Source organism: Maribacter aquimarinus, assembly GCF_047345505.1.
Taxonomy (GTDB): Bacteria; Bacteroidota; Bacteroidia; order Flavobacteriales; family Flavobacteriaceae; genus Maribacter.
In genome coordinates this window covers 57,672-173,014 of the sequence record NZ_JBLFEO010000008.1, presented here as the reverse complement: position 1 = coordinate 173,014, position 115,343 = coordinate 57,672, and the positions used below count along the sequence as shown (strand labels likewise).

96 protein-coding genes (2 of these 96 cut by a window edge) are annotated in these 115,343 nt (G+C 50.6%); 25 read left to right on the top strand and 71 right to left on the bottom strand.

Annotated elements, in window-relative coordinates; translation table 11 throughout:
* On the top strand, nucleotides 1-6,057 hold the 3' portion of the coding sequence (locus tag ACKWCC_RS08155) for an alpha-2-macroglobulin family protein (protein WP_413995427.1). The gene continues 24 nt to the left of window position 1, outside the view; the window shows 6,057 of its 6,081 coding nt (coding positions 25-6,081); its start codon lies off the left edge, out of view; its stop codon occupies nucleotides 6,055-6,057.
* A 256-nt stretch (nucleotides 6,058-6,313) separates the two neighbouring features.
* On the opposite strand, the gene ACKWCC_RS08150 is transcribed toward ACKWCC_RS08155, so the two are convergent.
* The 4 genes from ACKWCC_RS08150 to ACKWCC_RS08135 all read right to left on the bottom strand — a co-directional run bounded on the left by ACKWCC_RS08150 (nucleotide 6,314) and on the right by ACKWCC_RS08135 (nucleotide 9,373).
* A complete protein-coding gene (locus ACKWCC_RS08150) occupies nucleotides 6,314-6,874 on the bottom strand; it encodes a DUF4136 domain-containing protein (protein WP_413995426.1) in 561 nt (186 codons plus the stop codon).
* Between the two features lie 60 nt (nucleotides 6,875-6,934).
* Nucleotides 6,935-7,939: a GTPase ObgE gene (gene obgE / locus ACKWCC_RS08145; protein ID WP_413995425.1), complete on the bottom strand. Its 1,005-nt coding sequence runs from the start codon at nucleotides 7,937-7,939 to the stop codon at nucleotides 6,935-6,937.
* Nucleotides 7,940-8,026: 87 nt separating this feature from the next.
* Nucleotides 8,027-8,167 carry a hypothetical protein gene (locus tag ACKWCC_RS08140; RefSeq protein ID WP_413995424.1) on the bottom strand — a complete coding sequence of 47 codons (141 nt, stop codon included), beginning with the start codon at nucleotides 8,165-8,167 and terminating at the stop codon, nucleotides 8,027-8,029.
* 99 nt (nucleotides 8,168-8,266) lie between these two features.
* Entirely contained in the window at nucleotides 8,267-9,373 is a 1,107-nt protein-coding gene (locus tag ACKWCC_RS08135; protein WP_413995423.1) for an adenylate kinase, read from the bottom strand.
* A gap of 123 nt (nucleotides 9,374-9,496) precedes the next feature.
* On the opposite strand from ACKWCC_RS08135, the gene ACKWCC_RS08130 reads away from it, so the two are divergent.
* On the top strand, nucleotides 9,497-10,657 hold the full coding sequence (locus ACKWCC_RS08130) for a 5-(carboxyamino)imidazole ribonucleotide synthase (RefSeq protein ID WP_413995422.1): 1,161 nt from the start codon (nucleotides 9,497-9,499) through the stop codon (nucleotides 10,655-10,657).
* Between the two features lie 144 nt (nucleotides 10,658-10,801).
* Here ACKWCC_RS08130 and ACKWCC_RS08125 read toward each other — a convergent pair whose 3' ends face one another.
* Nucleotides 10,802-12,796 (bottom strand): S9 family peptidase, encoded by a 1,995-nt coding sequence (locus tag ACKWCC_RS08125; RefSeq protein ID WP_413995421.1) that lies wholly within the window; start codon nucleotides 12,794-12,796, stop codon nucleotides 10,802-10,804.
* A gap of 260 nt (nucleotides 12,797-13,056) precedes the next feature.
* Between ACKWCC_RS08125 and ACKWCC_RS08120 the strand changes: the two genes are divergently transcribed.
* The 3 genes from ACKWCC_RS08120 to ACKWCC_RS08110 all read left to right on the top strand — a co-directional run bounded on the left by ACKWCC_RS08120 (nucleotide 13,057) and on the right by ACKWCC_RS08110 (nucleotide 17,094).
* Nucleotides 13,057-13,548 carry a tetratricopeptide repeat protein gene (locus tag ACKWCC_RS08120; protein WP_413995420.1) on the top strand — a complete coding sequence of 164 codons (492 nt, stop codon included), beginning with the start codon at nucleotides 13,057-13,059 and terminating at the stop codon, nucleotides 13,546-13,548.
* 129 nt (nucleotides 13,549-13,677) lie between these two features.
* Nucleotides 13,678-14,169 carry a 5-(carboxyamino)imidazole ribonucleotide mutase gene (gene purE, locus ACKWCC_RS08115; RefSeq protein ID WP_413995419.1) on the top strand — a complete coding sequence of 164 codons (492 nt, stop codon included), beginning with the start codon at nucleotides 13,678-13,680 and terminating at the stop codon, nucleotides 14,167-14,169.
* 897 nt (nucleotides 14,170-15,066) lie between these two features.
* Nucleotides 15,067-17,094 (top strand): M3 family metallopeptidase, encoded by a 2,028-nt coding sequence (locus tag ACKWCC_RS08110; protein ID WP_413995418.1) that lies wholly within the window; start codon nucleotides 15,067-15,069, stop codon nucleotides 17,092-17,094.
* Between the two features lie 25 nt (nucleotides 17,095-17,119).
* Here the strand turns inward: ACKWCC_RS08110 and ACKWCC_RS08105 are convergent, their stop codons facing one another.
* The 6 genes from ACKWCC_RS08105 to ACKWCC_RS08080 form a co-directional block, all read right to left on the bottom strand.
* Nucleotides 17,120-17,551 (bottom strand): hypothetical protein, encoded by a 432-nt coding sequence (locus ACKWCC_RS08105; RefSeq protein WP_413995417.1) that lies wholly within the window; start codon nucleotides 17,549-17,551, stop codon nucleotides 17,120-17,122.
* A 67-nt stretch (nucleotides 17,552-17,618) separates the two neighbouring features.
* A complete protein-coding gene (locus ACKWCC_RS08100) occupies nucleotides 17,619-18,023 on the bottom strand; it encodes an SDR family NAD(P)-dependent oxidoreductase (RefSeq protein WP_413995416.1) in 405 nt (134 codons plus the stop codon).
* Between the two features lie 288 nt (nucleotides 18,024-18,311).
* On the bottom strand, nucleotides 18,312-18,725 hold the full coding sequence (locus ACKWCC_RS08095) for an ester cyclase (protein ID WP_413995415.1): 414 nt from the start codon (nucleotides 18,723-18,725) through the stop codon (nucleotides 18,312-18,314).
* Nucleotides 18,726-18,742: 17 nt separating this feature from the next.
* Complete coding sequence (locus tag ACKWCC_RS08090; RefSeq protein ID WP_413995414.1) at nucleotides 18,743-19,129, bottom strand: ester cyclase; 387 nt, start codon at nucleotides 19,127-19,129, stop codon at nucleotides 18,743-18,745.
* 88 nt (nucleotides 19,130-19,217) lie between these two features.
* Nucleotides 19,218-19,964 carry a helix-turn-helix domain-containing protein gene (locus ACKWCC_RS08085; protein ID WP_413995413.1) on the bottom strand — a complete coding sequence of 249 codons (747 nt, stop codon included), beginning with the start codon at nucleotides 19,962-19,964 and terminating at the stop codon, nucleotides 19,218-19,220.
* A 274-nt stretch (nucleotides 19,965-20,238) separates the two neighbouring features.
* Nucleotides 20,239-20,604 carry an SdpI family protein gene (locus ACKWCC_RS08080; protein ID WP_413995412.1) on the bottom strand — a complete coding sequence of 122 codons (366 nt, stop codon included), beginning with the start codon at nucleotides 20,602-20,604 and terminating at the stop codon, nucleotides 20,239-20,241.
* A gap of 241 nt (nucleotides 20,605-20,845) precedes the next feature.
* Between ACKWCC_RS08080 and ACKWCC_RS08075 the strand changes: the two genes are divergently transcribed.
* Entirely contained in the window at nucleotides 20,846-21,847 is a 1,002-nt protein-coding gene (locus tag ACKWCC_RS08075) for a hypothetical protein (protein WP_413995411.1), read from the top strand.
* A gap of 408 nt (nucleotides 21,848-22,255) precedes the next feature.
* On the opposite strand, the gene ACKWCC_RS08070 is transcribed toward ACKWCC_RS08075, so the two are convergent.
* From ACKWCC_RS08070 to ACKWCC_RS08055, 4 genes are all read right to left on the bottom strand, one after another.
* On the bottom strand, nucleotides 22,256-23,023 hold the full coding sequence (locus ACKWCC_RS08070; protein WP_413995410.1) for an SDR family NAD(P)-dependent oxidoreductase: 768 nt from the start codon (nucleotides 23,021-23,023) through the stop codon (nucleotides 22,256-22,258).
* Nucleotides 23,024-23,387: 364 nt separating this feature from the next.
* A complete protein-coding gene (locus ACKWCC_RS08065) occupies nucleotides 23,388-25,958 on the bottom strand; it encodes a toxin-antitoxin system YwqK family antitoxin (RefSeq protein ID WP_413995409.1) in 2,571 nt (856 codons plus the stop codon).
* Nucleotides 25,959-26,097: 139 nt separating this feature from the next.
* On the bottom strand, nucleotides 26,098-27,129 hold the full coding sequence (locus ACKWCC_RS08060; protein WP_413995408.1) for a hypothetical protein: 1,032 nt from the start codon (nucleotides 27,127-27,129) through the stop codon (nucleotides 26,098-26,100).
* A complete protein-coding gene (locus tag ACKWCC_RS08055) occupies nucleotides 27,126-28,019 on the bottom strand; it encodes a hypothetical protein (RefSeq protein WP_413995407.1) in 894 nt (297 codons plus the stop codon). Before ACKWCC_RS08055 ends, ACKWCC_RS08060 begins: the two co-directional genes overlap by 4 nt.
* A gap of 380 nt (nucleotides 28,020-28,399) precedes the next feature.
* Here ACKWCC_RS08055 and ACKWCC_RS08050 point away from each other — a divergent pair, with 380 nt between their 5' ends.
* Nucleotides 28,400-29,176: a class I SAM-dependent methyltransferase gene (locus ACKWCC_RS08050; protein ID WP_413995406.1), complete on the top strand. Its 777-nt coding sequence runs from the start codon at nucleotides 28,400-28,402 to the stop codon at nucleotides 29,174-29,176.
* 84 nt (nucleotides 29,177-29,260) lie between these two features.
* Here the strand turns inward: ACKWCC_RS08050 and ACKWCC_RS08045 are convergent, their stop codons facing one another.
* The 11 genes from ACKWCC_RS08045 to ACKWCC_RS07995 all read right to left on the bottom strand — a co-directional run bounded on the left by ACKWCC_RS08045 (nucleotide 29,261) and on the right by ACKWCC_RS07995 (nucleotide 43,309).
* Nucleotides 29,261-30,625: an efflux transporter outer membrane subunit gene (locus ACKWCC_RS08045; RefSeq protein WP_413995405.1), complete on the bottom strand. Its 1,365-nt coding sequence runs from the start codon at nucleotides 30,623-30,625 to the stop codon at nucleotides 29,261-29,263.
* The gene (locus ACKWCC_RS08040) at nucleotides 30,612-31,637 is read right to left on the bottom strand and encodes a DUF2955 domain-containing protein (RefSeq protein WP_413995404.1); all 1,026 of its coding nucleotides are present in this window, start codon (nucleotides 31,635-31,637) and stop codon (nucleotides 30,612-30,614) included. The genes ACKWCC_RS08045 and ACKWCC_RS08040 overlap by 14 nt, the downstream gene beginning before the upstream one ends.
* A gap of 8 nt (nucleotides 31,638-31,645) precedes the next feature.
* Nucleotides 31,646-32,773, bottom strand: a complete 1,128-nt coding sequence (locus tag ACKWCC_RS08035; RefSeq protein ID WP_413995403.1) for an HlyD family secretion protein — start codon at nucleotides 32,771-32,773, stop codon at nucleotides 31,646-31,648.
* A 349-nt stretch (nucleotides 32,774-33,122) separates the two neighbouring features.
* Nucleotides 33,123-33,494: a hypothetical protein gene (locus ACKWCC_RS08030; RefSeq protein ID WP_413995402.1), complete on the bottom strand. Its 372-nt coding sequence runs from the start codon at nucleotides 33,492-33,494 to the stop codon at nucleotides 33,123-33,125.
* Between the two features lie 89 nt (nucleotides 33,495-33,583).
* Nucleotides 33,584-34,705: a helix-turn-helix domain-containing protein gene (locus ACKWCC_RS08025; protein ID WP_413995401.1), complete on the bottom strand. Its 1,122-nt coding sequence runs from the start codon at nucleotides 34,703-34,705 to the stop codon at nucleotides 33,584-33,586.
* A gap of 127 nt (nucleotides 34,706-34,832) precedes the next feature.
* Nucleotides 34,833-35,222: a hypothetical protein gene (locus tag ACKWCC_RS08020; protein ID WP_413995400.1), complete on the bottom strand. Its 390-nt coding sequence runs from the start codon at nucleotides 35,220-35,222 to the stop codon at nucleotides 34,833-34,835.
* A gap of 582 nt (nucleotides 35,223-35,804) precedes the next feature.
* The gene (locus ACKWCC_RS08015) at nucleotides 35,805-35,948 is read right to left on the bottom strand and encodes a hypothetical protein (protein WP_413995399.1); all 144 of its coding nucleotides are present in this window, start codon (nucleotides 35,946-35,948) and stop codon (nucleotides 35,805-35,807) included.
* 344 nt (nucleotides 35,949-36,292) lie between these two features.
* Nucleotides 36,293-37,018 carry a DUF2071 domain-containing protein gene (locus ACKWCC_RS08010; RefSeq protein ID WP_413995398.1) on the bottom strand — a complete coding sequence of 242 codons (726 nt, stop codon included), beginning with the start codon at nucleotides 37,016-37,018 and terminating at the stop codon, nucleotides 36,293-36,295.
* A gap of 90 nt (nucleotides 37,019-37,108) precedes the next feature.
* Complete coding sequence (locus ACKWCC_RS08005) at nucleotides 37,109-37,540, bottom strand: hypothetical protein (protein ID WP_413995397.1); 432 nt, start codon at nucleotides 37,538-37,540, stop codon at nucleotides 37,109-37,111.
* A 182-nt stretch (nucleotides 37,541-37,722) separates the two neighbouring features.
* Nucleotides 37,723-42,729 carry a DUF4132 domain-containing protein gene (locus tag ACKWCC_RS08000; protein ID WP_413995396.1) on the bottom strand — a complete coding sequence of 1,669 codons (5,007 nt, stop codon included), beginning with the start codon at nucleotides 42,727-42,729 and terminating at the stop codon, nucleotides 37,723-37,725.
* Between the two features lie 13 nt (nucleotides 42,730-42,742).
* On the bottom strand, nucleotides 42,743-43,309 hold the full coding sequence (locus ACKWCC_RS07995) for a DUF6714 family protein (RefSeq protein ID WP_413995395.1): 567 nt from the start codon (nucleotides 43,307-43,309) through the stop codon (nucleotides 42,743-42,745).
* Nucleotides 43,310-43,845: 536 nt separating this feature from the next.
* Between ACKWCC_RS07995 and ACKWCC_RS07990 the strand changes: the two genes are divergently transcribed.
* Nucleotides 43,846-44,679: a hypothetical protein gene (locus ACKWCC_RS07990; protein WP_413995394.1), complete on the top strand. Its 834-nt coding sequence runs from the start codon at nucleotides 43,846-43,848 to the stop codon at nucleotides 44,677-44,679.
* 487 nt (nucleotides 44,680-45,166) lie between these two features.
* On the opposite strand, the gene ACKWCC_RS07985 is transcribed toward ACKWCC_RS07990, so the two are convergent.
* From ACKWCC_RS07985 to ACKWCC_RS07895, 19 genes are all read right to left on the bottom strand, one after another.
* Nucleotides 45,167-46,057 carry a PorP/SprF family type IX secretion system membrane protein gene (locus tag ACKWCC_RS07985; RefSeq protein WP_413995393.1) on the bottom strand — a complete coding sequence of 297 codons (891 nt, stop codon included), beginning with the start codon at nucleotides 46,055-46,057 and terminating at the stop codon, nucleotides 45,167-45,169.
* 16 nt (nucleotides 46,058-46,073) lie between these two features.
* Nucleotides 46,074-51,101, bottom strand: a complete 5,028-nt coding sequence (locus ACKWCC_RS07980; protein ID WP_413995392.1) for a T9SS type B sorting domain-containing protein — start codon at nucleotides 51,099-51,101, stop codon at nucleotides 46,074-46,076.
* Between the two features lie 11 nt (nucleotides 51,102-51,112).
* On the bottom strand, nucleotides 51,113-51,667 hold the full coding sequence (locus tag ACKWCC_RS07975; protein WP_413995391.1) for a DUF4347 domain-containing protein: 555 nt from the start codon (nucleotides 51,665-51,667) through the stop codon (nucleotides 51,113-51,115).
* A gap of 745 nt (nucleotides 51,668-52,412) precedes the next feature.
* The gene (locus ACKWCC_RS07970; RefSeq protein WP_413995390.1) at nucleotides 52,413-53,744 is read right to left on the bottom strand and encodes a hypothetical protein; all 1,332 of its coding nucleotides are present in this window, start codon (nucleotides 53,742-53,744) and stop codon (nucleotides 52,413-52,415) included.
* 15 nt (nucleotides 53,745-53,759) lie between these two features.
* Nucleotides 53,760-54,659, bottom strand: a complete 900-nt coding sequence (locus tag ACKWCC_RS07965; RefSeq protein WP_413995389.1) for a DUF4625 domain-containing protein — start codon at nucleotides 54,657-54,659, stop codon at nucleotides 53,760-53,762.
* A gap of 57 nt (nucleotides 54,660-54,716) precedes the next feature.
* Complete coding sequence (locus ACKWCC_RS07960; RefSeq protein WP_413995388.1) at nucleotides 54,717-57,098, bottom strand: TonB-dependent receptor; 2,382 nt, start codon at nucleotides 57,096-57,098, stop codon at nucleotides 54,717-54,719.
* A gap of 296 nt (nucleotides 57,099-57,394) precedes the next feature.
* Nucleotides 57,395-57,718: a hypothetical protein gene (locus tag ACKWCC_RS07955; RefSeq protein ID WP_413995387.1), complete on the bottom strand. Its 324-nt coding sequence runs from the start codon at nucleotides 57,716-57,718 to the stop codon at nucleotides 57,395-57,397.
* A 752-nt stretch (nucleotides 57,719-58,470) separates the two neighbouring features.
* Nucleotides 58,471-58,890, bottom strand: a complete 420-nt coding sequence (locus ACKWCC_RS07950) for a hypothetical protein (protein ID WP_413995386.1) — start codon at nucleotides 58,888-58,890, stop codon at nucleotides 58,471-58,473.
* A 212-nt stretch (nucleotides 58,891-59,102) separates the two neighbouring features.
* Nucleotides 59,103-59,546, bottom strand: coding sequence for an Hsp20/alpha crystallin family protein (locus tag ACKWCC_RS07945; RefSeq protein ID WP_413995385.1), 444 nt, complete (start codon nucleotides 59,544-59,546; stop codon nucleotides 59,103-59,105).
* Nucleotides 59,547-60,144: 598 nt separating this feature from the next.
* Complete coding sequence (locus ACKWCC_RS07940; RefSeq protein WP_413995384.1) at nucleotides 60,145-61,005, bottom strand: hypothetical protein; 861 nt, start codon at nucleotides 61,003-61,005, stop codon at nucleotides 60,145-60,147.
* Nucleotides 61,006-61,082: 77 nt separating this feature from the next.
* On the bottom strand, nucleotides 61,083-61,547 hold the full coding sequence (locus ACKWCC_RS07935; protein WP_413995383.1) for a hypothetical protein: 465 nt from the start codon (nucleotides 61,545-61,547) through the stop codon (nucleotides 61,083-61,085).
* Nucleotides 61,548-61,708: 161 nt separating this feature from the next.
* Nucleotides 61,709-62,812, bottom strand: coding sequence for a DKNYY domain-containing protein (locus ACKWCC_RS07930; RefSeq protein WP_413995382.1), 1,104 nt, complete (start codon nucleotides 62,810-62,812; stop codon nucleotides 61,709-61,711).
* Nucleotides 62,813-62,939: 127 nt separating this feature from the next.
* The gene (locus ACKWCC_RS07925; protein WP_413995381.1) at nucleotides 62,940-64,193 is read right to left on the bottom strand and encodes a hypothetical protein; all 1,254 of its coding nucleotides are present in this window, start codon (nucleotides 64,191-64,193) and stop codon (nucleotides 62,940-62,942) included.
* A 243-nt stretch (nucleotides 64,194-64,436) separates the two neighbouring features.
* Nucleotides 64,437-65,246, bottom strand: a complete 810-nt coding sequence (locus ACKWCC_RS07920; protein WP_413995380.1) for a DUF2711 family protein — start codon at nucleotides 65,244-65,246, stop codon at nucleotides 64,437-64,439.
* Between the two features lie 66 nt (nucleotides 65,247-65,312).
* On the bottom strand, nucleotides 65,313-66,746 hold the full coding sequence (locus ACKWCC_RS07915; protein ID WP_413995379.1) for a hypothetical protein: 1,434 nt from the start codon (nucleotides 66,744-66,746) through the stop codon (nucleotides 65,313-65,315).
* A gap of 18 nt (nucleotides 66,747-66,764) precedes the next feature.
* Nucleotides 66,765-67,643, bottom strand: a complete 879-nt coding sequence (locus ACKWCC_RS07910; protein ID WP_413995378.1) for a DUF1963 domain-containing protein — start codon at nucleotides 67,641-67,643, stop codon at nucleotides 66,765-66,767.
* Nucleotides 67,618-68,217, bottom strand: coding sequence for a hypothetical protein (locus ACKWCC_RS07905; protein WP_413995377.1), 600 nt, complete (start codon nucleotides 68,215-68,217; stop codon nucleotides 67,618-67,620). Before ACKWCC_RS07905 ends, ACKWCC_RS07910 begins: the two co-directional genes overlap by 26 nt.
* A gap of 321 nt (nucleotides 68,218-68,538) precedes the next feature.
* Nucleotides 68,539-68,934, bottom strand: coding sequence for a pentapeptide repeat-containing protein (locus tag ACKWCC_RS07900; protein ID WP_413995376.1), 396 nt, complete (start codon nucleotides 68,932-68,934; stop codon nucleotides 68,539-68,541).
* Between the two features lie 35 nt (nucleotides 68,935-68,969).
* Nucleotides 68,970-69,452 carry a hypothetical protein gene (locus ACKWCC_RS07895; protein WP_413995375.1) on the bottom strand — a complete coding sequence of 161 codons (483 nt, stop codon included), beginning with the start codon at nucleotides 69,450-69,452 and terminating at the stop codon, nucleotides 68,970-68,972.
* A gap of 520 nt (nucleotides 69,453-69,972) precedes the next feature.
* Between ACKWCC_RS07895 and ACKWCC_RS07890 the strand changes: the two genes are divergently transcribed.
* Nucleotides 69,973-72,432 carry a TonB-dependent receptor domain-containing protein gene (locus ACKWCC_RS07890; protein ID WP_413995374.1) on the top strand — a complete coding sequence of 820 codons (2,460 nt, stop codon included), beginning with the start codon at nucleotides 69,973-69,975 and terminating at the stop codon, nucleotides 72,430-72,432.
* 20 nt (nucleotides 72,433-72,452) lie between these two features.
* Nucleotides 72,453-73,736 (top strand): PepSY-associated TM helix domain-containing protein, encoded by a 1,284-nt coding sequence (locus tag ACKWCC_RS07885; protein ID WP_413995373.1) that lies wholly within the window; start codon nucleotides 72,453-72,455, stop codon nucleotides 73,734-73,736.
* A 121-nt stretch (nucleotides 73,737-73,857) separates the two neighbouring features.
* Here the strand turns inward: ACKWCC_RS07885 and ACKWCC_RS07880 are convergent, their stop codons facing one another.
* The 13 genes from ACKWCC_RS07880 to ACKWCC_RS07820 all read right to left on the bottom strand — a co-directional run bounded on the left by ACKWCC_RS07880 (nucleotide 73,858) and on the right by ACKWCC_RS07820 (nucleotide 86,708).
* Entirely contained in the window at nucleotides 73,858-74,271 is a 414-nt protein-coding gene (locus tag ACKWCC_RS07880) for a hypothetical protein (RefSeq protein ID WP_413995372.1), read from the bottom strand.
* Nucleotides 74,272-74,275: 4 nt separating this feature from the next.
* On the bottom strand, nucleotides 74,276-76,024 hold the full coding sequence (locus ACKWCC_RS07875) for a leucine-rich repeat domain-containing protein (protein WP_413995371.1): 1,749 nt from the start codon (nucleotides 76,022-76,024) through the stop codon (nucleotides 74,276-74,278).
* Complete coding sequence (locus ACKWCC_RS07870; RefSeq protein WP_413995370.1) at nucleotides 76,021-77,190, bottom strand: hypothetical protein; 1,170 nt, start codon at nucleotides 77,188-77,190, stop codon at nucleotides 76,021-76,023. The genes ACKWCC_RS07875 and ACKWCC_RS07870 overlap by 4 nt, the downstream gene beginning before the upstream one ends.
* 178 nt (nucleotides 77,191-77,368) lie before the next feature.
* A complete protein-coding gene (locus tag ACKWCC_RS07865; RefSeq protein WP_413995369.1) occupies nucleotides 77,369-78,088 on the bottom strand; it encodes a hypothetical protein in 720 nt (239 codons plus the stop codon).
* A 49-nt stretch (nucleotides 78,089-78,137) separates the two neighbouring features.
* Nucleotides 78,138-78,854, bottom strand: a complete 717-nt coding sequence (locus ACKWCC_RS07860; protein ID WP_413995368.1) for a hypothetical protein — start codon at nucleotides 78,852-78,854, stop codon at nucleotides 78,138-78,140.
* 4 nt (nucleotides 78,855-78,858) lie between these two features.
* Nucleotides 78,859-81,429, bottom strand: a complete 2,571-nt coding sequence (locus ACKWCC_RS07855; RefSeq protein ID WP_413995367.1) for a DUF1963 domain-containing protein — start codon at nucleotides 81,427-81,429, stop codon at nucleotides 78,859-78,861.
* Nucleotide 81,430: 1 nt separating this feature from the next.
* Complete coding sequence (locus ACKWCC_RS07850; protein ID WP_413995366.1) at nucleotides 81,431-82,315, bottom strand: hypothetical protein; 885 nt, start codon at nucleotides 82,313-82,315, stop codon at nucleotides 81,431-81,433.
* Between the two features lie 104 nt (nucleotides 82,316-82,419).
* Nucleotides 82,420-82,830, bottom strand: coding sequence for a hypothetical protein (locus tag ACKWCC_RS07845; protein ID WP_413995365.1), 411 nt, complete (start codon nucleotides 82,828-82,830; stop codon nucleotides 82,420-82,422).
* A 168-nt stretch (nucleotides 82,831-82,998) separates the two neighbouring features.
* Nucleotides 82,999-83,628, bottom strand: coding sequence for a hypothetical protein (locus tag ACKWCC_RS07840; protein WP_413995364.1), 630 nt, complete (start codon nucleotides 83,626-83,628; stop codon nucleotides 82,999-83,001).
* 5 nt (nucleotides 83,629-83,633) lie between these two features.
* Complete coding sequence (locus tag ACKWCC_RS07835; RefSeq protein ID WP_413995363.1) at nucleotides 83,634-84,623, bottom strand: SPFH domain-containing protein; 990 nt, start codon at nucleotides 84,621-84,623, stop codon at nucleotides 83,634-83,636.
* Between the two features lie 58 nt (nucleotides 84,624-84,681).
* Complete coding sequence (locus ACKWCC_RS07830; protein WP_413995362.1) at nucleotides 84,682-85,188, bottom strand: hypothetical protein; 507 nt, start codon at nucleotides 85,186-85,188, stop codon at nucleotides 84,682-84,684.
* Between the two features lie 27 nt (nucleotides 85,189-85,215).
* The gene (locus ACKWCC_RS07825) at nucleotides 85,216-85,779 is read right to left on the bottom strand and encodes a DUF6620 family protein (RefSeq protein ID WP_413995361.1); all 564 of its coding nucleotides are present in this window, start codon (nucleotides 85,777-85,779) and stop codon (nucleotides 85,216-85,218) included.
* 149 nt (nucleotides 85,780-85,928) lie between these two features.
* On the bottom strand, nucleotides 85,929-86,708 hold the full coding sequence (locus ACKWCC_RS07820) for a hypothetical protein (protein ID WP_413995360.1): 780 nt from the start codon (nucleotides 86,706-86,708) through the stop codon (nucleotides 85,929-85,931).
* Between the two features lie 457 nt (nucleotides 86,709-87,165).
* On the opposite strand from ACKWCC_RS07820, the gene ACKWCC_RS07815 reads away from it, so the two are divergent.
* From ACKWCC_RS07815 to ACKWCC_RS07805, 3 genes are all read left to right on the top strand, one after another.
* Nucleotides 87,166-87,669 (top strand): GbsR/MarR family transcriptional regulator, encoded by a 504-nt coding sequence (locus tag ACKWCC_RS07815; protein WP_413995359.1) that lies wholly within the window; start codon nucleotides 87,166-87,168, stop codon nucleotides 87,667-87,669.
* Nucleotides 87,670-87,968: 299 nt separating this feature from the next.
* Nucleotides 87,969-88,409: a hypothetical protein gene (locus ACKWCC_RS07810; protein WP_413995358.1), complete on the top strand. Its 441-nt coding sequence runs from the start codon at nucleotides 87,969-87,971 to the stop codon at nucleotides 88,407-88,409.
* A gap of 11 nt (nucleotides 88,410-88,420) precedes the next feature.
* A complete protein-coding gene (locus tag ACKWCC_RS07805; protein ID WP_413995357.1) occupies nucleotides 88,421-89,332 on the top strand; it encodes a TIGR01777 family oxidoreductase in 912 nt (303 codons plus the stop codon).
* Here the strand turns inward: ACKWCC_RS07805 and ACKWCC_RS07800 are convergent.
* The 3 genes from ACKWCC_RS07800 to ACKWCC_RS07790 form a co-directional block, all read right to left on the bottom strand.
* On the bottom strand, nucleotides 89,329-89,694 hold the full coding sequence (locus ACKWCC_RS07800; RefSeq protein WP_413995356.1) for a rhodanese-like domain-containing protein: 366 nt from the start codon (nucleotides 89,692-89,694) through the stop codon (nucleotides 89,329-89,331). The two genes, ACKWCC_RS07805 and ACKWCC_RS07800, sit on opposite strands and share 4 nt — an antisense overlap.
* 101 nt (nucleotides 89,695-89,795) lie before the next feature.
* Nucleotides 89,796-90,644 carry an MBL fold metallo-hydrolase gene (locus ACKWCC_RS07795; RefSeq protein ID WP_413995355.1) on the bottom strand — a complete coding sequence of 283 codons (849 nt, stop codon included), beginning with the start codon at nucleotides 90,642-90,644 and terminating at the stop codon, nucleotides 89,796-89,798.
* 109 nt (nucleotides 90,645-90,753) lie between these two features.
* Nucleotides 90,754-91,782, bottom strand: coding sequence for a hypothetical protein (locus ACKWCC_RS07790; protein WP_413995354.1), 1,029 nt, complete (start codon nucleotides 91,780-91,782; stop codon nucleotides 90,754-90,756).
* Nucleotides 91,783-92,020: 238 nt separating this feature from the next.
* Between ACKWCC_RS07790 and ACKWCC_RS07785 the strand changes: the two genes are divergently transcribed.
* The gene (locus tag ACKWCC_RS07785; protein WP_413995353.1) at nucleotides 92,021-92,575 is read left to right on the top strand and encodes a sigma-70 family RNA polymerase sigma factor; all 555 of its coding nucleotides are present in this window, start codon (nucleotides 92,021-92,023) and stop codon (nucleotides 92,573-92,575) included.
* The gene (locus tag ACKWCC_RS07780; protein ID WP_413995352.1) at nucleotides 92,575-92,799 is read left to right on the top strand and encodes a hypothetical protein; all 225 of its coding nucleotides are present in this window, start codon (nucleotides 92,575-92,577) and stop codon (nucleotides 92,797-92,799) included. Before ACKWCC_RS07785 ends, ACKWCC_RS07780 begins: the two co-directional genes overlap by 1 nt.
* Nucleotides 92,800-92,817: 18 nt before the next feature.
* On the opposite strand, the gene ACKWCC_RS07775 is transcribed toward ACKWCC_RS07780, so the two are convergent.
* Nucleotides 92,818-93,642 carry a UbiA prenyltransferase family protein gene (locus ACKWCC_RS07775; protein ID WP_413995351.1) on the bottom strand — a complete coding sequence of 275 codons (825 nt, stop codon included), beginning with the start codon at nucleotides 93,640-93,642 and terminating at the stop codon, nucleotides 92,818-92,820.
* Nucleotides 93,643-93,768: 126 nt separating this feature from the next.
* Here ACKWCC_RS07775 and gcvP point away from each other — a divergent pair, with 126 nt between their 5' ends.
* From gcvP to ACKWCC_RS07755, 4 genes are all read left to right on the top strand, one after another.
* On the top strand, nucleotides 93,769-96,618 hold the full coding sequence (gene gcvP, locus ACKWCC_RS07770; protein ID WP_413995350.1) for an aminomethyl-transferring glycine dehydrogenase: 2,850 nt from the start codon (nucleotides 93,769-93,771) through the stop codon (nucleotides 96,616-96,618).
* 269 nt (nucleotides 96,619-96,887) lie between these two features.
* Entirely contained in the window at nucleotides 96,888-97,943 is a 1,056-nt protein-coding gene (locus ACKWCC_RS07765; RefSeq protein WP_413995349.1) for a 3-oxoacyl-ACP synthase III family protein, read from the top strand.
* 90 nt (nucleotides 97,944-98,033) lie between these two features.
* A complete protein-coding gene (locus tag ACKWCC_RS07760) occupies nucleotides 98,034-98,570 on the top strand; it encodes a methyltransferase domain-containing protein (RefSeq protein WP_413995348.1) in 537 nt (178 codons plus the stop codon).
* Nucleotides 98,571-98,600: 30 nt separating this feature from the next.
* Entirely contained in the window at nucleotides 98,601-99,455 is an 855-nt protein-coding gene (locus ACKWCC_RS07755; protein WP_413995347.1) for a glycosyltransferase family 2 protein, read from the top strand.
* Nucleotides 99,456-99,501: 46 nt separating this feature from the next.
* Here the strand turns inward: ACKWCC_RS07755 and ACKWCC_RS07750 are convergent, their stop codons facing one another.
* The 7 genes from ACKWCC_RS07750 to ACKWCC_RS07720 form a co-directional block, all read right to left on the bottom strand.
* Nucleotides 99,502-100,011, bottom strand: coding sequence for an OmpH/Skp family outer membrane protein (locus ACKWCC_RS07750; RefSeq protein ID WP_413995346.1), 510 nt, complete (start codon nucleotides 100,009-100,011; stop codon nucleotides 99,502-99,504).
* A gap of 48 nt (nucleotides 100,012-100,059) precedes the next feature.
* The gene (locus ACKWCC_RS07745; RefSeq protein ID WP_413995345.1) at nucleotides 100,060-100,896 is read right to left on the bottom strand and encodes an OmpH/Skp family outer membrane protein; all 837 of its coding nucleotides are present in this window, start codon (nucleotides 100,894-100,896) and stop codon (nucleotides 100,060-100,062) included.
* A 241-nt stretch (nucleotides 100,897-101,137) separates the two neighbouring features.
* Nucleotides 101,138-103,774 (bottom strand): outer membrane protein assembly factor BamA, encoded by a 2,637-nt coding sequence (gene bamA / locus ACKWCC_RS07740; protein ID WP_413995344.1) that lies wholly within the window; start codon nucleotides 103,772-103,774, stop codon nucleotides 101,138-101,140.
* Complete coding sequence (locus tag ACKWCC_RS07735) at nucleotides 103,746-104,486, bottom strand: isoprenyl transferase (RefSeq protein ID WP_413995343.1); 741 nt, start codon at nucleotides 104,484-104,486, stop codon at nucleotides 103,746-103,748. Before ACKWCC_RS07735 ends, bamA begins: the two co-directional genes overlap by 29 nt.
* Before the next feature lie 8 nt (nucleotides 104,487-104,494).
* Nucleotides 104,495-105,193, bottom strand: a complete 699-nt coding sequence (gene porG, locus ACKWCC_RS07730) for a type IX secretion system protein PorG (RefSeq protein ID WP_413995342.1) — start codon at nucleotides 105,191-105,193, stop codon at nucleotides 104,495-104,497.
* A 101-nt stretch (nucleotides 105,194-105,294) separates the two neighbouring features.
* Nucleotides 105,295-106,176: an NAD kinase gene (locus ACKWCC_RS07725; protein WP_413995341.1), complete on the bottom strand. Its 882-nt coding sequence runs from the start codon at nucleotides 106,174-106,176 to the stop codon at nucleotides 105,295-105,297.
* 1 nt (nucleotide 106,177) lies between these two features.
* Nucleotides 106,178-106,834 (bottom strand): CBS domain-containing protein, encoded by a 657-nt coding sequence (locus ACKWCC_RS07720; protein WP_413995340.1) that lies wholly within the window; start codon nucleotides 106,832-106,834, stop codon nucleotides 106,178-106,180.
* A 95-nt stretch (nucleotides 106,835-106,929) separates the two neighbouring features.
* Here ACKWCC_RS07720 and ACKWCC_RS07715 point away from each other — a divergent pair, with 95 nt between their 5' ends.
* From ACKWCC_RS07715 to clpX, 6 genes are all read left to right on the top strand, one after another.
* Nucleotides 106,930-107,640: a pyridoxine 5'-phosphate synthase gene (locus ACKWCC_RS07715; RefSeq protein ID WP_413995339.1), complete on the top strand. Its 711-nt coding sequence runs from the start codon at nucleotides 106,930-106,932 to the stop codon at nucleotides 107,638-107,640.
* A complete protein-coding gene (locus ACKWCC_RS07710) occupies nucleotides 107,637-108,413 on the top strand; it encodes an alpha/beta fold hydrolase (protein WP_413995338.1) in 777 nt (258 codons plus the stop codon). The genes ACKWCC_RS07715 and ACKWCC_RS07710 overlap by 4 nt, the downstream gene beginning before the upstream one ends.
* Before the next feature lie 224 nt (nucleotides 108,414-108,637).
* Complete coding sequence (locus ACKWCC_RS07705; protein WP_413995337.1) at nucleotides 108,638-108,979, top strand: phage holin family protein; 342 nt, start codon at nucleotides 108,638-108,640, stop codon at nucleotides 108,977-108,979.
* A gap of 81 nt (nucleotides 108,980-109,060) precedes the next feature.
* Nucleotides 109,061-110,383 carry a trigger factor gene (gene tig / locus ACKWCC_RS07700; protein ID WP_413995336.1) on the top strand — a complete coding sequence of 441 codons (1,323 nt, stop codon included), beginning with the start codon at nucleotides 109,061-109,063 and terminating at the stop codon, nucleotides 110,381-110,383.
* 89 nt (nucleotides 110,384-110,472) lie between these two features.
* Nucleotides 110,473-111,153, top strand: a complete 681-nt coding sequence (clpP, locus tag ACKWCC_RS07695) for an ATP-dependent Clp endopeptidase proteolytic subunit ClpP (RefSeq protein ID WP_413995335.1) — start codon at nucleotides 110,473-110,475, stop codon at nucleotides 111,151-111,153.
* An 86-nt stretch (nucleotides 111,154-111,239) separates the two neighbouring features.
* Nucleotides 111,240-112,475 (top strand): ATP-dependent Clp protease ATP-binding subunit ClpX, encoded by a 1,236-nt coding sequence (gene clpX / locus ACKWCC_RS07690; protein ID WP_413995334.1) that lies wholly within the window; start codon nucleotides 111,240-111,242, stop codon nucleotides 112,473-112,475.
* Nucleotides 112,476-113,242: 767 nt separating this feature from the next.
* Here clpX and ACKWCC_RS07685 read toward each other — a convergent pair.
* Together ACKWCC_RS07685 and ACKWCC_RS07680 are read right to left on the bottom strand one after the other, a co-directional pair.
* Complete coding sequence (locus tag ACKWCC_RS07685) at nucleotides 113,243-113,806, bottom strand: hypothetical protein (RefSeq protein ID WP_413995333.1); 564 nt, start codon at nucleotides 113,804-113,806, stop codon at nucleotides 113,243-113,245.
* Nucleotides 113,807-114,023: 217 nt separating this feature from the next.
* Nucleotides 114,024-115,343, bottom strand: the 3' portion of a protein-coding gene (locus tag ACKWCC_RS07680; RefSeq protein ID WP_413995332.1) for a GH3 auxin-responsive promoter family protein. 207 nt of this gene lie beyond the right edge of the window; the window shows 1,320 of its 1,527 coding nt (coding positions 208-1,527); its start codon lies off the right edge, out of view; the stop codon is at nucleotides 114,024-114,026.

The window sequence follows — 115,343 nt, the reverse complement described above, 5'->3', positions numbered from 1 at the left end:
CCACTGCTCCTCTTTACCCATTTTGCCCATTCCCAAGGCCCCGACGATGGCTTTGCCCGCCTATGGGCCCAAGTGGAATCATTGGAGAAAGACGCCTTGACGCAATCTGCCCTAAAGGTGGTGAATGAAATCTCCGCCAAGGCCAAAAGGGAAAAGAACGACCCCCAGATCGTGAAATCCCTCCTCTACCGCTCCAAGTACGCCCTTGTTTTGGAAGAGGACGCCCAGTTGAGCATTGTGGGTGAGTTCAAGGCCGAATTGGAAAAGGCCCCCTTCCCCACCCAAAACATCCTGCACAGCTACCTGGCCCAAATGTATTGGCAGTTTTTCCAGATGAACCGCTACCGCTTTTACGATCGCACCAAGACCGCGGCCAAAGTGGATGCCCAAGATTTCCGCACTTGGGACCTGACCACCCTTTTCAATGAGACCAACCACCATTTCAGTGCCTCACTGGACCGGGGCAAGGCCCTGCAAAGCATATCGGTCTCCGAATTTGCGGCCGTGCTCCATCAACAGAAAAACTCGGAAAAATACCGGCCCACCCTTTACGATCTGCTGGCCCACACGGCACTTGCCTTTTACACCTCCGGGGAAACCGCCATTACCCGCCCGGCCGACCAGTTTGTCCTGGACCGGCCCAATTTGCTCTCCGAAGCCCTGCCCTTTTCCCAACTCAACCTGGAAACTTATGACAAGACCTCCCTACAGGCCCGGGCCCTGCAACTGTACCGAGACCTGGTGGGCTTTCACTTGCGGCGCGGAGATCCGGACGCCCTGGCCGAAGTGGACCTGCAAAGGCTGGGGTACATACACCAGCACGCCGTGTTCCCAGAAAAGGACCTTCGCTACCTTGAAGTGCTCCAAAACACCGCGACCGCTTTGGCAGATGCCCCAACGGCCGCCCGCTACCACCATGCCATTGCGGCCCTGTACCAAGAATGGGGAAACACCTATGATGCCCAAGCAAACACGGAACACCAATGGAAACTGAAAGAGGCGGTAACGCTTTGCGAGAAGGTTTTGGAACGCTTTCCCAACACCAAGGGCGCACAGGCCTGCCAAGCGCTAAAAGGACAGATAATGCGATCTAACCTTCAACTGAGGACGGAAGAACACGTTCCCGTGAACCAGTTGGGCCGTCTTTGGGTGGGCTACAGGAACCTGGGTGCACTTGATCTTTCCGCCAGGCGCGTGACCCCAAAACAATGGGCCGCCATTCAGCGCGAGTATGATCGCCCAAAACAGCTGGAGCTCATAAAACTCCTGCCCGTGGCCCGGGAATGGACGGCTTCTTTGAAGAACGAGGGCGATCACCAAGAGCACAGTACGGAAATTATACTGCCTCCCTTGCCCAACGGACAGTACCTGCTGTTGGCCACACCAAAAAACAAGGAAGGGCTGCACTTTGCCTTTGCCCAAATACAGGCCACGGACATGGCCGTGGTGGAAACCGGGCTGCCAGACCGCCATATCTTTCAGGTGGTGAACAGAAAAAATGGGGCGCCCATGGCCGGGACAACCCTTGAAATGGACTACCAAGTCCGGTATGAAAAGACCAGAAGACAAAACGTCCTGACCACTGACAGCAAGGGGATGGCCACTATTTCCCTTACTAAAGACCATCTGAGAGATCTGCAGTTGACGGTGAAACAGGGCAATCGGCAGGCCCGTTTCGGCCCATTTCAAATAAGCACTTACCGCGGGGCCGGCAGTTTTGACCATGACCACAGGGCCTTCCTCTTCACGGACCGCAGCATCTACCGCCCGGGACAGCCCATCTACTTCAAAGGCATTGTCCTAAAACGGGAAAAAAACCGTTCCCACGTTTTGGAAAACACCAAGGTCACCCTGGTGCTGTACAACCCCAACAACGAGGAGGTGGGCAAAAAAGAGCTGACCACCAATGATTTTGGTTCGGTTTCGGGGGAATTCATACTGCCCCAGAACACGCTCACCGGTAACTTCCGTTTGGAGCTGGTGGCCCAGTCGCCCGGAATCAAGGCCAGCTCCTTTATATCGGTGGAGGAGTACAAAAGGCCCAAGTTCGAGACCCATTTTGATCCCGTTACCGGGGCCTACAAGGTACATGACAGCATTGTGGTCAAGGGCAGGGCCACCGCCTACGCGGGAAGCCAGATAACGGATGCCAAAGTGGCCTACAGGGTAAAGAGGACGGTACATTTTCCCAGATGGTACCGTAGTTATCCTCCCATGTATTCCAACCCTCCACAGGAAATAGCCTTTGGGGAAACCCGCACCGATGCGGCCGGGAACTACGAGGTGCCGTTCGTGGCCCTTCCCGTGGTGGGGGTAGAAGCGAAAGACCTGCCCATCTTCTCCTATGCGATCACGGCCGAGGTCACCGACATCAACGGGGAAACCCGTACCGCCAACACCACCGTCCGGGTGGGCTACCACACCCTGAGCGCCTCCATTATGGTGCCGCACCAGCTGCGGGCAGCGGAAAAGGACCCTACTTTGGTGATAAGTACCACCAACCTCAACGGCGTGGCCGTGGCGGCCCAGGGCACGGTATCCATATACAAGCTCCTGCCACCAGATCGGGCACTGCGGCCAAGGCCTTGGAAGGCTCCGGACCACCCCGGCTTCCCCAAGGAGGAATTCCAGGAGCGATATCCCCACGATGCCCATACCAATGAAGACGACCCCGCGTTTTGGCCCAAGGGCAAAAAGGTATGGGAAATGGACTTTGATACCGGGAAGGCCACGGAACTGGTCTTGGGAAAGACAGAAAAATGGCCCCTGGGCAGATACGTGGCGGAACTGCAGAGCACGGATGCCTTTGGACAGTCCGTAAAGGACGTGGCCCATTTCACCTTGTTCTCCAATAGTGCCAAAACCCTGGCAGACAACCAATTGTTCCACATCACCAAAGACAAGGAAGAATATGCACCGGGAGACCGGGCCACCCTTACGGTCATGGGCAATGTAAAAGACCTTAACGTAACCTTGATGGTGGAGCGGAAAGGGGATGTGGTGAGGGAGGAAATCCTTCAAGTGGGCCCGGACAGCAGGACCCTCACCGTGCCGGTGACCGAAGCGGACCTGGGCGGTTTTGTGGTACACTACAGTTTTTCGGCCTACAACTCAGGTCACGCGGGGAGCCTGTACGTTCCCGTGCCCTACCCGGAGCGCAGCCTGCAACTGGAGACCTTGACCTTTAGGGACAAACTGAAACCCGGGCAGGAAGAGACCTGGTCTTTTTCGGTGAAGGGGGATGAAGGTGAAAAAGTGACGGCCGAACTGCTGGCGGGCATGTACGACGCCTCCCTGGATGCCTTCCGGCCCCACGGCTGGGGCTGGCAACCCATATACCGGCCGCAATATTACAGCTACATCAGGAGCGACCTTCGCAGGAGTTTTGGGGTAGATGCCTTTACCGTGTACCTGGACCGGCAAAAATGGTACGCCATGCCCCAACAATCTTTTGATGCCTTCCAGTGGTTTGGCCTGGATTTTGGTGCGGCAAGGCCCTACGGAGACGCCCTGCTCTCGCGCAACATGGCGCAGCGCAAGGCAAGGTGGGAGACGCCCATGGCAATGGAGTCCATGGCCGTGGATGACATGGTTGTCATGGAAGCCGGGATGGCGGACGCTGAACGGGATGCGGACGCAGTGGGCCGGGTACCAGAACCCCCGGAAATGCAGGATGATTCCGGCAGCGTGCCGCCCGTGGCCATTCGTAAAAATTTACGGGAAAGCGCTTTTTTCTTCCCCAGCCTAAGTACCGATGCGGAGGGCAAGGTGTCTTTTTCCTTTACCGCCCCCGAAGCCCTGACCCAATGGAAACTGCAAGTGTTGGCCCACACCAAAGACCTGCGCCACGCCCATATGGCCAAAACGGCCGTGACCCAGAAAGAGCTCATGGTGCTGCCCAATCTGCCCCGTTTTTTAAGGGAGGGCGATACGCTGGTGGTGAGCACCAAGATCGCCAACCTTACGGAAAGCCAACTCTCGGGAACGGCATATATTGAAATCACGGATGGCTCAAGCGGGAAAACGATCACGGAAAGCCTACTGCGCCCCACGTCCAAGGATACGGGGCCACAAATGCCCTTCACCGTGGATGCGCTGGGAAATGCCCAAGTATCCTGGCGGTTACACGTGCCAGAGTCGCTTCAGGCGGCACAGCTCAAGATCGTGGCCCAGGCGGGAAACTTCAGCGATGGGGAACAACAGTTCCTGCCCGTTTTGGGCAACCGCACCCTGGTCACGGAGACCCTTCCGTTATGGGTGCGCGGCGGGGAGACCAGAAACTTTGTGCTGGACAAACTTGCCAACACCTCCTCCAGCACCTTGAAGCACCATCAGCTCACCCTGGAGATCACCAGCAATCCCGCATGGTACGCCGTGCTGGCCCTGCCCTATTTAATGGAATACCCGTACGATTGTTCGGAACAGGTCTTTGCGCGCTATTACGCCAATAGCCTGGCGGGGCACATTGCCAATGGCAACCCCAGGATACGGGAGGTCTTTGAGCAATGGCGCAACAGTGATGCCCTCTTGGGCCATCTGGAAAAAAACCAGGAACTAAAGACCTTGCTCATACAGGAGACCCCATGGCTCCGCGATGCGCAGAGCGAGACCGAACAGCGAAAGCGCATTGCCCTGTTGTTCGACCTGAACACCTTGCAACAGGGGCAGCGCAGTGCCCTGAACAAACTAAAACAGGCACAATTGCCCTCGGGGGCTTGGCCCTGGTTCAAGGGAGGCCCCGAAAACAGGTACATAACCCAGCACATCATGGCAGGGCTGGGCCACCTTAAGAAACTGGGTGCCTTCCCCAAAACCGGGGACAGGGAGACCGAGCAGCTGATCAATGCCGCCCTTGCCTATCTGGACAATGCCTTTGTGGAGGAGTACGAAAGGTTAAAGCGCCGCAAGGCAGACCTCAGCAAAGACCACTTAAATGCCCTACAGGTGCAGTACCTCTATCTGCGGAGTTTTTACCCCGTCCGCACTACCTCAAAGAAAGTAGACATGGCCAAGGCCCATTACCTGGAGCAGGCCAAAACCCATTGGGCCAAGAAAAGCCTGCTCACCAAGGCCATGCTGGCCCTTGTCCTGTACCGGAACGGGGATGGCACCACGGCTACGAAAATATTGAGAGGCCTGGAAGAGAACAGCATCAACTCGCCGGAAATGGGCATGTACTGGAAGGCCAATGCCGCTTCCTGGCAATGGCACAGGGCACCGGTGGAGACCCAGGCCCTGATCATTGAGGCGTTTTCCGAGATAAGGCCCCAAGACACCAAAACCGTGGATGCCCTAAAGGTCTGGCTGCTAAAAAACAAACAGACCCAGCAATGGAGCACCACCAAGGCCACCACCGAGGCCATTTATGCCCTTTTGATGCAGGGCAGTGATTGGCTGTCCGTACAGGAAGACCTGCACGTAAAAGTGGGCGGCAAGCCGCTATCTGCAGCAAGAATGAAGGACGTTAAGGTCCAAGCGGGAACAGGATACTACAAAACGGCCTGGAAGACCGCGGAAGTGAGCCCACAATTGGCCCAAGTGGAGCTGTCCAAAGAGGGCAAGGGAGTGGCCTGGGGCGCCCTGTACTGGCAGTATTTTGAGGATTTGGACAAGATCACATCCGCAGAGACTCCCTTAAAATTAAGGAAAAAGCTGTTTTTAAAGAAGAACACGCCCACCGGGGAGGAACTTTTGGAGATCACCGAGCGCACCCCATTACAAGTGGGCGACCGGGTAACGGTGCGGATCGAACTGCGCGCGGACCGCCCCATGGACTTTGTGCACATGAAGGACATGCGCGGTGCCGGGATGGAGCCCCTGAACGTACTTTCCCAATACAAATGGCAGGACGGCCTGGGCTATTACGAGGCCACCAAAGATGCGGCCACCCATTTCTTTTTCGATTACCTTCCCAAAGGGGTGTTTGTCTTTGAATATGACCTACGGGCCAACAATGCGGGAAGCTACAGCAATGGCATTACCCACATACAGAGCATGTACGCCCCGGAGTTCAGCAGTCATTCCAATGGAACAAGGGTTACGGTAAAGGAGCGGTAGTGCGGCAACTGTGGGCGCGCCCTCCTTTTCCAGAAGGAGCGGCTTGCCTTTTTTGCGAAGACCAATGCCCACTTTGGGGGCCATGGGGCCACACCTTATACCAGTTCTCGTTTAAAATGCAGCCATAGAAATGGAATTATTTTTTTGGCCTGAGAAAAAGAAAAATCAGGTATGGCCGAGCTACGGCTTATTTTTATGTTGAAGTAGGGCGTAAAAAGAAACCATTTATCGGCTTATTTTCAATTGGGAAATGGTATTATTCCTGGGCGGCCTGTTTTCGCTCCCGTTTGCCTATTTTGGGAGGATATTTGGAAAGTGCCTTGGCTACCAGCTGTTCCATCTTTTTCTCCTTTTTTTCAGGGGTGATGCGCTCCCGGATGGGGCCGTTGGCGGTGGCCTTCCAAATGAGATAGTCGCGTTTGGCATCGACCAGGTTAAAGAGTATGGTTCTCCTCAAGGAAGTGCCGTTCACGGGCAGCCCCAAGGACACCCCGCCGCCCATGGCCCCTCCGGTGCCACCAACATCCATGCCCAGGCCGCCCATGGAGTTGGACTCGTACACATAGGTATCGCTCGTGATGTCTATCATCAGATCGGGGTCTTCGGAAAACTTAAAGCCCTTTCGCTGCAGTTCCCGCTCCAGGACACGGAAAAGCCGTTTTTCGTCCAGGGGCGCAAGGCCGGTGTTCATGCCCTGAAAAAAACCGTAGGTGGCGTAGTTTGTATAGTCCACCCCCGGATCGTAATCATAGGTGATGTTGGTGCTACTGCAAGCGCCCAGGAGAACCAAAAGGAAGGTCAGTGCCAGGTATTTCATACAATGTATTTATTTTAAAAATAACCAAAATTTGGTTAAACCCTGGTTCCCAAACCCACTTTAAGCCTTATTTAGCATTCCCCAAAGGGTGTCCTTTAGACGCGCAATGTTCATCTGGGCCACTGATGAAATGAACATAAAGGGCAAGCCTTTCAGTTGGGTGTTCAGCTCGGCCTCCATTTCGTCCATCAGCTCCTGATCCAGCATATCGCTCTTGGAGACCACCAGCAGCCGCTCTTTGTCCAACAGTTCCGGATTGTAGCGTTTTAGCTCGTTCAGCAAGATGTGGTACTCCTTGGCGATGTCCTTACTGTCTGCCGGCACCAAAAAGAGCAGGGTGGCATTTCGCTCTATGTGGCGCAAAAAGTAATGCCCCAGGCCCTTGCCCTCTGCCGCACCCTCAATGATGCCGGGAATGTCGGCCATGACAAAACTCTGGAAATCGCGGTGCTCCACGATCCCCAGGTTGGGCTTTAGGGTGGTAAACTCATAATCGGCGATCTTGGGCTTGGCCGAGGTAATGACGGAGAGCAGGGTAGATTTGCCCGCGTTGGGAAACCCCACCAGCCCCACGTCTGCCAGCACCTTGAGCTCCAGCGTCACCTGGTTTTCCTGGCCCGGTATCCCGGGCTGCGCGTAGCGTGGCGTTTGGTTCGTGGCCGATTTAAAGTGCCAGTTGCCACGGCCACCAAGGCCACCGGCCACCAGTACCTGCTCCTCTCCGTGCTCGGTGATCTCAAACAGCACCTCATTGGTCTCCGTGTTCCGCACCACGGTGCCCAAGGGCACCTCCATGTACACGTCCTCGCCGTCTGCACCGGTACTGCGGTTCTTTGATCCGTGGCCGCCGTGGCCCGCCCTAAAGTGCTTCTTGAACTTGTAGTGCACCAGGGTCCAAAGGTTTTGGTTGCCCCTGACAATGACATGGCCGCCACGACCGCCGTCACCACCATCGGGTCCGCCCTTGGTAATGAACTTTTCACGGTGCAGGTGCACGGAACCCTTGCCGCCGTTACCGGATTGCACGTGGACTTTCACATAATCTACAAAATTTCCTTCGGTCATGGGTGTGTGTTTATTGGAATGGCGTGGTGCCCGGAAAGAGGGCAGTGCAGGTCACAAGGGCAAGGGCAAGGGCATTGGCCTTGGGCCCTATCCCAGGGAATCATCAAAATAAAAAATATAAATGGCGTAACCCGCCGCGCTCAACACAAAGAGCAGCACGGCAAAACAGCCCGTGTACACGCAGCCCTTGATGCCGTCCTTTGTCCCTATGACCTCTTCCCTTGCCATATCCCTGTCTCAATGCCCGTGAACGGGCCGTTTCCCAATGTAAAAACAGATGGCGCATGAAAGGGTGGTTCGGTGCCGGCCCAGTAAAGCCCTTGGCCATCAAAGCGCATCGACCACCTTGGTCAAGCGTTCGGTAATCTCGGCAATGCTGCCAATGCCGTTTACGCTGTGAAATTTGTTCTGCTCTTGGTAATACGCCTTTACGGGCGCGGTCTTTTCGTTGTATTCCCCAAAGCGGTGCCGGATCTTGTCCACGTCCTGATCGTCCGTTCTGCCGCTGGTCTTGCCCCGTTCCAGCAAACGCGCTATCAGGGCCTCGTCATTGGCCTCCAGGGCAATGGTGGCATTGACCTGCATGTCCTTGGATTCCAGAAGATTGTCCAGCGCCTGGGCCTGGGCCGCGGTTCGGGGAAAACCATCGAAGATAAAACCGTCCGCCTCCGGATGCTTGCCCACCTCGTCTTCCAGCATTTTTATGGTAACGCTGTCCGGAACCAGGGCGCCCTTGTCCATGTAAGATTTTGCCAGGGTGCCCAACTCGGTACCGTTTTTAATGTTGTAGCGAAAGACATCCCCGGTGGAAATATGCTGTAGGTTGTACTTTTCCTTTAAAAAACTGGCTTGGGTTCCTTTGCCCGCACCGGGCTTCCCAAAAAGTACAATGTTGATCATATGTTTTTTGTTTAGTTGATATACTTCCCTTAGGTTCCGACCCTGTTCCTTATAATCCAGGCCATAGCCCACAATGAACCGATCGGGGATCTCCATGCCAAAATAATCAATGGTGTATTCCCCGTTGTAGATCTCGGATTTATAAAAGAGGCTGGCGATCTTGAACTCCTTTACGTTGGTGTCAGAAAACAGGTGCACCAGCTCCTTGAGCGTGCGGCCCGTATCAATGATGTCCTCTAGAATAATGACACTGCGGCCCTCAATGTTGTCCGGCACGTCCAAAAGGGTCTCCACAATACCGGTGGAGGTGAGCCCACGGTACGAACTGAGTTTTACAAAAGAAACCTCACAGGGATGCGGATAGGCCTTTAAAAAATCGGACACAAACATAAAGGAACCATTGAGCACCCCAACAAAAATGGGGACTTGGCCCTTATAGTCGGCCGCAATACGGGTGGCCAGATCGGCCACGGTCCGCTGTATTTCGGCCTCGCCCAGATAGGGTTCAAAATATTTGTCGTGCAGCTTTATCAATTGCCTTTTTTCTTAAAGCCTACAAAGATAGGGTTTTGCCCCGTGTTTTTGGAACAACGGCCAACAGGTTTGGTAGATTTAGGTGTATTTTTGCAATGGCCCCGCGCCATTAATTGGGAGATTATGAAAAAGGATTTTTTTTCTTCGGATTTTACACTGGGCATCCTGGGAGGGGGCCAATTGGGCAAGATGATGCTCTATGAAACCCGAAAATGGGACATTGCCACCAAGGTGATGGATGCCTCTACCGAGGCGCCCTGCAAAGTGGCCTGCAATGAATTTGTGCTGGGCGATTTAATGGATTTTGATGCCGTGCTCGCCTTTGGAAAGAATGTGGACGTACTGACCATAGAAATAGAAAACGTAAATGTGGATGCCCTGGAGCAGCTTGAAGATGCCGGTGTAACCGTGTACCCGCCCACAAAAACGCTGCGCACCATACAGAACAAGGCCACCCAAAAACACTTTTACACGGACCACAACATCCCCACCGCGGAATTTGCCCGCTTTGCCTATGCCAGCGAAATAGAGGATAGCCTGGACAATGGCGGGCTGGAGTTTCCCTTTGTTTGGAAAGCGGCCAAATTTGGCTATGACGGCCAGGGGGTTAAAGTGGTGCGCTCCAAGGCCGACCTCGCCGGGCTTCCGCCAGGGGAATGCATTGCGGAAAAGATGATCCCCTTTAAAAACGAACTTGCGGTGATCGTGGTGCGCAATCCCAGCGGGCAGGTGGTGAGCTACCCCGTGGTGGAAATGGAGTTCCATCCCGAGGCCAACCAGGTGGAATACGTGATCTGCCCCGCCAGGATATCTGCCGAAGTGGCCCAAAAGGCCCAGGACATTGCCCTCCGGGTCTCCGAAAAAATGAAACATATTGGCGTTTTGGCCGTGGAGCTCTTCCAAACCGAAGAAGATGAGATCTTGGTGAACGAGGTGGCCCCGAGACCCCACAACAGTGGCCATTACAGCATAGAGGCGAGCTACACCAACCAGTTTGAGCAGCACATCCGCGCCATTCTGGACCTGCCCCTGGGCAGCACCCAGAGCAAACTGGCCGGTATCATGGTAAACCTGGTGGGCGCCGAGGGCCATACCGGCAACGTGGTCTATGAGGGCATGGGGGCGATCATGGCCATGAAAGGGGTTACCCCCCACATCTACGGCAAGAAACAGACCCGGCCCTTCCGTAAAATGGGCCACGTGACGATCGTGAACCAAGACATTGATCTGGCCCGGACCGTGGCCCAACAGGTAAAGGAGACCATTAAGGTGGTGGCATCATAGTCCCTTGATGGTTTGCGGAGGCTTACATTTTACACAGGTCTCCGGGCCAGCCACAAAGGTGTGCCCTTTGCCCTTGAACCCAACCCAGGGGCGCCCAAAACGCCAGACCAAGTTGCCCCGGCCCACAGATGGGGTTCCCAACCGTTATTTCCTCACCGGATGCTTGGAAAACCAAGCATTGAGGTAACCATGGGTCCGTAAGAAGTTGGAAGGTTTTCTGGTGGTACCGTGGAACTCCTCATTGAATCTGATCATGACCGTGGGGACTTTGTTCATTTTCAACGCCTGATAATACTCTTCGGTCTGCGAGATGGGTGTCCTTAAATCGTTCTCCCCACACATTAACATGGTGGGTGTGGTCACATTGCCCACATACATCAATGGAGACCGCTTAATATGTTCAGATGGGTCTTCCCAGGGATACTTCTCAAAATTATAGTACCATCCGGCACCGTCCGTGGTCCCCACAAAGGAGAACCAATTGGTAACGGGGTAATTGACCGAGGCGGCGGCAAAGCGGTCCGTTTGCCCAATGATCCAGCTGGTGAGGACACCACCGCCACTGCCGCCGTAAACATACATTCTGTTTTCATCAATGTACCCTTGGGATATGACGTGGTCCACACCGGCCATCAAATCGTCATAATCCGTGCCGGGGTAGGCATTCTGGATGGCGTTTGCAAAATCGTACCCGTACCCCGTGGAGCCCCTGGGATTGGTGTAGAGGACAACTTGGTCCTGTGCGGCGTGCAGTTGAAAGTTATAATTGAACCCAACGTTGTACATGGCATGGGGCCCACCGTGGATCCTGAGCACCAAGGGGTATTTCCTACTGGCATCAAATCCGGGCGGTTTTACCACCCATCCCTGTATTTGCTTCCCATCCACGGAGGTATATGTCACTTCTTCCACCTCCCCAAAGGTCACGTTGTAAAAAATATCACTGTTTACCTGGGTGAGCTGTGTCATCTTTGCCGGATTGTCCAAGTCAACCGCCATGATGTCATTGGGGTTGCTGGGATTGCTGTAGGTGGCCACGGCCATGCCCTTGGCAATGTCCCCGAGGTTCAGGACATGGTTTCCGGACGTTACCTTCCTTACTTTTCCTTTGTTGCTCGCAAAATATAGGTTGCCCTGACCATTTTCGGCCACACTGAAGTACACCCCATCGCCCTTCTCCGACCAAATTGGGGCTCCCGGTGTTTGATCCAGGTCATTGCTGATGGAGGCCATACCGGAACCGTCCAGGTTCATCACAAACAGCTTCCGATCCTTGTAAAAATTGTCCGTCCAAATGGAGCCTACAAAGGCCACCTTGGAGCCATCTGGGGAAACGGCCGGAGACGACTCGGAGCCCTCCCTGGAGGTGAGCTCCTCTATGTTCAAGGTGTTGATGTTTACGATATACAGGTTGGATTGCCCCACCGCATACTCGGCTTCGGGCTTTCTGTAGCTGCTAAAAAGGATGGATTGGCTGTCTGCCGTCCAGGCAATGCCGCTGGAAACATTCCAGTCGCCCGAGGAAATCTGCCTGGCGGCACCACCATCGGCGGGCACAATGAACAGCTGTTGGTGTCCCCGATCAAGAAAGCCCACTCTGTCCCGGCTGTAGTTCACCTGGTCAATGACCTTGGGGGCCTCGGTCCATTTAGCCCCTTTTGGCGACGGGGGAAGGCCCTTGGGCTCCAAGGCCGGAGGGGCATCCACGTGCATGGTGAAGGCAATGAACTTCCCGTTGGGAGACCATTCCATATTGGAGGGCGACTTTGCCAATTTTGTGATTTGGGTGGGCTCGCCCTCTACGCCCAGGTACTTCACAAAGATTTGGGTCCCAGAGGGCTCCCCTTCCTTGGTAAACGCAATCCTGCTCCCATCTGGAGACCATTTGCCATTGGAGCCATTAAGGAAAAAACGATTTTTACTGCCGTCATTGTTCATGATCCAAAGATCGGTTTCCCGCTTGTCGTCCTGCAGGTTGATCCAAGTTCTGGAATAGATCACTTGTGCGCCATCCGGGGACAGACGTGGATTTGAGGCCCATTCGTAGTTCGCGTAATGTTCTAGGGACAGCCTTACCTTGTCCTGGGCCGTTAGCGGCAAAGCAACCAAAAAGAGGAGTGTGATGATCAGGTGTTTCATTTGTCAAGAGGTTATGTTCCCAAAATATTCGTTTTCCGTTTCCAGGGTTAAGATAATAAATAAATCATTGGCCAGAACACCGGGGACATCAAAGTGCCAGCGGCCCCTAACCTACTTTTAACCACCGCTATCGCCCGGCCATCTCCCCGCCAATGACATCGCCCTACAAACCTTCCAAAAAAGGCGGTTCTCCAATAAATCACGGTTTTCGGGGTTATGTAGCTGGGAGACCTTCCCTAAATTTGTAAAAAAAACAAATCATGCACCATCCCTATCATTTGGAGGACCTCTTCAACACCGCAGATCTGGACATCAAGGACGGAAAGTTGGAGGCGGCCGTGGAAAAGCTGGAACAGATATTGGCAGAGGAGCCCACCTTTGGCAAGGCCTACAACCATTTGGGCTGGCTCAACGAGACCAAGTTCAAAAACTTCAATGAGGCCGAAAAGTACTATAAACTGGCCCTACAGTACGCCCCAGAGTACGGGGCCGCCTATAAGAACTACGCCATACTGCTGAGCACGCTCAAAAAGTACGACACCCTCAAGGAGGTCCTGGAACAGGCCCTGCACGTGCCCGGGATGGACAAGGCCACCGTGTACAACGAGTACGGCATCATGTACGAACAGCTGGAAGAATACGAGACCGCCATTGCCTATTACCGCGATGCCGCCAAGGCCACGATAAACGACAAGACCATGGAAGCCGCCCTGAACTCGATCAAACGGTGCAATACCAAAATGAGCCTCTAGGCCTATGGGTATTCCAGGCTTTTGTAATACCTTGCGCTACAGTCAAAATTGCCTTGCCAAGCTTGGCCCAGCCACCCCATCCCGGTAGCTTTTGGGCCAAACGGAACGGGGCAGCACAACAACCATAATATGAGCAAAGTAGCCGTAGTCATTGGCAGCACCAGCGACCTGCCCGTCATGCAGGAGGCCGTGGACATCCTGAACCATTTTGACATTGAGGTGCAGGTGGACATTGTCTCGGCCCACCGCACGCCGGAAAAATTGTACCAATTTAGCAAACATGCCCACACCAAAGGCTTCTCGGTGATCATTGCCGGGGCCGGGGGCGCGGCGCATTTGCCCGGCATGGTGGCCTCCATGTCGCCCCTGCCCGTTATTGGCGTGCCCGTTAAGAGCTCCAATTCCATAGATGGGTGGGATTCCGTCCTTTCCATTCTCCAAATGCCCGGCGGCGTGCCCGTGGCCACCGTGGCCCTGAACGGGGCAAAGAACGCGGGCATCCTCGCGGCCCAGATCATTGGCAGTGCGGACCAAGCCGTTCTGGACAAAATACTGCAGTACAAAGAAGGCCTGAAACAAAAGGTGATCGATGGCGCAAAGAAGGTGAACGGTGGAAGGTGATGTGGGAAGTACGAAGTTGGAAGTTAGAAGTTAGAAGTTAGAAGTTAGAAGTTAGAAATGAGACGCTGAAACATTGAACCAAAGCTCAAAATAATAACGTCATGGCGAGGAGGAAGCGAAATGGTGACACCGATCCCTAGCGCTGCCGGCGCCGAAGCCATCTGTTGAAGTGCGATATTAGAAGTGAGATGTTAGAAGTTAGAAGTTAGAAATACGAAGTTGAAAGTTTTAAATCAAAACTCGGACGCTGAAACCTTGGACCAAAGCTCAAAATAAAAACGTCATGGCGAGGAGCAAACGAAATGGTGACACCGATCCCTAGCGCTGCCGGCGCCGAAGCCATCTGTTGAAGTGCGATATTAGAAGTGAGATGTTAGAAGTTAGAAGTTAGAAATACGAAGTTGGAAGTTTGAAATCAAAACACCGACGCTGAAATCTTGAACCAAAGCTCAAAATAAAAACGTCATGGCGAGGAGAAAGCGAAATGGTGACACCGATCCCTAGCGCTGCCGGCGACGAAGTCATCTGTTGAAGTACGAAATTAGAAGTTAGATTTTAGAAATACGAAGTTGAAAGTTTGAAATCAAAACACCGACGCTGAAATCTTGAACCAAAGCTCAAAATAAAAACGTTATGGCGAGGAGGAAGCGAAATGGTGAAACCAATCAATAACGCTGCCCGCGACGAAGCCATCTGTTGAAGTGCGAAATAGAAGTTAGATTTTAGATTTTAGATTTTAGAAATACGAAGTTGGAAGCACGATTTCGGACGTTGAAAAACAAACTACCTCGGGGAAAGCCCACGAGACATTCATAAGAAACTGAATTTTAATTTCGAGGTAAGCCTTGGAGCATCAAACCCTTTGGCGGTGCCAATGAACTTGAAAAAAACCCAAATATGAATCCCCTCTTAGTCCCTTTTGATGACGCCCCGTTCTCAAAAATAAAAAACGAACATTTTAAACCCGCCTTTCTCAAGGCAATGGAAGATGCCCGGGCCGAAATTGATGCCATCACCGCCAGTGGGGATGCCCCCACCTTTGGGAACACCATTGAGGCGCTGGAATTTTCGGGACAGCAACTGGATCGTATTTCCAGTGTGTTCTTCAACCTGAACTCGGCCGAGACCAATGACGCCATGCAACAATTGGCGCAGGAAATCTCCCCCCTACTCTCCGAATTTGGGAACGACATCACCCTGAACGAAGCCTTGTTCGAGCGCATTAAAAAAGTCCATGCCAAAAGGGAAATCCTGCCCTTGACCACCGAACAGCGCACCCTTTTGGAAAAACGTTACAAAAGCTTTAGCCGAAACGGGGCCAACCTGCCCGATGACAAGAAAAAACGACTGCGGGAAATAGATGCCGAACTGGCCCAACTAAAACTCAAGTTTGGCGAGAACATCTTGGCAGAGACCAATGCCTTTGCCCTGCACCTTACCCACGAAAGAGACGTGGACGGCCTCCCCGAGGGCGAAAAGGAAGCGGCGGCACAACGGGCAAGGGACAAGGGCAAGGACGGCGGTTGGCTCATTACCCTGGACTACCCCAGTTATGTGCCCTTTATGAAATACGCCAAGAACAGGGAACTCCGAAAAAAACTTTCACTGGCCTTTGGTAGCAAGGGATTCCAGGACAACGAAAGGAACAACGAAGAAAAAGTACTCAAGATCGCCCAGCTGCGCCATGAACGGGCCAACTTGCTCGGCTATGACACCCACGCCCATTTTGTGCTGGAAGAGCGCATGGCCAAAACCCCGGAAAAAGTAACGGCCTTTCTCAACGAACTTTTGGAAAAGGCCAAACCGGCCGCAAAAAGGGAATTTGAGGAACTGGCGCGTTTTGCCCGGGAGACCGACGGATTGAAGCGACTGGAAAAATGGGACGGCCCCTACTATTCGGAAAAGTTGAAGCAAAAGCTGTTTGATCTGGACGATGAGCGGCTAAAACCCTATTTTAAACTGGAGAACGTGATCGATGGGGTGTTCCAAGTGGCCACCAAACTCTTTGGCCTGCGCTTTGAGCAGGTGTTTGATGTGGATACCTATCATCCGGAAGTAAAGACCTACCGGGTTTTTGATGCGGACAACCACTTCATATCCCTCTTTTATGCCGATTTTCACCCGAGACCCGGCAAACGGGGCGGTGCCTGGATGACCTCTTTTAAATCGCAATGGAAAAAAGAAGGGAAAAACAGCAGGCCGCACATTAGCAATGTGTGCAACTTTACCCCTTCTACACCGAGCAAGCCCTCCCTGCTCACCTTTAACGAGGTCACCACCCTTTTTCACGAGTTTGGCCACGGACTGCACGGGATGCTGGCCAACACCACCTACCCCAGCCTCTCCGGAACCTCCGTCTATTGGGATTTTGTGGAGCTGCCCAGCCAGGTAATGGAAAACTGGTGCTATGAGCAAGAGGCCCTGGAACTCTTTGCCAAACATTATGAGACCGGGGCGGTGATCCCCATGGAGCTGGTAAAAAAAATCAAGGCTTCCGCCACCTTCCAAGAGGGCATGCAGACCTTGCGGCAGCTGAGCTTTGGTCTGTTGGACATGTCCTGGCACGGGGCGGACCCCACGGGCATTGCCAACGTCAAGGCCCACGAGGAGGCCGCCTTTAAGGACACGGACCTGTACCCGCCCACGCCCGAGACCTGTATGAGCACCTCCTTTGCCCATATTTTCCAGGGCGGGTATGCCTCCGGCTATTACAGCTACAAATGGGCCGAAGTGCTCGATGCGGACGCTTTTGCCCTCTTTAAGGAAAAAGGCATCTTTAACAGGGAGGTGGCCACCAAGTTCAAAGAGCACGTGCTGTCCAAGGGCGGCACGGAAGACCCCATGGTGCTCTACAAGCGCTTTCGGGGCCAAGAGCCCAAGGTAGAGGCGCTCTTGGAGCGGGCGGGGCTGTTGCAGGGGGCGTGAAAACTGTACTGCCAAGATTTATTGCTCATTCAATAAAAACGTAATCGGTGTACGGAGATGTCTCGGCATCCTCTTCAACAAAAGCGTAAAGCCCCCTTATGGCCTTTTCTATTCTAGGGGTCATCTCTTCGGCGGCTTTGGAATATTCATCGGAATCCGCTATGGGATAATAGTGGTCCCGTGTGGCTTTGCTATCATAAAAATAGAGCAACAGATAGACTCCCTTGTCCTTGCCCCTATCCGCTTTGGCAATACGAGCCGTTACGCCCGGCACCTGGCGAAAGGTGGGATTCAATATCTCCTTGGCATATTTTTCAAAGGCCATGGCATTGGCATCTTGTTTTAAGGTCATGGTCCTTACGGCGTATGTGCGCCCGTCCGGTTCTGTGTTTTGCCCATGGGTAAATGGAGTGGCCGCTAAGAGCAGCAAAGCGAAAATTTTAGATGTTGCTTTCATTGTTCTTGATGTATTGGGTTACTAAATGGTTTTGGTATGTTTTGCTTGTTCCTTCTTGGTTAAGTGTTTAAACCTTATCAAGTCCGTAGGTCTTTTTTACAATTTTTTTAAGCATGCCAGGAAAAAGATGCAATATGGGAATCATGGAAGCGAACTTGCCGATACGGTTATGCAGTTTCATCTGCTTCGCTTCCACGAGTTTAACCATCAATTCGGCGACTTCCACCGAATTATTGCCCTCGGCGGAAATACGGGCCTCAACCTGTTCGTTCAATACTTCGCGCAGAAACTCATAATCGGCAATCTTATTTTCGGAGAACCGTGCATTCTCGAAAATCTTGGTATAGTACTCCCCCGGTTTTACCAAGGCCACCTGAATACCAAAAGGCTCCACTTCATGTTTTAAGGTTTTGGCATAGCCTTCCAAGGCGTGTTTGGTGGCGCAGTAGTGTCCAAAAGTGGGTGTTTCCATAAGTTCTCCATTTTTGGTTGTTTGGTAACTTGACAAACATGGTCCTAGGCCGGCTCCCTTTGCGAAACTGCCAAAGAAATTGAATTGGTTCTTTGGCCTTTGGAAAAAGAAACCCCTTAACGGCTCATCTTCAGTGGGGAAATGGTATTGGCAAAAACTGTTTTGTACTGATTTTTGGTTGATCTGTTCCGTTCTCTTTCATAGGTGCCCGTTAACGCTTTTGGCATTCCTGGCAAAAGAACAGGCCCTTGGGCAAGATGATCGGGAGCAAGGGGGGACGGTAGATCCCTAAATTGGATTTGGTGCGGACCAATCTGCCGTGGCCTGGGGCGCCATTATGCCCAACTGTTCCATTAAAATGGTCTGGTCGGCAATTAACCACATATCGGTAATTTTATGGTGCTCCACCAAATATCGGATCACGAAAGGCAGGTCCATCTTTCCACCGGTAGGGGGAATGCCCTTGTAAATCCCCTTATGGACTCCTGTGGCCCTACCCTGGACAATGACCTTGTTGCCCTCGGCCACCATCTCTTCTATAAACAGTTCGTATTTTGGAAAAGCCTGATCGAAAAATTGAATGTGGCGGATCAATTTTTCGTCATCCATGTAGCGCCTGCACAGTTCAGGTGTTTTTTCAACACCAGATATTGCGTTGTAATATTCAATGATAAACGCTTTATTTTTCTTTGAATCGTTCATGGCATACTGGGTTCTCCCTAGGTGGTTTGGGCCTCCATGATGCCCAATTGCTCCATAAGCAACATTTGGTCCGCAATAAGCCAATGACCCGTTATTTTACCATTTTCGATCGTGTAACGAATGGCAAAGGGCAAATCCATCTTTCTTCCCGTTGGTGGAATTCCGTTAAACTCACCCGTATTTGTTCCGGTGGCCCGGGCTTGGACCAGTACTTTGTTTCCATCGGCCATGATTTCTTCAATGAACAGTTCATACTTGGGAAAAGCCCCCTCAAAGAATTCAATATGCTCGATCAGTTTTTCATCGGTAGTGTACTCTTCACAGAGTTCCCTGGTTTTCACATGTCCGGAAACGGCATTGAAATATCTGATGATAAACTCCCTGTTTTTCTTTACATCGTTCATAAAACTTTGATTTTAAATGGTTTCACTGACCCAAAAGTAGATTGTATGGGCCTTCCCCAGTTGCCCAAAGGTTGCAAAAAAATTGCATTCAGGTTGCATTTTTGACCTTTACTAATTCTGAGGGACAAAAACCGAACTCTTTTTTGAAAGCACGTGTAAAATGACTCTTGCTGGCGAAGCCCACTTCATAGCACACTTCACTCACGTTTAAATCGCGTTGTTTGGACTGTAACAGCTTTTTCGCTTTATCCAAGCGAACAAAACGTAAATATTGCTGGGGAGATTTCTTGGTTAACGCCTTCATTTTTCTAAAGAGCTGGGTTCTGCTCAAGGCCATGGCGTTTGCAAGGGCATCTACCTTAAAATTTGGGTCAAAAAAATATGATTCGATCACCGAGTTCACCTTTTTTAAAAACACCCCTTCCGATGGGCCCCTAAGTGCCGCGGCCTTTTCCAAGTTTTCAATATTGTAAAAATGGGTGGTAAGTCTCTGCACCACGGATGCATAATAATTCGGGTATTTTTTAGGTAACAGTTCAACTGCCCCTGCATCCTTTGCAGATGCGCCGGGATTCCAAATGGTGGGTATGGAAACCATAAAAACAGTTCCTTGGGCCTTCTCTTTAACCCGCATTCCTTTTTTTACGGAAGACAGCACCTCTCCCAATTTTGAAAGGTTTACCCCAGTGTTCTCCACACACAGAAAGCACACTTGATCCCCAGGGGCACCTTTAACCAAGCGAACGGTTACCGTGAACGTTTCTGGCGTAAACCTCAGGACGCGGCCTATGAGAAGCTCTATTTCCTTCAATAAATGATGTGCATTGTATTGCACAGGCCAACACGTTTTCTCTGTCCGAAAACGCAATTTCACCTGCTGTTCCTTTGCCAAGGGGCGCAGTCCCGTTACCAAATTTCGAACAAGGGGTACAATATCCGTTTGTACATCGTAATCCACCGATATATGAGATTTCCATTGCTATGCCCCTCAAGTTAATGAAAAAGTGGTATTGTAGAAAAAATCTTTACACAAAGAAAATCAGCGCCTTACAGATGCGGTGCATTTGGCACAACTGATTCTTTTTTTTGCTCCCATCACGCCTACACCTTCATTCTTTTTCGGTTTCCCTTCTTTTCTTGCCCATTTGCCAAAGCCTTAGTTCTATAATGGCCATGGCAATGCCCACACCGCCCAGAAAGGTGCCCAGGAAGAGATGGTCACTGGCCATGAAACGCATTTCTTGGTTCAGGTAGGTCACCCCGCACAGCACCAAGCTGATTCCCAAGAGGGAGCGGGCACCCCAGCGGTTGGCCCACTGCCAGTTCTCCTCATTTTTGGTGGATTGTGGGGTGCGGTACCCATACACGGGATTGATTCCCTTGGGGGGAAACACGAGATAACAGAAAGAGACCAGCAAAAGAAACAAGGCACCCAAAAAAGAGAAATCGTTCCAGACCATAATCAAGTATAGCACATTTTTTCCGAAAAAACAAAAAGGACCCTTTGAAGGCAAAAGGACCTGGGCCGCCCCGATACCCAAGTCTTACTGGATTTACAAAGGCCTTTTTTTTAACGAAGGCACTTGCCTTTGTTCCTTCCCAACTGGCATCAAAAACGGGCGGTTACACAACAACTTCTTGTGCGCCTGCCCCGTGGCCCCTATTTTTGCCCGTGGAAATTGTTCCCCTGAACCTGTACCCTAAACCCATACCCCAATGAAGCGATTTGCCTTTGCCCTAAGCTGTGTTCTCACCATGGCCTGCAGCACGGATGCCATTGAAGAGGAAAACCTGGAAAATGGGGCGCCAGGCCTTGCCGCCCAGGAATTTGACATTGATGAGCACAGCGCCCCCGGAACGGCCATAGGTTCGGTCCAGGCCACTGCCAATGGCAATGCGGTGCTCACCTATTCCTTGAGCGGTTCGCAGCTGGTTGAAATCAATGAGTCCAACGGGGCGCTTACCCTTGCAGAAGGCGCCATATTGGATTTTGAGACCGGTGGCCCCATTACCTTCACGGCCTCCGTTTTTGATGGCACGGCCATTGCCGAGGCCCCCATAACGGTGAACATCAATGATATTGACGAACTGGACATTTTGGACAACGGGCAGCAGGAGCTGCTCTCCCATTTTAGGTACCTTACCCTTTTTGAAGACCCCACATCGCCCACCCAGGACATCATGCGAAAATGGGACAGCCCCATGACCTTATTTCTCTTGGGCGATTTCCCTGCGGGCGCAGAGGATGTGGTGCAAGAGGTGATCGAGGAGTACAATGCCCTTACGGACCAAGGGGATTTTACCATCTCCATGGCAGATTCCGAGGCAACCGCCACCGCCAAATTGTTCTTTGGCACCAAGGAGCAGGTGGAAACCACGTTCCCGGCCATGTATGACATCGTCAAAGACCTGGACCTGGACGGGTACGCCAGTGCTTCTTTTGTGGGCAACTTTTACGTCAGTGCCAATATTTGGGTCTCCCGAGACACCAAGGCCTTGATAAAACACGAACTGGGCCACGCCCTGGGCCTGGGACACTCCGATCGCTGTGACAGTGCCGGACCCAGTGCCATGTGCTCTACCATTACCCCGGGCAGCGAGCTTTTGCCCATTGAAAAGGAGGCCATCTCCCTCTTTTATGACAAAGACATGCCCTCTGGCCTCAACGCGGCCCAAATAGACCAAGAACTGTCCAACCTGATCCTACTACGGGAATAATGGCCCAAGATGCAGGCCTTTCTTGCCGGAAAAAGGGAAGGTACAGGCACGCATACCGAGGCAGATACAATAAAAATGGGGAGCCCTGCCTTACAGCACGGGCTCCCCGTTTCATTTAACCCAGATTAAGCAATAGAAATTCCATTACGGCTGCAAATCCCTGCAAAATCAATCGTTACACTGACTTTTGCTCACCCACCGTAGCGATGGCTACCCGCCCGTACCGAAGGGCACATTCGGGCGGGCCTGCCCGACTGAGTCATTCAGGCGGGCGCCTCAATCGCAAAAGTCTTGATTTTATTGGGCTTTACACCCTCATCCCGAAAGTCTAGTGCATCATCTGGGGTTTAAAAATACACTGGGGCAGCCAAGCGAAAGACCCCCTTGTTGGGGCCCGATGGTTGGCCCCTAAGAGGTCATACCGCCGTCTATGGGGTTGGTGGTACCGGTAATGAAAGAACTTTCGTCACTGGCCAAAAAGAGGACAAGATCGGCCACTTCAGAGGGTTCGGCATACCTGCCCATGGGGATCGCCCTTTCCAGGTTCCTTTTGGCCTCCTCGGCCTCACCCGGGGAAAAGCCCTCCTCCAGGGAGCGCATCATCCTATTGTCTACCGGAGAGGGGTTAATGGTGTTTACCCTAATGTTGTATGGAGCCAGTTCCTGTGCCGCGGTACGCATTAACCCCACAGTGGCATGCTTGGAGGTGGTATAGGCCACGGTATTGGCAGAACCTTCCAGGCCGGCCACGGAAGAGGAAATGACAATGCTTCCCCCACCGGCTTCCCTAAGTGCGGGAACAACGTGTTTAATGCCCAGATAAACGCCCTTTACATTGACCTTCATGACCAAGTCAAACACATCATCGCTGAACTCGGTAATGGGTTGCACCTTGCCCTCGGTGCCGGCGTTGGCGAACAATATGTGCACCGCCCCGAATTTTGCCTTGGCCTTTTCCACGTAGTTTTTGGTGTCTTCCACACTGCTCACATCGGCCTGCACGGTAAGCACCCTGTCCGGGTGGCCCAACTCGGTTTTGGCCTCATCCAGGTGCTCTTGCCTTAGGTCCACGAGCACCACATTGGCGCCCTCCTTCAAAAATTTGGCCGCGGTGATCTTGCCAATGGAGCCGGAGCCCCCGGTAATGATGGCCGTTTTGTTTTCCAATCTTTTCATTATGTTGTTTTAAGGGTGTTATACCCCCTAAATTTACATTATTCTTACATAAACCCAGGAAATGCATTAAAAATTCCACCATGGCTGCAAGTCCGTTCAAGATCCATCGCTGCGATGGTTTTCGCCGAAACCTCGTGCCGTTGGCCATGGCGCCATCATGACCGTCTCGATGTTATTGGCAGCTGTACCCCAATTCCAAAGTCCCATACCCCATCTGGGCAGGACACTACAGAAAATTTTGGCAAAAAACGCCCTTTGCTTCCCTTCCGGCACAGCCGGGCGCCCCCCCGTTGCTGATGGTAAAAAAAGTTGCATCCCGGTAGGGCCCTACCATCTGCCTTTCCAGATGGTTGCCCCCACCGATTCAATACAAGGCCCCTGGTCGAATATTGTCCAGGAATATGTTCATTTCCCGCAAGAAGACCGAGGCCGTGCCAAAGGCCAGATGTTCCGTGGCCGTAAAAAGTTCCTTGTCTTCCTGCCCCATAAAGGTTACCGTCACGGCATCTCCGTTGCGCTCCATGATAAAATAGGCGGGCTTGCCCCTTATGGCATCTGCATTGAGCAGCACACGCCCCTCCTTGATCTTGCCGTTTTCAAAGACGGCCCTGTACTGTTCTTTTCCCTCCTGGTCATAGCGCAGCAAGGCGCCATCAAGAAGACCGTTCTTGGCCGTGTAGTCCAAGCGCTTTATCTCGGTATCAGGGTAATAAGTGGTGCCTTTTGTTTCCCCATTGGCCAAATAGCGGGTCACTGTCTTTCCTTTCTCGCCATCCTGTTCCACCTCCTTCACCAGGGATCCGTTTTCATAGGTCGTCATTCGTTCGCTTCGGCCGTAAGACTCCCTGATCACCTCGGTACCGTTCCACGGTAGCCCCTCCCGGAATTCCATCTTGGCCTGTACCCCGCCCTTGGCGTCATAATACGCCGCAGTTCCCTCTAGCCGATCGTTTTTATACGGTTCTGATTTGAGCAGCTGCCCATTACGGTCGTAATACTTGAAAAGGCCCTCTTTCTTTCCGTCCAGGAACTGTCCCTCCTCCAATATATTTCCGTTGTAGCCCAATTTATCATAGGGGCCGTTGCGCACACCCTGTTTCAGGACATGCCGGGTTCTCAACTTGGTATCGAAAAAGCGGCCTTCCCAAGGTTCACGGTCCTTAAAGGTGTACTTGGCGATCAGCTCCCCATCCCTGTTGTAATGGGAGGCACAACAATCCATATCCACATCGGCGATCAAAGTGGGGAGAATTTGTCCGTACAGCGCGCCGGGCCCGTAATCGTATTGCTTTAAACGGGTCTGTATGCCGTTCTCCAGCGTTTCCATACGGCGCAACTCATCACTGTCCGCAAAGAACTCATACAGGTCTCCGTTCTTTTTCACATAATCATAGGACCCCAAAAGGGCACCTTCCGCATTGTAAAACAGGCCTGTTTTTTCCTTGAACCCTTCATAGGTTATTTCACTTTGCTTTTGGCCGTTACTGTAGAAACGGACTTCCCTTTCACGATAAAAACCGTCTGGCCCGTAATACTCCTCCTTTTTGAAAGCGAGCTTTTCATCTTTGCCCACCTGACGCTTTCTGTAGCTGGTTCGTTTGGTGATGAACCCTTCCTTGAAAATTTCCACGGAGCTTATATCGCCATCGATATCAATTTGGTAACGCTCCCCGTTCTTGGGCTTCATGTACCCATCTTCATCGACCAGCTGCAAGGTTCCCATAACCCCGCCGTCCTTGGTGTAAAACACTTCCGTGGCCCCTGACTTCTTTTTGAACACCAATGGGGAAAAGGGATAATGGATAATTTCCTCCAACAGAATGCCGTCTTTATAGGTCACCTGCCTATCGCCCTGTATCTCCGTACCGTTCATGGGCCGCCAATTATCGTACTCCATACGGGCCACCTCTTGGCCGTCCTCGTCATAACTGACCTGCAGCAGCCGAGCCCCATCCCGGTAGGTGGTGATGCTCTTGGTCTGCTGGTTCTCGTAAAAGGTCTCCTCCCGCTGTAGCTTCCCATTGGCGTACACCCGTTTGCCGCTCACCAACTCTGCCCTGTATTTCGTGTAGCTTGAAAAAAAGGTGTACTCCGTGCCCTCCACGGGTTTTAGGCGCTCATCCACATACGTATATTCGATCTTCCCCATCACATCACCGTCCGGGGTGAAATACGTCTTGGAAAGGCCATTCTCTGCCGAGAACAATTCGCGCACCTGGTCCTTGCAATAAAAGTAGCTGCTGCCCAGCTGGTTCCCCTTTGGATAGTACCGTATTTCCATGGGGCGCATTGGGGTTTTATAGTAGGACACCTCTATGCCAACCCGGCTGCCATTGGCCATTTTCTTTCGCTCTCCCATCAGTTTTCCGTCCACATCAAAATACTGGATCAATACATCATAGTCATTGCCCACACTGTATCGCTCGTAGCGCGCCCCTTTGATGTCCTTGTCATAAATGATGTTCAGAATGGTATCCCCGCGCACCTCGGACATATAGCTCCGGCCATTGCTTAGCCTACCATTGGTCTTTCCGGAAACCATCTTCCCGTTCTTGAACTGGGCCTTGAGCCGTTCCCCGTCCAAAAAAGAGATGTAGGGCCCATCCAATCTGTTCTTGGTGTAGTGCCCCTCTTGCAGTAGGCTCCCATCTTCATTGTACCAACTCACCTTGCCCTCCCAGAAATCGGCATCGGGCTTGCTGGACAGTCCGTTCATCTGCACCGCCCCCGATATGTAATGATCGGTGACGCGAAACAGCTTGCCCTCCTTTTTCACCGGGGGCCTAAAATAGGAGGCGCTGTCCTTTACCGTGGTCTTCCATTTGGCATCGTAGTAGATCGTATCTTGCTGGGCCGTGGCGCTTGTGGCCATAAAAACCATTGTAACTGCGCTGAACATAAGCTTACTTAAACTTCCCATATTCTTTAATTTCATTTTGGTCTTTTTTATATGTATTGATGCCATTCCCATATTTTATCCACTACAAAACTACACGTTCATCTGTTCCTAAAACCCCCTGTTTTCCGTTAAAATACCATAGTGTTTTTGTAATGATGAAACTCCGGCACCATTCTTACTTTGTAACCGAATAATACCTGAGCTCGTATTTATTTTCATGCAATCCTCCAATTTCAATACCAGTCTTGAACATAGATTCGAAAACGGCATTCATTTGTACCTCTGCACTATCTGGGCCTATTTTATCTTGAATAAGCGCTTTTATCTCTGCCTCGGAAAGACCTTCCCTTCTAAAAGAATCACCAAAATCCTGCGCCTGTATTTTTTCATAAAACTCCTTTGTACCAAAAAAAATCAACTTGGAACTATGTAATACGTAACCCTTTAAACTTAGATATCTGCCTGTCTCCGAATCTTCCAAATAGCGCTCGGAACCCTTAATTTTAAGCATTAGAATGGGCGAGGTCATTGCGCCTTCAGTGGCATCGTTTCCTGTTCTAAACCCTTCAAAATGACCCAAACTGTTTTTTACCCTTTGGGCCAGTGCCTTTCCGTACGCGTGGGCATCAAAAATTGTATCTTCCTGGGAAACCAGGATAGAAGGAAATCTTACCGTAAACCGATAATCGTAGCCCATGGAATCCAATTCCGTGGTTCGTGCCATATAGGTATCGGGCAACTTTTCTAGACTGTCTTTTTTTCTTAGGTAGGCCTCCCGTGGTTCATTTATGAACTTCAGCGCCACAGGTTTTCCATGTTTTCTTAAATCTCCTGTTTGGAACGTATTGAACTTACGGCCCAAGATAGCATGCTGTAATTGGTTATTTTTAAAGAGACGTATGCCATGGAATCCCCGTCCTCCCTCTGCTGGCAGATAGGTCATCCAATTAATATCCGTTTTGATCCTGTTTTTATTCTCTTCCAACACTACGGCATCATCAATGACCAGGGCCTGGGGTTCATCATCCAATATAATGGCATAATCTCCCGTGGTAAAATCAGTATCATAAAAAATAGCGTCTTTATCAACAAACACACCTCCCAAGGCAGCATTTACGGATTTTTTACCTTGGATAGCACATGCTCTAACAAGAAGGACAAATAACAAAATTGCACCTAAAAATAAGAGGACAGTTCTTGGTTTCATAGCTTTTTACGGATCTGCTGCAAGTAGGTTTGCAAGGTACGGATATCTAGGTGCCGGGGTTTTAAAAGGTAAACCTTGTCATCCAACAAATAGGGGTTGGTATTTGGTGTGTTTTCATCAAAGAGATAAAGACTGAACTGACCGTTACCCCAAATGACCAATTCGTTATAGGCCTGGCTCGGCAAAGGTTCGCTATGATCTAGTTTTCGGACCGTGGTAGATGCCAAATACAGCCCCAAATCATCAAATGTGTGGTGGGGGTTGTTGTTTTCTATGTTTCTAAAGCTCATCCCGCGGCCTTTTTTTAGGATGAATTTCCGTAGTTCCTTAAAGTCGTTCACCGAGAAATCTTCCGTAACATCAACATACTTAGCCGCTTTTATGGCGTTCCAGTCGTCCAATAGGCTATATATCCCGTCTGGAAAGGCTTGCTTCCCTTCCATTCTAAACTTTACGTCCTGTCCTTGGTCAAAACGCACATGCCGGCCATCAATACGTCCTGTTTGTAGCTCATAGACAAAATCTTTCATATAAGGATAGCTTAAATTTTCTTCCGTATCTGCATAAAAAGACATCTTGCGCAAATCTTTGATATCCTCATATTGCAGGTACAGCACCGCATTCAACGTACCCTCTTCTTCATAAAAACTGGTATGGGCCAAGCGCAAGGGCGCCATATCTTCCCTAAGCGTCTGTGCCTGCATCAGGGAATCCAAAGCAACTTTGGCCACATCACGGTACTGCTCCACACTGACCAAATCCAACTGTTTTATCGTCACCTGCCTGTTGGCCCTATCTATGTGGATCTCTGCGGATCTTGCCGTAATGGGCAGGTTGTCATTGGATAGAAAGGACACCAGGGCCAACAACAATATCTTTACTTCTTCCATACTGGTTATTTTAAGCTCTTCCTGTCCCGATAGGACAGCACTGTGTTCTGATGTTGCCGATTTCCATGCCTTTTTCCTGTTCCAAAAATCCCAAGGATTGCCCATTTTCCGGCAACATGCTTCCTTGGGCCAGGGCACGCTCCGATTTTTTTGCTTCCAAATGATGAAAAACAATCCAAAACCGGAAGGCCTTACTTTGTAACGACAAATACACCTTATTATTCTACCATAACACCCCGCTAAACCTGAATGTTTGGGAGAGAGTAAAAGGCTGTTGCAATTTAGGTCGATGGCCGTGTTTGCCAAACCCTGTTTTCCGTGAAAACGATGGCCTTTTTCATCAAGGGCCACTGTACCTTCTCACCAACAACCTTGCTCCCTTGCAAAGAACATCATCCCTAAACCTTATCTTTGGCGCACAACCCATATTTTTTTTTTTGATTCCCGTGGATTACAATGACATCATGGCCCGCCACTACGCCAGCTACCGGCCGCCCTTGCACCGCCCCATTCTGAAAACGGCCTTGGGAACGGAACGGTTTGGAACCGGGTTGGACGTGGGCTGTGGCACCGGGATTTCCACAAAGGCCCTTTTAGCGTTCTGCCGGCAAGTGGTTGGCACAGATCCCAGTGAGGCCATGCTCTCCCAGGCCAAGGCCACCCACAATACGCTCTTTTGCAAAATGACCGGAAACAAACTGCCCTTCCCCGATGCCCATTTTGACATCTGCACCTATGCCGGCTCTTGGTGGTACGGGAAAAGTGACGCCTTGTTGCAGGAAACCCTGCGGGTCACGGCCCCCAACGGAACCCTGCTGCTGTACGATTTTGAAGTGCGGTTAGCCCCCTACCTGGACCTATTGCAACTAACGGCCCCACCACCCTCGGGATACGACCATAGGGCCGATTTCTCTGGATTTGCCGCGGCACCCGAACTGCTAACCAAGCAGCAGCGGGAATTTTCTTTGGACATGGACCCTACATCCATGGCCCACCTGCTCTGTGCAGATGCGAACCTCTACGGGCAATTGACCACAATCTACGGGGAAACCCATCTTTTTGAGCGGTTGGTACAGGAACTGCAAAGGCATGAGAACAACAAGTGGCCGGCCGTAATGGCAGTGGCCCACCTTAGCCGTTACCGGGCGCATTCCTAGTTGGGGCGCCCGCTTTTGTGCCGATTTGGGTGGGCCACGGACATGGGCGGGAAAAATGACGCCCTTAACGCGGCAAAGGCAGCCTCAGGGTGCCTCCGGTGCTTCCCAACCGCCGCCCAAAGCTTGGTAAAGGGTCACGGTGCTGCTCAGCTTCAATTGCATCACTTCCGAAGCCCGGAGCATGGTGGCAAAGGAAGAGCGCTGCAGGTCCAACACCTCCAAATAGCTGCTCACCCCATTGTCATACCGCACCCAGGCCAGGTCCAGGGCGCGCTTGGCAGCCTCCACTTGTGCCACTCTGGACTGCAGTTCCCTGTCATAGGTGTTTACCGCCACCAGGGCGTCCTCCACCTCGCGCATGGCATTTACAAAGGTGTTTTGGTAGGTGAACAGCAGCTGTTCGGTAAGTTCACGGTTCAGGGCCACCCGCCTTTTGTTCTCCTTGGAGTTGAAGATGGGCCCCAAGACCTGGGCGCCCAGATCGGCAAATGCCACCGCCGGATTGAGCAGGGACGCCCCAAGATTGGCCGAAAGGGTAATGTTGGGGTACAGCAGGGCCTCGGTGGCCCCCAGACGGTAGGTCTGGGCCTGCAACTGGTGTTCCACGGCCCTGATGTCCGGCCTGCGGTCCAGGAGGCGGGAGGGCATGCCAACGGGCAGCACCGGCGGCAGCACCTGCTCCTGCAAGGGCAGCCCACGGGGAATGTCCATGGGCGGACGGCCCAACAACACACTGATGCCGTTCTCGGTCTGGGTGCGCAGGCGCGTAAAGGTCTGGATGATCGCTTTGGCCTCCTCTACCTGTATCTGTGCTTGGTTCACAATGACCTCCGAGACCAGACCGGCATTGTTCCGGGCCTTGGTGATCTCCAAATTGCTCTGCCAGGTGGCCGCGGTCTCTTCTGCAATGAGCAGCCTGTTGTCCAGGTCCCGCAACAAGAAGTAGGCGTTGGCCACACCGCCCACCAGGGCCAGGGTAATGCTCCTGTAGGCCTCCTCGGTGGCCAAAAAATCTTGGTAGGATGCGTCCCTGAGATTGCGAAACTGCCCCCAAAGGTCCACCTGATAGGAAACGGGAACCACAGGGGCCACCGAGGATGTTGTTTGCACGGAACTAAGGGTGGTGCCCACATCCAGACCATAGTTGACCCTGGGAAACAGATTGGCCCTGACAATGTCCAACTGGGCCTCTGCCTGCCTGATCCGGGTGCCCGCCACGGCAAGGTCCAAATTGTTGGTCAGGGCGGTATCCAACAAGGCCAAGAGCACAGGGTCTTTAAAAAGCGACCACCAGGGCAAGTTGGCCACCTCGGCACTTTCCTGAACGGAATAGCGATAGGCCGTGGGCAGGCCGTCCGTTGGGCGCTCATAGACCTGCCCCAACCGACAGCCCGATAGCAGCAGGAAGGCCCCAAAAAACGTTACGATGACTCTTCTACGCTTTACCATACTCTTTTCTCCATTCATAAATAAAACCAAAGAACACTGCCACATAGATCACCGCCATCATGATCTGGGACACACGGACCCACACCTTGGTGCCGGCATCCGTACTGCCAAAGGAAGTGGTGATGCCAATGACCAAGAGGAAGGTGGTGAAGGCCGTACCGTAGATCGGCGCCAGAGGGGATGGGCCAAACAAACGGGAGGCAATGAAGATGCCCACCAACAACATCAACAAAAAATAAAAGGGCAGGGTGGGCACCAAAGCCACCAATTCATAGAACACAATGGCCAGCACCCCACCGATGAGATTGCCCAAGACCAGCAATTTTCCCTCGTCAAAACCCTTTCCAAAACCTTTTTGAAAGGTTAGGATGGAAATGTAGATAAGGACCAAGAGGGCACTGGTGAGCTCCACAAAATAAAAGAGCAAGACCGCAGGAAAAATGACGATGGTCTTGGTGAGCGCCTCGCGATACTCCTTTTTTCGGTACCCCGTGGTCCGTACGGGGGGCAGGGACGCCTTTGCCGGGGCCGGAACCCCATCTGCCGGAAAAACGTAGTAGCACAACCAGGTGAGCAGTACGCTGGCAGATGCCATGACCACCATGCCAAGACTAATGCCCTGGGCCAGGGCCACGGATTTGGTGGCCAAGTTGGGAATGGACAACAAGCAGGCCATCAACAAGATCTTCACCGGGGGCGGCAGGAGTTTGTGCCGAGCATAAAAAATGTGGAAGATGAGCAAAAAGAGCACCAAGATGAGCACGGCCGGATAATCCACAAAAAACAAAATGACCACATTCACAAAAAGAACGGCAAGGGCCATGACCACCATGAACATAAGGCCTTCCGCCAGACCCAGGGCCTTGTTGCCCGCCAAGAACGGCAAGGCCAGCAACGGCAACAGGTAGCCCATGAGCCCACCAAAGGTAATGGCCAGCAAGAGCCCCACCGTGGCCCCAAAGGCATAGCGCAAGATGTTCCGTTGATGTCCGTTCCGGGCCATTGGGTTCATTCCGTTCCCTATCTAAGGTAAGACAATGTGCTGTTGATCCGTATGCGTGCCTTGGCAATGGTGTTCAACAAAAAGTTGTCATTGGTGTACACCACCGCATCCACCTGCCCACCGAGCCGGCTTTTTGTGCGCAATTGCTCCTTGTCATAGGAGATGATGACGGGAAAGCGCTGCGGCTCGCGCAACCATCCCTTGTTTGCCCGTGGTGCCGGGAGTTGTCCCCTGCTTACATTGCCCGACTTTACCCCGTAGCCAATGCTGCTCACCCTGCCCTTGTAAATGGTTCCGGGATCTACATCGAGGGTAAACTCCACGGCATCGCCCACTTCCATATTGCTCAGGTTGTTTTCCTTCATGGCGGCCTCGATCCAATAATCGGACGAGGAGACGAACATGGCCAAGGGCTGCCCAACCTGGCTGTAGTAGCCCAGGTCCACGTTAAAGCTCTCAATGGCCCCCGAGGAAGGTGCCAGGACGGTGCTGAACTGTAGGTTGAGCTGTGCTTGTTCCAAGGCCACCAGGGCGGCCCGGAACTGGGCGTTCTCCTCTCCGGAGATGCCCAACTGCAGCTGGGCGCGCTCCAAATCGGCCTGGGCCGAGGACACCCGCTCCGCCGCAGATGCCAGGGAGGTCTCCGCCCGGTCCTTATCTGCCAGGGAAAGGGCTCCGGGGCTCTCCAGCAACACCTTTTGCACCCGATCGTAATTGCGCTGTGCCCGATCTTGTTGCGCCCTGGCCATGCCCAAACGGCCCGCGGCCGATTTTACGGTGGCCGTACGTGCCCCCACCATTTGGGCGGCATTGTCCAATTGCGCCTCTGCCGACTTCACCGCCAAGAGAAAGGGGCGCTGGTCCAGTTGAAAGAGGGTGTCTCCCTTTTGCACCAGGCTGTGCAGCTTTATGTTCATGTCCGTGACATAACCGGAGACCCTGGGGTAAATGGGTATGGCCAGCCCCCTTACAATGGCCTGGTCGGTGTAGGGCGTGTGCCGATCCGAAAAGACATGCCAGGCAAAAATGAGCACAATGGCCACAAGAAGGGTGCGCGTGAGCACCACCACGGGCGATTTCTTCCGTTTCCCTTCAACGGTTTCCGTTTCCTTTTCCGGGAGATTTCCCGCTGTTTGTTCAGACATCTTTATCAGGACAATTTAAGGTTCATCTTTAGAGCAGGCATCCGGGCCAAAAAAAAAATCCGGGCAATGGGCCCATCTTGGCCGCTGCTCTTTTCCGAAACAAACACCACAAAACCAGTCTGTAGCGCACGTACAGCTCCGTTTTTAGGTGTTTTAGGGTCAAAAATACTGCTCCTTGACCATATATCCCCATTTTTTTTTGTGCGGTCTTGCCCCCTGCCCTTCCTGACCCCGATGTTGCTCTGATCTTTCCACCACGGGTTCAAAGCCGGGCGGCCCAATGGTTTGGCCCCATCATCCCCGGCTCCGGAATGGGGCTTAACCACCCCTAGAAAACCAGGGACTTAGGTTAGAGGTATTCCAAAATATGGAGATGGAGCACGGTTTCCCCAATGTTCCTAATGTCCGTGGTCACGGTTTTGCCGCCGTGGTCCACATAGCCAAAATCCTGGGTGTCAAAAACACAAAGGTCTATGCGCCCATTGACGTTTGCCAATACCGCCATGCCCCCAGTGCTGCAAGACCAACTGTATTTTTTTGGCAACCTCCTAAAGGCCATTCGTTCCCGGGGCAACAAGTTGATCTGCCAAAGCCTCACAAACTCGTTCTGCATCACCATCTTTCCCAGGGTAGCCGGAAAATAATTTTGTCGGAGTTCCTCCAATTTATAATCCTCCCAGTGGGTGTAGTCATGCTGACTGTTCAATTCTACGTATCGCATCCTCTGCTTTTTTTGGGCAAAGGTTGCTGCGTTTGGCCGCTCTAAAAACAAAAGGGGCACCAGGCTGGTAGTGATTTCGGAAATCCGTACTATGTTGCCGTTTCCGGACGTTTTTGGAAGGCCAATGGGGTGGTGCCGGTAACACTTTTAAAGGCGCTGTAGAAGGCACTCTTGCTCTGGAAACCCACTTCACTGCCCACGCCCTCCATGGTGATGTTCGCTTTGGAGGGGTCCACCAACAGTTCCTTGGCCTTATTGACCCTGTAGGTGTTCACGAAGCGGTTGAAATTCTTTCCCGTGAATACGTTTATGGCCTTGGACAGTTTTTTGGGATGCTCCCCAAGGGCCACGGCCACTTCCACAATGTTCAGTTCTGGATCGGTATAGGGCTTTTCGGCGTGGAAGTAGTCCTGTAACTTCACCATCATCACCCCCATTTCCTTGGGTTCCTTTTGGGGTTTCAAGGCCTTGGAGCGTGGCCTTAGCACAAGGCCATATTCCGTGGGGTTGGTGAGCACCCGTTGCACGCTGTACTGTTTTGTGCCGTAAAAACTGAGCCAATACACCGTGAGCAATAAAATGACCACAAAAGGCAAATGGGTCCATTGATAACCCGTGCCGGACAATAGAATGCCCAAGGAAAGAGCACATAGCAAGAGTCCAAAAACCACGAAGGTCCTGGCCCATTTCAGCTCTTTTCTATATACCGATGAAAAGACCTCGTTGACCTCTGCAATGTGTGCATCAATATACCTGATGTTCAAAAAACCAATGAAGAAACAGTACCCGTGGCCAAGGATAAAACTGATCTGACTAACATCCCTGTTAAAGTTGTCCAAGCCCAACCATTGTTCCGGAACAAACAACGCCAAGGGCTTGAGCACCAAAACCAAAAGTCCGGGCAAGAACATCCAGTACACACGGTTGGACCGTTTAAAAATAGAGACCCTTTGAGTGTAGAGAAAGAACAGCGGACTCAACAGCCATATATTGCGGAGCGGGAGCCAGTGCAAAAGGGGCAGCTCTTGCCAAACATTCAAATTTTTTAAAATGGAGGGCACGATCTCCAAGGAGAAAAGAAAAAGGAAAATGCCCAAGGGAAAGGTGGGCTTGTTGCGCTTGCTCACCAAGATAAGATAAGCCCCCACCAGAATGCCCTGTGCGGCGGCAAGGAGCTGTACAATAACGAAAATAAGTGCTTCGGATGACAAAGGTGAACGGGGTTGGTCCAGATAAATGTACACCTTTTGCCCGAAGACAAAAAAAAATGGGCCATGGTTTCCCCATTGTTCCCATGGCCCGGGCCCCATGGCAGGTCCCTTTGGAGACCAAGGGCAATCAGTTGAAGCAGATGGGGCTTTTGTATTCCTGGATCTGTAAGCGCAGGGCACGCGGACCAATGTTTTTTATGTCGGTCACCACGTGCTTGTCCGCATTGTTTATAAAGCCGTGATCGCCCCGCTCGAAGAAAACCAGATCAATGCGCCCGTTGCCGTTGGTAAAGGTGACCGTGCCCCCGGTGGTACACGTCCAACCATAGTTGCTGGGCTGTTTCCTAAAAGACAGCCGCTCCATGGGCAACAGCTCTAAGTTCCATAACCTAAAATGTTCGGTTTCGGCCATTAGGGTGCCCAGTTCATCCGGGTAGCGATCCTGCAACAACTCTTCCAGTTTTTCACATTCCCAATGCGTGTAATCCCCTTTTGGATTTAATTCCACTTGTCGCATACTGTTTTTTTTGGCAAAGGTTCCACAGATGCGGCAAAGCCCCAAGAAATGGGCCTTGAAGCTGGTTTCGATTTCGGAAATCCGAACCGGATTGGGGCCATTAGGGCGTTTTCGCGGTGATATTGAGGAAATGGTGATCTACCTCGGAGCAAGCCTCGGAACATCAAAACCCTTTGGCGGTGCCAATGAAGGTTCCCATTTGCCCGTTTGGATAAAAAAAGGAAGGTTTTTGGTTGATGCCTGCAGGGTGGGGACAGTGCTTTTTAACCCAGATTATGCACTAGTCCCCTGATGAATGGCTTCATAATTTTTCAAAGGATAACTTGGTTGCATGAGTGTTATATAGTAGACTTTCGTCATGAGGATGTAAAGCCCAATAAAATCAAAATTTTTGCGAATGAGGCGCCCGCCTGAATGACTCGGTCGGGCAGGCCCGCCCGAACGTGCCCTTCGGTACGGGCGGGTAGCCATCGCTACGGTGAGTGAGCAAAAGTCAGTGCAACGATTGATTTTGCGGGGATTTGCAGCCGTAATACCTGCCCGTTCCTTTAAGGCGGGGAATTTCTATTGCTTAATCTGGGTTTAATCCAGAACAATACGCTTAAAAACAATTCCCTCCCCTCTGTACACCACCAACTGCACATCGGAGCCTTGGCACACATAAAATTCGGGCGTACTATTGGTTTGCCAGTGGGCCTTGTTCTTTTCAAAGGTGCGGTTGTCCATTGGGGCGTGGTATTTGAGGAAGGGCTGGGGGGCATTCCTCCCAACCAATCATCAACATCTTGGGCATCGATTTTAATGGCGAAGGCATGGCTGCAAGAAGACCCTCCGGGAACCAAGGTTCCTCTATTGGAAAAGCCATTGACGTTAAACAAGTGAAACTCGGCATCCCGAATATCGCTGTGCGCTACAATCCCATTTTTTAGGGCCCGGAGCCTTTCTGCCTTTACCGGACAGTCCGTGCTCTTTAGATAATTGCTGTTATGGGAAGGCCCACATCCCAGCGCCAGAAACCACCACAAGAAATCTACTAGGACTGTCTTTATCAATGTTATGAATTTGTTGGCCTACAACGCCTCACTGCCATTAATTTTATCCAAGCCCACCCATTCGTGTTCAACATCCTTCATCAAGAGGGCATTATCAAAGATTACGGAACCTTTGGGGAAAATGGCTTCGTTTTCAAAGAAACTGGATTTCACCTCGGACACTTCTAAAAGTGAGACTTTCCAGTGATAGACTTTGAGTTCCAGTCCCTCAAAATCAGTATTGTCCGGCGAATACCCTACCGAACCCTTTTCAAAAAAATCAGATACACATTCCAAATTTTCAAACACACTATTGGCGTTCCAGTCGTCGGTTTCTTTGGCTTTTATGGATAAGGAGGTGTTGTCCTCGCTTACAAAACCCACTTCATAGGCTCCTTCTTTCTCGTGTACCGTGAATGCTGCCAAATGATGTATTCCCGGAAAAACAGTACCGCCGGCCAGGGCATTCCACTTGGAAGAGGTATCCCTTCTGGGGATAAAAACGCCTTCTTTCACCACTCCGTTTTCCGTCCATTCCACGGCAATCCTATGCGCTCCGTTTTCCGAGGATATGCCAATTTGTCTGGGCAAGCCCTTGGGGCGGATCTCCTTTAGGCGAATCAGACAAATGCCCGCAATGCCCTTACCATTCACCAACTTTGGACGAAAGGGCCTTGGTAGATAATTTTCCAAGACTTCTTGATCCACTTGGTAGTTGATTAGAATTCTACGGTCTATGATGCCTTTTATTTTGGGGATGTTCATTGGCCCTATTCTTTTGTTCCTTCCAAGCCACTGTTTGTAAAACTTGATTTTTCCACCAGTCGTCTTGGGGAAAACCGATCATCTTGGTCCCTACCAATACGCCCCCGACAAAAAGGTCATCCGTATAAAACTGACCACACTTTTTTCAGTTAAGTTCAAAGGATGTTCCAAATCGGTGATTTCGTCATCATCTATAAAAACGAGATAAAGTCCATCTTTATGGGCCACCAAGGCATTTTCAATGGCGGTTTCTTCCACGGCCAGGGTTTTGTTGGCCAGATCGCCAAACGCTATTTTACCGGTTTCGCCCTGCTCTTGGATTTCGGTGGCGTTCAAGAAGGACAGCACGATGTCGCCCTCGCGTTTTTCGTTGTATTTTTTTACTTCGTGGCGCACGCAGGCCCCAATCAACTGTTTTAGGTTTTTCGGGGTGGAATCCAGAACAACATCAATCGTTTTTACTTTTTTCTTGCCGAGGCGTTTTAGTTGCAGGGTGAGTTGGTTCATAATTTTATAGTTCATTTTCATTGCGTTAGGGATTGCAGCGGAAAGCCCACAGCCGCTTTTTCGCGGCGAGGACTTGGGTTTAGCCCCTCCGTCTTCCTCCCGGAACGGTCGGAATCCACCTCCCCTTGAAAATAAGGGGAGGAGCCTTTAATGTTATCCTAATTACTATATCAGACTCTAATAACATTGTTGCTGTATCACCCCTTATGTATCTGCGCCAATACGGTGGGGTCCTGGATTTTATGGTCTTCGGCCAATAGTTTCATTTTTGAAATCAATTCCGCCGTTTTGGGGTCGTCATCCACAAAGGGCAAAAACATACGGCCGCGATGCTGACTGTGCACGGGTATGATGTTGAGGGCGAGGCCGCCCTTGCTCACGTTGGCACTGCCCAGATGGATGCTGTACTCGGCCAGTTTTCCCTTGATGATGATGTGGCGCTGCTTGACCTCAATATTATCCAATTTAAATAATCTTGCGGATTCCCGTGCCAACACGCCGCGCATTTCCATGGTGCTGTGGCTGGCCTCTGGGTCCACGCCGCCCACGTGGGCCACGCTCACCACCAAATCGATATCGCGCATGACCTCGCTGAAGATCACGGGCGGGATATCTGTCATTGGCAGGGGATCGTAGTCTTTGAGCGAGTGAAAACAAACGTACTCCAAGGTGGGCGCCTCCACATCGGCCGGAGAAAACCAGTCGGCCATGGCGTACATGGTGACCATAAAGCCCCGTTTGTGATAGACCTTTTGCAAGCCTTCTTCCCGGTTCACCGTCCAACCACGGCTGCGCAAGAGGGCCACGGTTTTCTTGGGCTGGATCTGGTGCCCTTGGTACCTTTCCGAACGGAAACTGCGCTCGCGTTCGTTGGCCGTTATCAGGTACAATTCCCTGAAAACTTGCTTAAAGGGCTGTACAATGCGGTTCTCAAAGAGGTGTTTTTGATACAGATCCCATTGCACTGCCTGGTACAATTGCGAAGGGTGGGCGATGACCACTTCGTCTTTCCCACTAAGCTTATGCTGTTTACCCCCGGCATTTACCAAAACACCATCTTTGTAAAATCCGGATGCCTTGGTCTTGGGATCGAACAGCACCAATTTGCCCAGCATGGCCCTTACCACGGGATGTCGCATGATTTTGTCCAATTCCCCGGCGCGAAACACATCTTCCCGAATCATGGCATTTTCCAGGGAAAGCCGGGTACGGGAATATTGTTTGGACAAATAGCTCTTCCCATCTTTTAGGGCCTGGATTTTTTTGTCCTTTTTGTATTTGGCGGGAATGGTCTTTTGGGTCTTGTTGCCCTTGAACACCTTAATGTCTGCCTTTCCTTGGTCATCCACGACCAATTTTACGGTCACATCCTGAAACTTGGCCGTGTCATTTTCCATGATTTTCTCCGTGGCCTTGCCCTCCATGGCCCAACCAAAACGGATGCGGTCCTCAAAACCGGCATTTCTGGAAAGGTTGTCCAGCGCAATTTCTGCGGCCGCCTTTTCACTCTCTTGGCGTTGCGCGCCAAACTGCTTGCTTTCCTTGATAAAATTTTGAATCAGGTCATAACGGTTCAACAAGTCTTTCTCGGCATTGGCCTTGCTCAACGGAACCAAGCCCAAGGCCCTTAAATAATCCTTGTCTCGTTTGTCCTTAATTTTTTTGAGGGTCTCGGTGATCTTTACCTCGCCCAGCATGACCCCGCTGTACAATTTTACCTGGCGGTGGCCGTTGCCGTTGGAGATGTATTTGGCCCCATCGTGGAGGAGTTTCCAATTGGCCTTGCCCAGACTGGCATAGACCCGGTTGAACCAATCGATGTCAATGGCGCCCTTAGCAAAATCGGACTTATCAATGCTGGAATAGCGGGCAATGACGGTCTCCTTTTGTGCCGACATATAGTCTGACGCGTGGGCGTGGAACCACCATACGGCACTTTCCAAATTGTCCATGTCCAGGTAGCGCCCGATCCAGGCCGCCCATTGGGTGGCGTAGCAGGCCACCTCCACCAAGCGTTTTTTAGTGATTTTTGCGGCCTTTATTCCTGCTTCAAAATCTTCATAGGTATCGGTTTCGGCCGGAACGCTGATGCTCAAAATGGTACTGAAATTTACCTTCTTACTGTCTCGGTCATGGCTGTACCCCCTGTTCAGGTTCTCCTTGCCCAGCCGTTCCAATATTTCAAAGACGTAGCGCACCCCTTCTACCTTTACAAAATTCCGGATGTACCCCGAGGCCTCGGTGGGCAGATCCCCGCGCTCCATTTCCAACGCAAGCAAATTCGTCTTCAGGCGGTTGAACTTGGGCACCTCAAGGGCATACTCCTTGAACGCACGGGTACGGTAAGAGAATCCGCCATCCAACAGGCGCATAAGATCGGGGGAATAGAGCGCGTAGGTAAGCAATTGTTCCTCTGGCAGCCTGCCCTTTTTGTAGAGGTTTAAGCTGAGGCCCATACTGGGCAACTGCAACAATCGCTGTTCCAGATGCGGACGGAGCACCTCCTTCACCTCCTTGACCTCTTTGGGAAAACCGATGCGCTGCGCCGTGAGGTACCAATACAGGTCATGGTAGTGCTTGGCCTTCCCGGCATCCTTATCCAGCAGGAACCTAAGGTCCTCTTCCCCCAGGGTAAAATGGGATTGAAGAACAAACTGTACCCAGGATACCGTATCATTTCTATATTGATTGGTATTGAGGTTTTTGGTCTTTAAGTGTGCGGGGCAATTGGCGATCATATCCTCCAGCACGTCCATTTTAAAGCACAGCATGCTCCACACATCTCTGTAGGCCCGGTGCAAGGCCAATAAAATGGTGGCCAAGTGCCTGTTCATTATGTCCCGATTCCCAATTTGTTTAATGGGCAGCCCCTTCAACTCCGGATAGTACGATTTGATAAAATCCTTCATCTCGCCCAAACGCTGAAAGGGTTCGCCGTAGCCATTGAGGTAAAACAGCACGTAAAACACCTCAAAATCATTGAGTTTGCTGTTCTGGTACCATTCCTTCCAAACATCCGCCAAGGGCAGATCGTTCAAACGGTCTTCGGCGGTGAAATCCTTGGGGCGCATTGTTTTATGAATTACCTGGTTGCCCAGCAAGGTGGTCTCCATGGCGCCCTGGTAACCCTCGTATTGGTATTCGTGGTCTTTGTGCCCTTCAAACAAGGCCATGAGTTTGCCGATCTGGTCCACGGTCTTCTTTTCGTCCACCAGGCCCTTTAGCCGAAAATCCGATTTTCCCTTTAAAAGCCCCAACACTCCCTTCCTTACCTCAAATTTTGGCTGTGGTCTTATCAAGGGCTCCAATGTTCCGTAATCAATGACCCCAAAACCGTTGGCAAAGCTGTATTGGGCACCCTGTTTCTTGGAGAATTTTGAGAGGAAGACCTCCTCGTTCCTGTTCAGGCTTTTGCGATCTTTATACTGGGTTACCTGCTCGGCCACAAATTCTGGGTAGCGTTCCTCTTCGTCCAAGACCGTTAGAATTTCCAGTCCGGCCAAACGCTGTTCCACTTTGTTGGAACTGACAAGGTTTTTGGTAGTGGCCTGCAAGGACTCCTCCGGTTGTTTTATCAATAATTGGATGGTATTTTTTCTCAGGTCCTTGCCTTTTCGGGATAGTAAGGTTTCCAACAACTCTAGCTCTTGCTCTCCCAAATCCATATAAGCAAACGCTTTGAGTCCGGTGGCCATCACGGCTCCGTTCCTGTCCGTTACCGCTTGGCGCAGCAATACCCGTTGCCAAGCATCCTGGGTAAAGTTCAGTTTTGGGATTTCCTGTTGTTTATTTTGATAATAGTTTCTAGAAAGTGAATAGGTATAGTGCTTGGGGAAAATCTTCCGCATAAAGGCCTCACGGACCTGGTTGGGCAACTTTGATAAATCTTGTGCCAGCAGTATCATCTGTTCTTCCTTGGCAAAACGCACTAGGTAATTGTAGAAATAATAGGGTGTGATGTGGTACTTTTTCCACTCAAAAACGCTGCCGCCAAACCATTTCCCGTCCGTGGGCAGGGCATCTGCGGTGGTTTTTATTTTTTGGAAGAACTCGGTCGTCCATTCAAAAGCGGGCGCGTTCATCAGCAACCAAAAATCCAGCTCCACGTCCTTACCCCACTGCTCCATCATATAGGGCACCAAACTGTGCTGTGTTCTTCCGGTCTGGTAGATGAACATCAAGGCAGATAGTTTTACTTCTTTTGATCTGTGAGCATCAAAAACAAGTTCAAAGGCCTTTTTGTTCGCCGCCACAACATCCCTTAAACCCATGGCCCAAAAGGCCACATAACGTTCCAGATGGTCTTTGCCCTGTATGGCCGGCCCTATCTTTTCCGGTGCGTCCATAAAACCGACCGCCAGTTCCAAGGTACGTTTAATGGTTGATTTTTTGGTGGCATCCCAACCAAAACCGAACCAAGTATCTACCGCTCTAACTACGCTACTAAAACGCATTAAATCCTCTTTTAGCACCGTATTTATCAAGTACCGCAGCGCACCTAGACTGGTTTCGTCCAAGGTCTCCAAAATGGTCTGCCGCAATCCTTCTTGACGTTGTGCCGCCAACAAGAGACCTTCCACCAATTGCCAGTTTTCGGTTTTATCCGTCAGTAAAAGTGCTTTTATGATATCCTTGGACACCGCACCTATTTCATCTTCTCCTTGAATAATATCGGTAATTACCTGTTGCAGTTCTTCATTCCCTTCCTGCAAGACCACCGCAAACAGATAGGCGTTGGCCATGTTCTGGTAAAACCCGGTCAAGCGCGCCTGTTCGGTAAGGGAACAATCTGAAAAACCGTAAACACTGGTGTTGCTCAATTGGCGGAACTGGGCAATGGCATGGGTAATGTGCTTGGCACCCGTGGCAATTCTGAAGGGGCGTCTGTTGTAGCCCTTCTGGTAGGGCAACCGCAATAGCAATGCCCACGTTCTGGCCATGTAAGGCGCACGACCCTCCCCATAGAGGAATTTTGCCAGTTTCAGGCCTTCCGTACTGTCCCAAGGGTTCTGCTTATAGTCCTTGCCAAAAGCATCATTGTAATAGGAAATCATAGGGGTGGTATCGCGGTATTTGGGAAGTTTCCCTACCACCAACTTTCCCAGTATTTGATAGGGCTTGGAGAAAACGCTAAAGGTTTCTTCCTTGAAAGTCCTTTTCTTTTTTCCTTTTAATATGGCCTCTGCCTGCTGTTTTGATATCATTTCTGTATTCTTTTTATGGCACCAGTGCCTTTACCTTCCAAAAAGCGATGGCCTCTTTTAATTCCTCGTGATTTTTATTGAAAAGATGGTTTTGCTTTACTCTGTACTGTTTACAATGCCGTTCTCTTTCTCCTTTGGTATATTCCAAAAAATGAATAACACAGGCTATCTGTTCCGTGTTCAATAAAGAAAATCGACTTTTGGAATAGTCTGACTCCAGATTATGTGTCAACGCAAACTGGATTTCCGGTGGCCAAAGCTTAAAGTCTTTGTCTTCATGCAGTTCCTCCTCTTCGTCCATAAAGACATCCAAAGCAAATAGAAGGTATAAGGGCAGGTGAAAACGCATGCCCTTGGCATCCAAAAAAGATTGGGAACTACTGCATTCATACAAACGCACTATTGGTATTTTTTGCCAATCCAATCGTTCGTCCTTTGCCCTTAAGCGCTCGTACGCCGCTGTATTTTCCAGTCTATCGTCCAAAGCCTGCCCTTCCCAAAGTCCCACGCCATCCTCTAGAACAACGCCTTCAAAAGCTTTATAGATCTTTCCAATAAGCTGGGTTTTAGTGAGGGTCATGGTTATTAGCCTAAAGTGATTTTGTTTCGGTTTATTTTAATTCTACCGGTGCGTTAAAATTACGGGATGGTTCCTTTTTTAAATTCCCTGTTTCCAGTGAAAATAAGCAATACAAAAGTCTTACTTTTATTCTCATCAAGACTATGACCGAAAAAATACTTAAACAAAAGCCCTAGATGTTCTGGAAAAGTACCTTTAACTACAAACAGCCCAAAACCGCGGCATCCATTAACTTTAGAATAGGTTTTATAGCTGAACTATTGTCCAAACAAACAGTAACCAACACCCCTTATTCTTCATTTACACATCCATTTAATGATACCTTGACCAAAGAAGAGGCAAAACTGCTCTTTACACAAGTGAAACAACATATGGGTCTGGCGGGGGCAAACATACAACTGGAGTTTTTCTGGGAAAAACCCTTGGAAACCAAGGAAAATACGGGTTTTATTGATACCTCTGAACTCTACAGGATAGAACGGCTAAAAATTGGTGAATATCTAGAGAACAAGGACGGCTTCACCATTAAATTGGGAATGACCACCCTTAAAAATTTCGATGCACTGGTGTTTACCATGGCCCATGAGCTTGCCCATTATCACCTTTTGGGAAAACACCGGCTTTTTTTTAATGATGAAAAGCTGACCGATATTTACGCCATACGAGCCGGATTTGGAGGCTACTGGCTCAAAGCGCAAAACTGGGAGGATACCACCAACCGGGAACGTTACAGTTATCTAGACAAGAATGAAGGGCTGTTTACCTTGGGAAGGTTAAAACACTTGCATTTGCAAGATGTTGACCTTGAAGCCTTGCACAACAAATGTAGCACTGCGCTTAAAGAGGCCATTGACCAAACCCATGGTTACAACCATATGGAAATACCGTACACGGAAAAGTTTCTCATTGCTAATTTTGCAGATAAAGTGATGCATTCAACCTATGTTGATGCCCCACTGAACGATACCAACATTTATTCCTCCATATCCACATATAACACTTGGGTAAAAAAAGGCCGCGGACGGCTTTTTAAGAAAAAAAGGGCAGATATTGACCAAACCGTGCGCCTGTTTTTAGAAAGCCATAAAAAGTGGGTCATAAAAGAAACTGATTTTCTTTATGGGGCAGAAGCACAATTGAGACGCTTATTGGCTTCCCAACAAGTTAAAGCGGTTAGCACCCTAACAAGCTCATGGAAAAAGCTGCTAAAAAAGCATGACGCAAACATGGACGCACATATGGCACGCTATGAAAAAAATTCCTTTGTGGCCGTGGAAGCGATTGTCCAAAACTTTGCCGACTATAAAACACAAAAAACAATGGATATATACGCTTGGGTAACAGCGGAAATTGGAGGTCTTGATCTCTAAGAAGCCCAATAAAAATAATTTAAATATTTTACACAGCTCACCACCTTGGCCCCCTTTTAATTTGAATCAACCAAACTACAAAAAACCTCTTAGCCATATTTACCGTTAAATGGCATAGCAGTTGCATTCAGCACTTTTGAATATTTTTTGATTTAAGCCGATAGTGAGAACAAAAAAATGCCGCCCTGGACAAAAGACGGCCACTTTTTACCTATCACCAATTCTTAATGCACCATAAGCCTGCTAGGAAAAGTTCCCTGAAAAACGTGAGGTGGCTTTATAGCGGCCAATCTTTTACCGAAGGCAGTTTTTACGAGCAACATGTGCCGTTTTTTCCTCAAAAACCATCGACCCCAAAAATCGTTTGAAGACTTTTGGGGTCGATGGATGGTATAACAACCTTGATCCGAAGCCATTACCAAAACGGAAACACCTTATAAAATGTTGTGCTTCTTTGGGTCTTTCCGGTCTCCGGCGTTTTAACAGCCTAAAAGTGGATTTGCATCATGATTTCGTGCGTGCCTTGATCAATGTTGCGGACATTGCTTTCCAATGCCATTTCATAGGCATAGCCAATATCCAATTTCCCGGCCTTGAACATAAAGATGCCGCTCACACTTTCCGATACCCGGTAGGCCGCCCCCAGATCAATACGGTCATTGAACTCCACCAGTCCGGTAACATCCACGGATAAGGGCGAAGCATTCACATAACGAATCAAGGCACTGGGCTTTAGCACCACGCTCTCGCTCAGCACAACATCGTAGCCACCGGCCAGGTAGTAATGCACCTCATCCACCCCCAAACGGGCCATCCCGTCTTTCTGCTCCAAACGGTCCGGTGTCAGGATCTTTGGAATGGAGAGCGACACAAAATAACGCTCGTTCCTGAGCAAGAGCCCCGCCCCCACATTGGGGGTAAAACGCCCATCAATGTTCATCAACGACATGTCCGGTTGAATGCCGTAGGTGAGCAATCCTTCGGAATTTACGTCATAGGAGGCAAAACTTCCCTTTAGTCCAAAATACAGGTCGTGCGCTTCATCCAGCTTAAGTTTATAAGAAAAATCAAGTGCCACGGAGGTCTGGTTCTCCACAAAGGTCTTGTCGTTGATCACGGAGAGTCCCAGACCCACGTTACGGCCCACGGGCATCCCAAAGACAACACTCTGGGTCTCCGGTGCACCTTGTACGCCGGCCCACTGGCTCCTTACGTTCACGCCTACCTTGGCGGTTTCCCCGGCTCCGGCAAAGGCCGGATTCACAAGGTTCATATTGAACCTGTAAAAGGTATAATTGGGGTCTTGCTGTGCCTGAAGCCCTAGACTGACCCCTAGGGCGAACAAGATGAAAAGTGGTGTTATTTTATTGAATTTCATAACTATGGCTTACTGATTAATAATTGATGAACAACCAACCCCGTAGCGGTGCCATTCCATTGCCCAAGTCTATGACGTAGAGGTAGGAACCCGATGGCAGGGCCTTGGCATTGCCATTTTGGTTTCCGTTCCAATCGTTGCGGTAGTCGATGGCGGCAAAGACCTCGTGGCCCCAGCGGTTGTACACCTGTACCCTGGCATTGGGATAGTTGTCCAGACCGGGAATGACCCAAGTATCGTTTACACCGTCCCCATTGGGCGTAAAGGCCTCTGCTGGTCGCAAAAATGGCTCATCGTCCTCCGGGAAGGCATCCAAGCTGTCCGCCACCCCGTCATTGTCGTCATCACTGTCCATGGCATCGGGGATCCCGTCGCCATCCGTGTCCTTGGGCGTACTTTTAGCGCTTTTGGAATCGGTGCCATGCTGGTTTTCGACCACATCGGAATAGCCGTCATTGTCATCGTCTTCATCTGCATTGTCGCCCACACCGTCATTGTCGGTATCCATCGTTTCCATGGGGTCGGTGGGAAAGGCATCTTCATTGTCCGGAACGCCATCATTGTCGTCATCGGAATCCGCATTGTCGCCTGTACCATCGCCATCGCTGTCCAGGTCTTCCATCCCATCGTTGTCATCGTCGGGGTCGGCATTGTCTCCCAACCCGTCGCCATCACTGTCACGGTATTCGTTGGGGTCTTGGGGAAAGGCATCCTCACTGTCCGGAATCCCATCGTTATCGGCATCTTCATCGGCATTATCGCCGGTGCCGTCGCCATCCGTATCGGTATCCTCGTTTTCATCAAATGGGAAGGCATCTTCGCTGTCGGGGGTTCCGTCATTGTCATCATCCATATCGGCATTGTCGCCGGTGCCGTCCCCGTCATTATCGCTATCCTCGTTTTCATCAAACGGGAAGGCGTCTTGGCTGTCGGGGGTTCCGTCATTGTCATCATCGGTATCGGCATTGTCGCCCGTGCCGTCCCCGTCATTATCGCTATCCTCGTTTTCATCAAATGGGAAGGCATCTTGGCTGTCGGGGGTACCGTCGTTGTCATCATCGGTGTCGGCATTGTCGCCGGTGCCATCGCCGTCATTGTCGGCATCTTCGTTTTCATCAAACGGGAAGGCATCTTCGCTGTCCGGGGTTCCGTCATTGTCATCATCGGTATCGGCATTGTCGCCGGTGCCGTCCCCGTCATTGTCGGCATCCTCGTTTTCATCAAATGGGAAGGCGTCTTGGCTGTCGGGCGTACCGTCATTGTCATCATCGGTGTCGGCATTGTCGCCCGTACCGTCGCCATCGTTGTCGGCATCTTCGTTTTCATCAAATGGGAAGGCGTCTTGGCTGTCGGGCGTACCGTCATTGTCATCATCCAAATCGGCATTGTCGCCCGTACCATCGCCGTCATTGTCGGCATCCTCATTTTCATCCTTGGGGAAGGCATCTTCACTGTCCGGGGTTCCGTCATTGTCATCATCGGTATCGGCATTGTCGCCGGTGCCGTCGCCATCATTGTCGCTATCCTCGTTTTCATCAAATGGGAAGGCATCTTCGCTGTCCGGGGTTCCGTCATTGTCATCATCCAAATCGGCATTGTCACCGGTGCCGTCGCCGTCATTGTCGGCATCCTCGTTTTCATCCTTGGGAAAGGCATCTTCGCTGTCCGGGGTTCCGTCATTGTCATCATCGGTATCGGCATTGTCGCCCGTGCCGTCCCCGTCCGTGTCGGTGTCCTCATTGGCATCCCTTGGGAAAGCGTCCTCGTCATTGTCCGTACCATCGCCATCAATATCCAGGTCGCTGGTATCGGGTGTGCCATCGCCATCCAAATCCTGCAAAGCGGAAACGGACATGCTATAACTATCCACGCTCACGGCATCGGAGCCATCCTTCACCCTAAAACCAAAATCGGCATAATTGGATCCGAATCCGTCCGTAGCGGTGGTAAAGGTCAGTTGGGTCACGTCATCGATCAGGTCGTTTTCCGCAACGGGATTGCCATTGTACCACAGCGTTCCGTTGGTGGGAAGCGAAGTGACCTGAATGCCGTTGAAGGCATCGCCGGCATCTGCATCGGTAAAGACAAAATCGCTCTCCGATAAGGTAAAAGGCACATCTTCCACCACTTCCAAAGTGGCGTTGCCGCCCACGGGCACATCGTTCAACAAGGTAATGTTCAAAGTGGCCGTGATGGTCTCCGAAAAGGAGTTGGCATCCTCAAAATTATAGGTGAAGCTGTCCGTGGCCACCTCGCTTCCGTCGTGGACATAGGTAAAGGTACCGTCCGTATTAAAGGTAAAAGTGCTGGCGTACAAAGGGCCTTCGATCAAGGTATATTCCCTTGCATCGCCATCCACCTCAATATCGTTGGTGCTCACATCCTCACTCAGCGTGGCGTTTTCGTCCAAGGCAAAAGTATCGGCCACCGCTATGGGAAGGTCGTCCTGCGCCTGAATGGAAAAGGTGATCTGGCCGGTGGCCAAGGTGCCATTGTCATCCAATTGGTAGGTTACCCTATCCGTACCGTTTTCGTTCTCGTTGGGCACATAGGTAATGGTATTGTCCGGCTCCACGGTGGCCACGCCCTTGGTGCCCTGCACCGCAATGGTCACGGTGGGGACGTTGTTGGCATCGTAGTTGTCATTGAAGAGCACATCCACGGGATCCGAGTTGGTGTCCTCGTCCAAAAGGGCCAGATCGTCGTTTGCCGCCAGGATCAGTTGCAGGGCATAGGGGCCAAAACTGGCCGTGCCCTCATTGCCCGCGTTGTCGCGCGCCCGGGTATGGATGTACCAACCCGTGCCGCCCGAGGAAAAGGAAACGGTCTTGGCCTGACTGTTGCTCCAGGAGCTCCAGCTGGGGTGGTCATTGGCGGGCGGTGTGGCGCTCTGGGCCAAGACAAACTTCTGTACATCGAACCCGCTGCCGCCGGCACCATCGGAGAACACCAATTGAACGTCATCGTCCGTGGTGAGGTTTCCGTTGGCCACATCGGCCGTGATGGTGGGCGCGGTATTGTCATTTATGATGGTCAAGGTCCTGAAAAAAGGCAGGGACCACACGCCGGTATCGGTCTGTGTGCGAAGGCTGATGATGTATTCCGCACTTTCATTGCCATAGGCCGAAAAATCGGTCAAGGGCGTACTTGAATTGTGCACCTCCACATCGGTGGGGTTGCCCTGGGCGTCAAAGGTCCTTTTGGTCACGATCCACTCCTGGTTGTTTATGGTCCTGCCATAGGGATCTGAAGAATTGTCGTTTATGGTGATGTTCATATTGCCCGAATAGGTGGTGAGCACATCGGGGAGAATATTGAACTGGGCAATGGGCAGGTCCGTAGTGCCGGCCGTGGCCGATGTTTTCTGTACATAGACACTGGTGGGCTTGCTCCAGGTGCCCTGGTAATCCTGTACGCGGAGCATGACAAGGTACTCGCCATCGGGTACGCTGGCGGCGTTGAACTGCCCGTCCGTCCAAGGGGTCTCCGTTTGGGCGTCCACGGCCTTCCACTTCCATTCGGATTGGTTGATGCCGTTGTTGGCCCCACCATCCAAATCATAGGAGGTGTTGGTGATACTGCCCGAGCCCGGACTATAGACAAAGCTCGCTACCGGCTTCCTGTGGAAGAACAAGGTGGTGGGCGCCGTGGGGAGGTCTTCGAAAGTAAATTCGTATTTCCCCGTTTTTTCGTAAAACTCCGGTACATCCTCCAAATACAGATTGTTCCAAGAGACCTTTCCGGTGTTGTTGGGAAAGTGGGTCTCGTCATGGGCGATCTTCCATCGTCCGCTGGGGTAATTGGCGTTGGCGGTATTGTTTTTGAGTTCGGTGGGAGACACCGCAATCTCCACGGACGTGCCCGCGATAAAGAAATCGCCGGCCGTGACCGTGCCAAATTGGTACTGGTCATAGATGTACTGCGCCATATTGTCTATCCAGGTGGCATAGGAACCCGAGCTTCTGTTGATGAAGGTGCCCTTGGTGTTGTTCTGCGCGGTAAAACGCTCAAACTGGTCCTTGTTGGCGTCCAGGCCCCAGCCAATGTAGTGGATGTCCTCGTTTATGGTGCGCATCAAAATCTCGGAAAGGTCGGAGTCGTCATTAAAATCGGCCACTTCCTGGTCGTCCAGGTTCACGTTAAAACGCAGGGCGCTGTTGCGCCACTGGGGCTCGCGCAACACGTCCTTGAACTTTTTAAGGCTAAGGCTGGTGACCTCAATGTTTCTGAAGGTGGCATACGGCTGACTGTTAGAGAAGAAGCCGTAGCTGCCGGTAATTTCGGTGGGTGCGGTATAGTTGACGACCAACACGTTGTCCACCCATATTTTTGCGACGCGGCCTTTTACTTCCAGCTTGATCTTGTACCATCGGGAATAGTCATTTGGTGTAAAAATGGTGTTTTCCGCCCCTTGGAGCCCCCTAATGGTATGCAAGGGGTTTGAACTCCCATCACTACTTACAATCTGGTAAAGTCCAGTTGCAAAACCATGGCTTGGCACAAAGTTGGCAGTGGTCCAAGGCCGTACGGCTCCGGAGAGGTTGAACAGATAGCCGCCCACAGGCCCCCCGTTAATACCAAAGGTAATGCCCATATCATCGTTGTCCCCTCCCTGCGTACTGGCTATTTCTGCCTCCAAGGTGTAATTGGAAGAGTCAAAGACCGGGTCATAATAACCCGATAAAAAATCGTTTTCCGTTCTTCGGATGTATTTCTCGCTATCCAGAAATTCCCAAGTGTTGCTGTTGTAGCCCCAAATGGTCCAGTTGTTGAAAATGGCTGCGGCGTCCTCGCTGTTGGAAGAGGTGGTGGTACGCTCAAAACCCTGCACCATCAACTTACCGGCCGGGATGCCCTTGCTCTGCAAGGCGGCATCCAAGTCGGTTTCAAAAGTTTCGATGTCCTGGTCGGTGACGCCCACCGTGAGCACCACATCGATGTTGGGCCCCTGTTTTACCTCCATGTCCACCGTTTGGGCGCGTGCAACACTAAAGGAAAAACATCCTACGCTCAGTAGGAAGATGCGTATAAGTAGGTTGTTCATGTCTAAAAATTTTAGTCGAGTATAAGACCCGTTTGTTTAATTTGATTCTTTGTACTGAAGGTGAACTGGAAATCGCCATCAAAAATGGAAGCGCATTGGGCAGAACTAAGCACGTTGCACTTGGTCTCTTGGCCCAGGGCGTTCAAAAATGCCCTTCCGTCGTCATTATTGGCCAGGGAGCAGCTGTAGAGAAACAGGTCCATTTGCCTACCGGAATCCACCAGCGCGGCCAACAAGGCTGCATCCGTGCCATTGTTAAGGGCAGAAACCCCAATGGAGCCCGGCCCTATTTCCAGGGTATTCGCCGTAGTGTTCAGTAAAAGGTGTATTTCCGAGATATTCGGTTCATTCCTTAAGCCCTCGTGGATGTTCTTCCAAAAATCGGCATCATCCGCCACTTCCAGCACCAGGGTGGAAATGGGTGTGGAAGCCAATAAGGAAACCTTGTTGGGGTAGCGCTCGTCTATGACCAACATACTGGAATGTTGCGCCATGGCCAGGGCACTGCAGAAGATGAGCAATGGCAATAGCCAACTGATTTTCTTAAAAAGGGTACTTTTGTTCATGGGTAAGCATTTAAAGTTGGACTTGTGTCTTGAATAGGGACAAATAAATCAATTAGTTTTAAGTATTTTCTTACAATTTTTGTGAGTTAAGGTTTATTTGATGTGAACTCTAGGTTTTTTGTGGTTTGTTTTCTTTGGTATTCCATGGTTTCGCAAGATTTTTATGTCCGGCCCCTCTTTCCCTTAGGGTTAAAATTTTCATTCCAAAAAAGTATTTTCTTACAAAAAAAGCCTGGTTGCCTTGAAATCCCGCTACAAAAGTGCATGTTGCCCCAGCTGCATTTGGGCCTTTTCCCGTTTGGTCTCCCATTTCTGTGGACGATCGGAACGATGGTGTGGGTGAGTGGTGGGGCTTTTGCCCAGAAAACATCCTGCCCATCTTGGGGAGGGGGCTTTGCCATTTTTGTGGTGATGCCCGTGGTGGGCCATGCTCCCAATGGCTTCAACAATGGATCAAAATGCGATGTCAGGGCACCCAGGCCAAAAAGGGAAAGGAGAGGGAAGTGCCCTCATGGCAAGATGGAGGTAGGGTTGGCGCTATGGCGTTCTGGCCCCAATAATCAACTTGAAGCGCTATGGAAAAATGACCAAAAGGACCAAACAAGGAGAGGAGTGCCCACGACTTCAATCTTGCCAAGAAGCCCCAATACAGGCTAACCAAGCGGTTTTAACCCATAAAAAAAGCCCTGAACCAAGGGGTTTATGAACAACCTCAAGGTCCAGGGCAAATTTCAAGAGCAGACCACTAATGCTCGTAGTCCGGATTTTGGTCTCCTTCTATGGAGAAACCGTTTTTCATCATGGAGATGACGGGCGTTTCCAAATCAATGGTGTGCACGTGTTCCAAACTCTCTATTTTCAACACTTTGATCTGGGTTCTGTTCGGGGCCAAAACATAAAGGAACTTATCGGAACAGACCAGTACCGGACTAGGCTCCTCTTGTTTTTGCAATTGGGCTATTTCCGAATTCATGGATTTGGAAGTAACCGTGGGAGCATCGGGAATCTCGGCCATTTCCACTACTCTCTCGGTCAATAAGGTAGCAGTGTTGGCATCGTAAACCCTGAGGTTGCCGTCATCGGTCAACAACAAGTAAAATGCACCGTTGAAACTGAACATATCACTGACCACATTGGCACCTTCGTACAAGGGCAATATGCTCTTGGCCTCGGGATCTACGGTATAAATGCCAAGATTTCTTGCCCTGCCGTAGAAAAGCGCACTGTTTTGATGGCTTTTTAGCGTGCCCAACCAAAAACCGGGCTCATTGCGCAACTTTCCGTCCGTATAGGGAATAAGGTCTATGTTGTCCCGATCATCCACCACGATGATGCCATCGGTGGAACCAAAGGCCCCGTACGCACCATTGTTGGCACTGCCGTGAATCCCTACGACCTCCACACCGCCATTGTTATCGATCACGGTACCATCACCGTTCACAAACATCACCATTTGCGGGATGCCCCCAGGTTCTTCCGTATTTTTAAAGGTAACGGCAAACTTACCACTGTTCAATCTAATCCCAACACCGTGATGCGCCACCGTATTGTTAAAAGTGAACGTTTCAGGTTGGTACGATGGGATTTCCAATTGGGACTCGTTCACGTAGGAAATGGACCCATCGCCGTCATTAAAGACCACGATATGGCCCCCAGAACCGGTAAGGTGGGTGGGCAGCACGCTATTGATCTCGGCATTGGCCCATTTGGCTTCGTATTCGTGCCCGTGGTCCTCGTGGTTTACGATACCGGAGTCAAAAAAGCGCACCTTGCCCCCATTGCGGTCCACCACGCTTTGGTAGCGGCCCGAATTACTAACGTAGTACCGGGCACCCTCAACAAGGGGTCCGGCCACGCTGTAAGTGATGTCACCGGAATCGGCCTGCATCACATCCAACTTGTTTTCGCCCATAAGGGTGAGGCGTACCCAATCACTCTCCATATCCTTGAAGGTAAGTGCCACCGGATCTTCCTGGGGCGGGTCTTGGGAAATGGCATCTGGATCGTCCTTGGTACAAGCGGTTAAACAAACCATGGCTGCGGCTAAAGCGTAAAATTTTAAATTTGATCGTTTCATGTGTTTCATTTTTACTTAGTTATTGATATTAAATTGATGTACTGATATATTTCCATTGGTGTCTTCGGCCCAGATCACCAGGCGGTTCCCGGCTTCCAGGCTTTCCAGAAAATCGCTGTCCAGGCCCAGTAATTCCTGTAGGGACAGTTCCCGCGAATGGGGCAGCGGATCACCTGAATTGGAACGGGACTGGTGCGGCCAGTTGGACTGCCCCCAAATGCGTTCCTTGACCACCAAACCTTCCTGTGCGGGGTTCTCCGTATTCGGGCGCTCCGTATAGATCCACAAAAAGCCGATATCCGAGGACGCCCCGTGCGCCATGTTCCTAAAGATGCGCCCGTTTAGCGCAGTAGGGGAAAGGCCAGTTTCCGTGAGTGCCACCTGCGGGGCATACGGTCTGTTCAGGTACAGCGTGGTGTGGTAGGTGGTACCATCGCGATAGGTGGTCTCGTTGCCCTCCATATCGGTCGCTTGGATGGAAAAGTGATAGGGACCGCCCAAAATGAGCTCGTCCGCTTCCAATTCCGGGTTGCGCTCGTCCAAATAGATGCTGGAGCTCAGGGAAAACCGCTCGGGATCGTCAAAACGTTCGGCGCCCATGACCTCGTTATGGTTGAACAACTTAAACTTCAGATTTCGGGCCGCGGCCGATTTTCCGTGGGTATGGCCGTCAAAACCGCTGTGCGACTCTATTTTTATCTCTCGGATGCCGCTGGCATCGGCCACCGTAAAGGCCAATGGAATTTCGGACATCGTGGCATCGGCCTTAAAAAAATAATGGGGCTGTACGCCAGACATACCGGGATTGGCCATGATCTCTGGCGCCTCCAGATCCACGGCTTCTGGGTCATCGCCCCCTAGACAGGAGGCGAACAAAAGCAAACTACAAAAGGGAATCATTACTCGTTTTTTCATTTGTTATGGATTTTTGGGTTCAACTTGTGGCTGCTGTTTTCTTCATTCACTCGGGTTTTAAAGGTTAAGGGGAAGCCGTACCGAAAACATGATGTTCCTGCCCTGTTCGGGCAGGTTCAGCAAGCGATAGCGACTGATATGGTTAAAGTAAGCGGTGTTGAAAAGGTTGTTGGCACTGAGCCTGAACTGTAGTTCCGTTTCAAAAAGATTGAGGTGGAAGCCCAGCCCGGCGCCCAAGAGAAAACTGTCCGGCGTGGTCCGTTCGTTCCTGTCCGTTCGGCGCTGCTCAAAATTGTAGCGACCGGAAACAAACACATAGCTATCTTCCAGCACCTTGGAATGGGGCAGCACGGCATGTTCCAAACTCCCCGTAACGGACGGAGGCGGGGTCAAGGGCAGCGGCAGGCGACTGTTCAAGTTCAGGTTCTGTACAAAATCTGCCGCCAGATCTGCCCTTAGGCCCGTGGAAAATTCATAGCGCACCGTTAGCTCAAATCCGTTGAACAGAGCATCGTCCTGGCGGTACTCCCATAAGGTGCCCCCGGAGGCCAAGGGCGAAAAACGGCCGGTAGGTGCCAAATAGATATAATTGGTGTAGTAGCCGTAGAAAGCCGCTACCTCAAAAAAGAAGCGCTTGGACTGGTGCAAATAGGTAAGATCGGCCTGATAGCCGCGTTCCATACCCAAATTGGCATTGCCCCGTTCGTGCCTAAAATTGCCGTGGTGCACCCCATTGCTGGATAATTCTATGGCGGTAGGGAACCGGAAACTGTTCCCCAAATTCAGCTTTAGGTGGTTCTGGAAATTGGCCTTGAACACCACGCCCGCGGCACCACTAAGGTTGTGGAAATTCCGTTCGAATGCTGGGGTGCGTTCCTCAAATTCGCCCGTGGGCAGTAGGGTGCCCCGATCGTAAACGGGCTGTAAATGCTGCTCAATGGCATGCGAGCCCACATCATACCGAATGCCGGCGTTCATGTTCCATTTGGGCGCGATGGCAAAAGACTGGTAATGGAAAAGCCCCGCCTGTGCGCTATTGAAAACCGGCAACAAAAACTCAAAACCGTCGTTTTGGTTCCGCATGTACTGTAACTGCCCCCCAAACAGCACCTGATGGTGATCGTTGGGGTTGATCTCGTAGCGCACATTGGCCGTATAAGTGTCCAAATAAAGCCCAAGGGCAAGGTTGGAACCGGCCAGTTCCGGGGCTATGCCATGTGCCCCGGGAAAGGACAATTCTTCGCGAATGTTTCGCTGGTAGCCAAAATCCACTTCCAATCGGTCCGCACCCAGGGCAAGGGTGGTATTGCTGGTCACGGTATGATGGTGGTTTTCTTGCCGGGGCACGTCCATGTTCCTGAAATCGCCATTATGTTGCAGGTTATAGGCCCTTGGCAAACCGATGGCTCCGGTAAAAATTCCCGCTTTTTGGTTAAAGCTCGAAACCCGCAGGCTAGAGCTCAGTTTCTGGGAGCGGTAGCCCAGCGTTCCACTAAAATGGAGTTCTTCGCCGGCCGTATTTTTTAAACGGTTATTAAAAATGGGCAGGTTAAAACCGGCATAGGTAAATGCATCGGAGGGCACGGTATAATCACCATAATCTTGATGAGTTGCCCTAGCGTTATAAAACCAGTTGTCCTGCCTTCCCTTGTAGGCCAAGGAATTGGAAATGGCCCCATTGTTGGTCTGGTAGGAGGAAGTGATATCGATCGCATTGCCGTTTTCGGGAAGCACATCGTTTTCCTTGATATTGATGACGCCGCCCAAACCATCGGAGCCAAAGAGCAGGGAAACCGGACCTTTAATGATCTCCACCTCTTCCACATCAAAGGGATCCACCTCCAGACCATGATCGGCACCCCATTGTTGGCCCTCTTGCTTTATGCCCCTATTGTTCACCAAGATGCGGTTAAAGCCCATACCGCGGATCATGGGCTTGGCAATGCCCACACCCACGTTCATGGTGTTTACACCGGGCAGCGCCGCCAATGCACCGGAAAATGTCCCTGTGCCGTTTCGATCCATAAAATCCTTATCGATATGGATGACCGACTGCGAATTCTCAATGACCTTCTGCAAGATCCTGGATTGTATGACAACGACTTCGTCCAGATCGGTTACGGCATCGGCCATGACGATCTCCAGCGGGGAGCCTGCGCCGTCCGAAAGCTGAATGGTTACCCGGGCATAGGCCACGTGGCTCACTTCCAAAGTCAGGAGGGAAGTACTGCCACCCCCTTTTATGAGGAAAAAACCTTGTTCATCGGTTGTGGAGAACTGCCCCCCGGGAAGCACGCGCACCGTGGCCGCCACTATGGGAAACCCGCCGGTGTTGACCACGCGGCCGCCCAAGTCTTGGGCCATGGCGGAACAACAACTGCCCAAAACAAGGAAAAGCAGGGCCCACTGCCCTATAAAAGAAGTGCGAAGTCTGTACATACAAACGGTTTAGGGCCTTTTTGAGCCCATATCATATATTGAAAAACAACTGTTGTGAAACCCCTGACCACGGCACGCAACGGATGCTGGATGGCATCCTTTTCCGGAACGTGCATCGCCGTTTAAGCCACCCCGAACCGGGAAACGCATGCAAAGAGCGTACAGGAGCGATTTGCCCATATTGGGATGGAGTCAGCGGTAACCCGTTGCACAAGCACTTTAAAGCCACCGAACGATTGGTTCGGGCAGCCAAAGCACTTCAGCTTTGAAAAAAAACAGATGGCAACAAGGCGTACCTATCCCAAGAAGATAAAAGGGGGCGGTTTGTTATGGAAGTAGTCGGAAAGTATGGTTTTTTGGCCCGGAGCGCTGTATGTAGCGATGCTCTTTTCTTCCGAAACACCTAAAAGATAAATGGAGGAAACCGTCTCCTGCGCCGGGGCAACTTGCAGTGGCGTTGTTTGGTTGGTGGTGGTTATGAGCGTACACAGTTCGCAATGCCCACTTTCGGCCTCGCCACTGACCATGTGTGCAACCGTGTGCAGGTTGGCCACCCGAAACAACAAGAAGGTAGCCAATAAAAGGTAAGAAATGGTGTGTTTCCAATCAGTTCTATACATGGAACAGGTGCTATGTTTCTATCACTCTACTACTGGATCTTGCATAAAATACAGCTATGAAACGGCTGATAAAGGACAAGAAATGCCCTTTGAAATCCTTGGCCCGGTGATGGCGGCGGGTGTTCCATTTTTAAATGGAAACCGTAACGCATCACTGCGGCCCTACGGGAAGGTCTCTAGGAGATGGCGGGGGGCGCCCTTAATTGAGGAATGGCATGGACAAAAGTGACGACCGCCAAAGGGGCGTACAAGGCCACATGGTCCGATGGTACCGTAAGGACATCAAGTTGAGGATAGGTTGCAACTTGGTAATGAAAGGAATTCAATTTTGCGTGAAATACGCCACAATCCGGGGCGGCCTCGTGGATATGATCCGAACTGTCGTTACAAACCACATGCTGATGGCCATCGGAAAAGTGCACAAACTCAATCGCCGAGGGCAACAACAAAGCCGTTAGCAGGATAACTGCTATGATCGACCTTAGTATTTCTTTCTGACGTTTCAAGCCTATTTGTTATTTCACCGATGTTTTGAAAGCTCAAATATATAAAAGGGCGCATCAGAAACGAGCGGAAAAAATGTTAAATATTATTTCCTGGCCCAAATACGGAATGTGGTACAAGAACAGGGCGCACGATCCCATTGCAACAAACACCAAGGTGGGAGGCCCCATCTGGCCCAAGTGCGCAGCAGGCAACTCCTTTCCCCGCCCATGGTTATTTATCACTTGGGGCAAACGCACCCAAAAAAGCTACTGATCATTGGCAATGAGCCGGTCTGCCCACTGTGGCTCACGGATGGGCTGCAGCCGTGGTTTAAGGCGCATGTATTCTTGCCAACGATAGGATTCCAGCACATGGGCCATTGCCGAGGTCTCGCGGCCGGACAGCTGTTTCAGGATTTCGTATTTTGCTTTGGCCGACAAAGTGGTGTCCCGTTCCACGGCCCGTTTTTTCACCAAGAACCGCGCTACGGTGTTCTGGAACTCCAAGGCCTGGTCCACGCCCATGACCAAACGTGGCTGGTACCTGGCCGTAACGTCCCTGGCCTCTGCACGTATCTTATGGTCCACTTGCAGGGCGTAGAAAGTTTGTCCGCTCAGGGAAAGCGGCGCAAACAGTGCCATACAGCACCAAAGAAAGCGTTGTATCTCCAAAATTTTTGTCTTCATTTTCAAGGCCATTTTTCTAACGGGGATGTTTTGGACCATCCCAAAGACCCATAAGGGCCAATATCGGCATCATCGGGCAGCTGTTGTCGCGGCACTGCACGTAAATAAAGTACCTTCGCTTGCCTAACGTGCCCACACAAGCTCTTTTGGCACAAAAAAAATACGGAACAGCACCTTGGTGCCGGTGCCGTTCCGCGTCTTGGTTCATTGCATCAGGAAATCTTGATGGTTCTGGCCGGTTTTTGCTTGGCCTCCTCCTTTTTGGGCAGATGGATGCTGAGCACTCCATTAACATACTCGGCCTTAATGGCACCCTCGTTCACGGTTTCGGGCAGGGAAAAGGAACGCTTAAAGGAGGCATATCCGAACTCCCTTCGGGTATAGTTCACCCCTTCCTCCTCTTTGTCCTCTTCCAACTCGGTGGAGATGGACAACACCTGGTTGTCCAGATGGATCTGGAAATCGGACTTTTGGAGACCGGGAACGGCCATGTCCACAAAATAAGCGTCCTTGGTTTCCCGGATGTTTACCTTGGGCAGGGTCATGCCCATGTTAAAGTTGGAGGTGAAGACCGATGGCAGGTCCCGGTTAAAGACCTCATCTATCCAAGAGGACCAGATCGGGGAGGTACGGCCAGTTGAGTTTGTGCTTGCCATGCTCCCGTTGTTTTTTGTTGCTACCATAGTGCTCATAACTACAAAATTTTAGGTTAAACAATAACATTCCATTAAACTCACTGACACCTGGGCAAAAAAAATGCCAGCCGTAATGGGCCAGGCCCTGCCTGTCTCTTTTATCTCTTTTTTAAGAATCCTGACCCGCGATCATTAAAGATTTCAAAAAGAACAAATGTCATTTTGACACTGCCGCGAGGTCTCAAAATGACACTTTTTCACTTACAAAGCACTTGATGCCATAGGGTTACTGACAAAAGCCTTTGCCCCTGAACCCCGTATTTTTTTTGGAAAAAACAGCGATGCCAGCAGGAGAAAGACACCACCAGTGGGGTCCAATTTGAGACGGGATCTGAATTTTTTCAATAACGGTGCGGGCTGCGAGACTCCGCCGGAACGCTACTGGCAAACAGTAAAAAACAGGCAATGCAAAAACCTCTTTACTCCCTGTTTTCCGCCAAACAATTTATAGCACCGTCATGTACTCCGGGATTTGGGGAAAAAACATATGCCATAGCGAATGCTTTATACAAGGGCGGGAAGTAGCCCTGCACTATATGCTTATTTGAACAATACACCCTCAATTTAAACGGTAAACCTTTGCAGCTTCCTGCAGCTCTTCGAACAAGTCGTCATCAAAAGTGAAATTTGTGATTCTCCAGTAGGCGTCCGCTTTGTAAAGCACAAAACTAAACCGCACAGCGTTTGTTTTAGATTTTACCAGATATGACGTAAGTGCATAGCTTTCAGTAAACTGTATATGGTCTATTTTTTCATAACCTTTCATTTCCCCTAAAGAAGCGCTAAACTCCGATAGTTCAATTTTACTTTCCTCTACGTTTATTATTTCATTGTGACCGCTGATCTCATTCAATTCTGCAACATAATCCACTGCTTTTTCCGGAGATTCACGATAGTTCTCAAAGAATTTAGCGATAACTTTTTCAACACCCCTGTGCTCCATGGATACCTTCTTGGGCATACGATAGAGTTTTGCCGCTTCATGGAGCTCATCTTCAAATTCCTCTGTATCAAACATAATACCCGCCAACACCCAATTGTCTTGTTGCTTCTGAAGATTCAAACCTAACCTTACAGGTATAAAATCATATTTGAGCAGGAAACTTACATACTTTTTTTGGTCACCGATACTACTTTCACCAATTTTCTCATGACCTCGATACGCACCCAGATTTGATGAGATAGCTTCCACCGTAGTTACCATCTCATCGAATTGGGATTTTTTTCCTTCCATCAGCTTGGGATTTGTGTTGAAAAGATAATTGATACCCTCTGTATGGGACTCAGTGTATGCCTCAAAAAATCTGGCGGTTAGTTCATCCGTAGTGCTTTGGCCACGTAAGTTCGTTAAGCAGAGAAGGGCTAAAAAAACCAGGATGTTACCCTTCTTGTTTGGCAGTGCAAATTTTAGATTTTTCATAGTTTTTCGTTCATTCATTTGTATTTCAATTCAAATTTGGGAAAGCCATTTTCACTTATATATGTTCAGGCAATTTGTTATAACTTGTTTTCCTTGGATTCGTATAATGCTTTGATGGCCATTAATTCATTGTGCAATTCATAGTCCAATTGCACACCTCCAATGAGCCAAATCTTATGCGGCTTGTAAAAAAGCATATTCAGTCCTATAGGTTTCGCTTCATATTTAAGAAGGTATCTAACCCGTTTATAGCTATTGCCAGCCTTGTGCTCATTTATCTTTTCATAACCATAATAATCGCCCAACCCAAGCACCTGATAGAATACTTCATCCGCCATTCTTACAAACCCCGTTTCGTCCGACAAATCAATCAACCCCATCTCGCCTACATATTCAAATGCTTTTTTGGGGTATTCATCAAAAAGCTCAATGAATTCCACTGCAATTTCATCGGTTGTTTTTTGAGCCGTACCCGGTGTCAACGACAAAAAGGTCAAAAAGAAAATCAATATATGGTTGCTAAGTGTTTTTGTAAAATTCATACTGACCATGTTTTTTATTCAAGTTTAATATGCCATCACCCATAGATACTCAAAAATAAAGTGTAGTTGAAGGTACCACTACCCCATATTCAGGGAAAATTAAGGTTACCTGTTCATTGGTTAAGACGTAGTCAAGTTCCGGCACCTTGGATGGGCATGCTCTAAAAATCGTAATTCTTGTCCCGAAACCTGGTGGGGTCATCCGGACGCGGCCCAAAGCTGGCGGCATCTGCATTTTCCAACACGCTGCCGCGAAGGTAAACCTTGTCCTTGTCCTTGGCGTAGCCCCAGCCCAGTGAAGCAATGGTCTTGGGGTCGGCATTGGGACAGGCTTCCCCTTTGTAATATACTGTTGCCCCATCTTTAGCATAGTTGCCCTTCAATACCGTAAAGCTATCGGGATGGGCATCCAAAATGACGTTATGATTTAGATACACTTGGTGCTTGTCTTTGCTGTACATACTTTGGCCACCAAAGGTTTCCTCCGCCACAAAGGCAAAGCTCTCAGCATCATAACCAGAAGCTTCCAAAGGTGTGCCGAACAATAAAATAACATCATTAACGCGAACGATATGGTCGTGCAAAGACCCTATGCTGTCCCTTGGAGCCACAGCCACTTTGCGCAGCTGTCGGCCACCCCTGGGATTAAAGTAATAGAGCGTGTCTTGGTTCCTTACCGTATGGTCATTAAGGACCTTAAAATCATTCCCCAAGGCGCCCAGTAGTTTAAACTTCCAATGCCCCAAATGGGTGTAAAGGCTATTTTTATCGGTCAGAAAATGGGTGTTTGCCAACGCAAAAGTTTCGTAATCCACCTCCAAGGTCTGCCTCTTAAAATAGTAATGTGCCCGGTCCTTGTCCCAATAATCCGTATTCTGGTCATGGTCCCAATCCAGGTTCTCAAAGGTTTCGGGGTCCATATCGGGATTGTCAATGGGCTGCAACAACTTCTGCCCGGCCACCCTGCGGTACACCTTGTCCTTGTCCTTGAGCCTACCGCCGTGCAGCCGAAAGCTGGGGTGGTGCACCTGACCTTGCGGCACATCCCGGTAAAAAACTTGGTTTTTATCCTTGCCCACGGAATGATGGAGCACCTGAAAACTCTCCTTGTCCGCCCCGGGCACCTTTTGGTAGGTATTCAAGACATTGGAGGGCTTATGATAGTACACGGTACTCCCTTTGTAAAAATACCTGCCCGCATAGGGGCCATTCTCCAAAGGTTTGGGACTGCAGGCCCCAAGAAGGCCCAAAAGTGCTGCTAACATAACGTGCTGGTATTGCTGTGGTTTCATATCAATTTCAAAAAGGGTTTGTTTGCTTCCGGTACTCTTTAAGACAAAAAGGTTTTCCATACCGAGGCCGGGCAGGACTTGTCCCTAAGGTCCTTGGCCATCATTGCCACCGGGATTCCCCAAATTTATGACTCAGGTAATAGCTCGCTGGGGTGGGAATGTACAAGAACTGTATGTCCGGATTGGCCTTGTGCAATTTCACCTGTTCTTCCTGGGTCAAATACGGCTCCCGTAATCTAAAGCTCCAGGAGGATCTTACATACTTTGATTTCACCAAGGCCTCATAATCGGCAAAAGGGGTGCGTTTGGTATGGGTGGGGCTTTCCTCGTACTCATCTTCGTAGGGTTCATCCAAATCATTTTCTTGATTGTATTCGCCATTCTCCAGCCAACGTCCTATTTGATCATAATAGGCCATCGCATCCTGAACGTCTTCCTCGGTTTCCTCGATAATGCGCAACAACCGCAGGGTTTCTTCCCGGTTGGGCTTGTCCATTTCCAGTGCTATTTCCTCTTTGGAAAAGCCTGCTTCCTCAAGGCGCCTTCGCTCCACTTGCTCTCGCGCCGCGTTGGGGTCATCGGCATTGGCGATCTCAGCTTCCTCAGCTTCAATTTTTTCTATGTGGGCCTTGTCCGCTTCGGACAGTTGACCGGTACCATCCAAAAGACAATCCATATAATCCAACCTTATCTGTCCCACCAAAGGTGATGCGGCCAAATGCCTAATGAAGTGTTTGGAATCATAGCCGGCCTGCACCTTCATATAGTTCAACTTGGGGAACTGCATTTTAAAAAAATCGGCATCTGGCGGGGTAGGGAGTTCCAGTTCCACCACGTTGGGCATTTTTGCCAATACCTGGGTCACCTGTTTGTTGCCATCACGGTCTATATCACCAATAACGCTATGGTTATGGTCTCCCTCTTGGTGGAGCTGCACCCTAAATGCTTGTAGATTGGAAAATACCGCCTTATGCTCGGCCAAGCGTATCAGGTCCCAATTGGCAGATCCGTTGTACCCAAAGTTATGCGGATTCAAAAGGCTTAGGCTCCGCACCTTATCGGCGTGGGCCACCAAGAGATCGATGAGGCAGTCCAACCCCTGTTCAAAATAATCAAGGCCTTCTTCACTATCTTCGATTACGGGCATTGTCGCCTTTTCCAGTTCTTCCAAGGAGGTGGACTGGAAGCCGTAATTTCCGGCGTACCAAGTGATATCGAACAGTCCGTCGTGTTCCATATAGGTCAACCGGTCATAATACAGACAGGACTGCTCGTTGTAATAATCGTCTTGTTTGTCCAATGCGGTTTGGTAGGCCAAAATGGCCCTACTAAATGTTTCCAATTCCTGTTTCATCTGTTCATATTTATTGTTTTTCAAAGGTCAAATGTAACATCCACCGTAATCATTCCGCTGTGTGTCCAAAAATGGGGCACGGATGTTTCATTGTTCCTTTGTTTAAGTTTACCTATTTGCCTTTTCCCCTCTTGCACTTTCCGTTTCCGGTAACATCAAAAAGTTTCCCCTACGCTTGTCGTTATGTATTGATTACCATGTCCATAACGTCAAAACGCTCAAATCTAGTACCGGTAAGGCTCCTCACTTTCCATTTAAAATGCGTTCTATTTCCCCGGCCTCCCAAGTCCAGTTATGGGTATCCGTTGCAGTGGCCCAGAACCCTTCAAAATGTTCTGTAATCTTGTTTTTTGGAACGATGCCCTCTTTTATGGCGATAAAAAAGAAGAAATAGTCCCAACCGATGGAAAAAAGAACCGCTTTATTATTGGGGTAGAGATAATAATCAGAAAAACCGACACTTTTTATAAATTGTTGTTCCGAAAGGCTGTTGACATTCACTTCAATTCGTTCCTCATAAAATTCATCTTGTACCGTAATCTGGTCCATTCCCAACTGTTTGAAAAAACGGTACATCGCCCGCTTGGTAAATACATCGTAACCGCCCTCAGTAGGGTGCCAAATATTGTTTTTGGTGCTATAGTCCATCAATTCATTGGTCAAATCGTGCCGTTGCAAGGGTTTTTTATACGCTCCTATGGAGGTCATCAGTGCCTTGTTCAGTTCACGATGATCCGTAAGATCTGTTTTGCCTATGATTTCCTTCCAGGCAACCGGGCTACCGTTCCGGGCAATTTCATCATCATTGGGATACGCTTCGTTGGTCTGATAGACCTCCACATTGGGACCCAGACCGATGTTTTTCAAGAGAGGGTCCTTTTCCCGTGCCTCTTTGGGCGACAGCTGTTGTTTGGAACTTTTGGCACCGGCACTTTTTCCCCCACAAGTAAAAAAGGGCAACAGCCCTATGAACACCGCGTCAAATGCTGCGTAGTGCTCCAGCAGCGGGGTATCTTCTTCAGGATATAGTTTTTGTGCTTTAAAAATGTTCATTTCACTCCATTTTTCAGGTATTCGCAGGTTCTGTGTTCCTTGACAAAAAAACCTATACCCCTGTTGTTAACGACGACCTAATTCCGACAACAAATGTATCTGCCCAATGACAGCCACCAGAAGCTGGTCCAAGTCCCCTTCCATTTGGTTTTCTTCCAGGTGGGCATAAATGGACTCCAAATCGTTGAAAAAGCGAAAATCCAAGTACTTCCTCATATCCATCCCCAGGTTTGGGCGCGCCCGCAGTGCCTTCTCTATTTTTTGCTCTTCCAAGCGGTGTTCCTTGGAACCCCTGAGGTAGGCTCCTTTATAGAGCTCAAATTCCTCAAATTCGGCTTCCGTGAACTTTGGAAACTGGGGAAAACGCCAGAGATTGTAATTGCCCGTACTGGCCATACGGCAAATGCAACTTTCATAAAAGGCCAGCTGCTCATAGCGGTTGGGCCCGGTACAGAAAAACTCCAATTGCTTTTCGGTAAACAAATCCAAACCGGCCGCTTGCAAGAGTCGATGGGCTTCCTTGAACCGGCCTTGGGCATTGTATATGCGTACCAGTACCAGCACCAATGGGCAGCCTTCGGACTCGTCCACCAAGGTGTTTTCCTCTGGAAAATGTTCCAAGAGCTTTAGTAGGATTTCTTCCAAGGAAATGTCCAACCGCCCCATATTGTCTGAATCATACCGAAACAAACGCTGAAAATTGAAGGTGGCCGCCACTTCGTTATAGGTCATTCCCCCAGTTGGCGCAAGATGTTTCACGAGTTTGGTCAGGGCGCACATCAACTGCACAAAATCGCCAATGCCCTGAAAAAAATCGGAATTTAGATGTTGCCACCATTCGCAGGCGTTACGTTCCACGGCAAGGGCGTAGTCTTTGCCCGGGGACCATACATGGCCGTTGTGACTGTGGTACCAACCCGTTTGCAAGCTGCCTTTTCGCACCAGAAACAAAAGGTAGCGAAACAACAGCCCTTTGTAGCGTTTTTTCTCTTGGGACACCTCTTTCTTGCTCAGCTGCTTTCCAGGGTCTATAATCTGCTGTAGCTCGGTGAGCTGAAAACCGCGTTTGGGGTCAAACCCATAGGCCCGTACATCACAAGAGACCCATAGCTTTTTTAGGGTGTCGGTCACTTCCAGTTCCAGCACTGGGTCATTGAGAAAGGCTGTTTTGGTGGCCTTGTCCCTATACCCATAAAAGGCATCTTCCAACACCGCCGGCATTAGCTCTTTGCCCAGATAGGGATTTTCCATGGTGTACCGCCCATTGGGCAATTCGGCCTTGTGCAGGAATAGGCTCAAACACCCTTCTTTTTCAGTATCGTCCTCAAACAGTTCCGAAAGCCATTCGCCATCGGTTTGCATCAATTCCGGAGCGCCGGTCTCAGTAATGCTCCAGCCTACGGCCAAGGAAGCAATGTACTCCCTATCCGCTTTGGTGAACTCCACCAAGCGTAAACTGGAATAGCGATCGGGCCAAGTCCAAGTTGCTGTTTTTGCCATAACCATGTTGTTTGTCCATTAGGTCTGCGACCAACGGAACGTGCAATTATCAAAGTTCAAATGCTTTAAATCTTCTTTGGGAATGCCCACGTAAAAGATGCCCTCTTCGTTAAAACCGTTTTCCCCGATCTGCAACAACAGGAGCTGATCGGAACAGGTCATTTCCACAATTTCTTCCATACTATTGGCTTGCAATTCCGTGAAAATGCCGAAAAATTTGGAGGTTTCTGCACCCACCCACATATCGTACACCCTGCCATCGGGGGTAAGGTCTTCCATTTGGAACTCGTTAAACTCCGAATTGCAGCCGCAGCTCCTAAAATCTTCCCCACAATCCCCACATTCCGTTTCCCCGGCCCCTACGTCCAAAGGTCTGGAACGGTCTTGAAAACGTTCTGTTTGGGCGGCAAACTCCTTGACAAGGCATCCCACATAAAAAATGTCATCGTGCTTTACAATGACCCGCTCCAGTTCATCCGCGGCCACATCCACGTAGCAGACATGGCCCTTTTCGTTGTAGATATCGGCAAAGAAATATAGCTGGCCCGTTTTGGGAAGCCGTCCCGTTTTGTCCTGGGCGCCCACTTTTTCCATATCAAATTGGGCCACAAAACGCAGATAATTGGCATCAAAACCATCTTTGGCTATTTGGTAGGTAGGGTGATCGTATTCTTCCGGCGCCAGGGGAAATGGCTCGTTTTTGGGGAGGTCTATAACACAGCCACCGTAGCGGGAGTGCCCCAGGGGGATTTCCATATCCGAATAAAGGAGATTGTTCCTTTGTTCCTTGGCAGACCAATATTTCTTGAGTTGGTCCATCTGCTTTTGCGATGGATAATACTTTCGTTCATCGGCCTCGAAGCCAATGATATCAAATGCGTCTTTTGGGATGTTCATCATTATCTTTTTTACGGTTGTTGTTTGTATTCATTCTAGGGGACTTGGGTTGCGATGCCGGCACTTGGGCCTTGCCAAAACTTGCTCCGCTGCCATCATCTGCAGCCAGGTAATCGCTGAAGGAGGCAAAGGTTCGCATACGCCTTTTGGCATCCAGGGACACATAGGTGCCAGGGTACTTTACCACCGTGCCAACAATGCGATCGGTCTCACGTTGGGGCGTTACTTTTTTCAACACCGCCATGGCATCTTTTTTGTGCTTCAGGGTAAAGTGGCACTCGCCATCGTCATGGGTGGTCAAGGTGCCCCTGCCCACGATTTCAATTGCAAGATCGATCAGCCAAATATCATCGTGTTCTTCAAGAAAATGGATCAGCGCCTCCACACTTTTCAGCTCGGGAAATTCCCTTTCCGTGGCAAATCCGTAATGCCTGTATCCCGTGGCCGCCGCGGAGGTGATCTTTATGGTATCCCACGGACGCCATACCAACAAGCCCTCCAAGGTGGCCATACCGTTTACGTACAGCTCAATGCCGCGTTCAGTGGGTCTGTACAAATACAAAAACGAACTCATTGATGACGACATTTAAGTTCCATTGCCCTAAACCCCTGGTTTGAAAGCCCTGGCCCCGCTGCTGCGACCCAGACGGGGCACCCCTATTGAACGGGAAACCTTAGGCAAATATTTCAAAAGGGGATTTAGATATAAAATTAGAGGAAGTACAAAGGACAAACCACCCTGTTTTCAGTGAAAAACCCGAGTTTGGTCAGGCCCGGATAATGCATTGGAAATTCCATTACAGCATAAAATCCATTGCATCCGGGTTAAAGGCGGCACCCCGGGCAAGGAGGGCGGGCTTGTCCATCCAGGTTCTGTCCAGTGGCGATCATCCGCCTAAACATCGAAACCAAGGGATGAGGTGGCGTCAACCCTGCAATTAGAAATCGTGGTACCCTCAAAACAACAGTTTCGCCCAAGGTTGTCCTTGATGAATTTACAATCTTCAAAATCGCAATCCATAAACTTACACTCCGCAAAAGTGACGCCCGCAAAGGCGCAGTTCTGAAAACTGCACTGCGTAAATTGGGTAAGGTTGAACAAGGTCCAATAAAAATGAAGGTTGCTGAAATGGCATTTTTTATAATCGGCATCCCTGATCGTATCACATTCAAAATTTTGGAAAGTGCATTGTTCATACAAGAGCGGAGCGGTGTTCAATGCATCTTTTTTGAACTCGGACTGATGTTCCGTGTTATAGATCTTACCCTGTATGCTCTCTTTATGGCCCATTGTTCCGTTTCCATTTTTTTGACCTTCGCCATGCACTACCGCTTGGGCAGCGGCTTTATTTTTTGGAAGGTGGGCGCTTGTTCCTTATTGGTTTTCCAAATCTCTATCCCATAGCTGTCATCCCCATCCAGTCCGTCTTCAGACACGGTATCCAAACCATGGTAATACACCCTGATCTTATATCTTCCGTTGGGCAGTTCAATTCTTTTTGCCTCGGGGAGATAATCGCTACACCCCATAACCACCAACTTTCCTGACCTGATGGATATCTCCGCTTCATTGATTTGGAATACGGAACGTACATCTTCCCGCAGTCTTGGTTCCGCATCATGGAGGATGAGGTGCACGGGGACCACCATATTTCTTACCGTTTCAATTCCAATGCCTTCTTTGGTGACGGCCATAAGATTGTTCACGGCAAATGGAGACCATTCCTCCTCAAAATTGGGGTTGCTTTTTTCATCGAAAAGGTAAAATTGAAAATAGTCCGCAAAAATTTCCAGTGAATACGCTCTCATACTTCCATACTGTTTTGTGTGGCGGCCCTTTTTAAAATGGACTGTGCCAGGCTTATGTAAACCATTCGGTGGTACTGGCCCCCACAGGGCAAAAAACCTTTGCCGGCCCGCTACGGCCCTCCTCTTTCTTAACGTTAAAACATACTCATTTCGTACAAAGGGGATCACTGCCCCAAAGCTAACGCAAGGACTAGGGGCAGACCACCCTGTTTTCCGGTAAAAACATCAAAAAGTGTAAGGTTCCAAAACAACAAACTCCCCCGTTTCCTCCCAATCGCTATCGTCCACCAAAAAACACTTTGACCCCTTGGGCGAAGAGGCGTTCCCAATTTGCGGACCCTTGGTTGAAGCCAATTTACGGGGCATGCCCTTACCGCCCACCCCATACCACCCGCTCTTTTTTGCCGTGGGGGAACACCATCCTAAAAAAACTATTTAAAATCAATCTAAATAATTTTGTTCCCGCAAAAATAGGCTTTACATTTGCGCTCTTGTTTTTAATCAATCTAAATAAGTGTAAATGACCTTTCTTACCAAAAACCTCCCATGCTATCTTTTGCTGTTATTTCTGGGCACTGTGGCCGCCCACTCCCAAGTAGGGGCCATTTCGGGGACGCTGACCTCGGAATCAGGGGAGCCCATTGCCTCGGCAAACGCCATTATCCAAGGCACCACCATTGGCGCCTCCAGCGGTCCGGACGGGCGTTACAACATAACCAATATTCCGGTGGGCGACCAGATGCTGGAAATTTCCGCCCTCGGGTACGCCACCATAACGCAGCGCGTTACCATCAAGGAAAACACCACCCTGGAGCTGGACCAGGTATTGCGGGAAGATTCGCAGATGCTCAACGAGGTTGTGGTAAGCGGCACCAGGGAAGAGGGCTACATTGTAAAAAAGACGGCTGCCTTGGGCATTCCCTTGGAAACCGTGAAGGCTCCCGTGTCCATTTCCGTGATGAGCGACGAGTTACTTGAAGATTTGGGCGCCCGTAACCTGGCATCGGTGATCACCTATGTGCCCGGCATTGCCAACGCGGACAACGGTGGCAGCAATCGAGAAAACTTCATCGTCAGGGGCTTTCCGCAAACGCAGACCTTTATCAACGGCATCCGGCAATCCATTACCACCGAGGGCATCCGCGCCATTGAGACCGTTGATCGGGTACAGGTCGTAAAAGGCCCATCGGGGGTGGAGGCCTCCTTGACCTCCCCGGGCGGTTTTGTGAACATTATGACCAAAAAACCCTTGGATACCTTTGCCGCCGAAGCTTTCGTGGGCGGGGGCGATTTTAACTTTTTCCGTGTGGGCGGCGACATTACCGGGCCTTTGGTGGAAGGCAAATTGAATGGGCGCATCGTTGCGGCCTACCAACAAAAACAATTTTGGAGGGATGGGCAACAAAGACGGCCCGTGATCACCGTTGCCCCTTCGTTGGATTGGAAGATCTCCGACAAGACCAACCTGGTTGCCGAGTACGAGTTCAGTTGGCAGGACGACCCGCTGGACAGGGGCATCATTTACCTTGAGGGCGCCGGACTTGAAGACAACTTTTTACCCCGCACCTTCAGTTTTCACGGGGAGAACGACGAGCTAAAAACCCAAAACCATAGATTGGACCTCTCGCTGAACCACCAGTTCACCGATTGGCTTTCCGCCAGGTTGTACTATCAAAGAAATACCCAGAGCTCCAACGAAATGTCCTTCCGCAATGGCAATACGGAGGGCGATGGTGCCCTGTTCCAGGAGGATGGCCTTACCTTTTCCGGCAATTCGGTAACGGAAATCTTTTTTGCCGATTTTGGTTCGGAACTGAAAAGTGAGACCCTGCAATTGGATGTTACCGGAACCTTTACGACCGATAAAACAAGCCATACCCTGAACCTGGGCGGAAGCTTGGCGGACAACACCGATATCTTTACGGACGAGGACCGCGATTTTATCTATGGGGATTACCTGAACGAGCTGGACATCTTTGAGCCCAACAACGATCAGGAACCCGTTCTGATCGGTTCCTTTGTACTCCCGAATTTTGTGAGGGGCGATAAGATCAATTCCGTCTTTGGACAATGGCTGGCCGAATGGACACCCAGGTTCAGAACCGTGGCCAGCTTGCGCTATGACGCCATAGAGGTTTTTCAGCGCGATGATATTTCGGGCATTGGCACGGAAGCCCTGAACCTCTTGGAAGCCGATTTTGCCCCCGACCCCGTTGAACTTTTTGATGAGGTTTTTGACGACCAACTGTTCTCCTACCGCTTGGGGGCTTCCTATGACCTTACCAAGTCACTAACGGGATTTGTGGGCTATTCTTCCTCGGGCGAACCACAACCCGGCGTTACCCGGGACGGGGAACGCATAGCCCCCATCCGGGCCAATTCCCTTGATGGCGGTGTAAAATTACAGCTGTTTGGGGGCAGGGCGCTTGCCACGGCCTCAGTGTACTACCTGGAACGTGAAAACATTGCCATTGCCGACCCCAGCAACTCGCTGACCGAATTTTTCCTGGCCCCCTTGGGCACGGCAGAGATAAAAGGTTTTGAACTGGACCTCACCGGGAAACTTACCCGGGACCTCTCCTTTTTTGGCGGTATGAGCGTGCAGGATTCCGAGATCACCCAAAGCGATGACGATATCGTGGGCAACCGCTTTGCCAATGTCCCCATTTTCCAGTGGAGCAGTTTCATCAATTACAATGGGCGTAGCTTAAACATCAAAGGGCTCGATGTGGGGCTTGGTCTTGTTTATCAGGGGGAACGCGAAGCCAATAGCGCAAACCAGTACCAATTGCCCGCATACACCCGCCTGGATTTTGCTTTAGGTTATACGTTTTCCAATAACCTTCAAATACGGACAAACATATTCAATTTGTTGGATACCACCTTCTATACGGCGGCCCAAGACAGTATCTTTGGCGTGAATCAAATTGCCGTGGGCGATCGTAGGCTCTTTCAAATCACACTCACCAAAAAATGGTAGTCAAAATCCCCCAATATTGATTGAAGATCAAGAGGAAAACATATTTTAACATCCATTCCTGGACGGGCATCACTGCCGGACTAGTGCTCTTTGTCATCTGCTGGTCCGGAACGGTTGCCGTTTTTTCCAACGAACTGGACCGTCTGCTCCATCCGTCGGTGCAGGCCGGGGAGGCAAGGGGCCCCATAGCTTGGGAACGGGCCTTCGCGGTTTTCAAGTCCAACTTTCCGCAGGCCGCCCTACAAGAACTGAGCGCCCCTTTAAAACCCGGGTACGCCCTGAGCGGATGGGCAGAGAACGCCCAAGGGCTGCCCTTTAGGTTTTATATAGACCCCGTGGATTACCGGCTATTGGAGCAAACATCGTACTTTAACGTTCAGCGTTTTTTCAGAAGCCTGCACATGTCTTTTTTCGAGGCCGATTTTTTCAGCCTTTTTGGCGTGCCGATCGGGTACTTTGTGGTGGGCCTGTTCGGTTTTGTGCTTCTCCTTTCCGCCCTCACCGGTTTTCTGACCTACAAAAAATGGAAAAAAGGCCTTTTTAGGCTGAACACCGGGGCGGGCACCAGGATCTTTTGGTCCGACCTGCACAAACTGGTGGGGATCTGGTCCCTGTGGTTTGCCCTGCTCCTGGGGGCAACGGGCGCTTGGTACCTTTTGGAATGGTGGCTGCCCGAGCCCGCCTATGAAGAGACCGCGGCCGTGGAGCACCTGGGAACCCACAGTTTTCTGCCCATCTCCACATTGGTTAAAACGGCCCAGGAGGCCTATCCCGAACTCCATATTGAACGCCTGGGCTTTTACGAGTACGAGGACGGAAAATTGTTCCTTGAAGGGGATGACGGCGCATGGCTGACCCGAATTAGGACGGCCTTTGTGAGTCTCAATGCGGCGGACGGCAGGGTGCTCCAAATTCAAAAAGCGGGTGGGTTGTCCCTCTATGACCGTTGGTGGGAAGCCGTGGATCTTTTGCACTTTGGGAAGTTCTGGGGGCTTTGGTCCAAATGGGCCTATTTTATCTTTGGTTTGGGACTATCGCTCCTGTGCCTCTCCGGGGCCTACCTGCAGGCCCAGCGCCAAAAATTAAAGATCGGCACAAAACACCACCGAAGTGCCACCCTTGTTTCCTATGGCTTGACCGTGGCCCTCTTGCTCATGGCCTGCTGGGCCGGTTGGGCCGAAATAAAAGGGTATGGCCCAAATGGCACTTGGCCCCAAGTGCCCCTCTCCGTGGTCTTGTTCCTGGGCCTGTGGACCCTTACCGCTTTTGGGGCCGTTACCTACTGGATGTACAGGGTAAAGTAAGATCAACGGCTTTGGTACAGTTCCCGGGCCAAGGTGCTTGGTGCTGCCCAGATGGGGCCGCACAACGGTGGACTTTCAACCAGATGGCGTAGTAGCTTTTTGTAATGAGGGTGCAAAGCCCCTACCCCGCCCAAGGTTCCAAAACAACAAACTCCCCCGTTTCCTCCCAATCGCTATCGTCCACCAAAAAACAATGACCGGCATCGAACAAAAGGCTGTAGTAGGGATCGTCCGGTTTTTTGGGATGGGTAAAATCGATCACCGTTTTCATTTGGTATTTTTCGGAAAGGGATTTGGCGATTTTTACCTGATATTCGCCAACAATGTCCTCATCGGTCTCGGTAAGGCCAATTTCCAGTGGATAGCTTTTAACACCCGTTGCAACCGTATAAAAACCCATACTGTTGTTTCGCAGGTGATGCGTGGTCTCTTCATCGGAATACAGGTCCAGATAAAACCACTCTTTTTCGGGAAAATGCTTTTCAAAGAAACGGAGCAGGGCCTCCGGTGTCAAATTTTGCTGGGTGAGTATCATGGCTTCAATAATGGGCTACTTTTATTTTTAGGGCACGCAACTGCTTTACCTGTTCCTTGGAGAAATTCATGGTGTTGGTGGCCTTTAGGTTGGGCAAGTGTTTTACGTCTTCTATGCTCTTCACATCGAAGCGATCGTCTTCCCCATCCCAAAACGGAACGATCTGGCGATATATTTCATCCCCGCCATCGGGTTTCAGTTCTTTGATGTCTATCAGCAGCTCCATGGGCACCTCCAGTTCCTTGAAATAAGCCACGGCTTCGGGGATGGGGTCATAGCCCTCTTCATCAATAACGATGTTTCTTCCCTTGTGGTTTTTAGCAAACTCCCCTATATTGAACTTGGGCAGCAGCACCTCATCCACATACATCAATTGGTTGATGACCATCAGCTTAAAATTGAGATCGTTTTTAAACCTAATGTTGCCTTTGGGATAGGTGTCCATCTTTGCCTTGGCCTTAGGGTCGTACAGGGCCTGGTTGCGCATTTCTATCTGCACCACTTTTCTGGGCAGTTCCAACAACGATTTGGGCAGGGTGTTGAACGGATTCTTTTTGAGCCCCAATTCCTGAAGCTTGGGCAAGCGTGCCATGGCCTCCGGCAAGGTCCTTAAACCGCACTGCGTAAGTTCCAGGACTTCCAGCTGCCGCAGTTCCGCCATCCATTCCGGGATCTTGGCCAATGGGTTGCCGGCCAGGCGGAGTATCTTCAGGTTTTTCAACCGTGCCATCGCATCCGGCAAATGCTCCAACCCGTTGTGGGCCAGATTCAACTCCTCCAAAGATTGCAATTGCGAAATTTGTTCGGAAATCGCGGTCAGCCCACAATGGGACACATCCAAAGTGCGCAAATTTTTGAGTTTCACGATTTGGGACCAGTCCGAAAGTTCATTGCCGGCAAAGGAAAAATAGCGCAAACTTTCAAGGCGGTGCAACTGGGTGGGAATCTGGGTCATTTTATGCCGCCCCCTGAACGTATCGGTGTTGGTTAAACTGAGCTCCACCAGATAGGGCATTTGGTGTATGACCTCCAAGAGGTCTTGCGGCACGCCGTCCACATTGTCAAGGCACAGGCTATTGAGGTTCTTGAAGCCGAGCAACTTTTGGGGCTCCAGGTCTTTGATGGACTGATGGTAAATGGCAAGTCCCTTTAGGTGCACATAGCCAAAAAGCGCTTCCGGCAGGCCAAAACCGTAGCCATAATATTCTTTTAACACAAAGGGGGGCGTGGTTTCGTGGCGTTTTAGGTGGTACATCTCGGTGTAAAAAGGCTCGGGGTGCTGGGTGGCGTAGGCCAGCACTTGGCTCAGGTAGGCCGCTTTGTTCACCTTCTCGGCGTGGGGGTTGCTGCTGTTGTGGTCATCATCGTCACAATGGCCGTACAGCTCGCCCTCCGCCAGTTTTCCCAACCTTTGTTGCAATTGGGCGTGCAGCCCGTACCGTTTTACCAAGACCCTATGGAGCTCCCTTTCCTTCTCGGAAGCGCCCCTGCCAAAGATCCCGCCCCGGCTGGGCCTTTGTATCTTTTTAAAGGAGGTCTCCTCCAGGGCCAACACCTGTATTTGAAAACGGAACGCTCCCTTGGGCGTTGGGGCGAGGCGCCTTGTGGGCAGTATCTGACAGATGGAGTACAGTTCCCGTCCGTGCCCATTGGCTTCCTTGAAGAGGATATCGCCAAAGTCCGTCAACCCCAGTACGGTACGCGCTTTGTGGTCCTGGATTACGGCACTTAGAATTTGGTTTTCGAGGGTCATGGCATATCGGTGGCGTGTTCAGTTCTTTGCCGCGTCCTTGTGGCCTTGTCCAGGTTCGGGTAAAATACCTTAAAGGCATCATAGCCGGCCAAGATGTAGTAACGTCCGTTTTCATCGGCATAGAAAGACATCATTGGTTCGGGGCCCGTTTCGCTCCACGGGCGGAATTGCGCTTTATTTGTTGTAAAAAACGTTTCATTGGGCGTACTGATGTAATAGTGGTTATCCTCCTCCACATCACTCATAAATGCCTCCGTACATTGAACAAGGTCTTGCAGGGCTATTTGTTTTTCTTCGGGGGTCAACCGTGACAGGTCCCTTTCCGTTTTTATCAGGGAGAGCATCTTTTCACCATTGTTCTTCACAAGGTATGTAGTAAACTGCCCCTTTGGCGCATTACATATCTTAATACCACTGTCCAAACTGTACTCCGACTTATTTTTCTCCCAATCGTGTCGGTTCCTGAGCTCAAAGACATGCCTGTCCAAGGCCCTTAGCTGGGCAGTTTCAATCCGTTCGGGGGAAACATTGGTCACAAACTCCAGATCCCTTGGGTAGCGCGTCACCATCATGTCAAAAAAGATACGGTCCATACGTTCCAGGATCCTAAAATAGGAAGAGAATTTCTGATTTTCGTCATAGACACTGGTCGCCACCGTATCCGTGGGTTTATGGTGATTTACAATGTTCACAAAGGCCTGTTCCAAATCTTGGGCAAGCTCAAAAAAAGCATCCCTGAACCCATAGGTGCCGAACAAATGCTTGGTGTCCCGATTGAGATGATGCGCTTTTACAATGTACTCCAAAGGCAGCGGTTCCCAAATGAGCAGCTGCTTTTCCAGATCGTACTGCATTTTAATGATGTCCTGATGTTTAAGACCAAACTCCTTGACCGTATATTTTGGGTCCACCACCGAATCACGCGCCTCGTTCAGGGTGAGCCTGGCGTAGTAATGGTTCCATGAAGGCGTAAACTCCTTAAAGACGGTATAGGTCTGCAACACGTCATTGTAGATCAATTTTGAGGCTGTTTCCTCGGTTTCCGGCAGCGTTCCCTTGGAAGCGTCATTTGGGTTGAAATGCCAAAACCCATAGAGCGCGAGCAGCACAAAACTGCCAGCGGCAAAAAACAGGATCAAGGTTAGCTGTATATCTTTCTTTTCCATGGTGTCTTATTATTTAGTACATCACAAAAAATCTTAATGAACAAATTGTCATATTGAGCCCCCGCCTGGATTGTAGTCGAAGTAGGCAATTTAAATGATAATAAAACTCGATGTTTATGGGTCTTCAACTGCGTTCAGACTGACACCTCCATTTTTTTCACCTACTCCGGTCTTCTTTTTATAAGTTCACATCATCCAAGCTATCGCCATAAAACCCAAAACTATGGGGCAGCCAAAAACGGGCTTCCAAACTGTTTTTTCCGGTACCGCCAAAGCCCAGGTCGGGGTGTTCCAGACAGACCTCATCCCGGTCGTTTTCTTCGGCGGCCATATCCAATAAAATAGTGGCCAGCGCACACAGCCCATCCACGGTAAGGCCAATGATCAATTGGTCCGCATATTGAACACGGTCTTCAAGATACCTCTTTTGTGCATCGCTCCAGCCATAAAAAAATACGGGGCAGTCTTCCGGGGCCAGGGTCCTGTCACTGAAGCCCGGGCCAGAAAGCGGAAATTTTTCCAGCTGCTCCCGGTAATACCCATAAGACCTAAGGGCCAAGGCTTCGGTTTTGAGAAAAGAATCTTTTACAAGCGTTCTATCGATATATAAAAATACATCTTTAATTTTCGATTGTTCCCCAGTCAGTGTTAGATGGATATGGTTCTTGTTGGAAAACAGCAACTGAAACAAATACAGTCCCAAGGCTTCGTAGGACGACTTGTACCCGTAAAAATCGACCGCATCTACCTGATGCGTTACTTCAAACGGAAGTGCTTCATCTCCCGTAAAACCAATGTTCCGCTTGCGCTTGGCCAGCAAGAGGTCCGGGAAGGTGACCACGGGCGCGGGTTCACCAAAATCAGTGCGCAGCAGGTTGAGCGACTCGCCCTGTTTCAAGTTTTGGAGCGCTGTATGTTTTTTAAAGCCTTCCATCACATATCATCCATTAAAATCGATACCGTATCCTGACCCCTCCATTTGTGGCATCCGTACCATCCATTTGTGAGTGTACCGCCACGGCTCCATAGATGGATGCAAAGCAGTCCTGGATTTCTTTGATCAGATCGCCTTCGGAGAGCCCCACAAACTCATTGGCATGGCCTTCAATTTGGAAATTGTACGCCAGGGGCAAGGCCTCCTCCCCAATGGAAAACCCGAGTTCCGCCATGGCGTCCTTTACCTTGCCCTCTGCATAAAACCCAATATGTGAGCCTCCCGACAATTGCCCAAAGCCCAGTTGGGAAAACCGCGCTGGAACGCCAAATTCCGGAAACCAGCATGTGGTCTGCTCCAAGGTGGCCGCTCCAAAACGGTGGTTCTCCAAAACTGCCGGAAGGGGAAAGTGGGGAAACCCGTTGTGCATGTCCATCTTGGCCGTTTTGGGATTGTAACTGGAATGACCGATATCAAAATCCAGTTGTAGCCGATTGCGTTGGCCCTCTTCCAAATCGTCCAAGCTCAGGGGCACCACACCCTGGTGGAACAAGGCGTCTGTAACTTCCAAAGGAACCTCATAGGTTAAGCTCAGGGACAAAGCCAGCAGACCATCCCCATTCTTGTAATCCATGGTGCGCCAATTTTCATCCAAAGTGCAGACACCGGTTACCGCACCAATGTTCAATGGCAAAGCGTAGGTTTTATGGTCAAGAATTAGCTTTATCATACGATCAACTGCTTTCCAAGGTCACAAACACATTACCAAAGTCCAGCTTGGCCAAATCGCTCTTATGGATCACATAAAAGATATCCCCGGCATCGCTCCACTGCATATCGCCGGCCGACGTCACCACCAGCAGGGTCACCCAATCCTCGGGGTTTCCTTTTTTGGCCAGTGATGCCTGTAGTTCCGGGGCCTCGTGCTGGGTAAAGCCGTGGGCATTTACGGCATAATCAAACGCAAACGAATCGTTCAGCGGTTTTTCAAAGCGATCGTAAAGCGTATCCAGCAGTTTGTCGTTTTCCAATAAAACCGCACTTTTTCCGGTAAAAAGATGTTTGTTCACGAAACTGGCGTACAAAGATGGAGCGCTGTTTATTTTTGTAGCATCAACCTTGAACCCTTCGTAGCCGCTATCGATCATTTCAAAATAGTCTTCTTCGGTAAATTGAAAACGCTTTCCGGAAGCCAAGGTGCTGTTGTCCTCCACGTAAATGATCTTGCCAGGGTTTGTGTCGCCTGCATAGATGTTGTGCATGGTTTCCAAAAAGAAGAACAAGGTGCCCGTTCTGGGCAAATATTCCTGTAGATGGGCGATTGCCTCACAGTTAACTTGTCCTATAAATTCTAGAACATAATCTTCTTTATCCTCACGCCAATTTTCACCAAATCTTGGGTAAGGAACATTTAAAGGCAAATCTGGCATACCGCCAAAACGATGGTTGCCCACCCGGGCATAATCTTCGGTGGCTTGGTGCTTAAAACCAATGGCCTTTTTCACCATGGGACGCAGGGCATCTGTAAATTCCTCCAACTGGTTGTTTTTGATGACGGTATTGACCTCGGCAACCAACTCTTCATCGTGTTGCGCCCAAAAGTGGGTATCGTCCCAATCCACCAAACCTTTGCCGTCCGCGCCTTTATAACCAAAGTCCAACAAGCGCTGTTTGTCCTCTATGGACAAGTCGATTTCCTTGATGGCGTTGAAGGCATCTGGCAGGCTCGCCAAAGGATTCCCATTCAGTTTTATACGTTTCAATTGTGGCTGTTTGGCCAAGGATTCGGGCAAGGTGGCCAATTCATTCTTATCCAAGGAAATGTTCTGTAAACTGGGAAGATCGATGTTCTCCGGGATGCTCGTTAGTTTATTGGCGGACAACCAAAGGAATTTGAGCTTGGGCAGCTGCCAAATGGCATCCGGTATTTGCGCCACCAGGTTGTTGTTGATGCTCAACTGCTCCAGTTGGGTAAGCTGTCCGATGCTTTCCGGTACTTGTTCCACGGAGGTGCCACTGATATGGAGCTTTTTTAGTTTTGATAATTGTCCCAGCTCCGATTGCAGCACGCTTAAAGGCAGTTTTTCCGCATCCCAGACATTGGCTTTTTGGTGCAGCGTAAGTTCCTCCAAATGGGCAAATCCGAACAGAGCCTCCGGCAATGCTGTGAAACTTGGATTTTGTAGCGTAAGAAAACGCACGTCCGTTGGGTGGGCGGTGGCCGTCTCTTCCATGGATGAAAACCGGTAGTCCGCCCAATTTAAGGCCGACATATCCAGCTTTTTGGCCACAAAAATCGGGAATGCCTTGTTGTGATAGCTCTTGGTCATTTCCCCCTTTAACAGCACCCAACCGTTATCAAAGGTGAGCGAACCACAGAAGGCCAAGCGGTAATCGAACCCTTCGTTTCTGGCATTCAAAAACAAGGGGGCATTGGTCTTTTCCTCTTCAAAATACAGTTGCCCTTGGGGCTGCCCATTCAGATGAATGCCCTTTGCGGGAAAGGTCAAGGCGACCGTACCATCTCCCGGGTAATCATCCAGCACTTTTGTTTTGATCGCTTGTTCAATTGCTTTGGTCTTGGCCTTGAGCGTTAACTGAATATCTCTGGACATTGCTCCGATACTGATTTTGGTTTCGTCCGGAAAAAACTCAAAATCAAACGTTCCCACTTTGAACACTTCTTTTTCATCTTTGGGGATCTGCACCTGCCGGAAGCTGTTCTTTTTCTCCTCTGCCTGCTGCTCTTTCTCGGTTCGCTGGGCCTCCACCATTTTTTTGTACTCCACTTGCGTGTCCAGCACATGTTGGGCATAGGCCTGTTTTCTGGTTTCCGTATCACCCAAAAAGGCAATGGATTCAAAGGTTTGTAGCACCCAATTGTCCAGTTCGTTGGAGGGTATCTTTTCGTGCACCGTCTTGAACTCCAAAAAATACTCTTCGTCCAAAAAGACGGCAACGTGAAAATAGCGAAGCTTAAAATGGATATCCTTCCAAGGGGCATCGGTATGGGCGTGCAGGACAAAGACTTTGTGCCCTTTGAACACGGCCTCTTTAAAACCGATCAACTCCGATTTGTAATTGAGGCTCAGGCACCAATCTTCCCATTTTTCGGCCAGCGTGGCGCCTTTATAGGTGTCCGACCTTAAATCTGCCACCTCAAAGAGCCGAACTTCCAGATGTGGGTGCTGCACCTTACAATGGGCCGTATCATCTTCGGCCCGCAACCCAATTTTACTCTGGCGTACGGTCTTAAAGGCACTGGGGAGGACTATCTGGAAAACTTCCGTGCTGGTTTCTTTCATCTTATTCTGCATTTACCGTGGCCGTGGCCGTTAGTTCCGCACCGCTGATTTTATCCCAAAGGCGCACCTGCCATTGCAATGGATTTTTTATCCTTCCCTTGGAAAGGGTAAGGGTAGATTTCACCACCTCTTTTGGCCCCAACAAGTCATAACTGGTATTGGCCAGGGCGTCCTTTACATCGGCCACTTTATGGCCCGAGGCATCCGTGACCAAAATGGCCATGCCCAGTTCCATTTTCCCGCCTTTTGGGGTAAAACCCTCCAACATCTGGAAATCCATGGACAACGGAGGGCCCACGGGCAGGTTGCCATCGCCAATGACCTTGCCGTCCCTTTCATGGAACAGGTACACCTCCTGGGCGGTAAGGCCGTCTTCCACTATCTCAATGCGCGGATCGGGCACCAGGCTCAATTCCATTTCCGTATAAAAAGCAGCACCGCCCTTGGCATCATACAACTTGTAATGCACGGTGTAGTCTTCATTGGAAAGAAAGGGATAGGCCAGGGTAAGGGATCCGTGCAACACGGGCACATCTTGGGGCTGCCCGTACCCGCCAAAAAGATTCTTGTTCACCAGTAGGGTGTCTCCTTGTTGGGATACCACGTGGACTTCCAGTTCGGGGAAGAAATCCCCATCTTCGATCACCCACCCGTCCATGTCCTCAAAGTTGGTGTAGAAGGTCTGCCCATAGACAAAGGTATTCTCGGCAGGCTGTATTTCATCGGCTCCCACAAATACCCTGGCCACTTCCAATCCTGCCGATCGGGTACTGATCGTATGCTCCACGTTCACGGGGGCTTCGTTGTTTCCCTTACAGGCCGTTGCCAAGAACATACCGGTTAACGCCATAGACCTTAAGGTCTGTCTTATTGCCATTCTTTTCATATCATCCCAATTATTGTTTTGTGATGGTCACATCCAAACTTCATTACGGGCATGCCCCTGTGCGATTCCATTTTTAGTCATGGATGTTTTTTTCATTGTCGTGTTCATTTTAATCCCGGCCCCCCGAGCGTGGCCTTTACAAAACCGTGAAATTCCTTGCGTACCGCTTCTTTGTCCAAATGGTGTTTCGCCGCCGTTTTGCCCACTTCCTTCCTCACCGTGATCGATTGGCCTATGATGTTGGCGGCCACGACCAAAAAACCAAGCAAAAAAATGATCAGCACCGTGGCAAAGGTATTTTGAATCTCCCTGGCCTCTGCATACCCATGTCCATTGCCCCCCAAAAAAAGGTTGTATCCAAGGACCAGCACCATAAAGACCAACATGGACCAATAGATGTGTTTCATACTGGATGCATATTGAAGGTAGGCCTGTACCAAGTCCGTGATTTCGTTCTTGGACAAACGCTCCAAAAGCGGCCAGGGGTTGTTTTGTCGGTCATGTTCCAAGCTCATTCGGTATTTTTTTTTAATTATTGCACTGTATGCCAACTAAATGCCCTGTTTATCATTTCATACAAATTTGGGGTATTCTTACCAAGGTCACATCCCTTGTTTCAGGGGTTTTGCATGCCTGCTCACAGGCGAAGACTGCATAGCAATTAGAAAAAATATAATACCAACCTACCGCTCATAATAAGAAACATACAAGACCGCCATTTTTTTGTAATAGGCACCGTCCTTTATATTGGTATGTGCGTATTCTTTGAACTTTTTATAGACTGCTTGATACTTTTCTTCATCCGTGTTATACGTATATGCGCCGGCCAATAAATATTGATTGGCAGCGACCATCCAATCCTCACCGCCTTCTTCCAGTTGTAGGCCAACTTCTAGGTATTTTTCAGAGAACATGTATTTTCCCTGCTGATTGTAAAGTAGCCCCAACATAATATTTGCCCTTCCATGGTTTTTGTACAAATCAATTGCGCCGAGATAGGCTTTTTCCGCCTCTTCTGCAATTTTATTTGCGCTTTTGGACATGGGGTTTTCCGTTGCCGTTGATAGGGCGGGTTGTAGCAACATGGTCAGCACACGGCCATAATCAAATATTCCGTTGGCATCCTCTGGTTCCTTGAGCACGTCTGCATGTTCTTCCCTGAATTTTGGAAGGTGCTGTGTAGCGATCTCATTTTTTTCGCGGGCCTCGGTTATCCATTGGTCCAAGGTCTCCTTTTCAACAGGTTTAAAACTGGTTTGAGCAACTACTGTTTGTGCTGTTACCGCTAAAAATATTAGGGTCAAGGATTTCATAGTCTTTACATTAGGTCTAAAAGTTGTTGTTTTTTTGTCTTAAACTCTTCTTCGGATATTAAATCGTCCTCAAAAAGTTCTTTGAGCTCTTTCAGTTTTGAGCGGACATCCGTTTTTGGTTCCGGCGCTTTTTCCTGTTGCTGTGGCTGCCCCATGGCATTGCCCATGCTCATTCCTGCGAACACGCCCATACCGGCACCAGCGGCACCTTCGTTCTTGGCCATATCGCGCATGGCCTTTAATTTTTGGAGTTCGGCAAAATCTACCCCAGCAATATTGGCAGATTGCACCTCTGCCTGTACATCACTGATTTCATTGATACGGTCATTGGTCTCCTTATCAAAGGAATTTCCTTCGATCCTGAAATCGAGCAACTGGAACCCTAAATCTTCAAAAACGGAGACCGATTTGTTTTTGGCCTCAGCTGCAATCAGTTCTATGTTGGAATCTATTTCGGCATAGGAAAATTTTGCATTGGCCAAATAGCTGGATATCGGTTGTGTAATGCGGGACAAGAAAATTTCCTGCAATTGGTCCACAAAATAATCTTGCTGGCCGGCGAGGATGTTTCCAAAAAAATTCTCCGCTTTGGTGATGCGGATGGAATAATTGCCATAGGCCCGCAACTTTACCGGAAAACCATACACCGGGTCGTTGTAGGTAATGGGGATTCGCGTGCCCCAGCGCACATTGACCATATCGGCTCTTCTGTAAAACCAAATGCCCGTTTTATGCTCGCTCTCAAAAGCGTTCATAAATTTGCGCATGGTGGTCAAAAAAGGCTTGTTGGCCGTTTCTAAATCGTACAGCCCTTCTTCTTCAAAAACACCTTCAACCTTACCTTCATAGGTGAAAATACAGCCTTGACCAGGCTGTAAAATCAGTTTGGAGGCGTTCTTAAGTTCATCTCCACTATCGGTGAATTTGAAAAACAATTGGTGTTCCCGTGGATTTTCCCATTGGATGACCGACCGCATTTGATTTTTAATGTCCATAATCACTATTTTTTAGGCGCTTGGTTGGGGTGTTGTCATGTTGTTTAAATAACCTATTTCAAAGCTTATGTTTTGACCAAATTTCCTCTCCCTTATGCGTTCCGTGATTGGCAATACCCACATAGGTTTCAAAATGTAACAGTTTCCATTCCGATTGTCTTTTGTCGATTGTAAAACGAATGGACCGCCATTTTTGGACTCCCTCAAAAATAACCTGATACCGAGTTTCCGATAGGGGTGCCACTTTTGTACGTATGGCGGTGTTGATATCATGGTACCTTGGCGGGTTTCTGAAATTAAGTCCTGAAATGGTTCTATTCATGGTACCATCTGCGTACTGCGCAAACAAGGTATTAAAATCGGGCACAAATTGTTTTAAGCGGTATTCCCCATTTTCAAAAGCGCGTTTTTCCAAAGCATCTGCTCTTTTGGCAAATGTTAGGCACAGGTCAATAAGTTGTTTTTCCTCTTTTTCCATAGCCTTTTTTTCATTGGCGGGTTTACACCCCATAAAGGATAAGAAACCCATGAAATAGATCAACAAACCTTGCTTTAAAGCTTTCATATTACGGTTTTTGTATTCCTTCCGAGTCTAAAAATCAATATCTCCCCCTAAATCTACCGCATCATTTTTATATTCTTCCTTGAACAGTGTTTCCCACTTTGTCCTAAGTGCCTCCAGTTCCTTATGGCGTTCGCCTGCACCTTCGGTTCCGTTTTGAACATAGTTGTGGTACCAGTCCATATAATGCATATTCAATTGCCCCCATGTTTGCAGGTTAAGACCATAACTTTCAATGACGGAAGTAGGGTCTACCCCATGTTGTGAGGCCTGGGTCTGGTGGACAGATACTTTTAGATACGAATCATAGTCGGGAAACTTTGCCAAAAGGTCCTCCAAAGAAGGTACATCTGCACTTTCTCCGGCAAACTTGCCCACTTTAGGGTTGGTGAAAAAGTTACCGTAGGTGGTTGCTACCGACATATCCTCGGCCATTAAATCGCCCAATTTATTGGACCATTCCTCGTTTGTCTTTTGCCATACCGGCAACTCAATGCCCAATACTTTACATACTTCCTCCTCGCTCATCCCTGCTGCCAGGTTGCCGCAGGCCGCGCCCCAATCCTCAAAGGTTACTCCGTTTATTGCTTCCATAGGTTTGTTTTAGATATTGGATTTTAGATGTGAGATGTTAGACGTGAGATCGAAAACCTTACTTCTGGTCCCATCTACTTTTTACTTATCAATTTTCCAGTTTATTTCTTGTTTCTTATGTCTTGATTCTTGTCCCTGGTCTCTTCCAACTAAGATGTCTGTGCCCGTTTATACGCTTCAAACTCCGTTCGTTTTCGTTGCATATCGGCCTCATAACGTTCTTTTGCATCGGAATTGAGTTTTATACGTTCGTTGAAGTATTTTTCCCAATACGCGTAGTACGCATTTTCGTAGGCGGACCAATGAAGATCGTCGCGTTCCGTTTTTCGTTGCTTACTTAATGCATCGGACGCCTCTTCCATGGCCTCATATTCTGGCTGGGCCTTTAATGCGGCAATGTTGTCTATGATGCCCCAACCAATTTTAATGAACTTGGTTTCTGGTTTCACCGTATTGACGGCATTGCAGTACCCGCAAGTGATGTACTGTGCCCTGAAAATATCTTTCTTGATTTCCAAGTCTGCATTGCATTGCGAACAGGATGCTTTTTTATTGGCGATTTGGATGGCATGGTCATAAAACTGCTGTGATAGTTTGCCTTGCAATTGCCTTTCAAATGTAAAGAATTCGCTTATTAACCGGTCGTTGATTTCGCTCGCTTTATATCCTTCTTCATTATAGAAATCACCTATGGCCTGCATTTCCGGTTGGACTTTCCCGTGCCAAACGGCATCTATTTTTTGTATCAGTTCATGTATTTGGGCTTTCATGCCCTGCCAGGACCTGTACACGGTTTCATAGTCATAGCCGGTTTCAAACAGTTGCTCTAGGCAAGCAGTTTCGGCATGTTGCAGTGATTCGTTAAAACGCGCTTCTATCTTTTTAAGGAAAGCGTCCCAACGATTTATGAGTTCTTGTTGATTACCCATGGTTACACATCCGCTTTAAAGTGTTGCACATTTTCCATAAAAGGAGTTTTACAATAATCACATTTCACCAAGTTGGAATTCTTTGGTCGAGGTGCGCCACAGCTTTCACAACTCTTGGAGACAACCGAAGTTTCCGTCCGTATACCTTCAGCATACATTTGACCTTTAGAATTCTCAGCATTGGTTGTGATTTTCTTAAAAGGGTTGGACATAATCCGTTTTAATTACTGATGCAAGGTAGAGATAGGAAAAAGTTACCACTACCCCTTTTTCAGGGGTTTTGGATACAACGAAAATAATGGTCACTTACGTACTTTTTTGAAACAATTTATGCCCATTTGGAGCTTATTGACCGGATTTAAGGGTTAAAACCCATATACACTTGCTACCGCATCTTGCTAAATGTTAAACTTTCAAAAATTATTGAAACTTTAAAAATATTGTTTATCTTTGCCCTATGGAATATCAAGAGGCCAAGAATAAGTTCATCAGTACCTGGGGAAGCCTGGGCACCCTTTGGGGCATTAACAAGGCCATGGCGCAGATACAGGCGCTGCTCTTCATATCCACCGAAGCCCTGACCACGGAAGACATCATGGAAGAGCTCCGGATTTCCAGGGGCAATACCAGCATGAACGTGAGGCAACTCATCGACTGGGGCATTGTGACCAAGGAACTCAGGCCCGGGGAACGAAAGGAATATTTTTCTACCGAGAAAGATGTGCAGGAACTGGCCCGTATCATTGCCAAGGAACGCAGTAGAAGGGAAATTAAACCCGTCATCAAAGCTTTGCAGGAGGTAAGCAGCATTAAAGACGATGGCAGTGCCGCAACCAAAGAACTGATTAAACAGACCAAGGCCCTGCACGATTTGGCCAGTACGGCCAACACCATGCTGGAAAAACTGGTGAACCAAAAACAGAACTGGATGACCAAGTCCTTGCTAAAACTCATCAAATAAAAAAATAGATTCAGTATATAGTTGCCTATTTTAAATCGAGTTGATAGCCAGAATGTCAGGCTGAGCGCCCGCCTGAATTGTAGTCGAGGCAGGCAGTCGAAGCCTCCTTTGGCTCGCGAATAGTCCTCGACTGCCTGCCCGTCGGGTAGGCGGGCGCTCGAACTGACAACTGTAAAAATTTATATATGCATGATAATCATATAATTACATTATTTAATTAATACGTACTTATCTACTGCTTCTATAAAAAATTTTACATAGTTATTTCAATAATTTCTGAAACTTTAAAATTTACAATTATGAAAAACGAGATTCCCACATGGCTCATTGTTTTAGGCGGTATCGGTCAGATATTCACGGCCCTTATCTATCCCTACATTAGGCACCGTGTCTTTGACTGGTACACGGACGTAAAGCAATTGAAACCCCTGAACCAGGAAATTGCCAAAACCTATGGCCGGTACATCCAAGGCCTCAACTTTTCCTTTGGGATCATTGCCATCCTGCTTCCCTTGGACCTGCAGAACGGCAGCAGTCTTGCCTTGGCCCTTACCGGTCTGATCGGGGCCTACTGGGTGGGCAAGGTGGCCACGCAAATTGCCTATTACCCCATGTACCAGATTCCACAGGAACGCATTTTTAAAGTGGGCAGCTATTTCATGAACGGTCTGTTTACCCTGTTCGCCCTGGTGTACACCTGGCTCTTTGTGCGCAACCTGTATCAATTCCTTAACCTTTAAAAATGAACATCATGAAAAAATTGGTCGTCGCTGGAGGCAGTGGCTTTCTGGGAAATGCCATTGTTGACCACTTTAAAACCAAATTTGAGGACATCGTTGTCCTTACCCGAAACACGATTGAAAATACAAACACCGTGCGCTACGTGCCCTGGGATGCCAAAACCCTGGGCGACTGGCAGTACGAATTGGACGGCTGCGATGTCCTCATAAACATGGCCGGCCGATCGGTAGATTGCAGATATACCGCTAAAAACAAGCACCTTATCATGGATTCCCGTGTGGACAGCACCCGTGTGCTCAACCAAGCCGTGGCCAAGGCCACAGACCCGCCCCACGTCTGGCTCAACTCCTCCACCGCCACCATTTACAGACACTCCCTGGATATGGAAATGGACGAGGAACACGGCGAAATTGGTACAGGTTTTTCCGTGTCCGTTGCCCAGGCCTGGGAAGCCGCCTTTTTTTCGGGAAACACCCCAAAAACCAGAAAGGTGGCCCTACGGACCAGCATTGTGCTGGGCAAAAACGGTGGCGCCCTAACACCCATAAGGAACTTGGCAAAAATGGGCCTGGGCGGAAAACAGGGCAATGGAAAACAAAAGTTCAGTTGGATCCACCTGGCCGATTTTCTGCGCAGCATTGACTTCATCCTGCGAAACAACCACCTGAGCGGGCCCGTGAACTTGGTGGCCCCAAAGCCCACCACCAACAGCCTATTGATGGAGCAGGTGCGAAAAGCGGTGGGCATTGGCTTTGGCCTACCGGCACCAAAATGGCTTTTGGAAATCGGGGCCCTCTTCATTCGCACGGAAACGGAACTGGTACTGAAGAGCAGGAACGTGGTGCCCGGAAAGCTCCTGGCCGGCGGATTTCGCTTTAAGTACCCCCAACTGGGCGAAGCCTTGGCAGACCTTTTGTCCTAAGGCCGGCTTTCCCGTTGCAGCCAAGCCTCATAGCCCCCGGTAAGATCAATGACGTTCTCATAGCCCATTTCCCTTAGTTTGGCCTGGGCCTTGGCGCTCCTGCCGCCCACACGGCAATATACATAGATGGTGTCCTCTTTGCCCATGTCCCGGATCCGGTCCGGGAAATCGGCATCATGCCAATTGATGTTTTGGGCGCCCTCCAGATGGCCAGCGGCAAATTCCTCGGGCGTACGCACATCCACCAAAACCGCGCGCTCCAATTCCGCTTTGGATACTTGGGCCATCTGCTTGCGATGCCCGGTTCGCATACAGGCAACATACAACAGCAAGAGGGTTAAAAAGCAAAGGGCCTTCTTCATGTCCTTCTCAGTTTTTTGGCAAAGATAAAAAGGGATCGGGAAAAGGCATTGCCATCAACACATGGCCCCAAAAGGAAATAGGTGACACTGCCGGTATCCCGTCAGGGCATGTGCAGACATTCGCCCCCGAGCAATACCCGGTGGCCCTGCCCTTGTGCTTTGGCCTCGGCCACAAAATCGCTTACGTTGGCGGTGTTAAAAGTGAACATATCATAATGGCAGGGCACCACCAGATCAGCACCTATGGCCTTGCCCAGGGCAACGGCCTCTTTGGCGTTCAGGTTTCCGGCCACCCTGCGCTCCGGCCGATCGCCGTTTATGGGCAAAAGGGCCACATCGATGCCGTAGGGGCGCAATAGGTCTTCCATACCGGAAAACCAAAGGGTATCGCCGCTATGGTACACGGTATGGTTGCCAAACCGAACAATGTAGCCCAAGTACCGGCATTGGCCGTTGGCATCCCGCTCCAGTTCATTGTGCTTGGCGGGGACACCGGTAAAGGTAAACCCATCAACCGTAACGGACACCCCATCGTTAAGGCCAACGGGGAAGTCCAGATCGCACTGCACCCGCTGCTGAACAAACGCCCGGTTGGCCTCTGGCACAATGAACTTTATATTGGGGTTGTTCTTTAAAATGGGCACCAAGGTCTCCGCGTCCAAGTGGTCGGTGTGGTTGTGGCTGGAGGTCACCACCGCCACGTTTTCCAACAATTCGGGCCTGAGCACCAGTTCGCTCATCCGCACATGGGGCTTCTCGGTGTGAGCATATTTTTTGGTAAGCGAATCGGAGAGGTAGGGATCCATTACGATGCGCTTCCCGTTCCATTGCAGCACATAACCGCTCTGCCCCAGCCACCAAAGCCTAAACCCCACCGTCTCCGTCAGGGCCGCGTTCATTTCCTGTACAAGCTGTTCATTTTTCAGCTTTGCGGCAATGAGCTTTTTCATCTGTTGCTATTTATTTGTTTGTTAAGGTCAGACCTGCCCGTTCCGTTTTGGGCGGGTGCAATTCGCCAATCAACACTTAGGCTGGTATCCAGCATGGTTATGCCTTATTTCATAGGCCTTCCCTTACTATTTTGGCCCCCGCGACCATATTGGCCAATTTTTTCCTGGCCGCCCAGCGCGCGGTCTGGCTCAGCCCGCAATCCGGGGCCACGGACAATTTCTCGGCGGGCACATGCTCCAAACACCTTTGGATGCGCTCCACCACGTCCTCAACCGATTCCACGTAATAGTTCTTAACATCGATGATGCCCACGGCCACCTTCATTTTCTCGGCAAAGGGCGCCAGCAGCTCCAACTCGGAAAACTCCCGGTTGGCCATTTCAATATGGATCTCATCCACATTGAAATCCAAAAAATCGGGCAGCATGGGCCTAATGCTCCTGTACCCCACCGGTCTTCCCTTAAAATTGCCAAAACAGAGGTGCGTGCTCAGGTGGCATTTTCCCTGTACCGTGCTCACGGTCCGGTTAAAAATATCCACAAAACGTTGGGTATCGGCCTTATAGGCATAACAGCTCATGGAGGGTTCGTCCACCGTAATTTCCGTACATCCGGCGGCCACCAGCGCTTCCAGCTCTTGGCGCACCATGGGCAAGAGGGCCTCGGTAATGGCGTAGCGGTCCTTGTAGCGCTGGTTGGGCAGCAACCTCCCGGCCAGGGTGTACGGCCCCGGGATGCTCGCCTTGAGCACCGGGCCCTTGGGGGCCAGTTTTTTCAACCGCTCAAATTCCTTTACCGCACCCAAACCGTTGGGCGCGCCCAATTCCCCAACAATATTGTTCTTGCCCCTTTGATCGTGCGCTGCCGGGCCAAACTTGCGGGTATCGGATGGGTTGTTCTCAATGCCATTGATAAAGCCGTAGAAGGAAAGGTTAAAGTCCAACCGCGTTTGCTCGCCATCCGTGATGACATCGAGTCCGGCCGCGGTCTGGTCGTGGATGGCGGCAATCACGGCATCTTCAATGGCCTCTTCAATATCTGGCGTACCAAATTGATCCAGATTTTTTGAAACAAATTCCAGCCACCCCGGAAAGGGGTAACTGCCAACAACGGTGGTCCTGATCGCTTGTTCTGTCATCTTTTTTCACTTAAAACGGCAAGATAAGACGAATTTTGTTGAAACCGCCTTCCGATGGAGACGGCTGTTCCGAACTTCTTTTTTTAGGTCGATGCCCCGCCGGTGGCCTTTGTTCCGTGGCAAGGATCCAAACGGCCTGGCCAACCTATCCCAGATTTTTTTAAAATTCCGGACAAGAAGAAAAAAGGAACGGGTGGTTTAATCAAAACCACTTATTTTTGGAGTGCAGGAAAAGAAAATGAAAGTACATCAGTTACATCCCGAAGCATGGGTGGACGCTTATGCCGACTACCTTTTTAACTATGCGGTGGGCCGCGTGAGCAATGCCGAAGTGGCCAAGGACCTGGTGTCCGAGACCTTCTTGGCCGGCTTGAAGTCGGCAAAAAATTTTAAGGGAGATGCCACGGAACGCACTTGGCTAGTGGCCATATTAAAGCGAAAAGTGATCGATCACTACCGCAAAAGCAATTCCAAGAAAGGCAAGGCAGAGGTGCGCATGGGCTACGGCGCCCAGAACGAAACGGAGGGAGATTGGCTGGAGGAGCAGGTGGCGGACCCGTTCAGTACGCTAGACAGCAGTGCCATGGAAAATGAGGAACTGGGCTTGGCGATCCAGGCATGCATTGCCAAACTGCCCAAGAAACAAGCCTTGGTGTTTACCATGAAAACCATTCAGGGCATGAGCACCGAAGTTATTTGTAATGACCTCGAAATAAATTCGTCCAATCTATGGGTGATGATACATAGGGCCAGGACCTCCTTGATGGCATGCCTTAACGAAAAATGGTTTTGATGATGATTTCTTGTGAAAAAGCGACCTTGATCTGCAATAAAACCCAATATGGGGAGGCCTCCTTTCTGGATATCCTGAAATTGAGGTACCACCTATACCGCTGCCAAAATTGTGCCAAGGCCACAGAAAGGAACACCAAGCTCACCACCCTTTGTGAAAAGGCAAAACTGTACAGCCTAAAGGAAGAGGACAAAGAGAAAATGAAGGCACTGCTAAAAAAATAGGGCCGGCCGCCCACGAACTCACCAAAGCCAAGAGGCCCACAACAGCAGCGCGTACCACAACAGGGGCACGGCCTCTACCCAAAAGGAGGCAAAATAGGGGCCTTGTTCCGTTTTGGTGCCCAGAAGGATGCCCAGTAGCACCAAGGTGATGGTCCCGTGCACCAACAGTTGCGGGACCTCCAGCCCGTCCCGAAAGAAATGGGACAGGAAAAACAAGAGCACCATGACCCCTCCCCATTTTTTGGTGCCCCTAACCCCAAAACGCTGTGGCAGGGTCTGGAGCGACGGCTCATCGTAAGGCAGGTCCCGTATCTCAAAGGGCAGCAAGAGCACCAGGACAAAAAGAACGCGCTCCACCGCCATCACGCCCACATCCCAAGACCATTGGACGTTGGCCTCAAGCACCGGCAAGAACACGGTGGCCCCGGTCCAGACCAGGGCCACAATGAAGATCTTAAGCCCGCCCCAGCTTCTCATATTCCCCATTTTGGGCAATACCGGCACGGCATAAAGCCCGGAAAACAGCCCTAGGATGATCAAGGGCCACCAAAGTTCAGGGCTTAAAAAACAAAGGGGATAAAGGGCCAGAACAGCGGCCAAAACACTGAAAACCATGATCCACCGCACAAGACCACCGGCATAACGGGCATACTTCTTTCCCTCCAGGCCATATTTAACAAAATTATAGCATGCCACCGTGGCCAAAAAAAGAAAGCTGCCCAGGTAAACCGGGAAGGAAATGTTTAAACTTTTTACGGTAACCGCCAGAAGGCAAACCGCCGCTAGGGCCACGTGAACACTGGCCTTTAGATAAAACTGGAAGAGGCGCCCAAGGACATTCATTAAACAAATGTAGCCAAACCGGGGCCTACCCCTTACATTTGTGCAAAAAGTTTGACAATTGTCCTTTTTAAGGGCTTAATTGCCATGGAATTAATTGCTAATTTTGCAGGGCTAAAACGTAACCCTATGAAGACAGATGTGTTCGCCTCCCGCCATATCGGCATTCGTGAAGAAGACCTCCCAGAGATGCTCCGAGCCATAGATGTGGAAAGTCTGGACCAGCTTATTTTTGAAACCATTCCGGACGAGATACGATTAAAGGAGCCCCTACCCCTCCCTGCCCCAATGAGCGAACACCGCTTCCTGGCCCATTTGGAGGAACTCTCCAAAAAGAACAAGGTATTCCGGACCTACATTGGTCTGGGCTACCACGAGAGCCTCACCCCCTCCGTGATCAAGCGCAACATTCTTGAAAACCCCGGCTGGTACACGGCCTATACGCCCTACCAAGCAGAAATTGCACAGGGCCGCTTGGAAGCACTGATCAATTTCCAGACCATGGTGAGCGACCTCACCGGCATGGAACTGGCCAACGCCTCCCTGCTGGATGAAAGCACGGCCGCGGCCGAAGCCATGACCATGCTCTACGATGTGCGCTCCAGACAGCAAAAGAAAGATGGGGTGCTCAAGTTTTTTGTGGGCGAGGACATTTTGCCCCAGACTTTGTCCCTGCTGCAAACCCGCTCCGCGCCCCTGGGCATTGAACTGGTGGTGGGGGCCCACGATGCATTCGATTTTTCGTCTGACTTCTACGGGGCGCTCCTGCAGTACCCCGGCAAGCACGGCCAAGTGCACGATCACGCCGCTTTCGTGGCCCGCGCCAAGGAGAACGGTATCAAGGTGGCCGTTGCCGCAGACATCCTGGGCTTGGTACTGTTAACGCCCCCCGGCGAACTTGGGGTGGACGTGGTGGTGGGCACCACCCAGCGTTTTGGCATCCCCTTGGGCTATGGCGGACCACACGCCGCCTTCTTTGCCACCAAAGAGGAATACAAACGGAACATCCCCGGAAGGATCATCGGGGTCACCAAGGACATGGACGGAAAACCGGCCATGCGCATGGCCCTGCAGACCCGTGAGCAGCACATTAAAAGGGACAAGGCCACCAGCAACATCTGTACGGCACAGGTGCTTTTGGCCGTTATGGCCGGAATGTACGCCGTGTACCACGGCCCAAAGGGCCTTTCATACATTGCCAAAAAAGTGCACGCCAGCGCAGTGACCCTGGCCGATGCCCTGGAACGCTTGGGACTCTACCAGACCAATACGGCCTATTTTGACACCATTACGGTAAAGGCCAAGGCAGAAGAGATAAAGCCGATTGCAGAGGCCCAGGAAATAAACTTTTTGTACGTGGACGGCGAAACCGTCTCCATTGCCCTGAACGAGGCCACGGGGCTGGACGACCTGAACGATATTGTGGGCATCTTTGCCCAGGCCATGGGCAAAACCCCCGAGGCCATCACCGCACTGGCAGGGGACACCGCCATCCCCGGAAACTTGCAGCGCACGGCCCCGTTTTTGGAAAACAAGGTCTTTAACACCTACCACTCGGAAACCGAACTGATGCGCTACATCAAAAAATTGGAACGCAAGGACCTGGCCCTGAACCACAGCATGATCTCCTTGGGAAGCTGTACCATGAAATTGAACGCGGCCAGTGAAATGCTGCCCCTGAGCCACAGCAACTGGGGCAACATACACCCCTATGTTCCGGTGGAGCAGGCAGAAGGCTACCAGATCATGCTGCAGGAACTCACCGACGACCTCACCACCATCACCGGCTTCGCCGGCACCTCCCTACAGCCCAACAGCGGTGCACAAGGGGAGTATGCGGGCCTTATGGTGATCCGCGCCTACCACGCTTCCCGTGGGGAATCTCATAGGAACATCTGCATCATCCCGGCATCGGCCCACGGGACCAACCCGGCTTCTGCCGTGATGGCCGGAATGAAGGTGGTGGTGACCAAAACGGACGACAAAGGAAACATAGACCTGGAAGACCTGACCGAAAAGGTGACCCAGCACTCCAATGATCTGGCCGCCCTTATGGTCACCTACCCCTCCACCCACGGGGTCTTTGAATCGTCCATAAAACAGATCACCCAATTGATCCACGATCACGGAGGACAGGTGTACATGGACGGCGCCAACATGAACGCACAGGTGGGCCTTACCCATCCCGGCATCATTGGCGCAGACGTTTGCCACCTTAACCTCCACAAAACCTTTGCCATTCCCCACGGGGGCGGCGGGCCCGGCGTGGGACCCATTTGCGTGGCCGAACAATTGGTTCCCTTTCTCCCCACCAACCCCATCATTGAGACGGGGGGGGCACAGGGCATCACGGCCATATCGGGCGCGCCTTGGGGCTCTTCCCTGGTATGCCTTATTTCCTACGGCTATATAAAAATGTTGGGGGAGTTTGGACTGAGGCATTCCACCGAAATCGCCATTCTGAACGCCAATTACATCAAAAATAAATTGCACGGCCATTTTGAGGTGCTGTACACCGGAGAGGGCGGGCGCGCGGCCCACGAAATGATCATAGATTGCAGGCCCTTTAAGGAGCACGGCATAGAGGTCACCGATATTGCCAAGCGATTGATGGACTACGGTTTTCACGCCCCCACCGTGTCCTTTCCCGTAGGCGGCACCATCATGATCGAGCCCACCGAAAGCGAAAGCCTGGCGGAACTGGACCGTTTCTGTGCTGCCATGCGCGCCATTAGAGAAGAGATCGAAGCGGCCAAGGCAGGGGATGCCAACAATGTCCTGAAGAACGCCCCGCACACCTTGGACATGGTCACCGCAGACCAATGGGAATTTCCCTATAGCAGGGAAAAGGCGGCCTTTCCGCTGCCCTACGTCAGGGAAAACAAATTTTGGCCCACGGTAAGACGTGTGGATGACGCGTATGGAGACCGTAATCTCATCTGTACCTGCGCGCCCATAGAGGAATACGCCCAGGCCTAATGTGATCCCATCCTGACTGTTTCCCGCTTCCGGCCCTGTCCGAAATACCGGGCCAAAACAGACCAACGGACTGGCAACCTACTTAAAAACAGTGTTTTAAGTGGTTTCAGTCCGTTTTTTACGGCCTGGTGTCCCCATTTCTGCCACACCTCCCAGTCCATGGCCCGCAAGGACAAGGGCCCGGTGAGCATCGTAATTTTTACTATGCGTGCATATCTTTTCCTTCCAGTTCAAGGTATCTTGTGCCATACTAACCAAAAAGAGGGTCTATGCGCATTGGAATCACGGGAACGGGCAGCTATGTTCCCAGTAAGGTCGTGAAAAACGAGGAGTTTGAGCAACACGCATTTTTGAATCAGGACGGCAGTCCCTTTGAACAGGACAACCCGGTGATCATAGAAAAGTTCAAGGCCATTACGGGAATTTCCGAAAGGCGCTATGCCCAAGGGGACCAAAACGCCTCCGACCTGGCCTTTCTGGCGGCCCAAAAGGCCCTGGAAGATGCGGCTCTGAACAAAGAGCAGCTGGATTATATCATTGTGGCCCACAACTTTGGCGACGTGTCCCAAGGCCAGTCCCAGAGCGATATGCTGCCCAGCCTGGCCGCCCGGGTAAAACACCTGCTGCGCATTAAAAATCCAAAATGTGTGGCCTATGACATGCTCTTTGGCTGTCCGGGATGGATCGAGGGCGTCATCCAGGCACAAGCTTTCATAAAGAGCGGCATGGCCCAACATTGCATGGTCATAGGGGCCGAGACCCTTTCGCGCATTGTGGACCCCTACGATCGGGACGCCATGATCTATGCCGATGGTGCGGGCGCCACCATTGTATCAAAACAAGAAGGTACCGGGGGCATCTTGGGCCACGCCAGTGCCTCTTACGCCCATGACGAAGCCTATTTCCTGTACTACGGAAAATCCTACGCCCCAAAGGCCGGGGATACCAAGTACATAAAAATGTACGGCAGAAAGATTTATGAGTTTGCCGTGAGCCACGTGCCCGGTGCCATGAAGGAATGCCTGGACGCCAGCGGCATCCCCATAACCGATGTAAAAAAAATACTGATCCACCAGGCCAACGAAAAAATGGACGAGGCCATTGTAAAACGGTTCTACAAAAGCTATGGCCTGGCCATGCCAAAAGACATCATGCCCATGAGCATTGGCACCTTGGGCAACAGCTCCGTGGCCACCATTCCCACCCTGTACGACCGGCTTGGAAAAGGAAAACTGCCCGGGCACCAAGTGGAGCCGGGAGATGTTGTTATCTTTGCCAGCGTGGGCGCGGGCATGAACATCAATGCCATTGTGTACAGGGTATAAAAGACCGTGGCTTACAGCCGGTTTGGTCTGTGTTTCCCTGACGACTTGCCATTTTTGTCCCGGGTTGGCCCGCACCAGAAAACCCAACAGATGTACGAAAAGACATTTCCCAACAAACGCTTTGCCATTACCATGGCCTTTTTGGAGCGCCATGTGCCCAAGGACAGGCGCATTCTGGATCTGGGGGTGCCCAATCCGCTGTCCGAGCAAATGACCGCCGCAGGCTACCAAGTGACCAACACCCAGGGCGAGGACCTGGATGTGGATCATGACCGGGTGGCCCAGTTCAACGGGGAGGTGGTCACGGCCTTTGAGATCTTTGAGCACATGCTGGCCCCCTACAATGTGCTCACCAAAATAAAAGCGAACTCCTTGGTGGCCAGCGTTCCCCTGCGCCTCTGGTTTGCCCCCGCCTACCGGAGCAAGACCGACCCCTGGGACCGGCACTACCATGAGTTTGAGGATTGGCAGTTCAACTGGCTGTTGGAAAAGAGCGGCTGGGAGATCAAGGATCGGATGAAATGGGCACACCCGGTGAAAAAATTGGGCCTGCGCCCCCTATTGCGCCGTTTTACCCCCAGGTACTACTTGGTGTACGCAGAGCGAAAAGCAACAACATCCCCATAAAAGCGTTTATTTTTTTACGATTGATGTCCCATGCGATACTATGTTGTCATCCCTGCACACAACGAGGCCCAGTTCATTGAGGGCACCCTGAACTCGCTGTTGGAACAACGCTTGAAACCCTCCCGCGTGGTGGTGGTGAACGACAATTCCTCCGATGGCACGGAACAGATCATCAACACTTTTTCAGCGAAGCATGACCAGCTCCAGGGACTTACCATTGCCACCGGTGCGGCCCATATGCCGGGGAGCAAAGTGGTGCACGCCTTTGCCCAGGGATTGGCGCTATTGGATGACCAGTACGACTTTATTGTAAAGTTGGACGCCGATGTGCTCTTGCCCGATGATTATTTTGAGCGCATCGCCAACGCCTTCCGCAACAACCCTAAAATTGGGGTGGCCGGCGGTTTCATTTACGAGCAGGACCAACAGGGGGAATGGCGCCTTAACCACCCCATGGACAAAAAACACGTGCGCGGGGCCATCAAGGCCTATTCCAAGGCCTGCTTCAAGGCCATTGGCGGACTCAAAAATGCCATGGGATGGGACACGGTGGATGAACTCCTGGCGCAGTACCACGGCTTTGAGCTGCACACGGACCCCAAGCTGCACGTAAAGCACCTAAGGCCCACGGGATCGGGGTACAACCCCAGGGCCAGGGGACTGCAAGGGCAGGCCATGTACCGCATGCGCTATGGCCTGGGCCTAACCCTCATAGCCTCGCTGAAAATGGCCTTGAAACAGGGCCGGTGGAAGACGTTCACGGAAAACCTCTCCGGGTTTATGGCAGCCAGGAGAAAACAGCTTCCCTTCCTCATTGGAGCCCCGGAGGGCGACTTTGTGCGCTCCTTGCGGTGGCAAAACATCAAAAGAAAACTTCTCACATAAAAAAACCGCCCAGATAGGCGGTTTTGCTTTAATGGTGAAAGTCTAGTTAGAAGCCCAATTCTTTCTTTACATCTGCCAATAGGTCTTTACCCTTGGCCACGATAAGGCCCGATCCGGGCTGTGCGTCAATGACATAGTCAAAACCTTGGGCCGTGGCCACGCGCTCTATGGCCGCCTTGGCCTTCTCCGAGATGGGGGCAAACAGTTCTGCCTGCTTTTCCTGGATTTCCTTTTGGGCGTTTTGCTGAAACTCGCCCACGGTCCTTTCCATTCCCTGTAGCTCCACGGCGCGCTTGTCATTCTCCTCTTTGGATTTGGAGGGCGCTTCGTTCTGGTACTGGGTAAACTTGTTCTGCAGCTCGGTCATGGAGGCTTGGATATCGGCCTGGTAGGTCTCGGAGAGCTTTTTCAGCTCCGCTTCGGCCGCCTTCATTTCTGGCATATCGGCCAAAAGTTTTGTTACATCAATGTGCGCCACTTTGCTCTGGGCGTTTACAAAACTGGTTGCGGCCACAAACAATACCAAGGCCACGGCCATTCTTTTTACATTTTTCATACGTTACAATTTAATACTTAATTTGAGTTTCAATTAATGGTTTTCAATTTAATCATTTTCATTCTCTTCAGCACTCTTTCCGCGTTGTTGTTCTTTTTCCTTCTTTTTGGCCTCACGTTCTTCCAATAACTTTTTGCGTCGCTCTTCATAGGCCTTTCTGCGCGCCTCCCGGGCCTGCAACTGTTCGGCACGCCGCTCTTCCACTGTCTTCTCCCTTGCCTCTTGGGCCTGTTGGGCACGTTCCAGGCGCTCCTTGAGCGCATCGGAAAGCTCTGCTTCCTGGGCCGCTTCCTCTTCCTTGGCAAAGGCTTCCAACCGGTTCCGTTCCGCTTTGTTGTCCTTGGGCTTGCTCACCTTCCGTGTCCGGGAAATGGCCCTGAGGACCTGGTCGCTGATGTCATGCCTTTTTTCGGAGTACAACATTACAACATCCGCAGATTTATCAAAAATAAAATCATATCTTTTATTGGACCCTATTTTTTGCACTTCGTTGAACACTTGATCCTGTATGGGCTGAATCAAGCGGGCTTTTTGCAGCACCAGATCGCCCTGCGGCCCAAAACGGTCCTGTTGGTAGGCTATGGTCTCTCGCTCCAGGATGGCAATGTCCTCTTCCCGCTCCTCAATGAGCTCTGGGGTGAGCAGCACTTTCTCTGCCATCAGGTCCTTCTTCATCTGCTCTACCTGGCGCTGGCGCTGTTCCACTTCCACTTTCCATTTTTCCACCTTACTGGCCAGCTGCTCGTTGGCGTCCCGGTACTCTTCCACATTTTCCAAAATGTATTCCATGTCCACATAGGCAATGCGCACGCCGCGCTGGGCGGTAATGTGAAGGGTGGCCAAGAAGGCCAACAATGGAACAAGAACGTTTTTGCTTAACTTCATTTTAATTTCCGTTTAATGCAATAGAAAATATCGTGCCAAAAATAAAAAGCCGCTTGCTTTCCCTTTTTCCAAAACAAATGGACAACCGCCGCGAAGACGCCCATTTCTTGGGAACTTGAAAGCCAATGTGGTCTTTTATTTCATCAACATAATACAAAAAATCGGGAAGAACAAACCGCGTGCCCATAGGTGCGCTCACCTTTAACTTAGGATGATTTCTGAATGTCCCTGCGCCAATTCCCTAAAATTGCTGACCGATAATGAAGTGTGTTTGCCAACCACTGGGACCTCGTCCCTGAGATTGCGGTCTTAGGTCCTCATCGAACCCGTACCCGAAGTCTATGCCCAACAAACCAAACGCGGGCATAAAGATCCGCAGCCCCACACCGGCCGATCGTTTTAATTGAAACGGATTAAATTCCTGAAAATTGCTAAAGGCGTTGCCCGCTTCCAAAAAAGCCAGTCCAAAAATGGATGCGGAGGGCTTTAAGGTGAGCGGATATCTCAGCTCCAGAGAGAATTTGTTGTAGATGGTGCCCCCTTCCGGCCTGCCATTGGCATCCACTGGGGTCACGGATTGGTTCTCATAGCCCCGGAGCTGTACGATCTCCCTCCCGTCCAGGGTGAAGTTGTTGAGCCCATCGCCCCCAACAAAGAAGCGTTCAAAGGGCACATTGCCAATATCGGGGTTGTAGTTGCCCAAAAAGCCAAATTCGGCGTTGGTACGGAGCACCAGATCGCCCACCAGGGAGGTGTACCAATCTCCCCGGAACTTTAGCTTGTAGTACTCCAACAGCCTAAAGCGTTCCTGATCGGCGTTTTCCAGGGCCTGTACCTCTGCGGGGGTTAGGGCCAGACCGCTGTCCCGCTTTTCCGTTAGTTCATTGCTGGTGGCCGTGAGCGCCTTGAAATCCTTGTCGCTGAAGAGGGAAAAGGGCGGGGTGAGCTTGCCCGTAATCTCAAAATTGGAACCGCCCCTGGGGAAAATACGGCCACCGGACAGGGCGTTCCTGGAGATGCCCAAGGTATAGGTAAAGGAATTGGCCTTCCCGTTCCCAAAATTGAACAGGCCAATGTTATAGTTCCTAAAATCGTACAACTGGTAGCCCAAGGCGTGGGAAATGGTAAAAAAATCGTCTGGCCACTGTACCCGCTTGGCCAGACCGGCCGTAATGCCGGTAATGCTGAACTGCCGCTCCTTGTCGATCTCTATCCGGCCCCTACGGGAAAAATCGGCCAAAAACTGCTGGGTCCGGGAGAGGTTCAGGTTAAAGCGCACCGGCTTTTTACCACCCAACCAGGGCTCGGAAAAATTAAGGCTATAGACCCTAAAGGTCCTACTGGCCTGCAGGCGCAGGGCAAAGGTCTGCCCGTCTCCCATGGGCACGGGCTTGTAGGTTTCCCCCTTAAAGATGTTCTGTATGGAAAAGTTGTTGAAGGAGAGGCCCAGGGTACCTATGAAGCCCCCGCCCCCATAACCGCCCTGCAGTTCTATTTGGCTGGAGCCGGACTCCACCAGGTCCCAGTTCAGGTCCACCGTGCCCTCGTTGGGGTTGGCATTTAGCACGTCCGGGGCGATCTGCTCGGCATCAAAAAAGCCCAGTTGCCCCAGTTCCCGAACACTTCTGATGATGTCCGATTTATTGTAGCGCTGTCCCGGACGCGTGCGCAGTTCGCGATAGATCACGTGGTCATTGGTCTTTTCATTTCCCTTTACCGTCACGTGGTCCAGAAAGGTTTCCTTGCCCTCAATGATCCTGATCTCAAAGTCAATGGTATCGTTGGCCGCGGAGACCTCCACCGGGTTGATCTGGGAAAAGAGGTAGCCATTGTTCTGGTACAGGTTGGTCAGGTCCGCCGCATCTGGCTTGGTATTGTCCGCAATGCGCTCGCGCAGGAGCACCCCGTTGTAGGTGGCCCCTTTCTTTATGCCCAGCACCTGGGCCAACTGCCGGTCCGTATAGACGGTATTGCCCACAAAGTCTATGTCCCCGAAATAGTACCGGTCTCCCTCCTCCACGGCGACCTCCAGCCTAATGTTGTTCTCGTCCAGTTTAATGAGGGTGTCGGAAACCACCCGGGCGTCCCTAAAACCGTTTTCGGCATACTTGTCCACCAAAAGCTCCAGGTCTTCCTGGTAGTCCTTTTCTATGTATTTCGATTTTTTCCAGAACCTGCCCAGCAGTTTCTGTTTGGTGCTTTTCAGGGCCTTGCGCAACTTGCGATCGGAGAGCATTTCGTTCCCGGTAAAATCTATTTCCTTGACCTTTACCCGATCGCCCTTTTTTATGCTCACCACCATGCTGCGGGCATTGGTCTCCGAGGTGTCCACCGCCGTGGCAATGTTCACCTTGGTGTTCAGGAAGCCCTGCTTTTTGTACTTGTTGGTGAGGTAGTTCTTGGTATTGGCAATGAGGCTCTCGGTGATCTTTTTCCCTTTTTTAAGGTCGGTGTCCTTGATCAGCTCATCCACTTTGCGCTCCTTGACCCCAAAGAACTTCACATCGGTGAGGGTGGGGCGCTCTATGATGTTCAGCTCCAGGAAAACGGTATTGCCCTCCACATTGGTAATGAAGAAATCAATGGAGGTAAAGAGTTCCAGGCCCCAGAGCTTTTTGATCACCCCACTGAGCTGATCGCCGGAAAGGACAATGGGCTGCCCCACCCGGAGGCCGGTGTAGGTCTTCACCGTCTGTTCGTTGTAACTCTCCAGACCGGTAACCTGCAACCCGCCCAAAATATAGCTCTTGCCGTCCTCGACAACAAAATCCTGTGCAAATGAAAGGGTGGTGAAAAAAAGGCCCAGTAGAAGAATAAAATGCCCCGGGAAAATGGGGCGTTGCCTACCCTTAGGTAAGTTGTTCGCTAGTTTTTCCAAATCTTCGTTCTCTGTTCTGGTAATTTTTTACGGCCTCTACCAAATGATGCTCTTTAAAATCTGGCCAAAATACGTCGGTGAAAAACAACTCGGCGTACGCGATCTGCCATAATAAAAAATTGCTGATCCGATGTTCTCCACTCGTACGAATCAACAGGTCCACGTCTGGCAAATTTCGCGTGTAAAGATGGTTATTTATAATGGTTTCATCAATATTTTCGGGGAGAATTATATTATTTTTAACTTTGGTGGCAATGGCCGTCACGGCCGACTGCAATTCTTCCCGGGAGCCGTAACTAAGGGCCAGTGTCAGGGTCATTCCCGTGTTGCCGGAGGTCTTTTCCATGACCTCCTGAAGCTCTTTATAGGCCTTGGCCGGCAAGGCCGATATGTTGCCTATGGCATTCAATTTAATGTTGTTCTTGTGAAAGGTCTTGAGCTCTTTTTTAAGGGAGGAGACCAAAAGGCGCATCAGGGTCTGCACCTCCAATTTTGGCCTTTTCCAATTTTCGGTGGAAAAGGTGTAGAGGGTAAGGTATTCTATGTTGATCTTGGCACATTGCTCCACCACCCGCCTAACCGTCTTTACCCCGTGCTCATGGCCAAATACCCTTCTTTTGCCCTGCTGCTTGGCCCAACGGCCGTTGCCGTCCATGATGATGGCCACGTGCTTGGGCAGGTTCTGCGCCACAATATCTTCCAATGTTTCCATTTTTTTGCTTACTCAAAGCAATCCATGCAGGGCTTTCTGCCAAATGTGTAGGTCAAGGTAACGCCAGAAAAAACGTACCAATCGTCATTGAACACATTGCCAAAGGCGGGGTCAAAAAACTCCCCAACGTTCAGCTTTACGGGATTGCTGGCATCCAGATTGTCCGTAAAGGTATATCTGGCACCGATTTCGGCCCCAAAAATAAGAAACTGATTGATACGAACCTTTATTCCGGCCGTCATTGGTATGGCAAAGGCGCCATCGGTCTGGTCCGCATCCACGAATTCGCCTATATTGTTGAAGTAGTCGTAGCCATACCTAAAGTAGGTGACCCCGGTGTAAAGGTAGGGCGTAAAGGCCGGGCCCAATTTGTGCAGGTTGTATTCCAAAAAATTGAACTCCAGCCCGGCGGAGGCCTCCAAAATGTTGTTGTTGACCACATAACCGCGCTCCTGCCTGGAGGTGGCGCTGGCCAGGGCATCGTCCGCGGTGACATTGCCGTAGAGGAGACTGCCGCGCCAAGCATAGCGCTTGCTCTTGTTCCACTTGAAGATACCCCCGAAGACGGCGTCCGTGGGAAGGATGTAATTGGTCCTGCCCACATCGGAAATCATGTTGGCACCCCCCACAAAAGCGCCGATCTCATAGGTCTGTGCCTGCAGCGTTGCCACGGTGCCAAGAAGAAATAAAAGAATATACTGCCTCATAGATAGCTACAACTTCCTTTTCGTTTTTTTTGGTTGGGAACGGGCATTGCCAACTCCAAAAGGTAAACAGGATTTGGCGCTTTTTATTGTTTACGGGAAGCTCAATTGCGCCTGTCCTCGCCCCACAGCAGTTTATTTCTCAGGGTCTTTAAAAAACTTTCGGAGGTGTACTCTATCATCTTAATGGTAAAGGGCGCTTTTTTAATGCTTATTTCCTGACCGTTCTCAAAGGAGGCAATGCGGCTGTCCAAGGAGACCAAGTGGTTCTCTTCCCTCCCGGAGACCACCAGCCTGATCAGGGTATCGTCTGAAATGACCAAGGGCCTGGCATTGAGATTGTGCGGGGCAATGGGCGTGAGCACCAAGGATTTGGCCGTGGGCACCACTACCGGGCCCCCGCAGCTCAGGGAATAGCCGGTGGAGCCAGTAGGGGTGGACACAATGAGCCCGTCTGCCCAATAGGAGGTAAGGTACTCCCCGTTTAAATAGGTGGCCACGGTGATCATGGAGGTGGTGTCCTTTCTGCTCACCGCAATCTCGTTCAGCGCAAAATTGAGCTCCCCGAACTGGGCCTCCAGCGAGGCCGTGTTGAGCTGCACCAAGCTGCGCTCCACTATGGTATAGTGCCCTTTTACGAACTCCAGCACCACCCGTCTCACATCTTCCTTGTTAAAGGTGGAGAGAAAGCCCAGCCGGCCGGTGTTTACCCCAACAATGGGTATGCCCAGGTCCCGGACAAAGGTGGTGGCCCTGAGAATGGTGCCATCTCCGCCAAAACTGATGAACATGCCAAAACTGCTGTCCAAACCCGTATGCAGGGTAAAGGTGGCGTAGCTGGTCTTGTAGCCCTTGGCGAGGTACATGGCGTAAAATTCGGCCTCCATGAACACCTGTGCCCGCTCCTTTTCCAGTTCCTGCAACAGGGCCTCCAGGTAATCCAGGGCAGTGTCTTGGTACGTCTGTCCGTAGATGGCGACCTTCATCCTAAACGTTTAGGTATTTGTCCAGGTAAGCGGAACGCTTTTTCAGATCCTCCAAGAACTGGTCGTCACTGTTGCCAAAGAGTATGTGGTAGTTGTAGCGCCTAAAGGTCTGGACCACTTCGTTGAAGTTGGCCGTGCTTATCTTAATGGTCACCTGCACCACATCGTTTTGGGTATCGGTGATAAAGCCGCCCAGGAACTTGGCGTTGTTGCTCTCCACGATCTGTGCGATCTCGCTAAAGGAATAGTCCTTGATGCCGGTGGCCACCACCAAGATGTTGCCCGGATCCGTAAAGAACGGGGTCTCTATGAAGATGCTAACAATATCGGTGAGGTCGTAGTAGCCCACCACGTTTTCCTCCTTTCCCAAAATGGGAACAAGGTTGGCATCGTTTCGGGCAAACACCTCCATGACATCCAGCCAATTGGTCTCCTCTTTGACAAAAAAGGTCTCCAGGTCATAACGGTAGTCGGCAATCTTGGCCTGGGCATCCACCAAGGCCACATCGCTCTCGGGGAACATCCCCAAATAGCGGCCCCCTTCCACAATGCCCACGTGGGAGGCCGTGCTGTCCTTAAAGAAGGACAACATATTGGCAAAGGTTTCCCCGACTTCAAAAACGGGCAAATTTTCAATAATGTGGTTGCGTATCTGCATGGGTGTTTTTCTAAGGTGCAAAATAATGATTTATCTTATCAAAAGGTGTGCCTTCTTTGTATTTTTGCGGCCAGTAGGACCTCAAAAACGATAAGATGGCACAGCTCAGTGTAAATATCAACAAAATAGCGACCTTGAGAAACGCCCGCGGCGGCAACATGCCCAATTTGCTCAGTATGGCCGAGGACATTGAGCGCTTTGGAGCGCAGGGCATTACCATACACCCCAGGCCGGACGAACGCCACATCCGCTACCAGGATGCACGGGATTTGAAGAACGTGGTGACCACCGAATTCAACATTGAGGGCAACCCCGTTCCCAAGTTTGTGGACTTGGTGCTCGAGGTACGCCCCACCCAGGTGACCTTGGTGCCCGATGCCGTGGATGCCATTACCTCCAATGCGGGCTGGGACACCGTGAAACACCGCCAATTCCTGAGCGGTGTCATTGGCCGGTTCAAGGAAGCCGGCATCCGGACCTCCATTTTTGTGGACGCCGAACCCGAAATGGTCAGGGCCGCCAAGGACACGGGCACCGACCGCATTGAGCTCTACACCGAAAGCTATGCCACGGGCTACCCCAAGGATCGGGCGGCCGCTGTGGCCCCCTTTGTGGCCGCTGCCGAGACGGCCAGGGAAGTGGGCCTGGGCCTCAATGCGGGGCACGACCTGAACCTGGAGAACATTGCCTATTTTAAGCAAATGGTGCCGGCACTCCTGGAAGTCTCCATTGGGCATGCGCTCATCTGCGAATCGCTCTATCTGGGCCTGGAAAACGTGGTGAACATGTACTTGAACAAACTATGAAACACCCCCTCTTACATTCAAAAATTCTGGGAGCTGGCACCCCACTGTGCATTTTGCACGGATTTCTGGGGATGGCAGACAATTGGAAGACCTTGGGAAACGCCTATGCGGAACAGGGTTTTCAAGTGCACCTGCTGGACCAGCGCAACCACGGCAGGAGCTTTCACCACCAAGACTTCAACTATGGCCTTATGGCGATGGATCTTTTGCACTACCTGGAGGAGCACCAAATGGCCAAGACCCATATCATAGGCCACTCCATGGGCGGGAAGACGGCCATGCAGTTTGCCTGTGCCCACCCGGAGCGTACGCACAAATTGGTGGTGGCAGACATTGCCCCCAAATACTATCCGCCCCACCATCAGGACATCATCAACGCCCTGAACGGCATGGACTTGGATGCCGCCAGCTCCCGTTCCGAGGCCGACGCACAGCTAAAAAAGGGAATTGCCCAGGCCGGCATACGGCAGTTTTTGCTCAAAAACCTCTATTGGACGCCCCACAAAAAATTGGCCTTCCGCTTCAACTTACCGGTACTGAACGGGAAAATGGCCGAAATTGGGGAGAACATTGGCAGTACGGAGCAATTTCATGGGCCCACCCTCTTTTTGCGCGGAGAGCGCTCCGAGTACGTCACGGATGCCGATGAACAGGACATTCTAAGGCATTTTCCGGCGGCCAAGATAGAAACGGTGCCCAGGGCGGGGCACTGGTTGCACGCGGAAAACCCAAAAGATTTTTTTGATCGCAGCATGGCGTTTTTAAAGCCTTGAGCACCCCCTTGGACGGCCCAGTGCCTGCCGTGGCCCATTGAAAATGGCCCAGTGGCACGGGAGGGCCAACCGCCCCCTTGCCCCATTGGAACGGACAGTACGGGAACATAGGCACAAGTCCAGCGAAAACAAAGCGCCCATCCCTTGCCCCGCCCCTTGCATTTATTTTATACTTTTATGTGCTGCGGGGCCGCCCGCCGACCCAAAACCCTAAAACCGAACCGATGAAAATGATCTTGAGAATTTTATTGAGCGCCCTGGCCGTGGTGATCTTGGCCAACGTGCTCCCCAATGTGTATGTGGACTCCTACCTCACCGCCATCATTGTGGCCGTGGTGCTGAGCCTGCTGAATTTCTTGGTGAAACCGATCCTGGTGATCCTGACCCTTCCCGTGACCATCCTCACCTTTGGGCTGTTCCTGCTCATCATCAATGCCCTGATCATTCTCTTGGCCGATGGGCTCATTGACGGGTTTGAGGTGAGCAGTATTTGGTGGGCCCTGCTGTTCAGCCTCTTGCTGTCCTTTTTGCAATCCATTTTGTTTTCCCTGCTCAAGGAAGAATAGCGGCTTTTAAAAACTTGTGCCACAGTATAAAATACACTAATTTTGCCTCCCATTTTATTTTAGCATAATAGCACGAATCCCATGAACATTACAAAAGAGCAAATAGACGAGTTGAACGCGGTGGTCAAGGTGGCCCTTAGCAAGGAAGATTACCAGGACAAGGTAGATGCCATTTTAAAGGACTACCGCAAGCAGGCCAACATTCCGGGCTTCAGGAAGGGACAGGTGCCCATGGGCCTCATAAAGAAGCAATACGGCAAAGCCGTTTTGGTGGACGAGGTGAACAAATTGCTCCAGGACAACCTGAACAAATACCTGACGGAAGAAAAATTGGATGTTCTTGGGAACCCCCTCCCCAAACAACAGGACGACTTCAACTGGGAACAGGACGAGCTCTCCTTTGAGTTTGAACTGGGCCTTGCCCCCGCTTTTGAAGTTCCCCTAAAGACCAAAAAAGCCATTACCCACTACAAGATCACCGCAGACAAAAAGATGATCGATGAGCAAGTGGAGCGCATACAAAAGCAGTACGGCAAGCTGGTGCAGAAAACCGAGGTGGGCAAAAATGACGAGGTCAAGGGCACTTTTACCAACGCCGAGGAGGAGATCGATCACAGCTCCCTTTTGGAGATGGACCAATTGAAGAGCAAAAAGGCCATTTCCGAGCTCAAGGGCAAGAAAGTGGGCGACACGGTGAGCTTGAAAACCAAGGGCCTTTTGAAGCAGGACCACTTGCTGGGCAGCCTTTTGGGCGTGAGCCGTGAAAAGGCCGAAGCGTTGGACACCACGGTACAGTTCACCATCTCCGAGATCAACGAGCGCGAACCCGCCACCCTGGATCAGGAGCTGTTTGACAAGCTGTTCGGAGAAGGCAAAATTACCTCTGAAAAAGCGATGCGGGAGAAAATAAAAGAGGATTCCGAAAAGCAGTTTGAACAGCAGTCGGACCAAAAACTGCTCAACGATGTCACCGAGCATTTCATAGAGCACGTAAAATTTGACCTGCCCGCCGGTTTCTTGACCAAGTGGATACAGATGACCGGGGAGAAGCCCCTTTCCGAGGAAGAGGCGAGCGAGGAGTACGAAAAATCCGAAAAAGGCCTACGCTACCAGTTGATCGAGGGAAAAATCATCAAAGAGCATGACCTACAGGTGCAATTTGACGAGCTCAAGGAGTTTGCCAAGGGCTTCATCAGGAGCCAAATGGCACAATTTGGCCAACTGGATCCCCAAGAGGAAGAATTGGACAACATTGCCGCCAGGGTGCTTGGCAACCAAGACGAAGTAAAAAGGCTTTCCGAGCAATTAATGAGCCAAAAGCTATTGGGACTCTACAAGGAAAAGGCCAATCTAAAGGTCAAAGAGGTCACCTACGAGAAGTTCGTGAAAGAAGTGTACGGGTAGCATCCAAGAATAATTAAGTATCTTTACAGTTCCGAAAAAATAGATTTCGGGGCCTTTTTTTGAAGGTAAAAAACACGAAGCACCAATTTATGGATTACGGAAAAGAATTCAAGAACTACGCCATAAACCACCAAGGCATCAGCAGCACCTACTATGACAAGATCATGAGCAGCATGTACCCGGTGAACATGACGCCCAACATCATCGAGGAAAGACAGCTCAATGCCATTGCCATGGATGTTTTTTCCCGGCTCATGATGGACCGCATCATCTTTTTGGGAACGGGCATAAACGATCAGGTGGCCAATATTGTGCAGGCGCAGTTGTTGTTTTTGGAAAGCGCGGATGCCTCCAAGGACATACAGATATACATCAATTCCCCGGGCGGCAGTGTCTATGCCGGTCTGGGCATTTATGACACCATGCAGTTCATAAAACCGGACGTGGCCACCATCTGCACCGGCATGGCGGCCTCGATGGGCGCCGTATTGCTCTGCGCCGGCGAGAAGGGCAAGCGCAGTGGCCTTACCCACAGCAGGGTCATGATCCACCAGCCCATGGGCGGTGCCCAGGGACAGGCGAGCGACATAGAAATTACCGCCAGGGAAATATTGAAGCTCAAGGACGAGCTCTATGCCATCATTGCCAAACATTCCGGGCAGACCGTGGAAAAAGTGCACGAAGACAGTGATCGTGATTATTGGATGAAGGCCGAGGAGGCCAAGTCCTACGGCATGATCGATGAAATTCTGGTGCGCGATAAGGAGTGATGGCCCAGAGCGATCAAAAAAATGAGATTCCATTAGACCAAAAATGCCCTTGAGGCGTTATAGGTTACCAACAGTTACCGTTATTTATGGCCAAGGAAAATTTAGAATGCTCTTTTTGCGGCAGAAAAAAACCGGAGACCAATCTACTGATCGCCGGGCTGGATGCGCACATCTGCGATCGGTGCATTGAACAAGCGCACGGCATTGTGGCCGAAGAGAGCCGCCAGAGCAAGACCAACGACCTTTCCTCAGAGCTCGTACTAAAAAAGCCCCAAGACATCAAGGCCTTCCTGGACACTTTCATCATAGGGCAGGAACGGACCAAAAAAGTGATGTCCGTGGCCGTTTACAATCATTACAAACGGCTGTTGCAGCCCTCTTCCAAGGAAGATGACATTGAGATCCAGAAAAGCAACATCATCATGGTGGGGCAAACGGGAACGGGCAAGACCCTTATGGCAAAGACCGTGGCCAAGATGCTCAATGTGCCCCTGGCCATTGTGGACGCCACCGTGCTCACCGAAGCCGGTTACGTGGGGGAAGACGTGGAGAGCATCCTTACGCGTTTGCTCCAGGCCGCAGACTATAACCTTGAAAAGGCCGAACGCGGCATTGTCTTCATCGATGAGATAGACAAGATCGCCAGAAAGAGCGACAATCCTTCCATTACCCGTGACGTGTCCGGTGAGGGCGTGCAACAGGGTCTCTTGAAATTGTTGGAGGGAACCGTGGTGAACGTACCGCCCAAAGGCGGCCGTAAACACCCGGACCAAAAGTTCATTGAGGTGAACACGGAGAACATCCTCTTCGTGGCCGGCGGCGCCTTTGACGGCATAGAAAGGGCCATTACCAAACGCCTTAACCTCCAAGCCGTGGGCTACAGTGCCTCCAAGGCAGACGCGGAGCTGGACAACAGCAACATCTTAAAGTACATTATCCCCAAGGACCTGAAAGAATTTGGGCTGATTCCCGAAATCATAGGTCGCCTCCCGGTGCTCACGCACATGAACCCACTGGACGAAAAGACCTTGAGGGCCATATTGACGGAGCCAAAGAATGCCATCATAAAGCAGTACGAAAAGCTTTTTGCAATGGACGACATCACCTTTAGCATCACGGAGCAAGCGCTGAGCTACATTGTTGAGAAGGCCATAGAATACAAACTCGGGGCCAGGGGGCTCCGATCCCTGTGCGAGGCCATTTTCACCGATGCCATGTTTGAACTGCCCAGCAGTGACGTGTCTGAATTCAAGGTGACCAAAACCTATGCCGAGCAAAAGCTCTCCCACGACACCATTAAGAAGCTGAAGGCCGTCTCCTGACCACTGACCGGACCCCAATGACGCACCCTTGGTTCCCCGTGGGCCACCGGAACATGGCTTCTGTGCCCCGGCAGCATGGTTTGCCAATGTAAAACGGGCACCACCCCGATGCCAGCAAAACACGGCTGTGCCCAACGCTGGCAAGGCACCAAAACTTCAAGCACAGCCTTGCACCCATACCTCCCCCATAGTTGCACAGGCATATGATCCCTCTGGATGATGCCTTAAACCCAGAATAAGGAATAGAAATTCCCCGCCTGAAAGGAACGGGCAGGTATTACGGCTGCAAATCCCTGCAAAATCAATCGTTGCACTGACTTTGGCTCACTCACCGTAGCGATGGCTACCCGCCCGTACCGAACGATACGTTCGGACGGGCCTGCCCGACTGAGTCATTCAGGCGGGCGCCTCAATCGCAAAAGTCTTGGTTTTATTGGGGGTTACCCCCATTGCATCAAGACAATGCCATACCGTATGGAGGGAAAAAGGAAACCATGTGTTTTTGTGCCCGCCACGCATGTGTTGGGCCAGCACCCTAAAGTCGTATAAAATATACCTGGGAAAGCATCCCCGATGCTGAAGGAAACACTCGACGGAAAGCATTCCCGCCAAAAGAGCGCCAGACCATGGTCCAGGGAGATGGTCTTGGACCGCACACCCCTATCCATCGCCACCCATAGGAGGGTCCAGAGAATTACTCTGGGTTAAGGAGCACGGAACATGGGTGCCAAAACCTGAAAAAAGAGCCCTAGGGCGTCAAGGAATGGTTAGACCGCTTTTTTTTTCTCGGGTTTCTCGATCTTGGTCACTTGTGCCAGCAGTTCCAGGCAGACTTTTTGGATCACCTTTTCATCGGTGTAGAGCGTACGGCCGAAATTGGGCATCAACTCTACGTCCACCCCCAAGTTTTTGCACCAACTGTCGTTGGGTTTATGATCGTCATTGCCCCCGTACAAGAGATTGTAGGCACCCAGGTTGGGCTTTTCCTCCTTGATCCTTATCCGAGTGGCGGACACGCCGTAATAATAGGACATCTTGAGGCCCTTTTTGGCGGCCTCCCACACGATGGTGGCGCCGGTACCAAAGGCCAGATAAAAGGCCGGTGCCGTCTCTTTTTTCAATAGATGGGCCACGGCGGTGTCGATGCCCTCGTTCACAAAAGCCTGGTGCACCGTTTCCTCGGTTTGCACCTGTATGTCCAGATTGGCCAACTGTTGGCTGTCATAAAAGGTAATGTCAAAATACTGCTGGAGATAGCCCAGGTAAGAGGTAATCCACAATCCCTTTTTGGTGCCCCACATATCGGATACAATCACTAATCTTTGTGCCATGGCATTCCTTGTTTTTAATGGTTAGTTATGATGTGCCGCCACTAAACTGCATCAATAACGCCAAAAACAATTATTTATTTGTTCAGCTCCCCCATTTTCTCGTTGTAATCCATCAATGGCATTGGGTTGTTTTACGGCATCGGGAAAACAAAACGCTCCCTGGCACAAAGGGAGGTCTCAAGGCCCTGGACCAATCCCACACCGGAAATGGCAACGACTAGGATGCGGTGCTCCGGTTCATTTGCAGAAGCTCTTCCAGATAATCGCGCTTATTGGACAACCTTGGGATCTTATGTTGCCCGCCCAATTTGTCGTGCGCCTTGAGCCAATCGTAAAAAAGATTTTCCCTGGCCAGGTGCACCTTGGGCATGGTAAGGGTGGTGTTGTTGTAGCGTTTTGCCTCGTAGTCGGAATTCAGGGCCTTGAGGGCGTTGTCCAAGAACTCGGTGAAATAACTGAGGTCTTCCGGTGGCTTCCGGAACTCAATGATCCATTCATGGCCCCCTTTTTCCTTACCGGACATAAAGATGGGGCCGGCCGTATAGTCCTTTATTTCGGCCCCGGCCTTTTGGCAAACGGTCTTCAAGGCCTCCTCGGCGTTCTCAATGATCAACTCCTCGCCAAAGACATTGATATGGTGCTTGGTACGGCCGGTGACCCTGATGCGATACGGATTCTTGGAGGTAAAGCGCACGGTATCGCCGATCTTGTAGCGCCATAGGCCCGCATTGGTGGTAATGACAATGGCGTAGTTTGTTCCCACCTGCACCTCCCAAAGGGGAATGGCCCGCTCATTGGGCGTGCCGTAGCCCTCCATCGGGATGAACTCATAGAAAATGCCGTAATCCAACATGAGCAATAGGTCTTGTTCGTCATTGCGGTCCTGGATGGCAAAAAAACCCTCTGAAGCGTTGTAGATCTCGTAATACCTAAATCTCTTGCGGGGCAAAAGCTTGGCGTACTGTTCTCGATAGGGGCTAAAGCTCACCCCGCCGTGGAAATAGACCTCCAAGTTCTCCCATACCTGGAAAAGGTGTTCCTTGCCGGTCTCCTCTAGCACATTGTTCAGCAATACCAGCATCCATGAGGGCACGCCGGCCAAACTGGTCACGTTCTCCTGAACGCTTTCCTGAATGATGGCCCTGAGCTTGGTCTCCCATTCGCTCATCAAGGACACCTTATTGCTGGGCGTACTGCTAAATTCTGCCCAAAGCGGCATGTTGTCTATTAAAATGGCCGACAGGTCCCCGAAAAAAGACCCATTGTCCTCATAGAGCTCCTTGCTCCCACCAAGGCGCAGGCTCTTTCCCGTGAACAGTTGGGAATTCTCGTTGTTGTTCAAGTAAAGGCACAGGAGGTCTTTGCCCGATTTAAAATGGCAGTCTTCCAAGGCCTCGGTGCTCACAGGAATGAACTTGCTCTTGCTGTTGGTGGTGCCACTGCTCTTGGCAAAGAGCTTTACGCTGGTGGGCCAGAAAAGGTTCTGTTCGCCCAAGCGGGTGCGCTCTATCATCGGGGCCACCTCTTCATAGGACAC

Bases quoted from the DNA above. Each gene is read 5' to 3' on its own strand.
- ACKWCC_RS08150 (WP_413995426.1), bottom strand. From the start codon at position 6,874: ATGAAATACCTGGCACTGACCTTCCTTTTGGTTCTCCTGGGCGCTTGC.
- obgE (WP_413995425.1), bottom strand. From the start codon at position 7,939: ATGACCGAAGGAAATTTTGTAGATTATGTGAAAGTCCACGTGCAATCC.
- ACKWCC_RS08140 (WP_413995424.1), bottom strand. From the start codon at position 8,167: ATGGCAAGGGAAGAGGTCATAGGGACAAAGGACGGCATCAAGGGCTGC.
- ACKWCC_RS08130 (WP_413995422.1), top strand. From the start codon at position 9,497: ATGAAAAAGGATTTTTTTTCTTCGGATTTTACACTGGGCATCCTGGGA.
- ACKWCC_RS08125 (WP_413995421.1), bottom strand. From the start codon at position 12,796: ATGAAACACCTGATCATCACACTCCTCTTTTTGGTTGCTTTGCCGCTA.
- ACKWCC_RS08120 (WP_413995420.1), top strand. From the start codon at position 13,057: ATGCACCATCCCTATCATTTGGAGGACCTCTTCAACACCGCAGATCTG.
- purE (WP_413995419.1), top strand. From the start codon at position 13,678: ATGAGCAAAGTAGCCGTAGTCATTGGCAGCACCAGCGACCTGCCCGTC.
- ACKWCC_RS08110 (WP_413995418.1), top strand. From the start codon at position 15,067: ATGAATCCCCTCTTAGTCCCTTTTGATGACGCCCCGTTCTCAAAAATA.
- ACKWCC_RS08105 (WP_413995417.1), bottom strand. From the start codon at position 17,551: ATGAAAGCAACATCTAAAATTTTCGCTTTGCTGCTCTTAGCGGCCACT.
- ACKWCC_RS08100 (WP_413995416.1), bottom strand. From the start codon at position 18,023: ATGGAAACACCCACTTTTGGACACTACTGCGCCACCAAACACGCCTTG.
- ACKWCC_RS08095 (WP_413995415.1), bottom strand. From the start codon at position 18,725: ATGAACGATTCAAAGAAAAATAAAGCGTTTATCATTGAATATTACAAC.
- ACKWCC_RS08090 (WP_413995414.1), bottom strand. From the start codon at position 19,129: ATGAACGATGTAAAGAAAAACAGGGAGTTTATCATCAGATATTTCAAT.
- ACKWCC_RS08075 (WP_413995411.1), top strand. From the start codon at position 20,846: ATGAAGCGATTTGCCTTTGCCCTAAGCTGTGTTCTCACCATGGCCTGC.
- ACKWCC_RS08070 (WP_413995410.1), bottom strand. From the start codon at position 23,023: ATGAAAAGATTGGAAAACAAAACGGCCATCATTACCGGGGGCTCCGGC.
- ACKWCC_RS08065 (WP_413995409.1), bottom strand. From the start codon at position 25,958: ATGAAATTAAAGAATATGGGAAGTTTAAGTAAGCTTATGTTCAGCGCA.
- ACKWCC_RS08060 (WP_413995408.1), bottom strand. From the start codon at position 27,129: ATGAAACCAAGAACTGTCCTCTTATTTTTAGGTGCAATTTTGTTATTT.
- ACKWCC_RS08055 (WP_413995407.1), bottom strand. From the start codon at position 28,019: ATGGAAGAAGTAAAGATATTGTTGTTGGCCCTGGTGTCCTTTCTATCC.
- ACKWCC_RS08045 (WP_413995405.1), bottom strand. From the start codon at position 30,625: ATGGTAAAGCGTAGAAGAGTCATCGTAACGTTTTTTGGGGCCTTCCTG.
- ACKWCC_RS08040 (WP_413995404.1), bottom strand. From the start codon at position 31,637: ATGAACCCAATGGCCCGGAACGGACATCAACGGAACATCTTGCGCTAT.
- ACKWCC_RS08035 (WP_413995403.1), bottom strand. From the start codon at position 32,773: ATGTCTGAACAAACAGCGGGAAATCTCCCGGAAAAGGAAACGGAAACC.
- ACKWCC_RS08030 (WP_413995402.1), bottom strand. From the start codon at position 33,494: ATGCGATACGTAGAATTGAACAGTCAGCATGACTACACCCACTGGGAG.
- ACKWCC_RS08020 (WP_413995400.1), bottom strand. From the start codon at position 35,222: ATGCGACAAGTGGAATTAAATCCAAAAGGGGATTACACGCATTGGGAA.
- ACKWCC_RS08015 (WP_413995399.1), bottom strand. From the start codon at position 35,948: ATGGACAACCGCACCTTTGAAAAGAACAAGGCCCACTGGCAAACCAAT.
- ACKWCC_RS08010 (WP_413995398.1), bottom strand. From the start codon at position 37,018: ATGAACATCCCCAAAATAAAAGGCATCATAGACCGTAGAATTCTAATC.
- ACKWCC_RS08005 (WP_413995397.1), bottom strand. From the start codon at position 37,540: ATGAACTATAAAATTATGAACCAACTCACCCTGCAACTAAAACGCCTC.
- ACKWCC_RS08000 (WP_413995396.1), bottom strand. From the start codon at position 42,729: ATGATATCAAAACAGCAGGCAGAGGCCATATTAAAAGGAAAAAAGAAA.
- ACKWCC_RS07995 (WP_413995395.1), bottom strand. From the start codon at position 43,309: ATGACCCTCACTAAAACCCAGCTTATTGGAAAGATCTATAAAGCTTTT.
- ACKWCC_RS07990 (WP_413995394.1), top strand. From the start codon at position 43,846: ATGACCACCCTTAAAAATTTCGATGCACTGGTGTTTACCATGGCCCAT.
- ACKWCC_RS07985 (WP_413995393.1), bottom strand. From the start codon at position 46,057: ATGAAATTCAATAAAATAACACCACTTTTCATCTTGTTCGCCCTAGGG.
- ACKWCC_RS07980 (WP_413995392.1), bottom strand. From the start codon at position 51,101: ATGAACAACCTACTTATACGCATCTTCCTACTGAGCGTAGGATGTTTT.
- ACKWCC_RS07975 (WP_413995391.1), bottom strand. From the start codon at position 51,667: ATGAACAAAAGTACCCTTTTTAAGAAAATCAGTTGGCTATTGCCATTG.
- ACKWCC_RS07970 (WP_413995390.1), bottom strand. From the start codon at position 53,744: ATGAAACGATCAAATTTAAAATTTTACGCTTTAGCCGCAGCCATGGTT.
- ACKWCC_RS07965 (WP_413995389.1), bottom strand. From the start codon at position 54,659: ATGAAAAAACGAGTAATGATTCCCTTTTGTAGTTTGCTTTTGTTCGCC.
- ACKWCC_RS07960 (WP_413995388.1), bottom strand. From the start codon at position 57,098: ATGTACAGACTTCGCACTTCTTTTATAGGGCAGTGGGCCCTGCTTTTC.
- ACKWCC_RS07955 (WP_413995387.1), bottom strand. From the start codon at position 57,718: ATGTATAGAACTGATTGGAAACACACCATTTCTTACCTTTTATTGGCT.
- ACKWCC_RS07950 (WP_413995386.1), bottom strand. From the start codon at position 58,890: ATGAAGACAAAAATTTTGGAGATACAACGCTTTCTTTGGTGCTGTATG.
- ACKWCC_RS07945 (WP_413995385.1), bottom strand. From the start codon at position 59,546: ATGGCAAGCACAAACTCAACTGGCCGTACCTCCCCGATCTGGTCCTCT.
- ACKWCC_RS07940 (WP_413995384.1), bottom strand. From the start codon at position 61,005: ATGAAAAATCTAAAATTTGCACTGCCAAACAAGAAGGGTAACATCCTG.
- ACKWCC_RS07935 (WP_413995383.1), bottom strand. From the start codon at position 61,547: ATGAATTTTACAAAAACACTTAGCAACCATATATTGATTTTCTTTTTG.
- ACKWCC_RS07930 (WP_413995382.1), bottom strand. From the start codon at position 62,812: ATGTTAGCAGCACTTTTGGGCCTTCTTGGGGCCTGCAGTCCCAAACCT.
- ACKWCC_RS07925 (WP_413995381.1), bottom strand. From the start codon at position 64,193: ATGAAACAGGAATTGGAAACATTTAGTAGGGCCATTTTGGCCTACCAA.
- ACKWCC_RS07920 (WP_413995380.1), bottom strand. From the start codon at position 65,246: ATGAACATTTTTAAAGCACAAAAACTATATCCTGAAGAAGATACCCCG.
- ACKWCC_RS07915 (WP_413995379.1), bottom strand. From the start codon at position 66,746: ATGGCAAAAACAGCAACTTGGACTTGGCCCGATCGCTATTCCAGTTTA.
- ACKWCC_RS07910 (WP_413995378.1), bottom strand. From the start codon at position 67,643: ATGAACATCCCAAAAGACGCATTTGATATCATTGGCTTCGAGGCCGAT.
- ACKWCC_RS07905 (WP_413995377.1), bottom strand. From the start codon at position 68,217: ATGAGTTCGTTTTTGTATTTGTACAGACCCACTGAACGCGGCATTGAG.
- ACKWCC_RS07900 (WP_413995376.1), bottom strand. From the start codon at position 68,934: ATGGGCCATAAAGAGAGCATACAGGGTAAGATCTATAACACGGAACAT.
- ACKWCC_RS07895 (WP_413995375.1), bottom strand. From the start codon at position 69,452: ATGAGAGCGTATTCACTGGAAATTTTTGCGGACTATTTTCAATTTTAC.
- ACKWCC_RS07890 (WP_413995374.1), top strand. From the start codon at position 69,973: ATGACCTTTCTTACCAAAAACCTCCCATGCTATCTTTTGCTGTTATTT.
- ACKWCC_RS07880 (WP_413995372.1), bottom strand. From the start codon at position 74,271: ATGATACTCACCCAGCAAAATTTGACACCGGAGGCCCTGCTCCGTTTC.
- ACKWCC_RS07875 (WP_413995371.1), bottom strand. From the start codon at position 76,024: ATGACCCTCGAAAACCAAATTCTAAGTGCCGTAATCCAGGACCACAAA.
- ACKWCC_RS07870 (WP_413995370.1), bottom strand. From the start codon at position 77,190: ATGGAAAAGAAAGATATACAGCTAACCTTGATCCTGTTTTTTGCCGCT.
- ACKWCC_RS07860 (WP_413995368.1), bottom strand. From the start codon at position 78,854: ATGATAAAGCTAATTCTTGACCATAAAACCTACGCTTTGCCATTGAAC.
- ACKWCC_RS07855 (WP_413995367.1), bottom strand. From the start codon at position 81,429: ATGAAAGAAACCAGCACGGAAGTTTTCCAGATAGTCCTCCCCAGTGCC.
- ACKWCC_RS07850 (WP_413995366.1), bottom strand. From the start codon at position 82,315: ATGAAAAGAATGGCAATAAGACAGACCTTAAGGTCTATGGCGTTAACC.
- ACKWCC_RS07845 (WP_413995365.1), bottom strand. From the start codon at position 82,830: ATGAGCTTGGAACATGACCGACAAAACAACCCCTGGCCGCTTTTGGAG.
- ACKWCC_RS07840 (WP_413995364.1), bottom strand. From the start codon at position 83,628: ATGAAATCCTTGACCCTAATATTTTTAGCGGTAACAGCACAAACAGTA.
- ACKWCC_RS07835 (WP_413995363.1), bottom strand. From the start codon at position 84,623: ATGGACATTAAAAATCAAATGCGGTCGGTCATCCAATGGGAAAATCCA.
- ACKWCC_RS07830 (WP_413995362.1), bottom strand. From the start codon at position 85,188: ATGAAAGCTTTAAAGCAAGGTTTGTTGATCTATTTCATGGGTTTCTTA.
- ACKWCC_RS07825 (WP_413995361.1), bottom strand. From the start codon at position 85,779: ATGGAAGCAATAAACGGAGTAACCTTTGAGGATTGGGGCGCGGCCTGC.
- ACKWCC_RS07820 (WP_413995360.1), bottom strand. From the start codon at position 86,708: ATGGGTAATCAACAAGAACTCATAAATCGTTGGGACGCTTTCCTTAAA.
- ACKWCC_RS07815 (WP_413995359.1), top strand. From the start codon at position 87,166: ATGGAATATCAAGAGGCCAAGAATAAGTTCATCAGTACCTGGGGAAGC.
- ACKWCC_RS07810 (WP_413995358.1), top strand. From the start codon at position 87,969: ATGAAAAACGAGATTCCCACATGGCTCATTGTTTTAGGCGGTATCGGT.
- ACKWCC_RS07805 (WP_413995357.1), top strand. From the start codon at position 88,421: ATGAAAAAATTGGTCGTCGCTGGAGGCAGTGGCTTTCTGGGAAATGCC.
- ACKWCC_RS07800 (WP_413995356.1), bottom strand. From the start codon at position 89,694: ATGAAGAAGGCCCTTTGCTTTTTAACCCTCTTGCTGTTGTATGTTGCC.
- ACKWCC_RS07795 (WP_413995355.1), bottom strand. From the start codon at position 90,644: ATGAAAAAGCTCATTGCCGCAAAGCTGAAAAATGAACAGCTTGTACAG.
- ACKWCC_RS07790 (WP_413995354.1), bottom strand. From the start codon at position 91,782: ATGACAGAACAAGCGATCAGGACCACCGTTGTTGGCAGTTACCCCTTT.
- ACKWCC_RS07785 (WP_413995353.1), top strand. From the start codon at position 92,021: ATGAAAGTACATCAGTTACATCCCGAAGCATGGGTGGACGCTTATGCC.
- ACKWCC_RS07780 (WP_413995352.1), top strand. From the start codon at position 92,575: ATGATGATTTCTTGTGAAAAAGCGACCTTGATCTGCAATAAAACCCAA.
- ACKWCC_RS07775 (WP_413995351.1), bottom strand. From the start codon at position 93,642: ATGAATGTCCTTGGGCGCCTCTTCCAGTTTTATCTAAAGGCCAGTGTT.
- gcvP (WP_413995350.1), top strand. From the start codon at position 93,769: ATGAAGACAGATGTGTTCGCCTCCCGCCATATCGGCATTCGTGAAGAA.
- ACKWCC_RS07765 (WP_413995349.1), top strand. From the start codon at position 96,888: ATGCGCATTGGAATCACGGGAACGGGCAGCTATGTTCCCAGTAAGGTC.
- ACKWCC_RS07760 (WP_413995348.1), top strand. From the start codon at position 98,034: ATGTACGAAAAGACATTTCCCAACAAACGCTTTGCCATTACCATGGCC.
- ACKWCC_RS07755 (WP_413995347.1), top strand. From the start codon at position 98,601: ATGCGATACTATGTTGTCATCCCTGCACACAACGAGGCCCAGTTCATT.
- ACKWCC_RS07750 (WP_413995346.1), bottom strand. From the start codon at position 100,011: ATGAAAAATGTAAAAAGAATGGCCGTGGCCTTGGTATTGTTTGTGGCC.
- ACKWCC_RS07745 (WP_413995345.1), bottom strand. From the start codon at position 100,896: ATGAAGTTAAGCAAAAACGTTCTTGTTCCATTGTTGGCCTTCTTGGCC.
- ACKWCC_RS07735 (WP_413995343.1), bottom strand. From the start codon at position 104,486: ATGGAAACATTGGAAGATATTGTGGCGCAGAACCTGCCCAAGCACGTG.
- porG (WP_413995342.1), bottom strand. From the start codon at position 105,193: ATGAGGCAGTATATTCTTTTATTTCTTCTTGGCACCGTGGCAACGCTG.
- ACKWCC_RS07725 (WP_413995341.1), bottom strand. From the start codon at position 106,176: ATGAAGGTCGCCATCTACGGACAGACGTACCAAGACACTGCCCTGGAT.
- ACKWCC_RS07720 (WP_413995340.1), bottom strand. From the start codon at position 106,834: ATGCAGATACGCAACCACATTATTGAAAATTTGCCCGTTTTTGAAGTC.
- ACKWCC_RS07715 (WP_413995339.1), top strand. From the start codon at position 106,930: ATGGCACAGCTCAGTGTAAATATCAACAAAATAGCGACCTTGAGAAAC.
- ACKWCC_RS07710 (WP_413995338.1), top strand. From the start codon at position 107,637: ATGAAACACCCCCTCTTACATTCAAAAATTCTGGGAGCTGGCACCCCA.
- ACKWCC_RS07705 (WP_413995337.1), top strand. From the start codon at position 108,638: ATGAAAATGATCTTGAGAATTTTATTGAGCGCCCTGGCCGTGGTGATC.
- tig (WP_413995336.1), top strand. From the start codon at position 109,061: ATGAACATTACAAAAGAGCAAATAGACGAGTTGAACGCGGTGGTCAAG.
- clpP (WP_413995335.1), top strand. From the start codon at position 110,473: ATGGATTACGGAAAAGAATTCAAGAACTACGCCATAAACCACCAAGGC.
- clpX (WP_413995334.1), top strand. From the start codon at position 111,240: ATGGCCAAGGAAAATTTAGAATGCTCTTTTTGCGGCAGAAAAAAACCG.
- ACKWCC_RS07685 (WP_413995333.1), bottom strand. From the start codon at position 113,806: ATGGCACAAAGATTAGTGATTGTATCCGATATGTGGGGCACCAAAAAG.